Below are 112,309 nucleotides of genomic sequence, written 5' to 3'. Positions count from 1 at the left end.
CAAGCGCGTTCAGGACATGGCGCGCGTGCTGCCGGATCTCCGGCGCAAGCTGATCATCGACGGCGCCGGCCACTGGATCCAGCAGGAATGCGCCGCCGAGGTGAACGCGGCGCTGATCGCGTTCCTGCGCGAGGTGGCTCCGGCTCGTTAGCGCGCGAGCGGCAGCTCCATCATGCGATGCGACGCTGTCGCGTTGTCCGCCACGTCGCGGAAGCCCAGTCGGACGTAGAACCTTATCGCGTCGTCATTCGTGGTTGCGACCGCGAGCGAAAGCACCGCGGCGCCCTGCTCCCGTGCGGCGGTGGCGACCGCCTGCATGATCTCGCGCCCGACACCCGCGTTGCGCGCGCCAGGCAGCAGCGCGAGATCCACCACGTGCCATTGTGACGCCGCGCGGTCGAGCAGCAGCCGCCCGACCGGCGCGGCGTCGCGGAGAATGATCAGCGACTGCGCCGCCGGACACTGCGCCGCATGGCTTGCGAGCTGGGCGCGATACTGCTGCGCCAGCACGAGATCGAGCATCGCCGGCGGCAGACCGGCCGCGGCGAGCTGCGCACCTTTGACGAAACCAAAGAGGTCACGCAGGAACGGCTCGTCGGCGGTCTCGGCCGGCCGCAGCCGCAAGCGAACGTCCGGTGAGACGACGTCGATCCCGAGCGTCACTCCGAGCCTGCTCGGCTCAGGAGTTGTTGAATGACGGGAAGATGCCCGCATAGCAGATGCACCAGATCAGCGCCTGGGTCGGCTGCATGTTGTCGTGCGGAATGCTCTGCCCGTTCGATGTGACCGCATTGACCGCCAGCGTCGTATTGCCCGGCGGCGCCAGGAACCCGTTGAAGCTGGGATCGATCGCCACGATGCCCACGCCCGTCCCCGGCCCTGGCGTGGCATTCGCGGCCGCCTTGCTGCCGAGCTGCAGCGTGTGGGCATGCGCGGGCATCTCGGCCGTGGTCAGAAAGGCGGTGCTGGTCCCCATCGCCTCACCGATGACGCGCGGCTGCAGACCGGGGCCGTCGCCCTGCCCGTTGGTGATCGCGCCGCTCAGATTCGGCAGGGCGAAATTGGTGGTGCCGTTGCCGCCGTAATAGGTGCCGATCAGCGCGAACAACGGCGTATACCGCTGGATCGGAAGCAACTGGCCGAAGCACGGCAGCCACGCGCTGTTGAAGCCGTCGGCTGCAAAGGTGAACGGAAAGGCCTGGATTTCGCCGACGAAGGGGTCTGACACGACGTCTCTCCTGAGGAATGCGCAATAGAGCCGATCGAACGCGAAGGCGTCAGCCCGGCGACGGGAAGATGCCGTTGATGCAGATGCAGTAATTGCCGACGACGGTCGGCATGATGTTGTTGTGAGCGACGCCCTGCCCCGACGGCCCGACGCAGGCCGCCATCACTTCGTAGGTCCCGGCGTCAGCACTGGGCGCGTAGAGATTGCCCGCTGTCGCGGTTCCCAGGAGGGTACTGGTCCCCGGCTGTGCCGTGTCGGCGACGGTGGTCGACGCCAACAAAGCGTGGCTGTGCGTGGGCATCTCGGTCGTGATCAAGGTGTGCTCGTCCTCACCGTCCAGTTGCCCCAGCAGATAGGATGCGCCGCCGGGCGGCGTGCCCTGCCCGATCGGAACGCGGCCGCGCAGGTCCGGCAGATTGAAGGTCTGGACCCCGTCGCCACCAAACGTCGTCCCGATGACCGCATAGAGCGCATCATAGTTGGCGATGGACAATGCGCTTCCGTCGCAGGCGAGCCAGCCATCCGGTATGCGCGGAAAGCCAAACAGCCTGATCTCGCCGAGAAATGGGTCTGACATCCCGACATCCTTTCAAGTGCGGTGGGCGCCGCGAAGCGGGCGCGATGCGGCGGATTGCGACGATGGTGAGAAACGTGAGCGCCGAGCCGTCTCAGTTGCGCGAAGGGAAAACCCCATTCAGGGCGATCAGATAATTGATCACGAGGTAGGGCTGCATGTTGTTGTGGGGCTGCCCGCCGCCGATGTCGACGATGTTGGTGCTGAGCGACAGCGGCACCGCGTTCGTCCCGGCGGTGGTGAAGATCAGCTTGGGATTGTCTGGCGGGAGCTTGTTTGTCGCGAACACGTTGTTGGTCGCCGACGCTCCACGCCCAGTACCGTCGTTGCTGGACGCCTGGATCTGGTGATTATGGGTCGGCATCTGCGCCGTCGTGAGCGTCACCGTGGTCTCGCCGCTGACCGTGCCAGCGGGAAACTGGCCGCTGCCGCCGGTCGAGCCGAGGATAGCCCGTCCGCGAAGATCAGGCAGTGCGAACGTCGTGATACCATTGCCGCCGTAATAGGTGCCGAGCAGGGAGAACAATGCCTGGTTCGTCTGGATCGCCAACAGCGCGCCGTTGCAGAACGCCCACCCCCTCGGTGGCTGGCTTCCAGCAAATGGCATGATTTGCCCGAGCACAGGCGTAACCGGCATGCGTTCCTCCAAATGATTTTGTGCAATTCAACCAGACAACAAAGCGCGTCACGACGAAACGCAGACAACCGACGCGTCCCGTATTCGCCATGTGCAATTCGAAAGTGTCATGCATCCGACGGGAACAGTCAAGCATGAACCCGCAGAGGATGTGGGGGCGTTTCGCGAGACCTGCCCCGAATCAGCACGCGGAAAGGTCGCAGTGTTGCGGGCGCGCAACTAACTTCGAGAAAGGCCGCGCTAGTGCAGCGGTTCCGTGCATCACTGGCTTGCGGCACAGGGGAAACAAAGCTTAATCAACGGTAAGTTTTCGGTAATCTTTATTGCAGTCGCAGAATATTTGGGACCGCGGCCGAGGTCGACCCGCGGTCGCGGGGAAGCGCAGGGGCAAGGTGCAGCTTTTCGCGATCATCATTGGCGCGTGGAAGACGTCGTTCCAGCGGTTTCTGACTCGCTGGTCGTCGGCCGTCAGCAACGTAAGAACGTTGGCGGTGACGACCTTTGTCGTTCTCGCGGCCATGGGCGCGTCGATCTCATCGGCGCAGGCGGTCTGCGATCTGACCGTCAATTCGACCACCGGGGCCACGATCACATTCAATTCCGTGTCACAGGTCTATCACCTGTGTCTCACCGTGGTTGGCACTCCCAACACCGGAGACGATGCCGTTGTCTACGGCTTGTACTCCGTATCCGGCACGAATGCGAACACCCAGCTGCCCATCGCCGGCACGAGCTCGAGTGCTTATTCCGACTACAGCCCGACGACGAGCAAAGCCAATTACACGCTGCATCCAAGCAGTGGAAACGACAATGGGCAGAGTGCGAATACTGGTCAGGCTCAGATCAACATCACTCTGAACAGCCTGACGGGCGGCGGCCAGGATACGATCACGCTGTTTTATGCGTCAGACTGTAGCGACTTTCTCGTAACCTGCTCAGGCTCCGGAACGGCGCTCACCTCTTGGACCATCACCGTCAACCTGCCCGGCCCCACCGCGACCCAGGCCATCGCGTCGAAAGCGCTGACCGTCAACACCGCGACGACCTCGTTCACGCCGGTCACCGGATCCGGCGGCACCGCGCCGCTCGGCTATGGCATCGTGCCGTCGCTGCCGACCGGTCTTTCGTTCAACACGTCCACGGGTGCGATCACCGGCACGCCCACGATCACCAGCACCGCGACCACCTATACGGTCACCGTCACCGATGCCAACAGCGCCACCGCCAGCAACACGTTCAGCCTGACGGTCAACGGCGCGGTCACGGCGACGCAGGCGGTCGCCTCGAAGACGCTGACGCAGAACCACGCGACGACCTCGTTCACACCGGTCACCGGCGGCGGCGGCACGACGCCCTACACCTTTAGCATCTTGCCGTCGCTGCCCTCCGGTCTCTCGCTCAATACGTCGACCGGCGCGATCACGGGCACGCCGACGGCCACGAGCGGATCGACGACGTACACGGTCACCGTCACGGACGCGAACAGCGCGACGGCCTCGAACACGTTCAGTCTCGCCGTCAATGCGGCCGTGACCGCGACCCAGTCGGTCGCATCGAAGATATTGACGCAGAATGCGGCTGCGACCTCCTTCACGCCCGTGACCGGCGGCAACGGCACCCCGCCGCTCACCTACGGCGTGTCGCCGGCGCTGCCCTCGGGCCTCACGCTCGACACCAACACCGGCGCGATCACTGGCACGCCGACCGTGAGCAGCGGTGCAACCACCTATACGGTCACCGTCACCGACGCCAACAGCGCCACGGCCAGCAATACCTTCAGCCTCACGGTGAATACCGCCGTTACCGCGACGCAGTCGGTGAGCTCGGCCACCGTCACCGTGAACACGGCCATCACGACATTCACGCCGGTCACCGGCGGCGGCGGCACGACGCCGCGGACCTATGCGATCGCGCCGACCTTGCCGACCGGTCTCAGCTTCAACACCAGCACCGGCCAGGTCAGCGGCACGCCGACCGTGACCAGCAGCACGACCACCTACACGGTGACCGTGACGGATGCCAACAACGGTACCGCCAGCAACACCTTCCAATTGACCGTCAACGGTCCGGTGAGCGCGACCCAGGCCATTGCGTCCAAGGCGCTGACACAGAATACAGCAGCGACCTCGTTCACGCCGGTCACCGGATCGGGCGGCACGCCGCCGCTCTCCTACTCCGTTGCACCCGCGCTGCCGACGGGCCTGACGCTCAACACCTCCACCGGCGCGATCACGGGCACGCCGACGGCGACCAGCGGCGCCACGACCTACACGGTCACGGTGACGGATGCCAACAGTGCCACGGCCAGCAACACGTTCAGCCTGACGGTGAACAGCGCGGTGACCGCAACGCAGGCCATCGCCTCTCGGACGTTTACCGCCAACCAGGCGATCACCGCCTTCACGCCGGTCACGGGCGGCGGCGGCACGGGCGCATTGTCTTATTCAATCTCGCCGAGTCTGCCCGCCGGGCTGAGCATCAACACTTCCACCGGCGCGATCTCGGGCACGCCCTCGACCAGCGCGGCGACGGCGACCTACACCGTGACCGTCACCGACACCAACAACGGGACCGCGACGAACACCTTCAGCCTGACCGTCAACGGCGCCGTCAGCGCGACGCAGTCGATTCCGGCGAAGTCCCTGACCGTCAATGTCGCCGCGACATCCTTCACCCCGGTGACCGGGGGCGGCGGCACCTCGCCGCTCACCTATGGCATCGCACCGGCGCTGCCCGCCGGCCTCAGCTTCAACACCTCGACGGGTGCCATCACGGGCACACCGACCGCGATCAGCACCGCCGCCACCTATACGGTCACGGTGAGCGACGCCAACAGCGCCAGCGCCAGCAACACGTTCAGCCTCACGATCAATGGCGCGGTGACCGCGACGCAGGCCATCGCGTCCAAAGGCCTGACCGTGAATACACCGGTGGCGTCCTTCACGCCGGTGACCGGCGCCGGGGGCACGTCGCCGCTGAGCTATGGCATCGCGCCGGCGCTGCCCGCGGGTCTCACCTTCAATACGTCCTCGGGCGCGATCACCGGCACGCCGACCGCGACCAGCGGCGCCACCACCTATACGGTCACGGTGACCGACGCCAACAGTGCCACGGCGACCAATACGTTCAGCCTGGCGGTCAACGGCGCCGTCAGCGCGACGCAGGCGATCGCCGCGACGACGCTGACCGCGAACCACGCCGTCACGCCGTTCACGCCGGTCACGGGCGGCGGCGGCACCGCGCCGCTCGCCTATTCCGTCGCGCCGACGCTCCCGGCCGGACTGTCTCTCAATACGGCCAACGGCAGCATTTCCGGAACGCCCACGGTGACCATTGCGGCGACGACCTTCACCGTGACCGTGACCGACGCCGCCAACGCGACCGCAAGCAACACATTCAGCCTGACCATCAATGGTGCGGTGACGGCGTCGACGGCCGTGCCGTCCAGCTCGCTGCCGATCAACCAGGCTGTGACGCCATTCACGCCTGTGACGGGCTCGGGTGGTACGGGCGCGCTGGTCTTTGCCGTTTCGCCGGCCCTGCCGGCCGGCCTCAGCTTCAACACGACCAATGGCCAGATCACCGGCACGCCGACGGCGCCGGCGGCAATGACCACGTATACCGTGACCGTGACCGACACCAACAGTGCCTCGGCCAATGCCACCTTCAATCTGTCGGTAGGCCAGCTGGTCACGACGGTCGCGCTGACCTCGTCGCAGAATCCGAGCCAGTTCGGCCAGCCCGTGACGTTCACGGCCACCGTTTCAGCGTCGGGCGGCACGCCGACCGGCACGGTCACCTTCAACGACAACGGCTCGCCGATCGGCACGGTGACACTGGCTGGAGGCGTCGCGACCTTCGCCACCTCGACGCTCGCCGTCGGCAGCCACACGGTCACCGCAAGCTATGCCGGCAGCGCGCTGTTTACCGCGAGCACATCGCCTGCCCTCGCCCAGACCGTCAACGTGCCCGTCGACAGTGTGCGGCTGCGCTCGCTGCAGCAGACGGTCAGCAAGCTGGTGGCACAGAATTCCGGCCAGGCGATCTCCGGCGCGATCGATGACGCCATCGCCGACGGGTTCAATGATGGCGGTTCGTTCCTGACGCCGGGCAATGCGCGCATGCGCTTCAATTTCTCGGCCGATCCGCGCGATCAGGACGAGCCGGCGCCGACCTCGGACCGTGCTGCGGCCGGCGGCAGCGACGCCTATTCCTCCATGCTGCCCGGTGCGTCGCAGCCGCGCGGCCGCAGCCGCGGGCGAATCGATGATGCCTTCGCGGCCATCGACCGGGGCGACAAGAAGCAGGCCGCGCCAAGATGGCACGAGCAGAAGGAATGGCTGCTGTGGGCTGATGTCCGCGGCACCGGTGTCGATCGCTTCGGCACGACCAACAATGGCGGCATCACCCAGGCCAACCAGGTCTCGCTGTACGGCCAGCAGCTCAACGCGATGATGGGGCTGACCTACCGGGCGACGCCGAGCTTCCTGGTCGGCGTGCTCGGCGGCTACGAGACATTCAGCTACACCCAGCAGGAGATTAACGGAAAGCTGAAGGGCGACGGCTGGACCACCGGCGCCTATCTCGGCTGGAAGATCGTCCCCACCCTGCGCTTCGACGCCGCCGTCGCCTATTCCGGCATCGGCTATGACGGCAGCGCGGGGACGGCCCAGGGCAATTTCAGCGGTCAGCGCTGGATGCTGTCGACCGGCCTGACCGGCAGCTACAAATTGGCCGGCGTGGTGCTCGAGCCCTCGACCAAGGTCTATGCGCTGTGGGAGCATCAGAACGCCTACACCGACTCGCTGGGCACGCGGCAGGGGACGAATGATTTCGCCAGCGGCCGCGCCTCCGGCGGCCTGCGTGCCGCCTACCCTGTCGCCTGGCTCGACAGCGGCGTTCTGCTGACGCCGTTCCTCGGCATGTATGGCGACTACTACTTCAACAAGGAGGACGCCAACACGCTCGCCGCCGGCGCGCTCGCCTCGACGCCGCTGCTGCAGGGCTGGTCGGCCCGGTTCACCGGCGGGCTCGGCATCCAGACGGAGGGTGGTGCCGGCGTCGGCCTCGGTGCCGAGTATGGCGGGATCGGCGGCAACACCCGGGTCTGGACCTTCTCGGCCAGGGCGCGCGTGCCATTCACCGCCCGATAGGCCCCTCCCGGCAGGACTTTTCCCAACAGGACTTTTCCCAACAGGACTTTTCGCAACAGGTCTTTTCGCAAAAGGTCTTGGCGGCTCGGTCGAATCGAAACCGCCCCGGCGAGGGACGGCTGGTTCGACGTGCGAGATCGTATTCCGTGAGCGTATTGCGTGATCAGTACAGACCGCGGCCGCCGAGGATCTCGCGGGCCTCATCCGCGCCGTCGTATGCGCTGGTCGGCGTCACGTAACGGCCGGCCTGATCGTAGGACACGGCACGCGGATTATCGAGGCTGCGTCCGCGGCTCCGGCTGGAAGCCGACATCTCCGACGTCGCCGCGACCGACGCCAGGTCGGCGGAGGTGTTGCCGAGCGTGTAGGGACGCCCCTCGGGCAGCGGGACTTCGCCGCGAATCGGACGACCTGCGCCGATCTCGGGAACGAACGGCTTGGCGGAGGCGACACGGACCAGGGACGGCGCCGGCGCCGGGATGCCGGTGCGCAGGGTCGCCATCAGCTGGGTATCGTCGGACCCTTCGAGAGGCGCACGGCCGACATATTCGACGCGGACGCGGGCGATGCCGCTGCCCTTGAACTCGAGCAGATCGGCGGCCTTGTTGGAGACGTCGATCAGCCGGTTGCCGTGGTACGGGCCGCGATCGTTGATGCGGACGATGAGCGATTTGCCGTTGGCAAGATTGGTGACGCGGGCATAGCTCGGCAGCGGCAGGGTCGGATGGGCGGCCGTCAGCGACGTCATGTCGAAGACCTCGCCATTGGCGGTCAGCCGGCCGTGAAAATCATCGCCATACCAGGAGGCCAAGCCCTCGGCGCGGTAGTTGGTGTCCTCTTCGGGAACATAGGTCTTTCCGGCCACGGTATAGGGCTTGCCGACGCGGTAGACGCCGCCGCCCTTCGGCACCGGCTCGCCGAATCCGACGACGCGCGGGCTCGACGATACACCGTATTTCGGATCGACCTTGCTGGCGAACTTGTTGGACGAGGCGCAGTTCGCGACCATCAGGCAGGCGAGGACGGCAACGGCACTGCGCACCGCTCTCTCGACCGGATCTGTTTGACCAATCCCCATCGACCCCGATTACCAATGAGCCGGTCGCAGCCGAGCCATCCCATCAGGCCCCCGCGTCCCGGCTTGTCCCCGAGTCGCATCCCCGCAACTCAATACACAAGGATAACGCAACCAGAACACGGCGGAAATGGGGTGGGCCCCGCCGTGGTTAACCGGAGCTTTCCAGCGGTTGTGACGCGGACCATGGCCGCCCAGGCGTGCACTCCGCTGCGCCACTGTGTTGCGAGTGCACCTTTTGGGACACATATGTTGCGTGAAATCCTCACCTGGGAGTGTTCTCATTTCGCGGGACCTGAATCATTTTGACTGTGCGGGGCTGCACGTCGTTTGCTTCACGTGGGGCGCAACAGGGTGTGTTCGCTATGATCGAAGCAATGACGGCAGTGATGGGCTTGGTTGGCGCCGGGATCTTCCTTGCTCATGCGTTTGAAGGGGTCCGCTCGCGGGCCTGATTCCGGACGGATCGGACAGCCGACGCCATGGTCGGCTCTCGTCCGTTTCAATGTTTGCGTCCGCTTTAATAACGACACTTCAGGAGCATCCCTGAAGCCGGAAGTTTCGACCAGAAGATCATCCAGACCGTTCGTCGCCCGGCCCTTGGTTTTCTCCGGCCGGTGTGAGATCGGACCGGTAGCGCAGCCGCAGCAGGTGGCCCATGCGACACCAAGATCTACGACATCAAGCGTTGCGACATCAGGACTTGCTCTCGGGCAGCTTTCTCGCCCTGGCAGCGCTGAGCACCGCAGTCTTGTGCTCCGGCCTGATGGCCTTTGCGCTCAGGTGAGCGTGGGCTTTGAGCTGAGGCCGTCCTGGCAGGCGTGAATGCGCCGTTGACGAGCCGCAAGCCCGCACCCTAAACAAGGATCGCGTCGATCCCGCGCCGCCGTGGCGTGGACGTCGCCGACGTCCAGGACACGACGCCGGATGGAAGGGTGGCCGAGTGGTTTAAGGCACCGGTCTTGAAAACCGGCGTGCCCGCAAGGGTACCGTGGGTTCGAATCCCACCCCTTCCGCCATTCCCGTATTTGCTGGCAGCAAACTGCAGGCAGCAGGATTCGCCCGGCGATGCACTGTTCCATACTGGCAGACGCGAGAGGCTGAGAAATCCGGCCGCTGAGGCGTTGAGCCTGCCCGCAGGGTCGCGCGCGCCCCCCCCCCCGATCAGTGGCTGACGTGCGCGCCGTTGATCGCTCGCGGCGCACCGTGAACGTCGGCAGCTTCCGGCGGCACGCCGACCCGCTCCATCAGTTCGCGAACGTCGCGGATGCGGCTGTCGAGAAGGCCGTGCATCTCTCCAAGCGTCCAACGCAGCTCATCCACCGCGCCCGGTGCTGCGTCGGGAAAATGCGAGAGATGATAGATCATCTCGTTGAGGACCTGCCGCAGCCCGTACAGGTCGTCATGGGCGAGCTTCTGGACGTCGAGCTGGCCGAGCAGCCGCTGCACGAAGCTGCGGCGATCGGGCGGCACATGGCGCAGATCGACGAACCGGTTGACGTGGAAGGCGCGCGGCGCCTCGGGGCTGCCGGCCGCGTGGGCCAGCGCGAGGCGCACGCTGTCCGCGTTGAGGTCCTCGGTATCGACGGAGAGCGTGTTCGGGAACAGGCTCTTGTGCCGTTCGATCAAGGCGTGGGTCTTGTCGTAGTACCAGCCGAACTTGTCGGCCAGCGACAGATCCATCCATTGCTGCTTCGACATCTCTCCGAAGTGGACAGCGGTCGGACGCTTGCGCTGCGCGGCCGGCGAGTCGGCGTAGTAGAGGTGGTTCTGCGGCGACAGCGCCGCATTCTCAACCAGGCTTGCGATGCACGCCGCCCGGTCGCGCCGGCGCAGATGCACCAGCGTGACCTGGTCGCCGAGGAGCTCGGCGATGATCGGCAGCACGGCCGCATAACCGTTGCCGACGACGCAGGCATGGGGGCAATCGAGGATCGTCTGACGAATCTGATCCGCGAAGCTGGGATCGTTGGTTTCCTTGAGCTGGCAGAACAGCTCGTTGAGCTCGCTCGACGCCCATTCGTGCACAGCCCTGTCGCCGTTGCCCTGGTTGTCGAACACCTCCTGCATCATCCGCGCGAGCGACGTCGTGCCGTCCCGGCCGGTGCCGACGCACAGCACCCGCAGCGCGGAAGGCGGAGAATTCCTCAAGGCCACGTCACGGCGATTGCCGGAGGGGCGCGTCGCTCCATTGTCCGAGACCACGGCCGGACGCTGGCGCGTCAGCCGGCGAAGCTCCGCGGATGCCGCCTCCCACTCCAGCCTGTAGCCGTCGCGCTCGTCGCGCAGGCGGCCCATGATCACGCCCCTCTCTTCGGTGATGCGCCTGTACCGCTCGGACTCATCCTTCGCGGCGATCAACTCCGCTTGCAGCGCATCGACGAAGCGTTTCACATTCTCATCGAGGCGGCTTTCGGTGCTGGCGGTGCCAATCCCCAACCGGCCCTCGATCCATCGGCGCAGTCGCACTCTCGACAACAATCATCCTCCAAGATATCGAGCCGAACGGCCTGCTGATCGTCTGCCGTGCGATCGCTGCTGCGAATCAGCACGCCTGCGAAGACCGCCCTGCCGGCTCCGGCTCTCTACGTAATACAATTGCAATGTACATCAAAATGCGTCGCAGTTCGGTTGCAGAAGCAGCGCTGGTGGACCGGGACGTTGCGCGAGCACCCCGCTCGTGCTCGATAAATGTGCACGCCGCTGGAGCCTGCTTTCTCCCGGTCAGGCCGTCAACGCGACCAATCGTCATTCTTGGGGTAGTCAAATACCGTAGCGCGGTGCGGCCGCGGTGATCATGCGTCACGGCATGCCGCAGGCGCCGCTGCTGCCGCCGGACACAGACAGCCGCGGCGACGCCAACTCCGTCGAGCTAGTCCAGTCCGCGCTCGCGACTGAGCCGCACCATCTCGTCGATGAAGATCTGCTTCTGCCTGTCGTCGAGGCTGGTGAAGAGCGGCTCCGACGCGTCGGCCACGGCGCGCTGGTCGGCGGCGCGGTCGACCAGGAACTGAGCCTCGTTGCGCATCTGCTCGACGATGTCATCCGGCGGGTCGCGCTTCGACCGCGCGATGCGCAGATCGAGCCTGTCAGCGCCGTTGCGGCCGAGCGCGTGCATCGCATTGGCGAACGGACCCCAGTTCTTCGCCTGCTCTTCCGTCAGGTTCAGCCCGGTCTTCAGCCGCTCGACATTGCTGTCGCTGTTGGCGACGATCTGTTCGGCCGTGAGTTGCGGGGCGCCTGGCTGCGTCAGCATCGGCGTCGCCTTGGCGACCTTGCTCGTCTTCGCCGGCTTGGAAGGCTTCGCCTTCCTGGCCTCGGCCGGCGGTGCCGCGGGCTGCGCACTCTGCTGGTCGTTGTTGCCGGTGAACGCCCCGGTCACGCCGGTGACCACGCCGACGACACCGCCGATCGCGCCACCGAGCACACCGCCGACCGGGCCTGCCGCCTTGTTGCCTTCGCGCGCGCCCTGCTCGACGCCCTTGAACAGGCCCTGCGCGGCAGGCTGACGCGGTAGGCCCACGAGGCCGACGAGGCCCACTGACACTCCTATTGCGATGCATCCGAAAGACCGGCGCCAGATGCCGGCGGGGCTCGTCACCATCAGTTCATGCTCCGTGCAACACGTCCGACCGTCTCGCGACTTGCCGGTCGTGACGGCCATGATTCCAACGAATTCTATCGTTGCCGCACCGCGCAAGTCCATCTGTCGCACGCAGTGCGATGCATCCAACGCCTCCAGCTACATCGATTCCTGTTCTGCCGTGACGCGCTTTGCGCTGCAACGCTCATCGTTGCGATGCAATCAGTTGCGAGACCTGCGACGATTGTGCCCGCCATTAGTTCTAGGATTCGCTCCACCTGCTTTCTCGACAGCCGCTCGCAATTCTGCTCTGATTGCACCCAAGCGAAATCCATGCGTCGCATGACGCGACGCAACAACTAACAAATCGGATTCGCACCCAAACGCTTGGCTCACCAGGGAGGGAACGCCATGTCACGGAGGAAGCTGAACCGCCGACAATTCGTTGCTGCGACCGCTGCCACCTCGGCGGTCATGATTGCCGCGCCCTATGTGCGCGGCGCCTACGCCGCCGGCAAGCTCTCGATGGGATTCTGGGACCATTGGGTTCCCGGCGCCAATCAGGCTTCGACCGATCTCGTCAACGAATGGGCTGCCAAGGAGAAGGTCGAGGTCCAGATCGACTACATCACCAGCCAGGGCAAGAAGCTTGAGCTCACCATCGCTGCCGAGGCGGCGGCCGGTTCGGGCCACGACATTCTCGCCCATCCCACCTGGTGGCCGCAGGCCTATGCCAATCAGCTCGAGCCCGTCAACGACATCATGGAGCCGATCGTCAAGGAGAATGGCTCCGTCAACGGCACCGTCAAATATCTCGGCCAGGCTGGCGGCAAATGGCTCGCGGTGCCGGCCTGCGTCGGCAGCCAGATCAAGGGCCCTTGCACCCGTATCGATCTGATGAAGAAGCACGCAGGGATCGACGTGCAGGAATTGTATCCCGCCGGCAGCCCGCCGAAGGCCGACAGTTGGACCACCGAGACGTTCCTGAAGGCGGCGGAGGCATGTCACAAGGCCGGCGTGCCGTTCGGCATCGGTCTCGGCGAGACGACCGACAGCGTCGATTCCGCCGGCGCTTTCTTCCAGGCGTTCGGCGCCGATCTCGTCAACGCCAAGGGTGACGTGACGGTCAAGACCGATGAAGTCCGTCAGGCGCTGGAGTTCTACAAGCGGCTGATTGCCGTGCTGCCGCCCGACGTCGCGGCGTGGGACGACGCGTCCAACAACAAATGGCTGGTGTCCGGCAAGGGCGCGATGATCATGAATCCGCCGAGCGCCTGGGCGGTCGCCAAGCGCGATGCGCCGCAGGTCGCCGAGCAATGCTGGACGCACGGGTTCCCGGCGGGCCCGAAGGGACGCTTCGCACCCTTCCTGCCGTACTTCTGGGGCATCTGGGCGTTCTCGAAGAACAAGGAAGCGGCCAAGAGCCTGATCGTCCACCTCTCGAAACCGTCTTCGATCGAAAAGATGGTGGTGGCCAGCGGCGGCTACGACCTGCCGGCCTACGAGAAGCTGACGACGCTGAAGGTGTGGGCCGAGGCGGCGCCGCCAAAGGGGACGCTGTTTCACTATCCCAACCCCTATAATCACCAGACGCTGTCGATCGCAGCCTCCCCTGCTCCGCCCAAGATCGCACAGCAGATCTATGCACAGGCGACGATGACCAAGATGTGCCTGCGCTACGCCCAGGGCGAGAAGATGGAATCGACCCTCGCCTGGGCCGAAGGCGAGTGCGAAGGCTTCATGCGCAGCTGAGGCATGCTCGAAGCAACGCCGGCGGTCCGCCTCGGCAGGCGGGCCGCCCCCTTTCACCTCGTCAGTGTTTCCCATCCAGTGAGGACCCCGCCGTCGCAGGGGACATCACGAGGAGCCCTTTGTCATGGTTGATGCCGCCATCGGTGAAAACGCCGTCGCCCGCCCCCGTGCGGCCCGCCGCAATGGTCTGCACAGGGCGCTGAAGCGGAAATCGACCGCCGCTTTCCTGATGACGCTGCCGCTGATCCTGCTGATCGTGCTCCTGGTCGTCTATCCCGCCCTGTATTCGGTGCATCTGGCGACCCTGAACAAGTCGATGCAGCGCTTCGTCGGCTTCGGCAATTTCGAGTTCCTGTTCAAGCGCGACACGTTCTGGCTGGTCGTCAAGCAATCCTGCATCTTCGCGATCACCGCCGTCGTCTTCAAGGCGCTGATCGGCTTCATCGTCGCGCATTTCGTCCACAACATCCCGGCCAAGGGCCAACGCAAATGGCGCGGCATGCTGCTGGTGCCCTGGGTGATTCCGCCGGCGATGAGCACGCTGGCCTGGCTGTGGCTGTTCGACCCGTCCTACAGCGCCTTCAACTATACGCTGTCGTTCTTCGGCATCGGCCCGATCCCGTGGACCGGTGATGCCGCCTGGGCGCGGTTCTCGGTGATCCTGGTCAACGTCTGGTACGGCGCACCGTTCTTCATGATCATGTACCTGGCCTCGCTGAAATCCGTCCCGGACCAGCTCTATGAGGCCGCGGCGATCGACGGCGCCAATTGGTGGCAGCGGATCTGGTACGTGACCCTGCCGATGATGCGCAACATCATCGCCATCACGACGCTGTTCTCGCTGATCGTGACGTTCGCCAATTTCGATATCGTCCGCATCCTCACCGCCGGCGGCCCGCTCGACAAGACGCACATCTTCGCGACCTGGGCGTTCCGCGTCGGCATCGAGGGCAGCGACATTCCGCTCGGCGCCAGCGTCTCGCTGTTCATGGTGCCGATCCTCGCGGTCGCCGCCATCTTCATCCTGCGCGACGTCAACAAGCGGGGGAACGAGTCCTGATGAGCACCATGACCGTCGACAAGGCCGGCCCGACCCGCAATGTCAAATACGGCTCGATGAGCCGCGACCGCGCCTGGGCGCTGCGCTGGTCGTATTTCTTCCTGACGCTGTTCGCGATCTTCTCGCTGGTGCCGCCGCTCTACATGCTGATCACCTCGCTGAAGGGCAGCGCGGAGATCTCGGCGGCGACCAACCCGTGGTGGGTGTTCCACCCGACGCTGGAGAACTATGTCGGACTGCTCACCTCGAACCAGTTCCTGCGCTTCTTCTTCAACTCCGCCATGGTCTCGATCATCGTCGTGATCATCACCATGCTGATCAGCATTCCGGCCGCGTTCGCACTGTCGCGGATGAAGTTCTGGGGCTCGGCGACGCTGGCGACCGGCGTGTTCCTGACCTACCTGATCCCGGACAGCCTGCTGTTCATTCCGCTGTTCAAGATGTTCGCGCTGGTCGGCGACGTCACCGGCATCCAGTTGATCAATCGCTGGTACGTGCTGCTGTTCATCTATCCGACGCTCACCGTGCCGTTCTGCACCTGGATCATGATCGGCTATTTCGCCTCGATCCCCAAGGAGCTCGACGAGGCCGCCATCATCGACGGCGCCTCCTGGCTGCAGACCTTGACGCGGATCTTCATTCCCGTCGCCCTGCCCGGCCTGATCGCGGCGACGATTTTCGCCTTCACCGTCTCCTGGGCGCAGTTCCTGTATCCGCTGGTGTTCACGACCTCGACCGACCAGCTGGTGCTGCCGGTCGGCATCGTCACCACCCTGATCAAGGGCGACGTCTTCAACTGGGGACAGATCATGACCGGGGCGCTGCTGGGCGCGGCGCCGCCGCTGATCATCTACGCGTTCCTGATGGACTACTACATTGCCGGGCTCACGGCCGGCGCGACCAAGGGCTGAGGACGGGAGTTGATCTGACATGGCTGAAGTGAGCTTGCGCAAGGTCGTGAAACGCTACGATGACGTCGAGGCCGTCCGTGGCATCGATCTCGACATCGCCGATCACGAGTTCGTCGTGCTGGTCGGCCCGTCCGGCTGCGGCAAGTCGACGACATTGCGGATGATCGCAGGGCTCGAGGACATCTCCGACGGCGACATCACGATCGGCGGCGACGTCGTCAACGACGTGCCGCCGAAGGACCGCGACATCGCCATGGTGTTCCAGAACTACGCGCTCTATCCGCACATGACGGTGGCCGAGAACATGTCGTTCGGGCTGCGGCTGAAGCACTATCCGAAGGCCGAGATCAAGAGCCGCGTGGCGGAGGCCGCGCGCATGCTGGATATCGCCGACCTCATCGACCGCAAGCCCAAGCAGCTCTCCGGCGGCCAGCGCCAGCGCGTCGCGATGGGCCGCGCCATCGTGCGCAATCCCAAGGTGTTCCTGTTCGACGAGCCGCTGTCCAACCTCGACGCCAAGCTGCGCGTGCAGATGCGCATCGAGATCAAGAAGGTGCACCAGAAGGTCCGCACCACGACGGTCTACGTCACCCACGACCAGGTCGAGGCGATGACCCTGGCCGATCGTGTCGTGGTCATGAACAAGGGCCGCATCGAGCAGATCGGCACGCCGAACGAGCTGTACCACAATCCGGCGACATGCTTCGTCGCCGGCTTCATCGGCTCGCCCGCGATGAACTTCGTGCCGTGCCGGCTCGAGGAGGCCAATGGCCGGCTCCACATCCGCCTCACCGATCGGATCGCCTTTCCGCTGCCGCCCGCGCGCGCCGCGCGCTATCAGTCCGTGTCACGGAATGAGCCGCTGCTGCTCGGCATCCGGCCGGAGCACATCACCGAGACCAAGCCGCATGCGGAGCCTGGGATCGAGCCGTTCGAGGCGCTGCTCGACGTCACCGAGCCGATGGGCATGGAGACGCTGGTCTACTTCACCCTCAACGAGACGCCGGTCTGCGGGCGAGTCAACCCCAATGCCGGCGCGCGGGATGGCAGCCCTCTGCGCATGGCAATGGACCTCAACAACATGCACCTGCTAAACGAGGCGACCGGGCTCGTGATCTGACGAGCACCAGGACGATTCAAGGGCAGGACATGACCACCAGGACGGCAACCAACAAGAACAAGATCCTCGTCACGGAATCCTTCTCGGCCAAGGGACGCGCGCTGCTCGCAGCGCGCGACGACGTCGAGATGATCGAGTTCCCCAACATGATCTCGGCTGCGGATTTCTCCGTGCTGCTCGCCTCCCATGCCCCGGTGCATGGTGTGGCTCTCGGTGCGACGCGCTTCGGCGAGCCGGAGCTCGTCGCTGCCGGCGACATGAAGGTCGTGACCAGGATCGGCGTCGGCTTCGATGCGGTCGACGTGCCGGCGCTGAGCCGCCACAAGGTGCCCTTGATGGTCGCGGGCACCGCGAATTCGCCGTCGGTCGCCGAGCAGGCGCTGTTCATGATGCTGACCTTGGCCAAGCGCGCCAACGAGATGCATGCCATGGTCAAGGACGGCACCTGGGGCTCGCGGCTCGGCGTGCTGCCGTTCGATCTCTACGGCAAGACCGTGCTGATCATCGGCTTCGGCCGCATCGGCACCCGCACCGCCAAGCGCTGCCTGGCGATGGAGATGCAGGTCCTGGTCTACGATCCCTACAAGCCCGCCGCCGACATCACCGCCGCTGGCTGCGAGCCGGTAACCGACCTCGACGCCGCGCTGCCGCGCGCCGACTTCGTCAGCATCCATTGCCCGAAGACGCCCGAGACCATCGGCCTGTTCAATGCCGCGCGTCTGCGGCTGATGAAGCCGACCGCCTATTTGATCAACACCGCGCGCGGCGGCCTGATCGACGAGGCCGCGCTGTACGACGCGCTGGCGTCCGGCCGCCTCGCCGGCGCCGGCCTCGACGTGTTCGAGCAGGAGCCGCCGCCGGTCGGCCACGCGCTGCATATGCTGCCCAACGTGATCATGGCCCCGCACGTCGCCGGCGTCACCCGCGAGGCGGTCGACCGCATGAGCGAGCAGACCGCGCGCAACATCCTCAGTGTGCTCGACGGCGAGCCGATTCGGCAGAACGTGATCAATCAGGACGTGCTCTGAATCGCGGGCTGGCGCCGTCTCGCGCTGATACTTGTGCTCAGTGCTCGAATGATCATGGCCGGGCTCCATCCCGGCCATTCACGTTTGGAGACGAGCCGGCTGAGTCGAGCGCCGTCCTGCGGGGATCTTCATCCACCGCTTTGTCGCCCAAATTTGAACGCAATGTTGCATCTCGCCCAGACTTCGCTACAACTGCAGCTATTGGCGTCGGCGTTTGCGCGCGTCAGTAGGAACAGAGGCGATCATGAGTGTTGCGACGGAGCACGCGCTCGCAACGATAGCGAGCATCCTCGACAAGCCGGAATCTGCGAAGCGTGACGACCGGGCGAGCGCGCCTGTTCCCAACTCTCCAGCCAGAAAGGCCACGGGTACGGTGGTCTCATTCGATCAGGCCGACGGCTACACCAAGATCGGTCCCGGCCCGATCTCTGCGATCCGCTTCCGCTGGACCGCGCGGCGCGGCGAGGACGGCTACTATGTCGATGAGACCGTCGGGCCGACCTCGATCGCCGTCAGTAGCGGCCCGATGACGGCCGAAGCCGCCATCGACATGGTCGACACCCGTGCGCGCGAGGCGGCCGAGCGCTTCGAGGCACTGAAGAACGAGATGACCGGCAAGGGTGCGTTTGCTCCGGTCGAACCCGGCCGGACCTAGCGCTCGGTGGCCGCGCATCGTTGAATGATGCGCGGCATTGCCTGGTGGACCAGGAGGCTCGACCGCTGGCGGCGGCCGTAAGCCGATCCGAACGATGCGACCGCCGCCTGCCCCTCGTCCCGCGACACCGCTTCCTGTAAGAAGACCCTCGTCCCACTCAAGCCGAGGTGTCGCAATCATGGGGTTTTTCGATCGTCCGCTGTCCGTCCTGACCGGGCTCGTCCTCGTCTGCAGCCTTGCCGTGCCGGCGGCCGCGGACCAGGCCTCGCGGCTCGACGAGATCGTGCAGCGCGGTAGCTTGCGGGTCGGCATGACCGGCGACTACAAGCCCTTCACCTATCTCGACAAGGCGACCGGCAAATTCTCCGGCTTCGACGTCGACATGGCCGAGTCGCTCGGCAAGGCCCTCGGCGTCAATGTCGAGTTCGTGCCGACGAGCTGGCCGCAGCTCATGAAGGATTTCGAGGCCGACAAGTTCGACGTCGCCATGGGCGGCGTGTCGATCACGCTCGACCGTCAGAAGAAGGGCTACTTCTCGACGCCGATCATGCGCGAGGGCAAGACACCGATCGCCCGTTGCAGCGACACCTCGAAGTACCAGACGCTGTCCGACATCGACAAGCCCGGCACCCGGGTCGTCGTCAATCCGGGCGGCACCAACGAGCGCTTCGCCCGCGCCAACATCAAGGCCGCCGACATCCGCGTCCACACCGACAACGTCACCATCTTCGACGAGATCGCCAAGGGCGACGCCGACCTGATGATGACCGACGCCTCTGAGACGCGCTACCAGCAGAAACTGCATCCTGGTGTCTTGTGCGCCGTCCATCCAGAGAAGCCGTTCGACTTTTCGGAGAAGGCCTACTGGCTGCAGCGCGACGTGGCGCTGAAGGCGTTCGTCGATCAGTGGCTGCATATCTCCACCGAGAACGGCAGCTATCAGGCGATCTACAAGAATTGGTTCGAGTGAGGCTGGCGGAGGCGACTAGTGGGGATTTCCCGTCGAGATCTTGCGGATGTCACGCTGGTCGAACTGCAAGGAGCAAAACCAGATCCCTAGTGCGATCTCGTTGAATTGGCCCCGGCGTTGCGTTCTGTTCGTTTCGGTCCTTAACAGAAGCATATGGACGATCGGAACATGGTCGCGCTGTACGACGGTGGCCGAAGCTATGAACGGAAGGCTTGGAAGGGCTATGGATATGATTTTTGCAGTAGTTCCAGTTTGCATAGGCTCTTTAATATATTTGCTTTTTCGTACAAAAGATACTTGGATTATTTATGCCATAGGAGGCGCGGGTGGTGGACCTCTACTCGACTTCGCACGAACGCTGGTCCGACCTCTTAATCCTTACGTGAGCGGCTTCGCTCTCTATTCGCTCCCTTCTGCTCTTTGGGCTTTCTCGTTTATGTTCTGCATTGTGAAGATTTGGGCAGACACGCTTGTCTCGATCGCCGCGATTGCCGTCATTGCGTTAACTGCAGCGGTCGTGCTCGGATCCGAAGTGGGTCAGGCGCTTGACTTAGTTCAGGGGAGATTTGACGTCGCTGATGTTGCGGCGAATGCCGTTGGATTGTCTGCAGGGGGATTAACCGCATATGCAACACAGCGCAACAAACTTCGATCGATATGTTAGCAGCGCAATAGTATTTGCGATCTTTTGTGTTTTGGCCGGAGGGTCTGCAGAAGAAAGTAGTGAAGAGAAGAAGGCGCGCATATTGAAGTCGGAGGGAATTTCAGAAGGGACTTATGACAATCGGGTCCGCGATTTCGGAAGCTACGACGAATACAAGGCCGCCGTCGAGAAGGGAATGAACGCAGCTCAATTCGCAAAGTATAAGTCGCAGCGAGACGCCTGCAAGCGGGACTGGTCATCGTGCGCTGATAACGAGCAGCTGGTTAACAATTGGTCGGGTTGGAGCGAGGTCCAGGTGGCCTGCAAGATCGCGGCCAACGATCGAGCAAAATACGGCGACCCGGAGTGGCCTTGGCTTCCGTTCGGCACGTATCTGACAGGAAATGAATATGTCAGGACAGGCAAAGTAGTTGCCATAGAGCCCGATGCGAGGTTTAAAAATGGGTTCAATGCCGCAGTTAGGGTGCGAGTTCGCTGCTATTACGACGTAAGGAGCAAGCATGTCGACAATGTCACGCTCGACGAGCGTTAGGCGCGGTCTTGATCAGCTGCACGGTCATCGATAATCAGCGACCAGAGAGGATCTTTCTACGCCGTTTCAGCGGCATGGCGCTGTCCAGTCGCTGCGCCAGAAACAATAGGCTTGCGTTTTTCCGAAAACTATGGTTCACTGCCGCCATCCCACCTCATCGAGAGGGGCGTTGCGCGCGATCGTCACGACACGCGAGGTGGGATGCGATGGCCGCGTTGGTGCCGCAGCGTGCTTGCACGCGGACGAACGGCAGCTTGCGGACGTGAAGTCGCAGGGTCCTGATACCCCGACGCTGGTATCAAGTCGCGACGGTGCTCAAGGCGCCGCGTGGTGATGGTGGCCAACAAGCCCGGCGCACCAGGGAGACTGCGTATAAGCGTTAAGACCGTCGCGCAGGGAATGCCGGTTGATCGGCAGCACCTGTGGTACCTGCCGCCTGCATTTTTTACGCAGGCGGGCCATGGGTGAGGCCCTCACCCGGCATTCCCTGCGCCCTCTTCTATTCGAGAGGGGCACGACTGATGGAATCACTCGGACGTCATGCGTCGCGAGACAGCAAGGTCATGCTCTAGAGTGTTAGGTGCGGATCGCTCGGGCGACACAAACGGTGTCGTCCCGGCCTCGAGCCGGGACCCATACTCACAGGCCGTCGTTTGTGGCAGGTGCGAAGGTGCAGGCCTGCAGAACAGTCCCGCTGGTGGTTATGGGTCCCGGCTCGAGGCCGGGACGACAGTGGAGCGTGTTGTGAAAGCTCGGCTCATAACCGCGCAGCGAACGGAGTTCAAACAGGCCTCAGCCGTTGCGATACGTGTAGCTGTAGCCGTTGATCGCCGGCGCGCCGCCGAGATGGGCGTAGAGCACCTTCGATCCCTCAGGGAAGTAACCCTTCTTGACCAGGTCGATCATGCCCTGCATCGACTTGCCCTCGTAGACCGGATCGGTGATCATCGCCTCGGTGCGCGCGGCCAGCCGGATGGCCTCGTTGGTCTCGGCGCTCGGCACGCCATAGGCCGGATAGGCGTAGTCGTTGATGATGACGATCTCGTCGTCGCGCACCTTGCGGCCGAGCTCGACGAGTTCGGCGGTGTTGTCGACGATCTGGCGCACCTGGGCGCGGGTCTGCTCCGGCGTGCCGGAGGCGTCGATGCCGATGACGCGGTCGGCGCGGCCGTCGGCGGCGAAGCCGACGATCATGCCGGCCTGGGTCGAGCCGGTGACGACGCAGACGATGACGTAGTCGAACTTGATGCCCATCTCGGCTTCCTGCGCCCTCACCTCCTCGGCGAAGCCGACATAGCCGAGACCGCCGAACTTGTGCACGGAGGCGCCGGCCGGAATGCCGTAGGGCTTGCCGCCGGCATCCTTCACCGACTGGATCGCGTTCTCCCAGCTCTTGCGGATGCCGATGTCGAAGCCGTCCTCGACGATGCGGCTGTCGGCGCCCATCAGGCGGGTCATCAGGATGTTGCCGACGCGGTCATAGACGGCGTCCTCGTGCGGCACCCAGCTCTCCTGCACCACGACGCACTTCATGCCGATCTTGGCCGCGGTCGCCGCCACCATGCGGGTGTGGTTGGACTGCACGCCGCCGATCGAGACCAAGGTGTCGGCATTGGACTCGATCGCGTCCGGCACGATGTATTCGAGCTTGCGCAGCTTGTTGCCGCCCATCGCAAGGCCGGAGTTGCAGTCGTCGCGCTTGGCGTAGATCTGCACCTTGCCGCCGAGCGCCGCCGTCAGGCGCGGCAGATGCTCGATCGGGGTGGTGCCGAAGGTGAGCGGATATTTTTTGAATTTGTCGAGCCGAAGCACGGGGCCTCTCGTGGGTGAATGAGATCGGTCGTCCCCAACATACGAAAAAGCCTGAGAAAGGTGCTCTCTTTATTGGCGCAGAATTTCATGCTTACGTCGGCGCTTGGCTCGTTGAGCGATGGGTTTTCTCAAAAATTGTGTGTCGTATGAAAGAAACTTCCGAACCCGATCTCGACCGCGTCGACCGGCGCATCCTGCAACTGCTGCAGAAGGACGGCCGGATGAGCAATGCCGAGCTTGCCGCCACCGTTCACGTCAGTCCGGCCACCTGCCATCGCCGCACCCAGCGCCTGTTCGAGGAGGGCTACATCAGGAGCGTGCGTGCGCAGATCGCCCCCGAGAAGGTCGAGCGCAGCGCGCTGGTGCTGGTCGGCGTCGTGCTCGACCGCTCGACGCCGGAGAGCTTTCGCACTTTCGAGGCCGCGATCCGCAAGCTGAAATTCGTGCTCGATTGCCATCTCGTCGCCGGCGATTTCGACTTCTTCCTCAAGATCCGCGTTCGCGATATGCAGGATTTCAACCGCATGCATGGTGACCAGTTGATCTCGCTGCCCGGCGTGCGGCAGACCCGCACCTTCTTCGTGATGAAGGAGGTGGTCGACAATGCGCCGCTGGATTTCTGAGCAGAGGGCGCGTTGAACCAGGGCTGCCGCAGCGGCGACTTAATTGCGCGTGAGCTCGCTCACATCAGCAACCGACATCGTGGAGATCCTGATGAAGAGGCTGTTGGCCGTTGCTGCCGTGGTTCTGGCCAGCAGTGCCGCCGAGGCGCAGTACGTCATCGAGTACGGCGGCAAGACGATCCGCATCGATCCCGACCGCGGCACCGTGCAGATCCCCGGCGTCTACGACAATACCGAGCAGAAGAAGTCCAAGCGCACCAAGCGCGATCCGGATCAGGCGGCCAGGCCGCCGGCCGCGGCGGACAAGCCGGCTCCGGCGCCCACCGAGGCGGCGGTCACCCCGGCCCCGCAACCGCCTGCTCCCGCCGTCGCGGTCCCTGCTCCAGTTCCCGCCGAGCCTGCTCCGACGGCAGCCGCACCGGTGAGCCCGCCGGCCGCTCCTGCTCCCGTCCAGGCGGCCGCGCCACCGGCGCCGCTGCCGCCACCTCCGGCGGCCCCAGCCGCCAATGCCACGGCACCGGTTGCGCCGCCGGCCGCTGCGGCTCCTGCTGCTGCTCCGGCTCCCGCCGCCGCGCCGCCGCCACCGCGTCCAGCCCAGACGCCTGCCGTGACCACCGCAGCCGCTCCGCCCGCTGCGGCGCAGACCGCCGGTCGCGATCCCAACTCGCCGGTCGGCATCTGGCTGACGGAGGAGAAGGAGGGCCAGATCCGCATCGAGCCCTGCGGCGCCAATCTCTGCGGCTACGCCGTGGATGCGAAGACCAAGCAGAACGGCGAGCAGATCCTGATCAACATGCGGCCGAGCGACAAGGCCCAGGAGAAGAAGTGGACCGGCCGCATCTTCGATCCGAACAGCGGCAGCACCTACGATTCGACCATCGCGCTGAAGGGAGCGGACAATCTGCGCGTGCAGGGCTGCGCCTTCGGCGGCATGTTCTGCGGCGGCCAGACCTGGACGCGGGTGAACTGAGCCCGGCGCGCGACGCGCCTCCAAAAGCAAAGCGCGCGGCCCTGCGACCGCGCGCTCTTGGTCTTGCTAGTCCCGCATCAGCCGACCGGCGTCGCATATTCCTCGTCGGTGACGTGCTCCATCCACGTCACGTGCTCACCGTTGAGCGATTCATGCATCGCGACGTGGACCATGCCGGTGGTCGGCGCGGCGCCATGCCAGTGCTTCTCGCCCGGCGGAATCCACACGACGTCGCCGGCCTTGATCTCGCGCACCGGCCCGCCCTTGGCCTGCACCCGACCGACGCCCTGAATCACGTAGAGCGTCTGTCCGAGCGGATGGGTGTGCCAGGCGGTGCGCGCGCCGGGCTCGAACGCCACGCGCGCCGAGGCGACGCGGGCGGGCGCCTGCGGCGTGATGATCGGGTCCTGCCACACCGTACCGGTGAAACTTTCGGCCGCCGCGCGGCGCGTGGGGCGCGAGCCCGCGAGATAAACATCCACCATGGTTCTGCCTTTCCTGAGTCCTTGCAGTCGATCGATCGCTGCGTCGGCCGCGACCTACTTCTTCGACGCCGCGTAGCGCGCCTTGGTCTCGGCATTCATCGGATAGAGGCCCGGCAGCACCGCGCCCTTGTTCACCTCGTCGACGATCCAGGCTTCCATGCGCTCCTGCTCCGGGCCTTCGGCGAGCACGTGATCGAGCATCGCCTGCGGGATCAGCACCGCGCCATCTTGGTCGGCGACGATGACGTCGTTCGGAAACACCGCAACGCCGCCGCAGCCGATCGCCTCGCCCCAGCCGACGAAGGTGAGCCCCGCGACCGACGGCGGCGCGGCGTAGCCATCGCACCACACCGGCAGGCCGGTGCCCATCACGCCTTCGAGGTCGCGCACGACACCATCGGTGATCAGCGCGGTGACGCCGCGCTTGACCATGCGGGCGCACAGGATGTCGCCGAAGATGCCGGCGTCCTTGACGCCCATCGCATCGACCACGGCGATGCAGCCTTCGGGCATCGCCTCGATCGCGGTGCGGGTCGAGATCGGCGACGACCAGGATTCCGGCGTCGCCAGATCCTCGCGCGCCGGCACGAAGCGCAGCGTGAAGGCGGGACCGACCAGCCGCTTCTGTCCCGGGCGCAGCGGCTTGGCGCCGCGCAGCCAGACATTGCGCAACCCCTTCTTCAGCAGGACCGTCGTGATGGTCGCCGTAGTGACCTGGGAGAGGGTAGCGATGGCTTCGGGAGTGAGGGACATTGTGAGACTGGCGCTCCAAACAGGCTGGCGGAAAAAGCAGGCGCATCTTGCGAGCGACGAAGGCCGCGTCAAGGGCATGCTCAGTGCGCCCAGCGCATGCGGGGCCTGCAGCGGCCCGATAAGGTCTTCTTATCGCGGGGCATCCGATTAATTTATTGAATTTTCGAGACTTTTTGTCTCCAGCGCAATTCCACTGGCGATCGAAAGCGGCTAGATGAGGAACAGCAACACGGATCTTCTCGGACAGATGGCCGACTCTTTTCCACCTCCTCGCCTGCTGCCCAGCGGCGACAGCGCGGTCACCGTCGAGTTCAGCCGGACCATCGACGAGACCGCCAATCGCCGCGTGCTTGCGCTCGACCATGCGCTGACTGCCGCCGCCATCGCGGGCATCACCGAGACGGTGCCGACCTATCGCTCGCTGCTGGTGCACTATGATGCAGGTGTGATCGACCACGACACGCTTGGGGCAAAGCTGTTGGCGCTGTCGGCCGGGTCGCTTGCGCCGGACAGCGAGATCCGGCGCTGGCGGGTTCCAGTCTGCTACGGCGGCGAGAATGGCATCGACCTGGAGGACGTCGCCAAGGCGCTGAACCTGACGCCGGACGAGGTCGTCGCCCGCCATGTCGCCGGCATCTATCGCGTCGCGATGATCGGCTTCACGCCGGGCTGGTCCTATTTGTCCGGTCTCGATCCGACGCTGCAGATGTCGCGCCGGCAGAACCCGCGCTTGGCGACACCGGCAGGCATCATCGCGATCGGCGGCATCCAGACCGGCATCCAGTGCCTTGCCGGCCCCTGCGGCTGGCACCTGCTCGGGCGCACCGCGATGCGGACGTTTCAACTGCACCGCGACCCGACCTTCCTGCTCGAGCCCGGCGACGAGGTCAGCTTCTACGCCGTCGACGTGAAGACCTTCGCGGAGCAGGAGCGCGCCGCGGAGGGCGGCGAGCTCATCGCAGAGCGGATCGCCGCATGAGCACGCTCGTCGTCTCACAGATCGGTCCGGCAAGCTCGGTCCAGGATGGTGGGCGTTTCGGCGCTCAGCGCTACGGACTGACGCCATCCGGCGCGATGGACAAGCTGGCGCTGGCCGCAGCCAACAGCCTCGTCGGCAATGTGCCGATGGCGGCTGCGATCGAGATCGGCCCGTTCGGCGCGACGTTCGCGGCGAAGGGCGGCGCGGTGCGCGTGGCGCTCGCCGGCGCGCAGCGGCCGGCGGACGTCGCCAAGCGGCCGATCGAGATCAACACGTCGGTGACACTGAACGACGAAGAGCAGCTCACGCTCGGCTTTGCGCGCGGCGGCTCGTTCACTTATCTGGCCATCGAAGGCGGCATCGCCGGCGAGCCGATGTTCAACAGTCTCTCGGTGAATGCGCGCGCCGGGCTCGGCAGCCCCTACCCGCGGCCGCTCCAGGCCGGCGACAGGTTCGAGGTCACCCCCGCCAGCGACGCGCCGGAACTGCGGATTGATGTGCCGAGAATGAGCGGCGTGATCCGCGTCGTGATGGGGCCGCAGGACGATGAGTTCAGCGACGAGATGAAAGCGCTGTTCCTCGGCAGCGACTGGATGGTGTCAGCAACCAGCGACCGCATGGGCTATCGCCTCGAAGGACCGCCGATCCGCCATCTCCATGGCCACAACATCGTCTCCGACGGCACCGTCGACGGCAGCATCCAGGTGCCTGGCAACGGTTCGCCGATCGTGCTGATGTCCGATCGCGGCACCAGCGGCGGCTATCCGAAGATCGCGACCGTCATCACGGCGGATTTCGGCCGCCTGGCGCAGACGCCCGCCGGCACGCCATTCCGCTTCAAGGCCGTGAGCATCGCCGAGGCGCAGGCCGAGCTGCGCCGCTACAAGGATCTGCTGCGCAGCCTGCCCGGCCGCGTCACCGAGCTCGCCAACAGCGATTTCAATGTCGATGCGCTGTTCACGGCCAATGTCGCCGGTCATGCGGTCAGCGCAACCGACGCCACCACCTGGCCCGGAGCGACTCCCGATTGATTTGAGCACATCTCACGCTGTTTCGGACCCATCAACGAGCGGACCCTGACATGACCAGCACCGTCGACCTGAACTGCGACCTCGGAGAGAGCTTTGGCCCGTGGGAAATGGGCAACGATGCCGCCATGATCGAGCTGGCGACGTCGGTGAACGTCGCCTGCGGTTTTCATGCCGGCGATGCCGACATCATGCGCCGCACGGTCGAGATGGCGAAGGCCAAAGGCGTCAGCGTCGGTGCGCATCCCGGCTATCGCGATCTGCATGGTTTCGGCCGGCGTCCGGTACCCGGATTGAAATCATCGGAGATCGAAAACCTCGTCGCCTATCAGATCGGCGCGCTGCAGGCGATCGCCACCGCGGCCGGCCACAAGGTCACGCATGTGAAGGCCCACGGCGCGCTGTCCAACGTCGCCTGCGAGGACGACATGACGGCAAACGCGATCGCCAAGGCGATCAAGGCCGTCGATCCCAGCCTGATCTTCGTCGTGCTCGCCAACTCAAAGCTGGTGACCGCGGGCGAGAAGGCCAATCTGTCGATGGCGCACGAGGTGTTCGCCGATCGCGCCTATGGCGACGACGGACTCCTGGTGTCGCGCAGCAAGCCCGGCGCCGTGCTGCACGATCCCAAGGTCATCGCCGATCGCGTCGTGCGCATGGTTCAGGACGGCGCGGTGATCTCGGTGACGGGCAAGGTGATGAAGATGCGCACCGACACCGTCTGCATTCACGGCGATACCGCTGGCGCGGTCGAGATTGCGCGGGAGGTCCGCAAGGCGCTCGACGCGGCCGGCATCACGGTCGCGCCGTTCAAGAGGTGAGGAGGATCAGAACGGGTGCGTGAAGGATGTGCCCAGGGTGATCGCGGCAATCAGCGCCATCGCGCTGTAGAACGCAACCAACGCGACAGTTGCGCCGCGCTCGCGAATGGCGCGGGCCTGGGGCATCTGTCGCAGGGGCGTCGATATCGTCCGCATGGCCGGTCTCCTGAAGTTCCGGCCATGAGAAAAGCGTTCTCGCGGGCCGGTGCAAGGCAACCGGCGAAATAACGACAAGCCCCCTGCTTCGGGTCCCGCTGGAACCAAAAAATTCTCGGCCGGGCTCGCGGCCGAGAATATTCTCCGCAGGGTTCCCGCTCAGTAGACGTCGAGCTGGAACCGGCCCTTCTTCTTGAGGTCGGCCACGAAGCTGACGGCCTCGTCGGTCGAGCGGGCCCCGAACTGGGCGACGATGTCGACGAGGGCGCGCTCGACGTCCTTGGCCATGCGCTTGGCGTCGCCGCAGATGTAGAGATGGGCGCCGTCGGCGAGCCAGGTCCAGACCTCGCGCCCGACCTCGCGCATGCGGTCCTGGACGTAGAACTTCTTGTCGCCGTCGCGCGACCACGCCAGCGACAACCGCGTCAGGAGGCCGGCCGTCTTCATGGCGTTCAGTTCGTCGGCGTAGAAGAAGTCGCAGTCGCTGCGCTGATGTCCGAAGAACAGCCAGTTCTTGCCGGGCGCGCCGGTCGCCCTGCGGTCGTACAGGAACGCGCGGAACGGCGCGACGCCGGTGCCGGGACCGACCATGATGATCGGCGTCTTCGGATCAGCGGGCAGCGCGAATCCGTGCGCCTTCTGCACATAGACGCGCAGCTTGTCGCCGGGATTGATCCGCTCGGCCAGGAACGTCGAGGCAAGTCCCAGCCGCTTGCGCTTGCCGATGACGTAGCGGACGCAGTCGACCGTCAGCGACAACCTGCCGGGCGTGGCATTGTGCGACGACGAGATGGAGTAGAGCCGCGGCTGCAGCGGCTCCAGCGCCTCGACGAAGGCCTCCGGATGCGGCCGGACGCCGGAGAACTTCTGCAGCACCGCCATCACGTCGAGCGTCGCCGCGTCGCCATCGGGATCCTCGCCCTGCGCCAGCTGCCGCGCCTTCTCGCGGGTCGCGCCGCCGGTGATGAAGGAGATCAACTCGAACAGCGAATCCGGCGCCGGCGCCAGCGAGACGTCCTCCAACAGGCACTGCCGCAGCGGCTTGCCGTTCACCTCGGTCATGTGCGAGGCGCCGAGCAGCGCGATGATCTGATCGACGAGGCCGAGATCGTTCTTGGCGAAGATGCCGAAGGAATCGCCGACGACGTAGTCGAGCCCGCTCTCGCCGAGATCGAACTCGATGTGCCAGGTCTCCTTCTCCGAGCCCGGCTTGTTGAGCAGGCGCCGCGACAGGAACGTCGCATCGACCGGATTGTCGCGCGAGCGACCGGGCTCGCTGACGACGACGGAGACGGTGGCCGGCGCAGCCGCAGCGGGCTTGGCCGCGGCCGGAGCCCTGTCGATCTCCTCGTAGAGCGCCTTGAGCATCCGCGCGGTTTCCTTGCCGCCGGGGACGCACAGATTCAGCCGCGCCTCGCTGCGATCGGCAATCGCATCCGAATAGTCGCTGCAATTGTAACCGCATTGGCCGCAGTCCTGCTGCGCCATGGCCGCCATCATGCGCCGGCGCAGCGGACGGCCGTCGGCGAGCTTCATGCGCTCGGCGATCGGCATGGTCTGGTCGTGCCATGGCGCCTCGCCGTCGTCACCGTCGCCCGCGGGCGCAAGCACGGCGCCGTTCTGCACCGGCGACAACGCTGTCGCGCCGTCGAAGCCGAGCGCTCCGGCCAGAAAGCCGTTGAGCCATGAGCGTTGCGCCTCGGAGAATGGCGCCGTCGAAGGAATGATCTCGATCTTGGGCATGGGCGTGATCTGGTTCATGCAGACACCTCCGACGAGGTCTGGGCTTCGGCGAGATTGCGCAGCGCCTCGCCGTCGTGACGGCGTGCGAACGACAGGAAGGTCTCCTCGGGAGAGGCGCGATGGGCGAGATAGGCCTTGAGCAGCTTCTCAACGGTTACAGGCGCATCCGCCGCCTTGAGGTCGCGATAGACCTCGCGGCCGATGTCGGCCTGCGGGCCGAACCCGCCGCCGGCGAACAGGTGATAGCCCTCGACCGTGTCGTCGCCATCACCGACCGGCACCTTTGCCGCGATCATGCCGATGTCGCTGATGTAGTGCTGGGCACAGGAATGATGACAGCCGGTGAGATGGATGTTCAACGGGGTGTCGACGTCCACTCTGCTCTCGCACCAGTCGCCGATCTCGGCCGCATGCTTCTTGGTGTTGGATGCCGCGAACTTGCAGCCGGCGTTGCCGGTGCAGGCGATCAGTCCGGCGCGGATGTGCGAGGCCTTTGTCGACAGCCCGATCTGCTCGATCGCCGCACAGGCCAGCGCGACCTTGTCGTCGGGAACGCCCGAGAGCAGCAGGTTCTGCCACACCGTGAGCCGGATCTCGCCGTCGCCGAGATCGGCTGCGATCTTGGCGAGCGCGCGCATCTGGTCCGTCGTCAGCTTGCCCAACGGCAGCACCACGCCGATCCAGTTCACCCCCTGCTGCTTCTGCTGGTGGACGCCGATATGGGCCATGCGATCGGCGTCGGGCCGCGGCGCGAGCGCCTCGTCGGGGACGCGCGCCAGCTTGCGGCCGAGCCTTGTTTCAACGGCTTCCATGAACTTGTCGTGGCCCATGCTGTCGAGCACATATTTGAGCCGAGCCTTGAGGCGATTGGTGCGGTCGCCGGTCTCGATGAACAGCCGCACGATGGCGTCGGCCACCTCGGTCGCCCGCTCCGGCTCGACGATGATCCCTGTCGGCTTGGCGAAATCCTTGTGTCCGGTGATGCCGCCGAGGCCGAGCTTGAACCACACGCCCGGCGCAACGCCAAAGCCGTCCTTCACCTCGACCGCCGAGAAGGCGATGTCGTTGGTGTCCTCCAGTGCCGCGATCCGTCCGGCGCCGTCGAAGGCGACATTGAACTTGCGCGGCAGGCCGTACAGCGAGCGGTCGTTGAGGATGTGGAAATGCCATTCGCGGGCGAAAGGCCGCGTATCCAGCAATTCCTGCGGATCGATGCCGGCCGTTGGCGTCCCCGTCACATTGCGGATGTTGTCGGCGCCGGAGCCGCGCGCCGTCAGACCGAGATCCGAGAGTCCTTCCAGCAGCATGACCGCGTGCCTCGGCGGGATTTCGCGCAGTTGCAGGTTGGCCCGCGTGGTAACGTGGCTGTAGGGACCGCAAAGCTGGTCGGCGAGATCGGCAAGGCCCGTCAGTTGCCAATGCTTCAGGATGCCGTTGGGAATGCGCAGCCGGCACATATAGGAATCCTGCGCCGGCGCGACGTGAAACAGGCCGTAATAGCGCCAGCGGAAATTGTCGGCCGTGGATGGCGCAGCATCATTGCGCGCCTGCTCCTTCAGCCTCTCGTAGGCATCGAAGGGATGGAACTCGCGCTTGACCTTCTCCTGGTCGGCGAGCTTCCGTCCCGACGCAATCACCTTGTCCTGGGCCTTGATGTGGATGGCGTCCGGGCCGGTCGGCTCGCTTGCCGTCTGCGTGCCACCCTGGCCGCGCCCTGCCAGCGTGACCTTGAGGCCCGCAGCCAAGCCTTCGAGGTAGCGCTTCTGCTCGTCGTTAAAGTCGACTGACAACGATTCGATTTTCATGATGGCGGACGAAGCTCCAGCGGCCACGGCGGTTGGCGTTCGGGAATGGGATGAGGATCGCACCGTCCGACAGGCCGACATGGCCTGCTTCCGATGAAAGATCCGACCAGCTTCGTTGCTGCGGAAATCCGACACGGATTGCAGTCAGCGGCATCTGCGGCGGCTGACTGCACTGCAATATTCAAGTTGCGTGCCAGCCTGAAAAATCAGGAAAAGCGTGTAAAATCAGAATGCTGATCGAATCAATGAAGGCAAGTTAACCGACTCAAGCCTCGAAATACGGGCACGCCGCCCAAAAATTGGTCGACGGCACACGGTGCCCAGACCGTGATCGGTGCGTGAATCAGGCCGTCCAGCGGCCGATCTTGAAGGCCTCGAGATGGCCGATCACGTCGTCCGCCGCGAAAGGCGGACCGGCGAATGCGCCGATGGCGGCATCCGTGCCGACCGCGACCGTGCCCATGGCCGCGTCGTAGATGTCCGGCCGGAACACGCCCATGGCAGTGCCCAGGGCTTCAGTACTGAGGGGAGTCTGGCCCCACCGCACCATCTGGGCATAGAGCCATGCCGCCTGGATCCTCTCGGGCCGTCCCGCGTCTTCGCGGCCCACCAGCAGATAGCGCGAGCTTTCGCGGAAGGTGCCGTCCGGCGAGATCTTGAGGCGGCCGTCCAGCGTACGCTGGAGCACCTCCGCATCGACGCCGATGCGCTCCGGCTGAGCCAGGATGCGCGCGGATTCTGCGTGGTTCTGTTCGATGAAATTGGCGGCCTTGGCGCAGGCGCGAACCAGGCCGGCGAGAGCGCCGGGATTCTTGTCAGCCCAGCTCTGCCTGACCGCCAGCACCTTTTCGGCCGCGCGCACCAGCACGTCAGACACGAAGTGGAGAATATGGCCGATGCCGAGATCGACTGCGATCGAGTTCCACGGTGCTCCGACGCAGAACGCGTCGACGTGACCGTTGGCGATGCTCTCCACCATGTAGGGCGGCGGCAGCACCACGAGGCGGACGTCCTCATCGGGGTCGACGCCACCTGCGGCCATCCAGAACCGCAACTGATAGTTGTGGGTCGAGAACGGAAACGTCATGCCGAACGTCAGCGGCTCGCGCCCGGCCTTGCGCCGTTCCGCGACGACGCGCGCCAGCGCCAGCGCTGTCGCCATCGGGTCGAAACGATCCCCATCGAGATTGGCCATGATCGCCGCATGCAGCGCCGGCGTCACGGTGATCGCGTTGCCGTTCACCCCGAGATTGAAAGGAGCCACGATCGGCACCTTGACGTGACCGATGCCCAGGCTCGACGCGATGGCGACGGGAGCCAGCAGATGCGCCGCGTCGAACAGGCCGATGTTGAGCTTGTCGCGCACGTTCGACCACGACACCTCTCGGACCAGCGTGACGTCGAGACCTTCGGCCGCGGTGAAGCCGTTGTCGACGGCGACGATCAGCGCGGCGGCATCGACCAGCGGGATGAAGCCAATGCGAAGCGGGCCGGTCATTTCAACAACTCCGAGGCGGTCAGGATCGACTGCGCGATCTCGCCGATCTTCTTCTTTTCGCGCATGGCCGTGGAGCGCAACAGCACATAGGCTTCCTCTTCGGTGAAGCCCTTCATCTTCATCAGAATGCCCTTGGCGCGGTCGATCACCTTGCGGTCCTCCAGCGCGGACTTGGTGCGCTCGAGCTCGTCCTGAAGCTTGGAGAACGCATTGAAGCGCGAGATGCAGAGGTCGAGGATCGGCTTGATCCGCTCCTTCTTCAGCCCATCGACGATGTAGGCGGAGACGCCCGCCTCGACCGAGGCCTGGATCGAGGCCGCGTCGCTCTGGTCCACGAACATCGCGATCGGCCGGCGGACGGCGCGGCTGACCTGGAACATCTGCTCCAGCACATCGCGGCTCGGGTTCTCCAGGTCGATGACGATGACGTCCGGGTCCAGGGCATAGATGCGCGCCAGGAGACCCTGCATCTCGCTGACATGCACGACGCCGGTAAAACCCGCCTCCCGCAAGCCTTCCTCCAGGATGGCCGCGCGGATCGGGCTTTCGTCGACGATCACGATTTTAGGCGATTGCTCGGCGCTCATCGATCACCAGGTTGTCCGGGCCCTCACCCATAGCATGGACGTGGCCGCCTCAAAGCCTTGTCTTTCTGGACAATTCGGACTAGCTGACGCCTATCTCATCAGGCAGTTCCAAGATGCAGCAGGGTTCGGCGCCCAAGATCAGCTTTGTTTCGCTCGGTTGTCCCAAGGCCTTGGTCGATTCCGAGCGCATCATCACGCGCCTGCGCGCCGAGGGCTACGAGCTCGCCCGGAAGCATGACGGCGCCGACGTCGTCATCGTCAACACCTGCGGGTTCCTCGACAGCGCCAAGCAGGAATCGCTGTCGGCGATCGGCGCGGCCATGGCCGAGAACGGCAAGGTCATCGTCACCGGCTGCATGGGCGCCGAGCCGGAGCAGATCGAGCAGGCCTATCCCGGCGTGCTGTCGATCACCGGCCCGCAGCAGTATGAGAGCGTGCTGGACGCCGTCCATCGCGCGTCGCCGCCGGCGCACAACCCGCATCTCGACCTGGTTCCTCCGCAGGGCATCAAGCTCACGCCCCGGCACTACGCCTATCTGAAGATCTCCGAAGGCTGCAACAACCGCTGCACCTTCTGCATCATCCCGAAGCTTCGCGGCGATCTGGTGTCGCGGTCCGCGGCCGACGTGCTGCGCGAGGCCGAGCGGCTGGTCGCAGCCGGGGTCAAGGAGCTCCTGGTCATTTCTCAGGACACCTCGGCCTATGGGCTGGACCTGAAATATGCCGAAAGCGCCTGGAAGGACCGCAACGTCCGGGCTCGCTTCCTCGATCTGGCGCGCGAGCTCGGCGAGCTCGGCGCCTGGGTGCGCATGCACTACGTGTACCCCTACCCGCATGTCGACGAGGTGATCGGCCTCATGGCGGACGGTAAGATATTGCCCTATCTCGACATCCCGTTCCAGCATGCCAGCCCCAACGTCCTGAAGGCGATGCGCCGCCCGGCGGCGCAGGACAAGACGCTGGACCGGATCAAGGCCTGGCGGACGACCTGCCCGGATCTTGCGCTGCGCTCGACCTTCATCGTCGGCTTCCCCGGCGAGACGGACGCCGACTTCGCCTACCTGCTGGATTGGCTGGATGAGGCCGAGATCGATCGGCTCGGCTGCTTCAAATACGAGCCGGTGGCCGGCGCGACCTCCAACGCCCTGCCCGACCAGGTCCCGGACGAGGTCAAGCAGGAGCGCTGGGACGCGCTCATGGCCCGCCAGCAGAAGATCTCGGCGCGCAGGCTCAAGCGCAAGGTCGGAACGCGTCAGCAGGTGATCATCGACGAGGTCGGGCCGAGCGTCGCCAAGGGCCGCACCAAGGCCGATGCCCCGGACATCGATGGCGCCGTTTATCTGTCCAGCCGGCGGCCGCTGCGTGTCGGCGAGATCGTCACGGTCAAGATCGAGCGTGCCGACGAATACGACCTGCACGGCACGGTCGCTGGGTTCTAGCGCGGGTCAACGGCAACTCAGGGAAGCCGGCCGATCGCAATCGTCCGGTCGGGTCCCACGCTTTCCAATGATGCAAAGCCGGCGCGTCTGCCGAGTTCATCAAGATTGCCGTAGCGCGCGATCCAATCGGGATAGGCGTAGCAGAGGATGATGTCGGCGTGGCTGCGAAGCCACCGACACAGTGTGGCAGCCCTGTCAGCGCCCGCTTCGAGCAACCGTCCGGGCATGATCAAAACGACGCTCCGATCAGCGGCCGTCTCAAGAGGTGCGGGGCAAGCGAACATGTCGCAACTCGGCCAGTGCGAAACCGCTCGTCCGAACATCGCTCGCGCATGGACGAGCTTTCGTGAATCTCGCTCGATGCCGAGCGGCTGCAGATCAGGCGTCCCTTCGCAACTCGCGGCCAACAGCGCCCCATTGCCGCATCCGAGATCGATGATGTTGTAGCGCGCCCCGGCCGTGACCGTTCTTACGGCCGCGACGATGGGAGCGTGAGCCTCTCGCATTCCGCAGACGGACGCGAAGCCGTTGTCGGCCGCAAGCCAATCCGGCGCGGGCCGTTCGCCGGACATCAGCGCTCGCCACGTTGACAGGTCCAACGACGGCCTCCTCAGTGCACCGCCGCCGCCTCGCGGGTCTCGAGCAACTGCCGGCCTCGCGCGATCAACGCGTCGATCCAGGCATAGAGGCCGGCAACGAACGCCTCTCCGTCCCGGTCGACGCGGATGTACCGCCGGATCTCGTCGACCCCCTCCTCAATGCGGGCGAGATTGCGCCGCAGCAGGCGAAACAGCAATTGGCGCCGCTCTTCATCCGGCTCGGTCTCGATCAGCACGATGTCGAGCGCCGTGATGTAGGCAAACGAATATTCCGCGTGCAGCACCGCGGTCATCGGGCGCAAACGATCCTTGATGACGGGGCTGACATACAACTCGTCCGCCGGATTCAACACCAGCCGATCCGCGGATTCCAGATTGATGCCGAGCGCGCGAAGCTTGTTGTGTCCCATCTCGTGCACGAACGCCTGGGCCAGGCCGATCGGATCGAAGATGGTGGCGAACAGCGTGCCCAGCCGGTCGTCGGTCGAGCCGCTGTAGGATCCATAGCCCTCGCGATAGTCGCTCTCCGCAACATCGGGACGCGCCAACGGATGGAAGGAATCGATGAGCATGCGCATCTGTTCGAAGGCGACCGGCCAGCGCCGCACGTAGTCGACGGCAGCATCGATGTTGGGGTGCTCCAGCGGACCGTTGCTGAATACGGGCGCCCCCGGCGCGGTCGGCTGCACGTAGCGAACCGACACGGCGCCATCGAAGATGCGCGGCGAATGGCCGGCGACCCGGTGCACGAACGGCTCCGGCCGGTGAGCGTTCGTGGTCGTGCTGGCGAGATGACAGGCCAGCAAGGCGTCATACAGATCATCCTGTGGTGCCGCGGCCCGCGACCAGTCGATCATTGTCTCCTCCCGCGACGGTTGTTGATTCAGAATTGAAGCTGAGCGGACGACGCGCCGGAGCCGTCCCTGGCGATCGGGCGCAGCCAGCCGCCGGGGAAATCGCGCCGGCATTCGTCGTCGATGACGAGGGCTTCGGTGCTGGTGACCAGCGTCAGCGCGCAGTCCTCGTCTTCCAGGATGCACCCGCGGGCGACCAGGCCGGCGTAGCTCTGCTCCACCTCTGGCCAGGAGGTCTCCTGGTCGACCAGCCGCCCGAGGGTCGCGTCGATGCGCACCGGCTCTCGGAAGGCGTCCAGCACGGCGATCTCGATCGGATCGAGCATGCGCCATGTCTCGGTTGCGATCCGGCGCGTGTCCTTGAGGATCGACAACGGACCCAATCCGACCACCGCCAGTATCGGCATTGCGGTGCCGTCCACATGTGCAGACCGCCAAAGCTTGATCGCCGCGCCGAGCGGCGCGAGATCATCATCCGACGCGGTGTTGGCCGCCGTGCCATCGAAGAAATAAGCGAGCCGCGTCAGCACATCTTCCGGCTGGCCATAGACCGCCTGATAGGCCAGCGCGGGAGCGACATTTTCAAACCCGAACTCGGCCGCGTGGTTGAAGTACGGGCTGAAGCGGTCGAGCCTGATCCGGCAATGTCCGGTCGGCGGCTGCAGATGCTCCAGCAGCGCAAACCATCGCGCTATCTTGGCGTAGGCCGCAGGCCGCTCGCCGGGGAAGCCGCACAGCACGTTCCAGATCGGCCGGAGTCCGATCTCGGCACAGCTTCGGAGCACGCGGACGTTCTGCAGCCCGGTCACGCCCTTTTCCATCAGGCGCAGGACATCGTTGTCGAGATGCTCGATGCCCGGCTGAACCCAGGTCACCCCGCCGCGCGCGAGCGTACGCAGCTGCTCGGGGCGCATGTTCGACTTGATCTCGTAGAGGATCCGGTAAGGCGACGGCGCGGTGTTGGCGAGGTGGCCGAACACGGCGTCGACATGCTTCAAGTTCAGAATGTTGTCGGTCGCCTCGAAGCGCTTGACGCTCCAGCGCGCGGATAGTGTTGCGAGCTCGGCCAGCACGCGCTCGGCCGACTTGGTGCGAAACGCCATCGTCGCGCCGTTCAGGCCGCAGAATGTGCAGTGGTGCTTCATGCCCCACCAGCAGCCGCGCGAGCTCTCGAACGGCAGCGCGGGGAGCAGATCATCGCAGAACGACGCCTGCCTCAGCTCCGCGAAATAGTCGGTGAAGTCGGGGACGGGAAGCTCGTCAAGATTCTGCAGCGGAGTCTCCGCGATCCTTCCATTCGTGCCCACGCGGCCCAGCACGTCGGTGCTTTCACTGTAAGGCAAGGTGCCTGCAAGGAAGCGCTCGACGAAATCCGGAAAGGTCCGGTCGGACTCGCCGCGAAACACATAGTCGATTTGCGGGAAGCGTTCGAGCAGCGCCTCGCCCATCGGCCCCTCGCAGTTGGCGCCGCCGAAGCATATGATCGTGTCCGGCGCGAGCTGCCTGATGCGATGCGCGATGCCGAGAGACGCGCAATTCTGCTGGAACGTCGACGAGAAGCCGACGATGCGGGCGCCGTCTGCGATCAGCAGACGAGCCGACCGGTCGACGAACCTCTCCGCCGCATCGCGCGCCGCGACGACCGCGGGCCAATGCTTGCCGCAATAGGCTTCCATTCGCTCCCGGTGCCGGGCTTCCGCGACAGGATCAGGAGCGTTTTCGAAGGTCGCGGCGAACACCCATTCACCGATCAGCAGGCTGGTCTGAACCTGCTCCGCGATGAACTGGAAGGTGTCGGCGCCGATCAACTCGGCAAACGCAAAACCGAGATAGTACTGCCGTGCGTCGATCCCGCGGTCCTCGAGGGCCGCCTGGAGCGTGCTGATCCCCAGCGCGGGCCGCGTCAAGGCCAGGAACGGCGCTGCAACCAGCGCAACGGATATGGTCATGGCAATGGCTCTCAGAACTTGGGCTGTCAGAACTTGGCGGACAGGTCGGACGACGGCGGAGGCACCGAATGAAATACACCCACTGCCTCGAACATGTGCTCGAGCAGCGTCAACGTTGGCAGCTTCCGCGGCAAATGGCTGTCGAGCAATTGCAGCAGCTCGGGATTTGAGAACAGACGGTCGCACGCCGTGCAGATGCCGTCGAAATCGCTGGCCGCGAGCGGTCGTTCGGTCTCCGCCGTGATTTCGCAGAGCAGAGCGATCGGACCTTCGAAGGCGATCCACTTCCACACCGGGTCCATGTAGGCGCGGGACATCGCCTCGGACATCGGCGTCTCGTTCAGATCACCGACGCTCATCGCGGCATGAAACGGCAGCACGCCGCAGCAGGGCAGAACGTTCCCGCTCGGGGCCACGGAGAAATGCCTCAGCACCGAGGGACATGGTCCGCGATAGACCTGTGGCGAATGCCGCCTTGCGTCGAGGTCGGACGCGCTGACATCGTCGACGGCGCGTCCCGTGGAGTTGATCGCCGTCTCGTACACCGACAGCTGCGGATCCGAGTCAGGGTCGACACCGAGAAGATCGAAGATCCGGGACCGGTCGATCACGCTGCCCGGCGATGTCACGACGGCAATCAGCACGTCCAATCCGAGCGAACGGGCAGCCCGGTAGGCATGCGCGATATTGCGCCCGTCCAAGAATTCGGCATGCATGTCGTCGAAAGAGATGATGATCCGTTCGAGACCTGCTTCAACCAGTGGAGTCAGGATCCGCTCGGCCTTCGCTTCGGATGTCGCCCAATAGGCGCTGGTGGTCGCGGACGTGGAGAGGCCGAACGACCTGGCGCGGGATGCCGCAGCGCGCATCAATTCAGGCTGGAGGAATGGATCGCCGCCGACCAGATTGATCCGCGTCATGTCGTGAGCGACGGCTGCATCATCGATCGCTGCGATCATCAGGTCCTGCGGCAGCACGTCGAGCTGAGTCATATCCGACGAAAAGCAGCAATGGCTGCACTTCAGCGGACAGCGGTAACTGATATTGAAGACAAGCTCAGTCGGTTTCGTCACCCGGTCACGCGAATGCATGTCCAGCTGCTCCCAGGGGCAGGAACTGACTTTGACGGAGGTCGGAGCTGCAGCACGTTTCCGGCCGGGCAATGCAGACATTGTCCGGCCGGCTTGAGATCGCGGTCAGACGTCGACGTGAATGACCGAAGCAGGCGCGGCGGTCGCCTTCTGGCCCGACAGGCGATCCTTGATCAGATCGGCCGTGTTCGAATCGATCTCGATGCCGACTTGGGCGAGATATCCCTGCGGATCCTTCTGGAGCTCGTCCGCGGCATTGGCCTGGCTCTTCAGCTGGGCCGCCGCAGCCTTCACTTTCGCAAGGTCCGCAGTGATTTGAATCTTCTTGTCCATGTAAGACATCTTGGAGTCTCCCGATAATCGCTCTTGGCAATGAAGGTGGTCAATCAACGCAAAGCGGAGTATATAACACTTTTGCGGCAGTAGATACATCACAACTCGCGGAGATTGTATTTTCACTCGGGCTAGGGAAGTAGGACCGCCTACCCTGTCGTCAGCGTTCCCCCACGAAAGCTCTTCGACCCCGTCCAGCGTTCGCGCGATGGTGCCCGATACGGGAAGCGCAAGCCGCTCGCGCCTTCAACGGGCCAGGTCGCGCCATGATAGATAATTTCGCGGCGTGCGCTGCTGTAGGAGGTCGATGCCGTGATCCGGCAGACCGGCGCGTGCAGCTCGGCGATGCCGTGCATCATCGACCACTCGGCCGGCCATGTCAGGACATCGAGCAGCCACTCCGTCGTCTGCCCGCAATGCGCTCGGCCGAATGCGAGCATGTTCGCCGCGAGCGCGGCGCTTGCCGGGCAATCGAGCCGGCAAGGCCAGTGCGGGATGATGCAGAGATCAATTGACCGCCAGAGCATGTTCGTCGCCGGCCGCGACGGCAGCTCGATCCGCCGATGTCCCGACGCTTCGGTTCTCTCGAACAGCGCGCTCGCCCAGACCGGATCCAGCGGCCGGCGCTCGCGGCGGCGCAGCGCCTCGGCGCAACAATGGGGACACCCTGCCCAGTCCCGCAATGTGCGTGCCGGATCGCGCTGCCAGTCGGCTTCGAACTCATCCGTGTCGCGAGCACGGACGACAGCGATGGTGACTTCGAGCGGCAGTCTTGCCCGCGTCTGCGACGACGACAATTTCGGGACCGCCTCGACCGCCAGTCGGACTGGTATGAGCGCGAGCCCTGCGCGTTCGACCTGCAGCGCCATCTCATCGAGAGCTTCGGGGTTGACGGTGCTGATCGATGCCCGGCTCAAACCGGCCGCGACCGCCCGCCAACGCAACACTTTCCACTCCGTCCTGATCAGCTCGAAGCGCGGCTCCCACACCTTTCTCGCAGCCTCCGAGGCCCAGCCGATGCGAACGAATGGCGGGCGGATCGGAGGGAGGATCGCGGCATGCTCGGACATTTGATCGGCCAAATTCTCTTTCGCAAACGTCCTGGATCTCAAACCGCCACAGGCGGCGATCCACTCAAATCGTCCATGATCTCCGTCAGCAACGGGACCCGGCCGTCCATCATCGACTTGATGAGCCTGTGCTCGATCTCGGCGCGACGAGGATCGCAGGACAACGGCGTTTCGCCTGCAGCGAGCAGGTCTTCCTCGATCTGGACAAACAGCGCGGTCCAGAGCGCGCATTGCGCACTGCGGTTGCGCCAATCGCCGTCGATCGAGGTTCCCGGGCATTGGCCCTTGCACATCGCGAAGAAGCGGCAGTCGCGGCAGCCGCCGGCCGGCTGCGGGGTGAACCACAGGGCAATGCTGCGCTCATAGCCGGCAGCCTCGGTCTTGATGAAGTCGATCCCGCGCTTGTTGGTGCGGCCGCAATTGCTGCGCTCGCCAAATCCCTCGATGCCGTGCACCGCGCCGGTCGTATACGGATCACAGCCATGCCAGACGCAACCGGTCTGGTCGTCCAGCCCACGAAGAAGCGCGCGCATCTCGTCGAAGATATCGAAGCGCATCGAGGTGAGGTGCTCGCGCTCGAATCGGTAGAAGTGCAGAAACGCCGCGATGGTTTCGGGATCGGTCATCGCCCAATGCGCCTGCACGGCGGGCGAGTCGACCTCGAGTGCATGCAGCCTGACATTTCGCACCCCCCTCGCCTGCATCTCCAGCAGCCAGCTGTCCATCGAGGGCCAGTGCTGCGGCAGGCCATTGCCCCGATGCATCGTGATGATCAGGCTCGGATGCAGGCCCCGCTCGCACAGTCCGGCGATCGCACGATCGACGCTCTTGGTGAGGTCCCGCGTCCTGTCGAGGGACCCGGCCCAGCGGACATCATTCAAAGCGTCAGGGCCGTCGATGGAAATGCCGACATGAACCGCATAGGTCGCGAACAGCTCCATGTGGCGGTCTGTGATGAGCGTGCCATTGGTCTGGATCCGGTTGCGGCCAAAGCGCGCCAGTCCGAATGCCCACAGCCTCTCGAGATCCGGCAGGGGCAGCAGCAGCGGCTCGCCGCCGAACAACGTGAACGGCTCATCGTCCTCTGCGAGGGCGGCCAGCATCGCATCGATGTCATAGCGCGGGCGCAGGCTGCCGCTGTCCCGGAGCGGGTTCTGGTAGCAATACTGGCACATGATGTTGCAGGTCACGCCCAGCGGACGAAGCTCGACACCCATCACGATCTCCTCGACGGGAGTCATTCCTGACCGGTCTGACCGGGGCATCTCCCGCAGGCAGCGGAGAGGATACGATACAACCCCTGATTTTAAAAGATCAAAGGTGCGTGGATATGGCCGAACGCCCGTCGGTTGTCTTGCTGCACCGCAGCAGGTCGCCCAAGCGCCTTTGCGGCCCCGGGCGAGCCGTCCTCAGTGCGAGGAGCCCGTGGTACGAACCGACCAGAGCTTCAGCAGGCGAAGCGCCTCGTCCTGCTTCAGTTCGAGATATTTGTTCTTGAGCTTGGTCAGCTCGTCGGGGGGCGTTGCGCCTGAAACGAACCGGCTATCGAGGATCGCGGCAACCGTGACCCAGCTCAGTCCAGCGGCCTTGCACGGCACGAGAATGCCGTCGCTGCGCAGGCTCTGCATCAGCGGCCGCACCAGCTCGATGCTGCATTTCGCGAGCTCCGCGATGGCCGCGATCGTCTCGCCGTAACGCCGCTGGCGGGCAAATTCCAGCAGCGCGCCTTCGGTCAGTTTGCCGCCCTGCTTCAGCTGGCCGACTGCCACCTTGGAACTGCCCGCGTCGCGATTGCGCGACATTTCGCGCTCGGCGTCGAGCGTGGCCGATGAAATGGCGCTGCGAATTTCCTCGTAGAGATGCGGCGGCGCCGACGCGAGCAGGCGCACCCTCACCGCCTCCGTCGCGCGCTGCAACAGGGTCCTGCGCAAGGCTGTCGGCAGATCGGCGCGGATGCCGGCCGCGACCGTGAGCTCCGCGTCTCCCGCCGCTTGCGCCACGATGGCGGCAAATCCGGCGGGTGACACCCGCGCCCCGGGGTTCTTCATGAGTTGCCGGCTCACGCTCGGATAGCGTCGCGCGAGCAGCGCGTCGGTCACTATCTCCTGCAGCCACCAGCGCCCGGCGATCGCCATCAGGTGCTTCTCGCTGCGCGTCTGCGCGATCTCGATCAGATCCTCGCTGCTCAGCCGCGGCGATTCCGAAAGCACCGGCCCCGCGACGGCGATGTCGTCATGATGGGCCAGCCGCCGGATCACGCCGGCCGGCGCCTGCGGGATCGGGGCAAGCTGGGCGCTGAGTTCGGCGAGTGCGATCCGGGCCCCGACGTCGGCCAGCGCACGCAGCTCGATGGTATTGACGAGACGCTCGAAGACGTCGGCAAACAGCGCGTGCTGCTCGATATCCAGGCTGCCGGCAGAGGCGACGAACAGGGAGGCGACCCGCTCGGCCACGCCGGAGCAGCGGTCGGCTGAGCCGGTGGCTATGGCCGCCTGCACTTCTTCGGCGATCGTGAGATGGGGGTTCGACATCGCTCGTCCTGAGCGCTTGCATTTTCAAGCTGCCCAGGGAGGGTAAACACAGCCGCTAAATGTTTGGTAAAGTTGTCACTAAAGTGCGAGACCCGAGACCGGATCGAGCGGGCTTCGCACCGGCGGCGCTTCCCTCGCCGCTTCCTGGAGCGGCGGCCCTTGTTGCAGTCTGCAGGCCGGCATCTTGACACCGGTTGCGATTTGCCTGTATGGCCGCCGCATGATCTTCAACCGGACCAACCGCCGCGCCGCCGTTTGCCGTCGTCACCGCCGTGACGATGCCGGGGCGCGCCATGTCCGAAAACGTTGCTGATCAGCTAGCTCATCAGCTCCAGGTTTTCGAGAAGGCCGCTCCCGCAAAGGAGCGGCCTTCTCGCTTTTTGGCCCCCGCTTCCCCCTGAGCATAGGAGATTGCACATGCTGACCGCCTCCCATCCCTACGACGCTCTGATGGAGATCACGGCGCGCCCGCGCACCGTCTTCGTTCAGGGCAAGGGTTCCTGGTTATGGGACGACGGCGGCAAGCGCTACCTCGACTTCGTCCAGGGCTGGGCCGTGAACTCGCTCGGCCACGCGCCGCCGGAGCTGGCCAGCGCGCTCGCCCACCAGGCGGCACGCCTGATCACGCCGAGCCCGGCCTATTTCAACGACACCAGCCTCCAATTCGCTAAGGCGCTGGTCGACCGCTCGTGCTTCGACCAGGTGTTCTTCACCAATTCGGGCGCCGAAGCCAATGAAGGCGCCATCAAGCTCGCCCGCAAATACGGCGCTCTGCGCAAGAACGGCGCATACGAGATCATCACCTTCGAGGGCGGCTTCCACGGCCGCACGCTGGCGACGATGTCGGCTTCGGGCAAGAAGGCGTTCGAGCCGCTGTTCGAGCCCAAGGTCCCGGGCTTTCCAAAGGCACGGCTGAATGACATCGCCTCGGTCGAGGCCCTGATCTCCGACAAGACGGTGGCGATCATGCTGGAGCCGATCCAGGGCGAGGCCGGCGTGTGGCCCGCGACCGACGAGTTCCTGCAGCAGTTGCGGGCGCTGACCACCAGGCACGGGCTGCTGCTGATCGTCGACGAGATCCAGACCGGCATGGGCCGCACCGGAAAACTGTTCGGCTATGAGCATGCCGACGTCCTCCCGGACATCATGACCCTGGGCAAGGGCATCGGCGGCGGCGTTCCGCTCGCCGCCCTGCTGGCGACCGACGAGGCGTCTTGCTTCGAGCATGGCGATCAGGGCGGCACCTTCAACGGCAATCCGCTGATGTGTGCGGCGGGACTCGCCGTGCTCGATGTGATCGAGAAGCCGGAGTTTCTGAAGGCTGTCGCGGACAACGGGATCTATCTGGAGAGCGAGTTGCAGCGCATCTCGGCAAGGCACGGCCTGGGCGAAGTGCGCGGCCGTGGTCTGCTGCTTGCGCTCGACGTGATCAGGCCGATCGCGCCGGCGATCGTTGCGCACGCCTTCGAGCTCGGCCTGCTGCTGAACGCGCCGCGTCCGGATGCGCTACGCTTCATGCCGGCCCTCAATGTGACTCGCGATGAGATCGCGGCGATGATCGACACGCTGGACGGAATCCTGACCAAGGTCGGCGCCGCGCGCTGCGTCGCCTGATCGAATGCCGTTCAAGACGCAGGCTCCGTGCCACATGCGAAGCCTGCGTGCCGGCTGCCTACAGATGAGGCACAAACACCGAGGTCGGGCTCGCCGCCATTTGACTTGGATCAAGGACAGCTGTCCCCCCGAACAACGATCCTGATCGCGCCAAACACCTGCGATCCGATGACTTACGTTATATCTGTCCTGATATAGCGTTGTACGGGATGTGATCAGCTCGGAGGAGAGAGGCTTGCCGGGACCAAGCTGATGATCATCCGCCGACAACGAGGTCGGCACGATAGAAGGAGATGCAAGAATGGCGAGAGACAATCTGGCTCGGGCGTTGCCGGTCGACGACAGCGGCAGCCACATCGCCCTGGCCGCGACCGAAGAGGTGCTGATCCACGTTCGCTTCTTCCCGAACTCGGACATCAACTCGATCGGCGAGAAGCCCGCCAGCCTGACCGCCAATGAATGGTATGAGCGCCTGCTCGACATGGCGCGTCCGCATTATCAGACCTTCGCCGGCGGCCGCGGCTTCTTCCGCATCCCCCGCCCCTGTTTCGAGGCGATCCTCAAGGGCATTGCCTGACATCGGCTTTCGGGCTGGGTGTGGCAGTGAGCGTCCTCTCTGCCCTGCCCCTGTCGACCGCGGTGCGCCGGGTGCGCCGCGGTCGCTGGCGTTTTGACCGTCCGGCGTTTTGATCGTCGGGTCTTTGGAGGACAGCATTGAGCGATGCGGCTTTCACCGAACTGAAGCGGGCGTTCAGCTCGCTGCTGGCAGCGTGCAGGGCATCGCAGAACTGCGCTGAGACGCTCGCCGACCGCGCTTTCGATCTGTTCGAAGCCAATATCGATGCCCAGACGGCGCATCTGCCCGCCCTCGCCTGCGCCAAGGGCTGCCCCTCCTGTTGCGCATTGCGCGTGACCGCGACGGCACCGGAGATCTTCCTGCTCGCGCGCTATGTCCGGCAGATCGACCAGCGCATGCCGGCTAAGGCGCTCGGCTCGCTGTCGCGCCGGATCAAGCTCGCCAACCGCGCGACGCACGGATTGAGCGACACCGCGCGGATGAAGTTGCGTCAGCCCTGCCCATTCCTCGTACGCGGCGGCTGCATCATCCATCCCGCGCGTCCGCTCGCCTGCCGCGGGCATGCCTCGTTCGACCGGCGCGCCTGCGCACAGGCCATGGCCGGCCGCGAGGTCGACGTGCCGGTCTCGGCACCACACCTCGCGCTGCGCGCGCTGGTGCAGGATTCGCTCAGGGCGGCGCTCGTCGCTGCGGGGCTCGCCTCTGGCCTGTATGAGCTCAACCAGGGTCTCGTTCTGGCGCTCGACGACCCCGAGCGCGAGCGCGCCTGGCGGGACGGGCAAGACAGCCTCGCGCCGGCTCGGATCGAGGCGTCGACGGCAGCGCAGACCGATGCGGTGCTCTGGAGTCGCGCGGCAGCCGGCGACGCTTCGATCCGGGGCGAGGTGTAGCGACAGGGCTCGGTCGCGCGGCTGTTAAGGCCGGCTGTTAAGGCTTGAGGATCGAGGCCCCGGTCGTGGCGCGGCTTTCGAGGTCGGCATGCGCCCGACCCGCATCCTTCAGCGCATAGGCGTGATTGATCGGCACGTGCAGCTTGCCGCTGATCACCGCCGAGAACAGCGTATCGGCGCCCTCCAGCAGTTCGGACCGCTTGCCGATATAGTCGTTGAGCTTCGGCCGGGTCGCGAACAGAGAGCCATGACTGTTGAGTTCGGCGATCGAGAACGGCGGCACCGGACCCGAGGCGTTGCCGAAGCTGACGAACAGGCCGCGCTGCTTCAGGCAGGACAACGAGCCGGGGAAGGTCGACTTGCCGACGCCGTCATAGACCACGTCGCACAATTCGCCGCGGCTGATCTGCTTGACCCGCGCGACGAAGTCCTCCTCGTTGTAGAGGATGACGTGGTCGCAGCCATTGGCCAGCGCGAGATCCGCCTTCGCCTTGGAGCCGACGGTGCCGATGACGTGCGCGCCGAGCGCGCGCGCCCACTGGCAGGCCAGCAGGCCGATGCCGCCGGCGGCGGCGTGGATCAGCACGCGATGGTGCGGCTCGACCTTGAAGGTCTTGTGCAGCAGATACCAGACCGTCAGCCCCTTGAGCATCAGCACCGCGCCCTGCTCATAGGTGATATGGTCGGGCAGCTTGACCAGGCGCTGCCAGGCGATGTTGCGCTCGGTGGCATAGCCGCCGAGGTTCTCATAATACGCGACGCGGTCGCCGGGATGGAAATGAGTGACGCCGGGCCCCACGGCGATCACCTCGCCTGCCGCCTCGTTGCCGGCGATGAACGGCAGGCCGGGCGCCTTGTACAGTCCGGTGCGATAGTACACGTCAATGAAGTTGAGGCCGATCGCGTGCTGGCGGATGCGGACCTCGCCGGGGCCGGGCGCGGCGAGATCGACCGGCTCATAGACCAGCGCCTCGGGGCCTCCCACCTTGTGCACGCGCACCGCCTTGACCATCCCGCCATCTCCCCTTCGGACTCTCCATCGCCGCGTCCGGGAATCCGGCGAAAGAACCTTCGACACTTACCTGATTCTCATCGGACATCCGGCTCCGTTGAAGGAGCCGACCTCCGGCCGCGCACCCGGCGCTGCCGGCGGCAAAAGCGAAGGCGATCACGGCGGCCTTGTCAACTCGGCACCGGTCAGGCGTTGCGCTTCCTGCGGTTGCGCGACGCCATCACGTTGAAGGCCTCGACCGCCAGCGCAAAGACGATCGCGAAGTAGATGTAGCCGCGCGGGATGTGGAACTTGAAGCCGTCGGCGACCAGCGCGACGCCGATCAGCACCAGGAAGGCGAGCGCCAGCATCTTGGTGGTCGGATGGTTCGCCACGAAACGCGCCACCGGTCCCGAGGACACGTACATGATGACCATGGCGATGATGACGGCGGCGATCATGATCTCGAGATCCTGGGCCATGCCGATCGCGGTAATGATCGAGTCCAGCGAGAACACGAGATCGATGACGATGATCTGCAGGATCACCCAGAAGAACTTGTTGGCGCCGCCGCCCTGCGACCCCTCCTCCTCCTCGCGCGCCTCGACCTCGGCATGGATCTCGTGCGTGGCCTTGGCGATCAGGAACAGGCCGCCGGCGATCAGGATGATGTCGCGCCAGGAGAAGCCCACGCCGCCGATCGTGAACACCGGCTGCGTCAGCCCGATCAGCCAGACCAGCACGCTGAGCAGCAGGATGCGGAAGATCAGGGCCAACGCCAGCCCGATCTGGCGGGCGCGTGTCGCCTGCGGCTGCGGGATGCGCGAGGTGATCACCGACAGGAATATGACGTTGTCGATGCCGAGAACGATCTCGAGGGCGGTCAGAGTGAGCAGCGCGGCCCACGCTTCGGGACTGGTCAGAAGGTCGATCATGCTTTCAAGGATCTCAGCAGGCGGATCGCGGAGTCGCTCGCGACGATGTAGAGGGCGATCGCGCACAACAAGGTCGTCACGATCGAGCCCACGGCGAAGTTGTTTCCCAGCACGTCGATGACCAGGACGCCCCAGAGCGCGACCAGCGGCAGCGTCAGCCAGCGCAGCCGCTCGACGCGCACCGGGTGGATGACATGGAATGGGACGAAGGTCAGCGCGATCAGGACCGCGAGACCGAGGGTCGCCAACGATGGCGAGGGATGCAGCAGGAACAGATAGAATGCCGCAATGTTCCAGAGTCCCGGAAACCCGCGAAAATGATTGTCGTCGCTCTTCATGCGGCGATCGGCGAAATACAGCGCGCCGGTGACGGCGATGCCGACGCCGATGACCGGCGCGGCGAGCGGCAGCAGCATGCCGCTGGCGGTGATGGCGTAGGCCGGCACGAACACATAGGTCGTGAAATCCACCACCAGATCGAGCACGTCGCCCGACCAGTCCGGCTGCACATGGACGACGTCGAGCCGGCGCGCCAGAGGCCCGTCGATGCCGTCGATGACGAGCGCGGCGCCGAGCCACCAGAACATCGCAGTCCAATGCTCGCGCACGGCCTCGAGCATCGCCAGCAGCGCGACGCCCGCACCGAGCGCGGTGAAGACGTGCACCGAGAACGCCGCGACGCGATGCGCCGGCGTTGCGGCGACCCTGCTCTCTGGTCTCAACTGATCCATGCGGCGCCAGTGCTATCAGGAATCGGAGCCGATTGCATATCCGCCGTTGCGGCGATGCGCCGCGCAGGCTCACGCAATACCCTTGAAAAAGCCCTGCCGGAACGTCAAATGTTCCCGGATGAGCAACACAGACGCCAGCTTTGATGTCATCGTCGTCGGCGGCGGACCCGCCGGGCTCGCCGCCGCCATTGCCCTGTCGCAGACCGGGGCGCGGACGGCGCTCGTAGCCCGCCAGGCGCCGTATGCCGACAACCGCACCACCGCCCTGCTCGGCGGCTCGGTCGACTTCCTCGACGAGATTGGCGTCTGGTCGGCGTGCCGTGACCGCGCCGCCGGCCTCAAGGCGATGCGGCTTGTCGACGATACCGGCCGGCTGATCCGAGCCCCGGAGGTGCGCTTCGTCGCCGACGAGATCGGTCTCGAAATGTTCGGCTACAACATCGCCAATGCCGTCCTGGTCGACGCGCTGGAACAACGCGCCGGCGAGATCGACGGCCTGGTGCGGATCGCCGAGGATGCGGACAGCGTGCGCAGCGATGCCGATGCGGTGACCGTCACCAGCGCATCGGGCCGCGTGCTGACGGCGCGGCTCGTGGTCGGCGCCGATGGCCGGCATTCGCTGTGCCGCGAGGCCGCCGGCATCGGCGTGAGCCGGCGCACGCTGCAGCAGTCGGCGCTGACCTTCAACATCACCCATGCACGGCCGCATCACAACGTGTCGACGGAATTCCACACGCCGCAGGGACCCTGCGTGTTCGTGCCGCTGCCGGGCGACCGCTGCAGCGTTGTCTGGGTCGCGGCCCCGAAGGAGGCCGACCGGCTGTTCGCGCTCGACGACGACGCCCTGTCCGCCGCCGCCGAGCGGCAGTCGCACTCGATCTTCGGCCGGGTGCGCGTCGAGCCGGGCCGCCATGTGTTTCCGCTCGCGATCGAGCGGCCCTTGAGCTACGCGCAAAACCGGATCGCCCTGGTCGGCGAGGCCGCGCATGTGGTGCCGCCGATCGGTGCGCAGGGACTGAACCTCGGCCTGCGCGACGGCATCGACATCGCAGATGTCGTGCGCAAGGCCAATGCGGCCGGCGAGGATATCGGTGCGCCGCAGGTGCTCGCGCGCTATGGTGCGGCGCGCCGCGCCGATATCCTGAGCCGCACCTTCGCCATCGACGTCGCCAACCGCTCGCTGCTCAGCGATCTTCTGCCGATGCAGTCGCTGCGCGCCGTCGGCATGCACCTCATGAGCGGCATCGGTCCGCTGCGACGGCTCGCGATGCGCGAGGGCCTGGCGCCGTCATGGAGAGCCACGCGCAGGGCCGGTTGAGCACCGTCAGGGAAACGCCAGCCGGCCAGTCTGGATCAGCCACATCACGCTGGTCAGGGTGATCACCGAGGCGAAGGTGCCGATCAGCACCGCCGATGAGGCCGGCTCGATCCAGCTGTCGTGCTGGCGCGCGATCACGAACACATTGAGCGCCGGCGGCAGCGCCGCCATCAGCACCGCGGTCGCCGCCCAGGGCTGCGCGAACGGCCCGAACAGCAGCATCAGCCCGAACGACAGCAGCGGGTGAACGACGAGCTTCACCACGGTCAGGACCGGCACCTCCCAGGGCAGCCGCTCGAACGGGCGCAACGCCACGGTCACGCCGAGCGCGAACAGCGCCGTCGGCGCAGCGGCGTTCTGCAGGAACTGCAGGGTGCGGTCGAGAACGGTCGGCGGATGCAACTGGAACGCGGCCGCCAGGATGCCGGCGGCGGTGGCCATGATCAGCGGGTTCTGCAGGATCTGGCGCAGCACGGTGCGCATCGCGTGCACCACCGAGGCATGATCGCGCTCGGTCAGCTCGACGAGCAGCGGCACGATCGAGAACAGGAAGATGCTGTCGCAGCAGAAGATCAGCGCGGTCGGCGCCGCCGCCTTGGTCCCGAGCACGGCCAGCGCCAGCCCAGGCCCCATATAGCCGATATTGCCGTAGCCACCCGCGAGCCCGGCCATGGTCGCCTCGCGGAGCGACAGCCGCCCGATGGCCTTGCCGAGCACGAGCGCCAGGGCGAAGGTGAGCATGGTGGCGAGCGTCGTTGCAACCAGGAAGGGAGGGTTGCTCAGCTCGGTGAACGGCGTCCGCGCGATGAGGTTGAACATCAAGGCGGGCAGCGAGACGTAGAGCAGGAAGAAGTTCATCCAGGCGAGCCCGGCTTCGGGCAGCCTCCTCGACTTACCGCAGGCGAAGCCTATGAAAACGACGCCGAAATAAGGCAGGGCCAGATTGAGAATGTCGAACATGGGCTCGGAAGATGGCCCCCTGAGGGAGCCTGGGAAGGGCCTGGAATGCGGGGGCGTCGCGGCTTGACGCGACTCGGATTGGTCTAGATTAAATCCGCCCGCGGGGCACTAGCATCGCTCCCCGTCCTGGTCTATTCGACTGGGATGATCAAAGCACGAACTGCCAAGTTTCAGATCGGCCAGATCGTCCGGCATCGGGTGTTCTCGTTCCGGGGCGTGATTTTCGACATCGATCCGGAGTTCAACAACACCGAGGAATGGTGGCTGTCGATTCCCGAGGAGGTCCGTCCGCATAAGGACCAGCCATTCTATCACCTGCTGGCCGAGAACGCGGAATCCGAATACGTCGCCTATGTTTCCGAGCAGAACCTGGTTCCCGACGAGTCCGGCGAGCCGATCCGCCATTCCCAGGTTGCGGAGATCTTCATCAAGGACAAATCGGGCGGCTATCGTCCGCGCAATCCGCTGATGAACTGACCTGCTCGACCAGAGAGCTTCGCCTGAGCGCCGTCGGCGCAAGCCCCTCATCGTTCGGTCCCGGCTCGCAAGTTCCCCCTCGCATCAGCTCGCAGAATGAAAAAGGCGCCCCGAATGGAGCGCCTTTTGATGATGCGGGACGGGCCCGGCCAGCGTTACTGCTTCGCCTGCGGCTGGCCTGGCTGGGTCTGCTCGAGCTTCTTGCGCTGCTCCTCGGCGCGCTTCTGCAGCTCTTCCTGCAGCTTCTTCTGGGTCTCTTCGAACTGCTTCGGGTCGGTCGGCGGACCATCATAGGCCTTGGCGAAGCTGCTGTTGCCTTCCTGCAGCGGCAGCGGCAGCGTCAGCGCGGTGCCGTTCGAGTTGATCGCCTGGACGTAGAGGGTCTGGCCCTTCTTGAGGCTGTTCACGAATTCGGGCGTCGCTTCGTAGTCCGACATGCAGCCGTTCTGGAAGCAGATGACGTACTTTCCTTCCATGAACTGGTTGTTGTCGATGACGATGCGGGTTCCGGGCTGGAGCTGCATGCCGAGCGGCAAGGTCACACGCAGGATCTTCTTCGGCTCGCCTTCGGGTTCGATGATGACGGCTGCAACCACAGGCTGACCGGATTCGATGCGGCCGTCCTTGCCGATGAAGCAGACCTGCTTGGCGTTGGCATCCTGCCCCTTCAGGCAGAACTTGGTCCACGGCGCGTAGATCAGCTGCGGCATCTCCTGCTGAGCCTGAGCCTGAGGCTGGCCGCCGGCGGGAGGAATGGCAGGGGCCTGGGCGGCCGGCGCGGGAGCCTTGGGAGCGGCAGCCGGAGCCTTCGCCTTCGGCGCTTGAGCCTGCGCAACCGAAGGAGCGAAGGAAACGGCCAGCGCGGTGACCGCGAGCAGCGCGACAAGCCGCCCACGCGGCCCAACCGACGAGGCCAAGTCACGGAAATTCATTGCGGAAAACCCTTTCTGAACGGCAGCGCCCGAGACCGCCAAAGGCGCCACACCAAGCCGTTGAAGCGGCTGTCTCCTCAGGAAATGAGGCGGTTAAGTGACAGGCGTTGCCGCCCTAACTCAATCGCCCGCCTTCTTAACGCGGTGCGCGGAAGAATCAATGCCGCGAGACCATGTCGAAGCCGCGGTCTAGCGCTGGCGAGCCTGTGGTAAAAGCCCCTTGTGACCTGTTCCGAATCAAATGCTTGCGCCCCGATCCTGATGCTGCAGCGCATGTTCAGCGCGGCCGCGGGATGGGTCGCCGTGGTCCTGGCATTGTTGCCCGCGGTCTACACCCCCACGGCGAACGCGGCAGAGACTGCGGCGATCGCCATGCACGGTCTCCCGGCCTTGCCGGCCGACTTCGACCACATGCCCTATGCGAATCCCGACGCGCCCAAGGGCGGCCGTCTGGTCTGGGGACTGCTCGGCACCTTCGATAGCCTGAATCCGTTCATCGTCCGCGGTCTCGCGGTGCAGCAAATCCGCAGCTATGTGGTCGAGAGCCTGCTCACCCGCGGCAACGACGAGCCGTTCACGCTGTATGGCCTGCTCGCGAAATCCGTCGAGACCGACGAGAACAGGACCTATGTCACCTTCCGGCTCGACCCGCGTGCCCGCTTCTCCGACGGCAGCCCCGTGCTCGCCGAGGACGTGGCGTTCTCCTTTGCGCTGCTGCGCGATCACGGCCGCCCCAACCACCGGCAGTTCTACGGCAAGGTGGCCAGGGCCGACGTGCTCGACCCGCTGACCATCCGGTTCGATTTCGGTGGAACGGAAGACCGCGAGCTGCCGCTGATCCTCGGCCTGATGCCGATTCTGGCGAAGCACGCGACGGACGTGCCGAGCTTCGAGGACACGACGATAACCGCGCCGCTCGGGTCAGGCCCATATCGGGTCACCGCGGTGCAGCCGGGATCCAGTGTCACCCTCACCCGCAATCCGGACTATTGGGGACGCGACCTGCCGGTCAACCGCGGATTGTGGAACTTCGACGAGGTCAGGCTCGACTACTACCGCGAGTCCAACGGACAGTTCGAAGCCTTCAAGCGCGGGCTGTACGACTTCCGCGTCGAGACCGAGCCGCTGCGCTGGCACGACGGCTATGACTTCCCGGCCGCACGCAATGGCGAGGTCATCCGCGACAGCTTCACCTCGGGGATGCCGCAGCCCTCGCAGTTCCTGGTGTTCAACACGCGGCGGCCGGTGTTCGCCGACGTGAAGGTGCGCCGTGCGCTGACGTTGCTGTTCGATTTCGAATGGATCAACCGCAACTACTTCTTCGGGCTGTACCGCCGCAGCGGCGGCTATTTCGCCGGCTCGGAGCTGTCCGCCTATGGACGTCCGGCCGACGCGACCGAGCTTGAGCTGTTGAAGCCCTACGCCACGCAGATCCCCGCCGACATCATGGACGGCAGCTACCGGTTGCCGATCACCGACGGATCCGGCCGCGACCGCGCAACGCTGAAGGCGGCGCTCGATCTGCTTAACGAGGCCGGATATGGCCTCGACGGGACGGTATTGCGGCATCGGACCACGCGGGCCCCCCTCGCCTTCGAGATCCTGGTCACGACGCGCGATCAGGAGCGCATCGCACTGGCTTACGCCGGCAGTCTCAAGCGGGCCGGTATCAATGCCTCGATCAGGGTGGTCGATCCCGTGCAGTTCGACCAGCGCCGCCTGAGCTTCGAGTTCGACATGATCCAGAACCGCTGGGACCAGTCGCTATCCCCCGGCAACGAGCAGGCGTTCTACTGGGGCAGCGAGGCCGCCGACCGCACCGGAACCCGCAACTACATGGGGGCCAGAGACCCGGCGATCGACGCCATGATCGCGGCGCTGTTGCGCGCCCGCGACAGGCCGGAATTTATCTCGACGGTTCGCGCATTGGACCGTACTCTTATGGCGGGGTTCTACGCTATTCCAGTGCTCAATGCCGCCGAGGAATGGATCGCGCGGTGGAATCGTATAGAACGGCCAAAGAGGACGGCTTTGACGGGAGCGCTCCCGGAGAGCTGGTGGCAGCGGCCGGAGCCGGCACGGAAGTGACCAATCGGGGCAATTGGTCGTGGCCGGGTCCGTGAAAGTACGGGGCAACAGGTGAATCAGGCCAATACGTCGCCGACGCTCGACGCGTTGTTTCAACGCATCCTGGCGCGCAAGCCGGATGCGGTCGCGCTGGTCGATCCCATCAACAAGCAGCGCGTCACCGGGCGGCCGCCGATGCGCCTGACCTATGCCGAAGCCGATCGCGTGATCTCGGCGCTGGCGGCGCACTTCATCGACGCCGGCCTGCCCGCCCATTCGGTGATCGCGGTCCAGCTGCCCAACACGATCGAGTTCGTGCTGACGGTGTTGGCCGCGCATCGCGCCGGCCTCGTCGTCGCCGTGTTCCCACTGCTGTGGCGTCAGTCGGAGCTCGTGGCGGCGCTGAACCGCACCAGCGCGCGCGCCATCGTCACGATGTCGAAGATCGACGGCGTGATCCATTCCGATCTCGCGATGAATGCGGCGGCGGAGGCGTTCTCGATCCGCCACGTCTGCGGCTTCGGCTCCGACCTGCCCGAGGGGATGTATTCGCTCGACCAGTCGATCGCGAAGCCTTCGCGCTCGACGCGTGGGCTGATGCCGGACGGCCGCAAGGCCGCGATCGTCTCGTTCGACGTGACCGCCGACGGCTTCCGCGCCGTCCCGCGCACCCATTTGAGCCTGATCGCCGGGGGGCTCGCCGTCTCGCTCGAGAGCGATCTGCCGCAGGGCGTGAACATGATGTCGGCCTTCCTGCCGTCGTCATTCGCCGGCCTTGCCGCTTCGGTCGTGACCTGGCTGTTGTCCGGCGGCACCCTTGCGCTGCACCACCCGTTCGACGCCGACGCGCTGGAACAGCAGCTCGCGGAGCTGGCCTGCGATACGCTGATCGCGCCGGCCCAACTCGCCTTGCGTCTCGACGAGGGCGACCTCGCCTCGCGGCTGCCGAACCTGCGTTACGTGCTCGGCATGTGGCGCGCGCCCGAGCAGGTGGCGTCGAGCGCATCGTGGAAGACGCGCGACATCGAGATGACCGACGTCTATCTGTTCGGCGAAGCCGGATTGTTCGCCGTGCGCCGCACCGCGGCCGATGGCAGTCCCGGCCCGGTCAAACCGGGCCGCCAGGGCGCGCCGCGCGAACAGCCGGGCTCGTCGATCGCCGGCGAGATCCTGGTGACGCCGAAGGGCACGCTCGGGCTGCGGGGGCCGATGGTCGTGCTCGCCGCCTACGCCCCTCCGCCGCCGCCGAGCGACTCGCTGATGCCGGCAGCGCCGCGCGACTACGTCGACACCGAGTATGCGGTGCGCCTCGACCGTGCCCAGGACACGATCTCGATCACGGCGCCGCCGGCCGGCGTGATGGCCGTTGGCGGCTACCGCTTCCTTGCGCAGGACCTGCACGAATGGTCGCGGCGGCTCGGCCAGGGCGCGCTGCTGACCGCTCTGCCCGACCGTCTCAGCGGTCACCGCCTCGCGGGCCGCGCGATGGACAATGCGCGCGCGCGGGAAGCGCTCGCCGAGCTCGGACTCAATCCGCTGATGGTCGAGGCCTTCCGCGACCGCGCCGGCCCGGGCGGCTGATCCTGCTGTCCGGACCACTACGGAACCGTCATGTTTGGAACAGTGTTGACGCTGCGTTAACGGGAGGGACCTAGGATCGCGACGTATCGCCCAGCGTATCCTGAGTTTCCTGGATGTCCCCACAAGGCCCGCTTCTCATCGTCTCCTCGTCCACGCGGCCTTCGCTGAGTGCGGCCCTCGCGGTGGCGCAAATTCTCCCCTCCGTCGAGACGCGCTGGGCTGATGCGATCAGCACGATGTCCCGGGTTCAGCCGGCCGCGGTCGTCGCCGTCGTCGAGGATGCTGATGCAACCGAGCTGGCGGCGGTCTCGCGTCATGTCGGTGCGCGCAAGCCCTACGTGCCGCTGATCGCCATCGCGCCCGGTGGCGCTGTCCTGCCCGACCACGCCATTCCCTTGCATGGCAGCGACAATCACGAGCGGCTGCTGGCGCGGCTGCGCGCGGCGCTGCGTGTCCGCACGCTGCACACCACCGTGCTGCGCCGTCTCGATGAGAAGAAGGCACCCGGCGCCACCCTGCCGGAAACAGATCCCCTGGATGACGCGACCGTGCTGCTGCTCGGCCGCGGCAGCTCCCTGCCCGGCCTGTCGGTCGCGCTCGGCGAACGCATGGCGGTCGTCGGCGCGCTGAGCATCGAAGCCGCCGCCAAGCATCTGTCGAGCCGCGACATCGACGGCATCGTGCTCGGCGAAGGGTTTTCGCCGCGCGTGGTCGACGCGTTCCTCGCGGTGCTCGCCGAGGACACCCGCTTCCGCAACCTTGCCGTTGTCGTCACTGCCAACCAGCCGGCGCCGCTGCAGGAACTCGCCAATCTCGAGATCATCGCCGGCGCTCCCGCGCACATCGCGGCCAGCGCGCTGCCGTTGATCCGCCTGCACGCCTTCGAAGCCCGCCTCAACCGCACGCTGCGCGCCATCGAAGCCGGCGGCATGCTCGACCCGCAGACCGGCCTGCTCACCCGCAACGCCTTCGCGCGCGACTTCGCCACCGCGGTCAGCCAGACGCAGAAGAGCGGCGGCAGCCTCGCGGTAGCTCGGTTCGCCTTCGACCCTGTCAACCCGCGCGCGCAATATGACGGCGCCCGCATCATCAGCCGCCTGATGCGGCGGATGGATTTCGGCACCCACGAGGACAACGGCTCCGTCGTGGTCGTCTTCGCCGAGACCGACCTCCGCTCCGCCCATGCCATCGCCCGCCGCCTCTCCAGCGTGATGCGCCACACCTCGCACGGCAAGCGCGACACCCGCACCGAGCCGTCGATCACCGTCGCCGCGCTGCAGCCGACTGACACCGCGCGCACCCTGCTGGCCCGGGTCTATGGCGAGGCGCAGCGCGCGGCGTCGTAATAAACTACATGTTTTGCGTCATCACTGCGCTGGTTCGAACCAAGAGTCGTGCTGCGTAGGGTGGGCAAAGGCGCATGCACGGTCTCGCTACATGCGATCTATTAGATGGCGCCGTGCCCACCGTCTCACCGCTTAGTATGCCGGCCGACGGTGGGCACGCTGCCGCCTGACGGCGGCCGCTTTGCCCACCCTACGAGATCTCGTGTTCCACGCCGGACGTTCGTTCCTTCGGCCACGATCTCATCCAAACACGTGCATGTTGAGATCGCGTATTTGCCCCACTCGTGTGGTGCGATCCAAGCTCGACTCGGGGGCATCTCAGCAAGCGGAGCATGCGTCATGCACAACCGGCAATCACGCGACGAGACTGACTGGGTCAGCGTCGTCGCGATCGTCTCGGTCTTCCTGATCGCCAGCCTTGCCCTGCATTTCGGCTGGCAACTTCGCTGATGCACAGCCGGCCGCGATTCACGCCGCCTTCTTCTTCTCCGCGAGCTCGGCCAGCTCCTTGAGGATATCCGTGGTGCCGGCCAGCCGCTCCTCCGGCGTCTCCCAGACCTGCAGGAACACGACCTTCATGTCGGGACGTACCTTGGCGGCCTGGCCGTGGCGCTTGATGAAGGCCACCAGGCGCTCGGGATAGGCAAAGCTGTTGTCGCGGAAGGCGATCACCGCACCCTTCGGGCCGGCGTCGACTTTCTCGACATTGGCCCGGCGGCAGTAGTTCTTGATCGCGGCGACCTTGAACAGATAGCGCGTCTCGTCCGGCAGCTTGCCGAAGCGGTCGCGCAGCTCGGCGGCAAAGTTCTCGATCTCGTCGTCGGTCTCGAGATCGGCGAGCCGGCGATACAGCGACAGCCGCACCGAGAGGTCGGAGACGTAGTCCTCCGGGATCAGCACGGGCATGCCGATGGTGATCTGCGGCGACCAGCGGTCGACGGTCGGCTCGGTGATCCCCGCCTTGAGGTTCTCGATCGCCTCCTCCAGCATCGACTGATAGAGCTCGAAGCCGACCTCCCTGATGTGGCCGGACTGCTCGTCGCCCAGCAGATTGCCGGCGCCGCGAATGTCGAGGTCGTGGCTGGCGAGCTGGAAGCCGGCGCCGAGCGTCTCCAGCGACTGCAGCACACCCAGGCGCTTCTCGGCCTGCGGGCTGATCTTGTGGGTCGACGGCAGCGTGAACAGCGCATAGGCGCGCAGCTTGGAGCGGCCGACGCGGCCGCGCAGCTGATAGAGCTGGGCAAGGCCGAACATGTCGGCGCGATGCACGATCAGCGTATTGGCGCGGGGAATGTCGAGGCCGGACTCGACGATGGTGGTCGACAGCAGGACGTCGAACTTGCCATCGTAGAACGCCGACATGATGTCCTCGATCACGGTCGGCGCCATCTGGCCGTGGGCGACCGCGACCTTCATCTCCGGCACGGTCTTGTCGAGGAACTCCTTGACCTCGGCCAGATCGTCGATGCGCGGTACGACGTAGAACGCCTGGCCGCCGCGATAGCGCTCGCGTAAGAGCGCCTCGCGGATCATCACGGGGTCATGCGGCGCGACGAAGGTGCGAACCGCGAGACGATCGACTGGCGGCGAGGCGATGATCGACAGCTCGCGCACGCCGGTGAGTGCGAGCTGCAGGGTGCGCGGGATCGGGGTTGCCGACAGCGTCAGCACATGCACCTCGGCGCGCAGCTGCTTCAACCGCTCCTTGTGGCCGACGCCGAAATGCTGCTCCTCGTCGACGATGACGAGGCCGAGGTCGCGGAACTTGATCGACTTGCCGAGCAGCGCATGGGTGCCGACGACGATGTCGACCGAGCCGTCGGCGAGCCCCTTCTTGACCTGGTTGAGCTCCTTGGTCGAGACGAGCCGCGACGCCTGCGCGACATTGACCGGAAAGCCCTTGAAGCGCTCGGTGAAGGTTTTCGCGTGCTGGCGCGCCAGCAGCGTGGTTGGCACCACCACGGCGACCTGCTTGCCGTCGAGCGCGACCGCGAACGCCGCGCGCAACGCCACCTCGGTCTTGCCGAAGCCGACGTCGCCGCAGACCAAGCGGTCCATCGGACGTCCTGCTTCGAGATCGGCGAGCGTCGCCTGGATCGCGGCGAGCTGGTCCTCGGTTTCGTCATAGGGGAAGCGCGCGCAGAACTCGTCGTAGAGGCCGGCCTGCACCGGCAGCTTCGGCGCCTCGTGCAGCATACGCTCGGCGGCGATCTTGATCAGCTCGCCGGCCATCTCGCGGATTCGGTTCTTGAGCTTGGCCTTGCGGGTCTGCCAGCCGGAGCCGCCGAGCTTGTCGAGCTCGACGCTGGTCTGGTCGGAGCCGTAGCGCGACAACAGCTCGATGTTCTCGACCGGCAGGTACAGCTTGGTCTCGCCGGCGTAGCGCAGCTCGAGACAGTCATGCGGCGCGCCGGCGACTTCGAGCGTCTGCAGACCGACGAAGCGGCCGATGCCGTGATCGACATGGACGACGATGTCGCCGACGCCGAGGCTCGTGACCTCGGAGATGAAATTGTCGAGCTTGCGGCTCGCCCGGCGCGGCCGCACCAGGCGGTCGCCGAGAATGTCCTGCTCGGAGATGACCGCGATCTGATCGGTCTCGAAGCCGGTCTCGAGGCCGAGCACCGCGAGCATGGTCTCGTTGCGCGGCGTCGCCTGCACCATGCGCCAGGTGTTGACGCTGGTGACGTGGATCAGCTTGTGATCCTTCAACATGCTGGCCATGCGGTCGCGCGAGCCTTCGCTCCACAGCGCGATGACGACCTTCTTGCGCATAGACTGCAACGCCTGGACATGGGCGACGACGGCCTCGAACACGTTGACCGCGGCGTCGTTGCGCTCGGGTGCGAAGCTGCGGCCCTGCCGCGCGCCGATATCGACGACTCCGGTGCCTTCCGGCACGGCGAAGGGCGTCACCCGCGCCAGCGGAACGGCTGCGAGCCGCTCAGCCCATTCGGACGACGTCAGATACAGGCGGTCGACCGTCAGCGGCTTGTAGATCGCGCCGCCGCCGGGATGCTCCATGGCCTCGCGACGCGCGTCGTAATAATCGATGATCTGCTTGAAGCGCTCGCGCGCGGCGTCCTCGCCCTGCGGCTCGATCACGACCGGCGTGTTCGGCAGGTAGTCGAACAGCGTCTCCATCTTGTCGTGGAACAGCGGCAGCCAGTGCTCCATGCCGGGATAGCGCCGGCCCTCGCTGACGGCCTCGTACAGCGCATCGTCGCGCTCGGGCGCGCCGAACTCGGCGACATAGCCCATGCGGAAGCGGCGGATGGTGTCGGTGACCAGTTGGAATTCGGAGACGGGCACCAGATCGAGCGAGCGCATGTCGAGCAGGGTTCGCTGCGTCTCGGCGTCGAAGGTGCGGATCGATTCCAGGCTGTCGCCGAAGAAGTCGAAGCGCACCGGCTGGTCGAGGCCCGCCGGGAACAGGTCGAGGATGCCGCCGCGCACGGCATATTCGCCGCTCTCGCGCACGGTCGACGAGCGGTGGTAGCCGTTGTGCTCCAACCAGGCGACGACAGAGTCCATCGGCACGACATGGCCGGGCGCGACCGACAGTGCCTGCCCGGCCATGGTGTCGCGCGACGGCACGCGCTGGACGATGGCATTCACGGTGGTCAGCACGATCAGCGGCTTGTCGCTGCCGGCGAGGCGCGACAGCCGCGCCAATGTCGTGACGCGCTGGGCCAGGATGCCGCCATGCGGCGAGACGCGGTCATAGGGCTGGCAGTCCCAGGCGGGGAACTGCATGACAGGAAGATCGGGCGCGAAGAAGTCGAGCGCCCGCGCCAGCTGCTGCATGCGTGCGCCGTCGCGGCAGACCACGGCGAGGCTCACCGCCGGCGGCTTCGGCTTGGCGGCAATGGCACGCGCGAGGTCGGAGACGACGAGGCCTTCGGCGCCCTCGGCGACGTTGGCGAGCGTCAGCGCGCGCCCCGGCGCGAGATGCTCGGCAGGCGACTTGACCGGGCTCTTCATCAGTCGGCGTCCACCGCGCGGAACGCCTTGATGCGAGCGAACAGCGCCGGGGTCTGCTCCGGCGGCAGCGGCCGGGCGCCGGTGACCGCGGCATAAAAGTCCGGGTCGGGGACTTCGAGCAGTTGCTCGAGCTCGGCCAGCTCGCTCTCGCTGAGGCTGCCGATCTCGGCGTCGGCAAAGCGGCCGAGGATCAGATCCATCTCGCGGGTGCCGCGATGCCAGCAGCGGAACAGGAGCCGCTTGCGGCGGTCGTCAAGGCCTTGGCTCGATCGGGTCGTTCCAGTCATCGCGACATCCTGCAGTACAACGCCAAAAGCCCGGACGGTGCCGGGCGCGGTTGATATAGCGGTGCGCGGCGCCCCTGTCAGCCCTCGGGACTGCAGAACCGGCATGCCCGGCACCTGAAAACTGAGAAAAAGACGTGGATGTCTCGGCATTCGCGGCTATCCCGGCTCCCAAACCGCTTTAAGTGTTCGCTCCATGCGCCCCAGCATCCTCAATCCCCTGTTTGCGCCGGTCACCGCCCTCTCAGGGGTCGGGCCGAAGCAGGACAAGCTGCTGCGCTACCTGCTCGGCTGCAGCGAGACGCCGCGGCTGGTCGACCTGCTGCTGCATCTGCCGGCCAGCGTGATCGACCGCCGTAACCGGCCGAAGGTCCGCGACGTCGAGGTCGGCACGGTCGTGACGCTGGAGGTCACGGTCGACCGCCACCGTCCCTCGCGCAATGCGCGCGCGCCATACCTCGTTTACGCCAGCGACGAGACCGGCGACGTCGTGCTGACGTTCTTCCGCCCCAAGGGCGACTACATCGAAAAGATCCTGCCGGTCGGCGCCAAGCGCTACGTCTCCGGCACGGTGCAGATGTACGACGGCGTGCCGCAGATCGTGCATCCCGACCGCATTCTCGATGAGGCGGGGTTTGCAAAACTGTCAGGAATCGACCCGGTCTATCCGCTGACCGAAGGCCTCGCGCTCGGCTCGCTGCGGCGGGCGATCGCCGCCGCGCTGACCAAGCTGCCGGACCTGCCGGAATGGATCAGCCCGGAGGTGCTCCGCCGCTGCAACTTCCCGTCCTTGAGGGAGGCGCTGACGCGGGTGCACGTCCCGCAGGAATTGACCGACATCCTGCCGGAGAACCCGTTCTGGTCGCGCCTCGCCTTCGACGAGCTGCTCGCAGGCCAATTGGCGCTGGCGCTGGTGCGGGCGCAGTTGCGCCGGCCCGCCGGCAACCGTCATGCCGGCGATGGCCGTCTGCGCCGCAGGATCATCGACGCCCTTCCTTACGCGCTGACGAATTCGCAAGCCGAGGCGCTGGACGCCATCGCCGCCGATCTCGAAAAACCGGTCCGCATGCTGCGGCTGCTGCAGGGCGACGTCGGCTCCGGCAAGACGGTGGTGGCGCTGCTGGCGGCGGCCGCCGTCGCCGAGGCCGGCAAGCAGGCTGCGCTGATGGCGCCGACCGAGATCCTGGCGCGGCAGCATGCCAAGACCATCGCCCCGCTTGCCGCGCGCGCCGGCATGAACGTGGTCATCCTGACCGGACGCGAGAAGGGCAAGGAACGCCGTGACATCCTTGCCCGGCTCGAAGCCGGCGAGATCGACATCCTGATCGGCACCCACGCGCTGATCCAGGACGACGTGGTCTTCAAGTCGCTGGCGCTCGCCATCGTCGACGAGCAGCATCGCTTCGGCGTACGCGAGCGGCTGGCGCTGACCTCGAAGGGCGAGGCCGTCGACGTGCTCGTGCTGTCGGCGACGCCGATCCCGCGCACCCTGGTGCTGACCTATTTCGGCGACATGGACATTTCCGAGCTGCGCGAGAAGCCGGCCGGCCGCCAGCCGATCGACACCCGCGCGGTGGCCGATACCAGGCTCGGCGAGGTCATCGACGCCGTCGGCCGCGCGCTCGATGCCGGCAAGCTGGTGTACTGGATCTGCCCGCTGGTCGAGGAATCCGAGGCCGAGGGCATCGATCATCTCACCAACGCGACGGATCGCTTCGAGAGCCTGCGCGAACGCTTCGGCGACAAGGTCGGCCTCGTCCACGGCAAGATGAAGGGCAGCGAGAAGGACGAGGTCATGGGCCGCTTCGCGGCGCATGAGCTGCGCCTGCTGGTCGCCACCACGGTGGTCGAGGTCGGCGTCGACGTGCCGGCCGCCAGCATCATGGTGATCGAGAATGCCGAGCGCTTCGGCCTCGCACAATTGCACCAGCTGCGCGGCCGCATCGGCCGCGGCTCCGAGGCCTCGACCTGCATCCTGCTCTATCACGAGCCGCTCGGGCCGATGTCGAAGGCGCGGCTCGCGGTGATCCGCGAGACCACCGACGGCTTCCGCATCGCCGAGGAGGATCTCAAGCTGCGCGGCGAAGGCGACGTGCTCGGCATCCGCCAGAGCGGCCTGCCCGGCTATCGCATCGCGCGGCCCGAGGTGCATGCGCAACTGATCACCCAGGCCCGCGACGAGGCGCTGCGCATCCTGAAGGACGATCCCAGGCTGAAGGGCCCGCGCAGCGAAGCGCTGCGCTGCCTGCTGTATTTGTACGAACGCGACGAGGCGATCCCGCTGTTGACGGCGGGATAGGTTCAACCGCCGTCATTGCGAGTGAGGACGATGCCTACGTCCTCGCCTTGCAGTTTTCCGCGAACGCCACCAGTTGCGCGGCTTCGATGCCCTGCCCCTGCACGTCCGCTGCAACATGCTCGAACAGCCGGGCCAACCCTTCGTAGATCAGCGCCGCCGGATGATCCTCTCCCAGGAAGCCCGCGATCTCGCGCATTTCGGCGACCCAGCGATAGGCCTTCGGCAACATGTCCGGCAGCGCCGTGGCGAGTCGCGCCTTCACGTGCGGCTGGCTCAGCGCCAGCTCGTCGCGCAGCGCATCGGCTGCCCCCGCGCGCGTTGCCGCCAGCACCATCGCGGCGCCGAGCCCGGTCAGCCCCTTGTTGATGCCGGCATAGGACATCTTCAGCGCCGAAGCCGCGCCGATGGGTCCTTCGATCCGTCGCAGATCGAGCCCGAGTTGGCCCAGCACGGAGACATCGGCGGACGCCTCGCCGCTCACATAGAAGGCCGGTCCCTTCGTGCCGGGCTTCGGCGGCAGGCCGATGATGGCGGCATCCACCAGGCGCGCGCCCGACGACAGCACGATGTCCTCGATCGTCCGGATGGTCTCGACGTTGACGGCATTGCAGTCGACGATGATGGGCTTCCTCGAATTCCGGTTGATGACCGTCGCGAGCTGCTCCGCCAGCGCCACGGCCTCGCCCGGCGGCACGATCGACAGGATGATGTCCGCACTGGCGATCTCGGCATCGCTGGCGCCGATCATGCCGGATGCGGCCGCTCTCGCCCGCGTCGCCGCGCTGCGCCCCTCGAGCGACGTCAGGACGTTGCAGCCGTGCTCCACGAGACGGGCAGCGATCGCGCCGCCCATTGCGCCCGGTGCGATGACGGCAATGCTGGGGGGCATGAGGACGGCTCCGGTTCCAACGATGGTCTCGAAGACTATGCGCACCCCGTGACAAAATTGAAGGCACGAAAACGAAGGGCAGCCCTTCCGGGCTGCCCTCGCCTTGGCCGCAACTTCAGCGCTCCCCTCAGAGCCCCCGAGAACGCTGGCCGCCGCGGCAGACCTCAGAACGCGATCTTCAATCCTCCGCTGCCGAAGAAATCGTCGCCACCCGTGCGTCCGATGGTGCGCGACACGGTCGCCGTCAGCGCCACATTGCTCCAGAACGGCGCCACGACGCCGGCGCTCACCCGGCCGTAGACGTCGTGCGAGGTGCCGTTCGGAACGGTCCAGTTGTTGACGATGACGGGCGCCGACGTCGCGCTGTACTGAATCAGGCGGCCGTTGCCGATGATGTCGTCATCGAGCGTCAGGTTCAGGTACGGATTGATGACGTTGCCCTGCACCTGGAACGGGGTGCGCAGCTGCACGCCGACGCTGCCGATCAGGGTCTCGGCGGTCTGCGAGCCGACCGCGAGCGTGAGCGCAGGATCGCCGGTCTCGGTGAAGCCGTCGACACGGGCGCGGGCATAGGTCAGCCCGCCGATCGGGCCGAGCTTTGCCGTGCCGGCATCGAACAGGTAACCGGCCTTGCCGGCCGCGACGAAGGTCGTGCCGCCGGGATTGGAGGTGATGGTGTCGACGACGCCCGGCCGCGTGTTGCGATAGTCCTGATGGCCGATCGTCGCGAGCGCTTCCGCAAACAGGTTGCTGCTGGCCCAGGCGCCGTAGAGGCCGAACTGATAGGAGTTGGCATCCGTGGTGCCGGCGCTGTTGAACAGCCTCGCCTTCGGGTTGGAGTAGTCGAAGGCGGTGCCGATCATGGCGTTCGCCGACAGCCGGTACTCGACGCCAATCGTGCCGCCGATGCTGTCGAGATTGAAGCCGTTCGAGGCGGCGCTGCCCTGGCGGTCGCTGACGCCGCCATTGCCCTGCATGTAGAACGACCATGGACTGACCGGCGCAAGCGGCGGCGCCTTGGCGTAGGACGGGCGGCCCATTGCCCCATAGGCGTTCATCGTCGATGGAGCAAAGCCCGCGGTCTCGCGGAACATGTCGAGCTTGCCGAACAGGGTCGAGGCGAAGCCCATCGCCGTGATCGACCCCACCTCGCCTTGCGGCGCGAAGGTCAGCGGCGCGTTGAGGCGGTTGACGATGTATTGGCCCAGCACCTCGAAGCCGTGTGACGTCAGGTGCACGCCATCGACATAGAACAGGTATTGGTTCTGCAGCGCAGGATTGCCGATGCAGGCGATCGGACAGGCGCCGACATTGGTGAAGCCATAGCGCGACGGATTGGCCTGGATCAGCGTCCCCACCAGTCCGGTGTCGACATACTCGACACGTACGCCCGAACGCGCGACGCCGGCGAGCGACTGCTGCATCAGGCTGTTGTAGGTCGTGCTGTAGGCCTTGCCGGCTGAAGCATTGGCGTTGCCGACGGCCTCCGGCAAGGTGCTGACATCGCCGGCCGTGAACACGATGCTGCGCGCGCCGTCCCCGACCAGCGCGTTGATGCCGGCCATGGCCTGCTGAGCCGTGACGGCCGCGGCCGTCGGCGCTCCAGCGAGCGAGCCGCCGGCGCGGTAGTAGGCTCGTGCGTCATTGCCGCCGACGGAAATTTCGACGAGGTCGGTCGATGAGACCCTGCCGGAGAAGCCGGTCAGTCCGCTCCACTCCTGGAAGAAGCCGGGAATGCCGGGCGCCACTACGTTGGTGTTGCCGGCCATGGCGCCGCCGATCGCGTAGTTGAGCTGGGGAATGCCGAGCAGCGCCGAGGTCGTGTCGACGAAATTGGTGCCGCCGCTGAAGCGGCCGGTGGGATAGAGCGGCAGCTTGCCGGCCCCGCCGGTGAAGGTCCAGAGATTGCCCGTATCGGCGTAGCTGTCGCCAAAGGCCTGAATGCGCGTATAGGTGGTCTGGGCTGCCGCCGGCCCGGTCAGTTGCAGCGACGCTACGGACAGCGCGACCGCGCACAACAACGTCGTTCTACTCACAGGCCTCATACGCGCTTCCCCAACGCCATACTTTTGTTTGCCCGATGTTTCCATGGTGACCATTCGAAACACCACCGCCCGCTGGTTGTAGGAACGACGACATCCGTGGCTGTGCCTTCCTCGCATCATCATGCAGTGCAAAGTGCCGCGATGCGCACGTTTGCCCGCTGGGCGGACCGGACCGCCGCCGAACGTGCTCGCGAAGGCTGCTGACAGAATCTGGCAGGGAGCTCGGCTAGTCGTGTGGCTGACGCGCCGCAGCCGGCGCCGCCACCGGAGAAAAGACGATGCCCGAGTTCAATTTCCTGATCCTCTACGTCGACAACCCGCCGAGCAGCGCGGCCTTCTATGCGGATCTGCTTGGCCGGCCCGTGATCGAACAATCGCCGACGTTCGCCATGCTGCCGCTGCGCGAGGGCGTCATGCTGGGCCTGTGGTCGCGGCACACGGTCGAGCCGCCAGCGGCCGGCGCAGCAGGCTTCGGCGAGGTCGCGTTCGCGGTCGGCGATGCCGGCGAGGTCCAAAGGCTGCACGACGACTGGAAGGCGCGCGGACTTTCGATCGCGCAGGCGCCGACGCGGATGGATTTCGGAACGACGTTCGTCGCGCTCGATCCCTATGGACATCGCCTGCGCGTGTTCGTTCCGCAGGATGCGGCCTAGCTCTTCCGCAGTGGCTGGCCTTTCGCGCCAGTCGGCCCTTCAGCCTAGTCCGCCTTGGCCGGCTCGGGCTCGCGGTGCGGCGATGGCTGCGCGGGTGCGTTGGCGAGGCGCGCGGCGTTGGCCATGTTGGCCAGCGCCGCGACTTTTTTCTGCTGGTCCGATCCCGGCTGCACCACGCCGCAGGACATGATCAGCGTCGCCGCGTCCTCGGCGCTCATGTCCACCTCGATGATCTTGCTCCGCGGCAGATAGAAGAAAAAGCCGGTGGTGGGGTTCGGCGCGCACGGCAAGAACACCGAGATCTGCTCGTCGTCACCGGGCAGCCGGCTCGAAATCTCCGCACTCGGCGGCTGCGAGATCAGCACGATCGACCACATGCCGGGCGAGGGAAACTCGACCAGGCCGACACGGCGCAGGCTCGAACCCTTGCCCGAGAACAGCGTCTCGAACACCTGCTTGAGGCCGCGATAGATCGCCCGCACCGCCGGGATGCGGCCGAGCAGCCGCTCGCCGAGGTCGACCAGGGTGCGGCCGATCAGGTTGGCCGTCAGGAAGCCGAGCAGCGTCAGTCCGATCACGGCCACGATCAGGCCGGAGCCGGGCACGCCGAACGGCAGATAGGTTTCCGGACGATAGACCAGCGGCACGAACGGCCGAACCAGCCCGTCCACCCAGGTCACGAACCACCAGGTGATGTAGAGCGTGATGGCAACGGGTCCGGCGACGACGAGGCCGGTCAGGAAATAATTGCGAAACCGGAACATCAGCCCATGGTGGGGCGTCTCGGCCGGAACATCGGCCAAGGGATCGGTCTCAGGCGGCAGGTCGTCGCGGGAACTCATGCGAACTTCCGGGTCGGATCAAATCTCAGCTAAGGGTCTTAGCAGATTTTTGAAGGGCAAAGGCCCTCTTTCCGACACAGGCGCGCTTTGCCGCTGACCTGTGGCCCGGCAGTCGGGCCCCAAGTCAGCGCGCAAGCCGTCGATTTCGATCCCTGCGGCGGCGAGGAGCCACTCAAAAGGGCAAACCCGCCGCCCCTAGGCGCTACGCAGCGGCAGGGCCAGGCCGACCGCCACGAAGATGCCGCCACAGACCTGGTTGAAGCGCCGCCCGACCCGGGCGAGCCACGGACGAACCTGGGCTGCCGCGCTGGCAATGGCGTATTCGGTGACGAACTCCGTCACCGTATAGGTGACGGCCACGACGGCGAACTGCACCGCCAGGCTGCGATCGGGATCGATGAATTGTGGCAGCAGGGCGCTGAAGAACAGCAGGCATTTCGGGTTGGTGGCCGCGGTCAGGAAGCCCTGGCGGAACAGCGCGTGCGGGCGCGCCGCCACGGTCTGGCCGGCCAGATCGACGTCCACCGGCGGCGCGAACCAGAGCTTGATCCCGAGCCAGGCAAGATAGAGTCCGCCGACCCACTTCAGGACCACGAGCCAGGTGATCGACGCTTGCACCAGCGCGCCGATGCCGAACATGCACAGCGCGATGACGAGGATGAAGCCGATTAGGCCGCCCGCGATCGTGAACAGCGTCCTCCGACCGCCATGCAGCGCGCCATGCGTCAGGGCAAGCAGGCCGTTGGGCCCGGGCGTCAGCGAGATGCCGATGCTCGTGAGCAGGAACAGCAGCCAAGTGTCGAGTGCCATCGGAATCCCTGTCAATCAGTTGCGCCACAGCACAGGCAAACTCGGCCGTCGTCCCGGCAGGTGGTTTGGGCCTCGCTGGAGCTGCCAGCCACGAAGTGAGGTGGTTATGGATCCCGGCGTTCGCCTGGATGACAGCGAATGTGCAGAGGCCGCGTCGCAACTCACGCCCAACTGGTTCTCAAGGCGACGCGAGAGCATCGCTTGGACGCGGCAAGCGGCGGCGTATCTACTCCACCGTGACCGACTTCGCCAAGTTGCGCGGCTGGTCGACGTCGGTGCCCATCACCACGGCGGTGTGATAGGCCAGCAGCTGCACCGGGATGGCGTAGACGATCGGCGTGAAGGTCGCGGCCATGTCCGGCATGGTGATCGTGACCAGCGAGTCCACCGTCGCCTCCTCGGCGCCCTTGGCATCGGTCATCAGGATGATGTTGCCACCGCGCGCGGCGACCTCCTGCATGTTCGACACGGTCTTTTCGAACACGCGGTCATACGGCGCGATGACGACGACCGGCATGGTCTCGTCGATCAGCGCGATCGGCCCATGCTTGAGCTCGCCGGCGGCGTAGCCCTCGGCATGGATGTAGGAGATCTCCTTCAGCTTCAGCGCGCCTTCCAGCGCCAGCGGATAGGAGGTGCCGCGGCCGAGATAGAGCACGTCCTTTGACTTGGCGATCTCGCGGGCGAGCTTCTCGATCTGCGGCTCGGTGGTCAGCGCCGCCGCGATCAGACGCGGCACCTCGACCAGGCCGTGGACCAGCTTGGTCTCGTCGGCCTCGGACAGCTCGCCGCGGCCGCGGCCGGCGGCGATGGCGAGCGCCGCCAGCACCATCAACTGGCAGGTGAAGGCCTTGGTCGAGGCGACGCCGATCTCGGGACCGGCCAGCGTCGGCATCACGATCTCGCTCTCGCGCGCGATCGTCGAGGTCGGCACGTTGACGACGGAGAGCGTATGCACGCCCTGCGATTTGGCGTAGCGCAGCGCGGCCAGGGTGTCGGCGGTCTCGCCGGACTGCGAGATGAAGATGGCGAGATCGCCCTCGCGAAGCGGCGCCTCGCGGTAGCGGAACTCGGAGGCGACGTCGAGCTCGACCGGCACCCGCGCGAAGCGCTCGAACCAGTATTTGGCGACGAATCCGGCGTAGCTCGCGGTGCCGCAGGCGGTGATCGAGATGCGCTGGATGTCCTTGAAGTCGAACGGCAGCCGCGCCGGCAGCATCACGCGCTCGGTGCCCATGTCGACGTAGCGCGCCAGGGTGTGGCCGACGACCTCCGGCTGCTCGTGGATCTCCTTGGCCATGAAGTGGCGATAATTGGCCTTGTCGACCAGGAACGACGACGCGCCGGATTTCAGCACCTCGCGCTTCACCACCGCGCCCGAGGCGTCGTGAATGATGCCGGAATCGCGGGTGATCTCGACCCAGTCGCCGTCGTCGAGATAGCTGATCGTGTCGGTGAACGGCGCCAGCGCGATCGCGTCCGAGCCCAGGAACATCTCGCCGTCGCCATAGCCGAGCGCCAGCGGCGAGCCCTTGCGGGCGCCGATCAGGAGATTGCCGTGGCCCTTGAACAGGAAGGCCAGCGCGAAGGCGCCCTTCAACTGCGGCAGCGACGCAGCGACCGCCTGCTGCGGCGTGTGGCCCTTCAGCAGATAGGAATTGACGAGATGGACGACGGTCTCGGTGTCGGTCTCGGATGCGAACCTGGCGCCCTGCTTTTCGAGCTCGGCGCGTAGTTCGCGAAAATTCTCGATGATGCCGTTATGCACCACGGCAACATTGTCAGTTGCGTGCGGATGCGCGTTGCTCTCGGTCGGCTTGCCGTGGGTGGCCCAGCGGGTATGACCGATGCCGGCGTGCCCCTTCAGCGGCTGCTGCTCGAGCCGCTTCTCGAGGTTCTTCAGCTTGCCCTCGGCGCGCCGCCGGTCCAGATGATCGCCCTCGAGCGTGGCGACACCCGCGGAATCGTAGCCGCGATATTCGAGACGTTTCAGGGAATCGACGAGATGCTCGGCAACCGGCCCGCGTCCCAGGATCCCGATGATTCCGCACATCAGCGCTAGTCCCCAAATCGTCGAGAGAGATTCAAAAGCGTGGCATTGTCTTAACGAAAACCGCGCGCTTTCAGGATTCAATAATTATTGCGGATTGCGACAGGGTTAAGTGCAAGACTTCACGCAAGGCTTAACCACGCGGCAGGCCGGCAGCTCCGGTTCGACACGGAGGTCGGTTCGGAGCGGGCTTAACGTGCGGTCAACGCTTTCGCACAAGACTATCGCGTCGGAGATGACCCATGGCCTTTTACCGCCGCCCAACTGATCCAAAGGGAACCAGCTCGCTCAGCCTGTCACATCCGGCGTCCGGGAGCCATCTGGCGCACTGGCCGCCGCCGACGCTGAGTCACGAGCTGAAGCCGATGCCGATCAAGCATCAGAGCAAGAACGAGCCGGTCAAGCACGCCACCCGCCGCGGCTGGCGCCTGACGCGCGCGATGTTCGCCGAGTTCCAGGACGACGAAGAGTGAACAAGCGCGTGGCGCCTATAGAAAGACCCAAGCGGCGATCGCACCGATCAGGGCCCATATGCCGAGCCCGGTCAGCAACATGATCTCCAAAGGGGGAGTTGTACCAAGCGTGGCGTAAACGACGCGGCCAGAAAACATGGCTAGCCGTACGATCGCAGTCAGAATCGCACCGACGAGATCGAACAGCAGTTGACCGAAATCCAAGCTGCCCTGCCCCGGCTCGCGCCTATTTTTTGTGGCGTTGCTTGGCATTCCGGAATCGCGCCGCGGCGCCTTCGCGCGTCGTCTGCGGACTGCGCTCCAGCGCCAGCGCATCGTCGGGCACGTCGCGCGTGATCACCGAGCCCGAGCCGATATAGGCGCGCGCGCCGATGTTGATCGGCGCCACCAGCGAGGTGTTGGTGCCGATGAAGGCGCCCTCGCCGATGTTCGTCTTGTGCTTGTTGAAGCCGTCATAATTGCAGGTGATGGTGCCGGCGCCGATGTTGGTATTGGCGCCGACATGGGCGTCGCCAATATAGGACAGGTGATTGACCTTCACGCCCGGCTCCAGCACCGCAGCCTTGGCCTCGACGAAATTGCCGATCTTGGCGCCGTCGCCGAGCGACGTTCCGGGCCGCAGCCGCGCGAACGGCCCGAGCAGGCTGTTGCGGCCGAGCTTGGACTGCACGATGTGCGAAAATGAATGCACCACCGCGCCGTCGCCGATCGACACGCCGGGGCCGATCACGACGAACGGCTCGATGGTCACGTCCTTGCCGAACGTCGTATCCGCGGCGAGATAGACGGTCTCCGGCGCGATCAGCGTCACGCCCGCATCCATCGCCGCGCGGCGCAGCCGGGTCTGCATCACCGCCTCGGCCTCGGCGAGTTGCGCCTTGGTGTTGATGCCGCGCACCTCGTCCTCGGAGGTTTCGATCACGACCGCATCGAGCCCCTGCTCGCGCGCGATCGCCACCGCATCGACCAGATAGTACTCGCCCTTGCTGTTGGCATTGCCGATCCTGTCGAGGATCCCCAGCGCGCGACGGCCGTCCATCGCCATCACCCCGGCATTGCACAGCGTGATCGCCCGCTCCGCTTCGCTCGCATCGGCCTGCTCGCGGATCGCGACCAGCTTCGATCCGTCGAGCAGCAGGCGTCCATAGCCGGTCGGATCGGCGGCGCGGAAGCCGAGCACGGCGAGTGCCGCGCCTTCGGCGAGCGCCGCCCGCAGCCGCGCGAACGTCTCGGCCGTGATCAGCGGCGTGTCGCCGAACGCGACCAGCAGATCGTCGGCGCCGCGCGCGATCGCCTGCCGCGCCGCCAGCACCGCATGCGCCGTCCCCAGCCGGTCGCGCTGGACGAAGATATCCGCATCCGGGCGCAGGCGCCGGGCTTCCTTCTCGACCGCCTCGTGCCCCGGCCCCACCACCACCGCGACGCGGGCGCCATCCCCATGCGGCGCCGCCGCCAGGACGTGCGCCAGCAGTGATTCGCCGGCGACGGGATGCAACACCTTGGGCACGCTCGTGCGCATCCGGGTGCCCTCGCCTGCCGCAAGCACGATGGTCAGACTGGATCGAGCGGTCATGAAACACCTGGGATGAAGGGAGCGCATAGGTCGCGCTGTCATAATGCGTTTTCTGCGCGGGGCAAACCGCACCGGCTGAAGCCCCTGGTGGTTTTCCTGTTAATGTTCGCTTCGTGATTCGATTAAGGCAGGTTCATGGCTAAGGACTCCCGCAAATCCGCCGGCGCAAATGCAGCTGAGAAGACGGGCACGACTCTGTCTGGACTGTTTGCCGACGAGAACGAGTTCGATCGCCGCGCGCTGTGGCGGCTCGGCTGGTGGGGGGCTGGCGCCGTCGGCGCCGTCGGCCTGGCCGTTTTCACCAATCAGGCCGCACAGGGATGGCGGCAGGACCGTGTTTCTGCGGCCGACCTGTCGCGCCAGGCGCAACTGCTGCAGTCGCTGGCCCGTGAGACCCAGGGCGAGGCGCGCCAGCTCGGCGCGGCCATCGAGACGCTCAACACCGACCGGGACCGGCTGTACGCGCGCGTGACCGTGCTCGAGCAGGGATTGGACTCGGTGACCGGCGCGCTGGCCAAGCAGAGCGCCCAGGCGTCCCCGAATCCCGCCAGCAGGGCCGGGCCCGCGCCGCAGATCGCAGCCGTGGAATCCCTCGCCCCGGCTGCGGTTCCGTCGAGTTCCGTGGCGCCCAGCCCCCTGCCGGCATTCGCGAACGCGTCCCCGTTCATGCCGATTCCCAGCGGAGCGGCCGGACCCAATCCGGCTCAGCCGGTGGCTCCGTCGGCTGCCGCGAGCGCCGACAAGACGAAGCAGGAGCCGGCCTCGGGAGCTTCGTCATCGCCTGTGTCTGCGGCCCCGTCCCCGACACCATCTGCCTCGCCCGCCCCTGCGGTCGCAGCAGCTGGTTCCAAGCCGCTGCCCGCTGGCGCACCGGACCCGGCCGGCAAGCCGGCCGAGACCGACAAGCTCGCAAGAGCTGAACCCGCCGAGGCCGCCGGCGCCAAGGGCAGTGACAGCACCGACGCCGCGGTCACTGCGGTCCAGAAGACCGAATTTGCCGTCGATCTCGGCGCGGCCAACTCGCTCGGCGGCCTGCGGGCGCTGTGGCGGGACCTCGTAAGAACCCATGCCGACCTCGCCTCGCTCAGGCCGATCGTCATTCTCAAGGAAGGCCGAGGCGGTCCGGGCATGCAGCTGCGGCTCGGCGCCGGTCCGTTGAGTGACGCGGCGACGGCGGCGAAGATCTGCGCGGTGCTCGCCGAGAGCCAGCGCGCCTGCGAAACCACCGTCTACGACGGCCAGCGCCTGGCGGTCCGCGAGGAGCCGGAGGCGGCCAAGCCGGGCGCTCCCGCGGCGGCCGCCCCGAAGCCGGTGCAGCGCCGGCGCACCTATCAGCCGCAGGCCCAGCAGCAGCGCCACGGCAAGCGCGAGGAGCCGCCGCCCACGGCAGCCGCGCCGGCGCCGCCGCCGGCCGAGGCGCCCAAGCCCGAGCAGCCGTCGGCGCTGTCGTCATTCTTCCGCCGCTCCTGAGTCTCAAATCAGCGAGCGGTCAAAGCCGGTTGGGACGGATTGTGAAAGCAGTCCGCGAACCGGCTTTGCGGCTTGTCCGCACGTCCTTTCCGCAGCATAGTCCGGCGCATGAAAAAGACCCCGTTCCGCCTCTCGCCCTATCAGGTGCAATGGCTCCTGATCGTCGGCTTCGTCACCGTCGGCTATGCCCTCTATCTGCGCTATCTGGCGATCGAGCTGTCGAGCGTCGCGCTCGCCTGCGACGCCGGCCTGCAGACGCTGGCCTGCAAGAGCCGGGCGGTTGCGACCCCGCTGTTCAAGAATTCGGTGTTCGGCGCCACCGCGCTGGTGATCGCGGTGCTGCACGTGATGCGGCCATCGATCGTGCTCTTGACCGGCGGGCTGATCGCCGCCGGGGTCGGCATCGTGCTCTACAACGTCGTGCTGTCGGGGCTGGCGATCGGCCTGCTCATCCTCGGCTTTGCGCGGCCCGCGCCCGCCACAGCGTGAACGCCAGCAGCAGATACATCGCGCAGGTCCACATCGCCTGCCAGTTGTCGCGGCCCTCGTTGTAGATCACGTAGACCGAGGAGATCGCCAGCAGTCCGGCGAAGCATGCCTCGGCGATCGGCCGCGGGCCCTGCGTCGGACGGTTGCCGAGCAGCATCGCGAATGGCACCACCGCCATGGTCAGGCTGGCGAACGGAAAATCGCGGTAGCGCGGGTCGAACACGAAGCCGAGCGCCGTCTCGGCCGCGATCAGCACGGTCACGACCAGCACGAGACCCAGCAGGTAGGTGATCTTCAGCTGCTTGCGGCCGTCATTCGGTCCGAGCAGGTCGAGGAAGGTCGGCAGCGGCCGCCCGGCCATCACCGCATTGGCGGCCAGGATCGGCGCCAGCACGCCGGCGGCGAGCAGCGCGCCCCATTGCAGCCAACCGCCGATGCCGAGGCTCTCGTAGAACATCTTGTCGGCGGCCATGCCGAACAGCACGCCGGCCGCGGTCGCGGAGATGCCGACGCCGATCCAGGCCGAGATGTGCGGCGGCCAGGGCCGGCGCCGTACCGTCAGCCAGCCGGCGAGGAACACCGCGAAGGACAGGATCATGCCGCCGCCCATCTGCAGCTTCCACAGCGGATAGTTGCTGACGGGCTGGCCCGGCGGATATTTCAGCGCGCGGGTGTCGTCGCTGATCAGGCCCCAATAGCCGCCGACGGTGCCTTCGAGCTTGCGCTTCCAGGGCTGGTCATAGGCCTCGATCAGGTTGACGCGGAAGTTCTCGCGCTTGGCGAGCGAGAGGATCTCCGAGACCACGCGGGCCTGGTTGGCGCGCGACGGCAGCGCGCCCTCGCGCATGCGCCCCTCGCTCGGCCAGCCGGTCTCGCCGATCAGGATCTCCTTGCCCGGAAAGGCGACGCCGACCTGCTGGCGGATGGCGTCGACATGGGAGGCGGCGAATTTCGCGCGCACCGGGATGTCCTCCCAATACGGCAGGATATGAACCGTGACGAAGTCGACGATGTCGTAGAGCTCGCGGTTGCGCAGCCAGAACTCCCAGACGTCGGCATAGGTCACGGGAACCGTGACCTGCGCCTTGACGCTGCGGATGGTGGCGGCGAGGTCGGCGGTCGTCATCTCGCCGCGCAGCAGCACCTCGTTGCCGACCACGACCGCCGTGATGACGCCGGGATAGCGCTTGATCAGGTCGACCGCGATGCCGATCTGCTGCTGGTTCTTCAGCTTGTTTGAGCCGAGCCAGATGCCCTGGATCACCTTGATGCCGACCCGGGCGGCGATTCCCGGCACCTGGTCGAGGCCGTTCTCGATCGAATAGGTGCGCACGCATTCGGAGATCTTGGCGAGCTGCACCAGGTCCTGCTCGATCTGGTCGGCGTCGATATGGGTGGTCGGATCGAGCGGGCTCTGCTGGCCGCGGAACGGCGCATAGGATACGCACTGCAGCTTCGAGGCCGGCTCGATCGGCGCGCGCGCGAGCGTGATCGGCTTGGCCAGCCACCACCACGCGGCGGCGATGACACCCAAGGATATGAGCAGAAGCGCCAGCGGCGTAGGGAGGGATTTCAGTTCCGTTCTCCAGGCAGGGTGGTGTCGATTACCCGGTCGGCGGCGATCTGCCAAGTAGGCGATCGGGCCCGACGGCGCACCGGGCGTACCCGCTCCAAATCACCCTTTTACGATGACGCGAGAAAGTTGGTACGTTGCTGGACAAAATCCGAGATTCCGGTCATTGGGAATCCCGGTTGACCCCGGCCGTCGCAACCCAGGTTCTGGACCCCTGCGCAAGCGCCCGTTAGGAACGCTCTGCGACAGTCGGAATCAATCTCCCGCCGCAATCGGGGCTGATTTGATCGGCATCAACACTGCGTCCGTCAGGGGACGGCACGAAGGCAACAATCGGGGAATTTATGGGTCGACGCGTGCTCCACTCCAAGTTTTCGGTTTCGCGCCTGTCGGCGGCTCTGGGCCTCGTGCTGCTCATCGGCGCCCCCGGCGCGCTCGCCCAGAGCGGCAGCGACCATCCCCAGGACCAAAAGCCGCAGGCGGCCAATCCGGCCGACGTGTCGAAGGAGAACCAGCGCAAGGCCGACGAATTCACCGAAGCGTCCCAGGCGCTCTCTGGCGGGCCGGCCGGCAATCCCGAATGCGTCTGGCTCGGCCGCCGCGTCGTCCAGCTGATGTACAATGACGACCTCGATACCGCCTTCCGCCACCTCGATCTCTATGACCGCTTCGGCTGCCCCGGTGGCCACGTCCAGGCCGCCTTCCGCTGCCTGACGCGTTTCATCCCGCAGATCGATCCGAAGGTGCCGAACTCGCTGAACAACCACGTCCATGGCTGCTGGATCAATCCGGATGCCAAGCCGCAGGTGGCTGCGGCGCCTGCGCCGGGCCCGGCCTCGACCCCGGCCGCGCAGGCTTCGCCGGCGCCGGCGCAGCAGCCCGCCCCCCCGGCCTCGCCGGCGCCCGCGCAGCCTCCGGCGAAGTGACCGGCGCCTGACGGCAGGCAGGACGCACGATCCCGCCGACCGGGCGCCATGCGCGGCGTGCGGCATGACAGCGCTCCGATCACGTGGCAGGATACGGCCGTGATACGATCGAGGCCGTCGACGCGCGCCTGAGCCTCGCCCCGGTTCAGGCAGCGTTCAGCAGGATTGGGCTCTGTTGGGATGACGTATGACGTCGCGGCCTTCGGCTGTGACGGCGTGAGACTGATCGCCTTCGCCGTTCGCCGTCGAACGCACGCGTGAACACGATCCCGGTAGCATCGCATACCCGAGATGGAACGGCGATCGACCGCTCCGCTTCACCGCTGACTTGATCCTAGGAATGGTTGCCCCTCCCATGCGTGCCGTCGTCGCCGTCCTGCTCCTCGTCACCGCCGTGCACGCCGCCCTCTGGGGACTGCTGCAGGACAAGCAGGAGGCCCCCAACTTCACCGGCCTGCTGCAGAGCGTCTCCTACGATCCGCATGAAGGAACCGGGGCCCCCGGCGCCAACACCGTGGCTTCGCCGGACCGCATCCGCGCCGACATGAAGAAGCTCGCCACGATCACGCGGGCGATCCGGCTCTACTCGTCGACCGGCGGCCTCGAGATCGTGCCGCCGCTGGCCGCGGAGGCGGGGCTGAAAGTGATGCTCGGCGCCTGGATCGACAAGGATCCGGACCGCAACGAGCGCGAGATCCAGTCGGCCATCACCCTCGCCCGCCGCAACAGCAACGTCATCGGCATCGTGGTCGGCAACGAGACCATCCTCACGGCGACGCAGAAGGTCGACGAGCTGATCGAGAAGATCAAGCGCGTGAAGAAGTCGGTCAACGTCCCCGTCACCACCGGCGACGTCTGGAACACCTGGCGCGACAACCCGGAGCTCGCCGCCAATGTCGACTTCGTCGCCGCGCACGTCCTGCCCTATTGGGAGTTCTTCACCGACGACCAGGCGGTCGACCAGGCGGTGGATCGCTATCAGCTCCTGAAGAAGCAGTTCACCGGCAAGCGCATCATGATCGCCGAGTTCGGCTGGCCGAGCCAGGGCTACAGCCGCAGCGGCGACGGCCGCGGCCCCGCGGTGCCGGGCCCGCTCCGGCAGGCCAAGGTGTTGCGCAATTTCCTCGCCCAGGCCGCCTCGATCGGCATGGAATACAACATCGTCGAGGCGATCGATCAGCCCTGGAAATATTTCGAAGGCGGCGTCGGCCCGTATTGGGGCGTGCTCAACGCCGCGCGCGAGGCGAAATTCGCCTGGACCGGCCCGATCGTGAATCCCGACTATTGGAAGCTCGCGGCCATCGCGCTCCTGGTCGGCGTGCTCCTGTCCTTGCCGATCGTGCGGCTGCGCCAGCCGACGGTGCTGCAGGCGTTGATGCTCGCCATCACGGCGCACGGTGTCGGCGCCTGGGTCTCCACCGTCTTCGCCTATTGGAACGTGCACTATTTCGTCTGGGGCTCGACCTTCGCGCTGACGCTCGGCCTGATCCTCCTGGTTCCCTTGATCCTCATCGCGATGGCCCGCATCGAGGAGATCGCCGCGATCGCCTTCGGCCGCGAGCCGCGCCGTCTCCTGACCCGCGACAAGGTCGCGCGCGACCGCGCCGCCATGCCCCAAGGCTATTGCCCGAAGGTGTCGATCCACGTGCCGGCCTATTTCGAGCCGGTCGAGATGATGAAGCAGACCTTGGATGCGCTGGCGCGGCTCGACTACCCGAACTACGAGGTCGTCTGCATCATCAACAACACGCCCGATCCGGCGTTCTGGCAGCCGATCCAGGATCACTGCCGCATGCTCGGCGAGCGTTTCAAGTTCATCAATGCCGAGAAGGTCAAGGGCTTCAAGGCCGGCGCCTTGCGCATCGCGATGGAGCGCACCGCCGTCGATGCCGAGATCATCGGCATCATCGACGCCGACTACGTCGTGACGCCGGACTGGCTCTCCGACCTCGTGCCGGCCTTCGCCGACCCCACCGTCGGCCTGGTGCAGGCGCCGCAGGAGCATCGCGACGAGGACCTGTCGCTGATGCACTACATCATGAACGGCGAGTATGCCGGCTTCTTCGACATCGGCATGGTCCAGCGCAACGAGGAGAACGCGATCATCGTGCACGGCACGATGTGCCTGATCCGCCGCGCCGCCATGGACATGGCCGGGGGGTGGTCGAGCGACACGATCTGCGAGGACACCGATCTCGGCCTCGCCATCCAGGAGCTCGGCTGGCAGACCCACTACACCGCCACCCGCTACGGCTCGGGCCTGCTGCCCGACACCTACGAGGCGTTCAAGAAGCAGCGCCATCGCTGGGCCTATGGCGGCTTCCAGATCGTCAAGAAGCACTGGCAGCGCTTCCTGCCCGGCAGGAGCCGGCTGACGGCGGACCAGAAGCGCGAGTTCTCGCTCGGCTGGCTCAACTGGCTGGGCGCCGAGAGCCTCGGCGTCGTGGTCGCGATCCTCAACCTGATCTGGACGCCGATCGTCGCCTTCGCCGGCATCGCCATCCCCGACAAGATCCTGACCATCCCGATCCTCGCCGCCTTCGTGGTCTCGCTCGCCCACTTCCTGATCCTCTACCGGCTGCGGGTGGCGGTGAAGCCGTGGCAGATGCTGGGCGCGATGGTCGCGGCGATGTCAGTGCAATGGACCGTCAGCCGCGCCGTGGCGCAGGGCCTGATCACCGAGCACCTGGCATTCGCCCGCACCTCCAAGGGCGGCCTGTCGCGGATGTCGATCGAGTTCCAGGCGTTCTGGGAGGCCGTGATCGGCGCCCTGCTCCTGATCGGCGCCACCATCCTGATCGTGACCAACACGTTGCAGATCACCGAGCTCTACATCTTCGCCGCCGTCCTGATCCTGGAGAGCCTGCCGTTCCTGTCCGCGGTCGCGATCGCGCTGCTGGAGATGTCCCGCATCAACTCCTTCGAGTTCTGGCGCCACGCCACCGTCCGCACCGCCGAGCTGATCGGCCTGCGCCCGGTCTGGGTGCCGGAGCTGGCCGGCCCCGGCATGCAGCCGGCCCCGCTGAGCGCGGCGGCAACGAAGGTGGCGGAGAAGGTGTAACGCCGAGCGAAGCGCGCGCCGCGTAGCCAGGATGAGCGGACGCATGGGCCCGAAGGGCGCAGGCGGCCGCGACATCCGGGGTCATCGCGACGGCCCGTGAGCCCCCGCAGGTCGCCTCCGCGGTCGCTCTCTCGAGCGCCGACGGCGGCCCATGACGGCGGCCCATGACGGCGGCTCATGGCGGGCTACGGCACCGTCATCGCCGCACCCGAAACGATCGTCGATCTCCCGTGGTTTCCCCCGGCCGCCCTATTGACCGGAACGGACCCACCCCCTACACAGCGCCCACGACAGGATGCGGCCCAAGGCCGGGGTTTTGCCGCCCCGATCTCATGCCGCAGTGAACCACGGCCACGCTACACGCGTTCCGATGGGGACCTGCCGACGATCCGGACAGTGACGGCCCTGCCGTCGCACCGCTTCTTGGAAGCGAGCGCGTAGCTCAGCCGGTAGAGCACGTGACTTTTAATCATGGGGTCCCGGGTTCGAGTCCCGGCGCGCTCACCAAGATCCCGAACGATCGAATGGTCAGCCTGGCAGACGCCTCGCCTGGCCACGTCGGAACATCGGTAGACGATGCGTGGCCTCGATCGCCCATAAGCGGCAGCCTGGATGCGTCTCGATCGGAACTCGATTTCATACTCAATGAGTCAAACGCCCTCGATCCTCACGCGGCTTTGAATCCTCAGTCATTTCCTTGGCTACGATGCTCGCGCGAAGCTGGCGAGACGTCTCCATGATCTCTTCCACCCAGGCGATGTCACGAGGAAGCTGCACGATCACCGCGCGTCAGCTCGATCATGTCGCCGGAATTGCAGTCTGCGCAAGCAGGGTGCTAAGGTCGACAACCAAAGGTATCGCAAGTCATTTTTATCGAATTCCGGTAAGGCCTTTTTCGCAAGGCGTTCACGCCAGTGGAGCCAGCATGTCTGCAAGCTATGGCGCCGTGATCAACCGGCTGCTCAACGGCGTCGGCTTCCAACTCATTCGCCAATCGACGCTCCATCAGCTGGTCTCGTCGGCCCGCAATGGACATGCAAGCGAGCAGCGCAACGAAGGTGAGGATCAAGTCCGAACGGATTCGCAAGCCAGCGAACCGACGGAGACGGTATCGGCCAGCTATCTCCAGAACCTGCAGCGCGAGAGTTTGGCGCTTCGTGAGATGTCGACCGAGCTCATCAAGCTCAAGCTACAACTGGCCGGAGCGAACGACGGCACCAACTCGAGCGAGCCCTCCACGCCGGACGTTGCCGGCCCCCGGCTCTACACGCCCGTATACGACTACGCGGGATTGCGAACCGATCCCGCGATCGTGCACAACCATGACTTCATGCGGGATCCCCGCTTCGTCGCCGCCTACGAACGTGGCGCCGCCGCCGAGGGCTATGAGCCTCGCTATTTCTGGCGGACGCACGTTGCGCTCTGGTGCGCCAGCATCGGCGTCAGCCTTGGCGGCGATTTCGTCGAATGCGGCGTATGTCGCGGCATGCTCAGCTCTTCAATCATGCACTATCTCGACTGGAACAACCTCCAACGTCGATTTTTTCTGTTTGATACGTTTACCGGTGTCGACGAGCGCCTCGTCACTGATGAGGAGGTCGCAAGCGGCAACCTCGGCTACTTCAGACAGATGTACAAGACCGACATCTATGAGGATGCCGTTCGCAACTTCGCCGAATACAACAACGTCGAAATCATTCGTGGCAGTGTCCCATCTAGCCTGTCGACCGTCGACATCAATGCCGTCGCTTATCTGTCGATCGACATGAACAATGTCACGCCCGAGATCGCGGCCATCGACCACTTCTGGAGCAAGCTCCAGCCAGGCGCCCCGGTTCTGCTCGACGATTATGGTTTCGTCCGCTACGAGGCCCAGAAGCGTGCATTCGACGCTTGGGCCTCTCAGCATGGCGTCGCTATTCTCGCGCTTCCCACAGGGCAAGGCCTGATCATCAAGCCACCATCGGCGCCAGGGGCCGTGCGCCGGAAGCGGCGCCGCATAGCTCCATCTTTGTGCCGCGCCACCGTGAAGCGGTTTTTGGGGATGACGACGGCGTAAAGTTGTCCACATGCCGACTGGCTTGTTCGGCCAATCCAAGGCACAATCGAGCGTTGCAGTCTTTGATTTATTGCCGGGGCGTTTCGATGAATTGGGCAAGAACAGTCGTCGCGATTCCATTGGCTGCAATTGCCTTGTCGGGCTGCATCACGACATCGATGCAGGGATATGCCGACCGACAATTGCCGGCGAAGCCGATCGGCCGCATGGTCGCTTACGTCTCCGGACCCGGCCCTCTCGTATCAAGCATTCAGACCAACATCGCTGAGGAGGCCCGGAAACGCGGCGTCGTCGCTGACGACGCGCTGATGCTGTTTCCGCCGACACGGACCTACACCAATGCCGAGGTTCAACAGGGACTCGCGCGTGACGCGATTGAAGGCGTCCTCGTCATCAGCGTGGGCGATAGCGGTGTGCAGCAACAATACGCCGGGACGATCTTGTCGGGCCAATACACCGGAACATCGAGCTCGATCGGTACCGTCAACACCTTCGGCAACACGTCGACCATATCCATGAATGGGACGTCATCAGGCATGGTGGTTGCCACCGCGACGCCGACCTACCGCTACAAGCGTCAGACCACGTTCACGGCGCGGCTTCTTGAGGCAAGCACCGGACGAAACCTCTGGGTTGGAAATGGTCAGGTCAACGCCGGCGGCCTTCTGTTCGTCGGCGATGGCGCAAATGCGTCGAGCTCCGTCGCAGCGATCTTTGACGACTTGCAGCGCAAGGGCATCATCGGGTCATCAAGTTGATCAGAAGGGGCTTCATGAGTCTCCCCCTAACCCACCCCATCAGAAATATTAAGTGCACTGGACTGCACCCCTCAAGTGAGACACGATAATCTCAGTGACAATGGGTAAAGTCATCGCATCGTGTTTTGCTTGAACGCGGCTTCGAACTCAAGAGGAGATCGATAGCCGAGGGCCGAATGCAAGCGCTCCTTATTGTAGATCTCGGCGATGAAGCTGTTGATCCGGCGCCGGGCGTCGTTGACGTCGGCAAAGCTCTTGCCGTTGATCTCCTCGGCCTTGAGCGTCTTCATGAAGCTTTCGGCCTTGGCGTTGTCGAACGGGTTGCCGGGACTGCTCATGCTGATCTTGATGTCGCGCTTGGCCAGCCGCTCCCGATAGGCGATCGAGGAGTATTGCACGCCGCGGTCTGAGTGGTGGATCAGGCTGCCGGGCTTGGGGTTCCGAGATTGAAGCGCTTTGTCGAGAGCCGCGATCGCGAGGGAGGCGTCGAGGGTGTTGTCGAATGCCCAGCCGACCGCCTTGCGGGAGAAGCCGTCGAGAATGACGGCGAGATAGGCGAACGTCTTGGCGAGATGGACGTAGGTGATGTCAGCGACCCAGATCTGATCCGGAGCCGATGGCGCTAGGCCACGGATCAGGTTGGGGACGACGATCACGTCAGTCGGCCTTGCAGTCGGCGGCTTCAGGAAGGGCGTCTTGCGCTGCGCGAGAAGATTATCCTGACGCATGAGGCGCAGGACTTTCTTGCCATTGACGACCATTCCCAGACGCCGAAGAGCGGCGGTCACCCGTCGATAGCCGTAGAACGGATGCTTCAGGCAGATGCGCTGGAGCTGGTCGCGCAACTCGCACTCGGCTTCGGCGCGGCTACGTCGATTGAGATGCCGGTAATAAGTCGCTCGAGGCAGCCTTGCCAAAGCGCAGAGGCGCTGCACATGAGCGCTGGAGTCGGCTGTCTCCGCGGTCATGCTTTTGATGACTTCGATGATGCGGATACGGGTTTGCCTTGCGCTGCCGGCCGCTCCAGTGCGCGCAAGGCTTGCCGAAAAAAATCGAGGTCCATCTGCTGACGGCCGACCAGCCCTTCGAGCTCGGCAATGCGAGCATTGGCCCGTGCCAGTGCGGACCGCTTATCGTCATAGGTCGCCACAGATTTGAGCTTCCGGGGACCAGGCTTCGGTCCCGGCTTGCGGTTCAACCCGTCCGGCCCTTGCGCCCTCCAGGCCTTGATCCAGTCATGAAGGATCTTGCGCGATATCCCAAGGTCCCGAGCCACAGGCAGAACGCCTTCGCCTCGTTCGACACGCTTGATCGCCTTCAGTTTATAAGCCGTCGGAAACCGACGGGTCTTCCCTCTTGCTGCCACAGGTCATCCTCGGAATGCCTGTCACTGAGATTATCGTGTCTCACTTGAGGGGTGCAGTCCAGTACTGTCACCCAAATTCCGTCACCCAAATTCCTGTCACCCAAATTCAGAAATTACGTGCTTGCGGTGCTTGCGAGCCAGATCGAGCCAGATCGGCCGTCTTCGCACCGGCCTCGTGCTCTTTCAAAACCGCGATGATCTGCTCTTCCGTGAACCGCTTCCACTTCATCTGTCCGTCCTTCGTCAGGGCGGACCCTTAATCCCTCTGGAGGAAATTCTTAGGGGCAGGTCATCTGCGACATCTTAGCTGGGATCAGACATCGTGATATCATCGACGTCTGAAGGTAACTTGACGACGAACTCTATCCACTTCTGCACTGAAGCCCAGGGTCGTCCATGCCTTGCTTTGCACATGCCTTGTGCGGTCCGGGCCCTCGTTGCTCCACCACGCATCGTAATTCCGGGCTGAACTCGGAAGGGCTTGGCCGATCATCTGTTCCATTTCGTCGAAGGATAGAATGAGCTGACTTTCAGTAACCGACTGCAATCGTCGTTTAATAGGATCATAGAGGGACATCTATCGTACTCCTCATCACCCGCATTCCAGTGAAACATATCCTTCCGCGCGTGATCTAATCAATTGAATGCGTTGTCACGTAACTCAGAAAGCCCCCCAACCACCCAATGGCCAGGCCTCGGTCCCGCGCTCTCCGAACAGAGATGGACTCATACAGGCACCTGCCTTTGGGCTATGGCCCAGCGGTCCTAATCATCCAAGCCGAATGGCTCACCTATCGAGAAAATGCCACAGCGACTGCCGCAACAAGCAAGGTCATGGCGGCGCAACACCGAAAGCTCTGTCCATCACCTCCCGGCGGCATCGGCCTCCAGCACGACCTTCGCCACGGGATAGCGCCAGTCGTTCTTCGTGTTGTCGGCGGCGGCGTCGATGCCGGCCACGATGACCGCGCCGAGGATTCCGCCGTTGATGCCGCTGGCGAGACGCGCCTGGCGCGTCGAATCAAAGGGCGCGACCGTGATCATCCGCTTCTGATAGCCGGGCTTCTGGCAGGTCACGGCAAGCGTGCTCGACTGTCCGCGATAGAGCGGCACGCGCACCTTCGCGGGGCTCGTCATGGTTGCGCTGAAGCCGGAGGCTTCCAGTGAGCAGGACGCTCCGGCCATCTCGACCTCGCCTCCCCCGCCGGGATTGTGAAACGTTCGCACTTCCACGAGTTGGTCACCCGCGAACTCGGGCACGCTTGCGTCGGTGCGGCGCTTCGGCTCGTAGACGTCGATCCCTCGGCTGCCCGTCGTCGACCTGACGTCGGTCACACTGTTGACCGCAAGCGGCGCAGCACACCCGCCAAGACACGCCCCTCCAACGATGGCCAGCCAGCCGGCCATCCGACGCAAACCGTTCATTTGAGCCCCCACAGCACCCCTACTGTCGTTAATCCCAGGGGTAGCAGGGGCCGATCTGGGGAACAATAGCCGCAACCTCAGGGGGAATAGAAACAACTAACAAAAAGCCGACTTCGTTGCGTGCCGGCCACATTCGCTGTCGTCCCGTCACGCAATGCTCGCATGAGTTGCAGTGGTCGTTGAGCCTTCTTGGGACCGGATCATGGCGCGACGGCGCTGCGCTTTCCAGCAGAGTTGCCGTGAGGATGCGCGGAAAAACTTATTTCATCAGGTCCCTCAAGGCGATCACCCCTGTCCAGTCCCCTCGCCAAAAATATTCTACTTCACTTTTTCCGAATTCCATGGCTGACTGCGTCCATCCCGTGCTCCTCGAGAGGGGCGCTTCGCGATCGTCACGGACGTTGGGCGCGGGATGCGGTGGCCGCAGGTGGGTCGCAGCGTGCTTGGATAGTGCGCGGACGAACGGCTCCTTGCGGACGTGAAATCGCGTGGTCCTGGCGCCCCGACGCTGGCGCCAAGTCCTGGGGGATGATGACCCCCACGGGCGACGGTGGCTATCAAGCCGGACACCGGGGAGATCGCGTATAAGCGTGAAGACCATCGCGCGGGGAATGCCGGGTTGATCCGGCTGAACCTGTGGTGACTGCCGCCTGCTTTTTCTTCTGCAGGCGGGCCATGGGTTGCGGCCTGCAGCCCGGCATTCCCCGCGCCCTCTGTTTGCTGGGGGGGCGAAACGACCGCAACAGTTCGGGCGCGACAGGCGTCGCGATGACGAATGAACGCGCCCCCTGCCCGCATCACCCGCTGCGCGCCCTCGACGACGACGCACACGATGGCTCGCCCGGTCGTCACCGACCCGTGTCCGGCCTCCTTCTATCGTCCGCCGCTGCGCCGTGGAATGATGGAGGCCGATTTGAGATGCGCCGACTGCCCTTTGCCTGAACAACCGCGACCCTGGGAGCCCGCCGATGTCCACTGCCTTCCTGCTGACCTCGCTGATCGTGGTCGCCTCGCCTGGCACCGGCGTGCTCTACACGCTCGCAGTGGCGCTGACGAAGGGCTCGCGGATGAGCATCGCCGCCGCGTTCGGCTGCACGCTCGGCATCCTTCCGGCGATGCTGGCCGCGATCGTCGGGCTTGCCGCCGTGCTGCACACCAGCGCGCTGGCGTTTGCGGCGCTGAAATATTGCGGCGTCGCCTACCTGCTGTACATGGCCTGGGAGACGCTGGGCGAGCGCGGTGCGCTGTCGGTCGAGACGAAGGACGATGCGAAGCCGGACGCCCGCTCGGCCGGGCGGGTGGTGCTGACCGGCTTCCTGATCAACATCCTCAATCCAAAACTGTCGATCTTCTTCCTCGCCTTCCTGCCGCAGTTCATCGCGGCCGATGTGCCGCATCCGCTGGCGCTGATGCTGGAGCTGTCGGCGACATTCATGGCGATGACGTTCGCGGTGTTCGTGGTCTACGGACTGTTCGCGGCTGCCGTGCGCGATCGCGTCGTCAGCCGGCCCCGCGTGATGGCCTGGCTGCGCCGCGCCTTTGCCGGCGGCTTTGCGTTGCTTGGTGCGAGGCTGGCGCTGGCGGAGCGCTGAGGGCACCGCGCGACGGGGCGAGAGGGTCGCGTAGGAGAATGACGTCCTCAGCCACACGGTCCGGCACCAATTTGTTGCTCGTCATGCCCGGGCTTGTCCCGGCCATCCACGTCGATCCACGTCCGCCGAACGACGTGGATGGCCGGGACAAGCCCACGGCTGTCCGGTTCAGCTTCCGCATATTGCGAGGCTCAACTGTTGTGGGTTTTTGGCAAGTTGGGGTGGCCCCGTGAGCAATTGATCGATGGGGCGGCGATGCATGAGGTTGGTGCGGACCAATCTGGCAAAGACCAAGGGGCTTTGGATTGCCTTCTGAAGGTCTTGCGCGAGGCGAAGCAAGAGGAAGGCGATCAGGGCAACGGCGATCTGGATACGAACGGCGTTCTCAGAAGTCCCGAGGAACCTGGTGATCTTGAGGGTCTGCTTGACCCAACGAAAGAACAACTCGATGGCCCAGCGGCGACGATAGAGGTCGGCGATCTCTTGAGCGCTGGCATCGAGGTCGTTCGACAGGATGCGCAGGATCTTTCCCGTTTCCAAGGTGACGCGCACTTCGCGCACCGCAGTCTGCATTGGATTGCGGCGGCTGTAGGCTTGGCGTTGTGGAAGGAAGCCGATGCGGTCGGAGAGGATGTTGCCATCCGCGATGACAGGCAACTCCTCCACGACCCGCAGCGGCGTATTGGATTTGAACCGGGTCACGATTCGACAACCGGCGGCGTCCAGTTGAGCCCACCAAGCATATTCATAATAGCCGAGATCGAAGACGTAGGTTGCTCCCGGCTCGATGGGCATCTGATGCGCTGCAGTATTGTCGTTGACGTTGGCTCCGCTGATTGCCGCATAAATCGGCCGGTCGGCGTCGGCATCATAGATCACATGCACCTTGGCACCGCAGACACCGGTAGAGAACCGTGCCCAGCCAGCGCTGGCTTCTGTCAGCCGTACGCTGGTCGAATCAATCAAATACGTCGTCTCGGCAAGCTTGCGGCGTAACCGGCGATGGGCCTGCTTCATCATGATGGCCAACAGGGCGGCAAACATCTCCGCAGGCCGATTCATATTGGCGTCCGCGAAAGTCGAGCGGCGGACAGGGCCCCCACCCAGGTGATAAAGCCGCGCGGTGTGGCTCGACAGCCCGGTGACAATCTCACGCAGACTGGAAGCCCCCGAAAGCTGACCGTACAGCAGCGCCACAAATTGGTCTTTGGTGGAAAGCCGTCGAATCCGCGCGTCCGTGCCATGCTCGTCCACAAGCGCCTCGAAGCGATGCCAGGGGACCAACTTCAGAATGTCTCGGAATACTGTATTCTGATGCGGCATGGCGGGACCTTCCTGGTGTGTCTCGAACATTTGGCGATGCTCAAGACCGCAGAAGAATCCACGCCATGCACCATGTCCAGTCTGTCTGAACCGGACAGCCGTGGGACAAGCCCGGCCATGACGGCGTGGAGAGAGGCGACCTCAAGCTTCCAGGCTCACGATCGGCGACAGCTACAAGGCGCGTCCCCAAAAAGCGAGACCCGCCTGAAGCTGTCAGCTCCAGACGGGTCCTGTCAGTCCTCAGTCGGCCAAGCTCAGCCGAACTGGTTCATCGTGTTGTGCGCGCCGCCGGCCTTCAGGGCCTTCTCGCCGGCGAAGTACTCCTTGTGGTCGTCGCCGATGTCGGAGCCGGCCATGTTCTGGTGCTTGACGCAGGCGATGCCCTGGCGGATCTCGGCGCGCTGGACGTTCTTGACGTAGCCCAGCATGCCCTGCTCGCCGAAATACTCGCGGGCGAGGTTGTCGGTCGACAGCGCAGCGGTGTGGTAGGTCGGCAAGGTGATCAGGTGGTGGAAGATGCCGGCGCGCTTGGCCGAGTCCGCCTGGAAGGTGCGGATGCGCTCGTCGGCTTCCTTCGCCAGCGGGGTGTCGTCGTACTCCGCCTTCATCAGCTCGGCGCGGTTGTACTTGCTGACGTCCTGGCCCGCCTCCTTCATCGCGTCATAGACCTGCCAACGGAAGTTGAGGGTCCAGTTGAACGACGGCGAGTTGTTGTAGGCGAGCTTGGCGTTCGGGATCACCTTGCGGATGCGGTCGACCATCTTGGCGATCTGCTCGATATGCGGCTTCTCGGTCTCGATCCACAACAGGTCCGCGCCGTTCTGCAGCGAGGTGATGCAGTCAAGCACGCAGCGGTCCTCGCCGGTGCCGGGACGGAACTGGTAGAGGTTGGAGGGCAGCCGCTTCGGGCGCATCATCTTGCCGTCGCGGTTGATGATGACGTCGCCGCTGCGCGCGGTCGCCGGCGTCACCTCCTCGCAGTCGAGGAAGCTGTTGTACTGGTCGCCGAGATCGCCCGGCTGGCTGGAGAAGGCGATCTGCTGCGTCAGGCCGGCGCCGAGCGAGTCGGTGCGGGTGACGATGATGCCGTCCTCGACGCCGAGCTCCAGGAAAGCGTGGCGGCAGGCGCGGATCTTGGCCAGGAAGACGTCATGCGGCACCGTGACCTTGCCGTCCTGATGGCCGCACTGCTTCTCGTCGGAGACCTGGTTCTCGATCTGCAGCGCGCAGGCGCCCGCCTCGATCATCTTCTTGGCGAGCAGATAGGTCGCTTCCGCATTGCCGAAGCCGGCGTCGATGTCGGCGATAACAGGGACGACGTGGGTCTGGAAGCCGTCGATCTTGGCGATGATCTCGCTCTCCTTCGCCTTGTCGCCGGCCTTGCGGGCCGCGTCCAGCGTGCGGAAGAGATCGTTGAGCTCGCGCGAGTCGGCCTGGCGCAGGAAGGTGTAGAGCTCCTCGATCAGCGCGGGCACCGAGGTCTTCTCGTGCATCGACTGGTCCGGCAGCGGGCCGAACTCCGAGCGCAGCGCCGCGATCATCCAGCCGGAGAGATAGAGGTAGCGGCGGTCGGTCTTGCCGAAGTGCTTCTTGATCGAGATCAGCTTCTGCTGCGCGATGAAGCCGTGCCAGCAGCCCAGCGACTGGGTGTACTTGGTGCTGTCCTCGTCATAGGCGGCCATGTCCGCGCGCATCACGGCCGCGGTGTAGCGGGCAACGTCGAGACCGGTCTTGAAGCGGTTCTGCAGGCGCATGCGCGCCACGGCCTCGGCGGTGACGCCGTTCCAGGTCGGCTGGGTCTCGAGCAGCGCGCGCGCCGCCTCGACCTCGGCCTGGTAGGACGCGGGGCCCTGGAGGGCTTGGTCGTTCAGTCCACGCGGTTGGAAGTTCATGTCCGTGATCCCTTGGTTAAGGACAACCTGGGACCTGTTGTAAGCAGCCCGGGACGGCGGACCAGACATTGCGCGGAAAACTTGTCACACTTTACAAACTTCTCGTGTATAGCTGTAAGGAGATTACAAGACCGGGATATGGCCATGACCACCGCCACGGCACGATCGATCTTCATGGGCCCGCGCTTGCGCCGCCTGCGGCGCGAGCTCGGCCTGACCCAGGCCGACATGGCCGCGGACCTCGAAATCTCAGCGCCTTACGTCGCGCTCCTGGAGCGCAACCAGAGGCCGGTCACCGCCGACATGCTGCTGCGGCTGGCGCGGACCTACAAGATCGACCTGGCCGATCTCGCCGGCGACGGCGGCGCCGACCATACCGCGCGGATGCAGTCGGTGCTCAAGGACCCGATGTTCTCAGACATCGACATCCCCGCGCTGGAGATCTCCGACCTCGCCGTCAGCTATCCCGGCATGGCCGAGGCGTTCCTGCGCCTCTACACGGCGTATCGCGAGGAGCAGCTCGCGCTGGCCGAGCAGCGCGCCCCGGCGCCGGCAGGCAGCGCGCCGCGCGTCGGCAATGACGGCTTCGACGCCAACGATCCCGTCGCCGACGTCCGCCGCTTCCTCGCCGCCCGCCGCAACAACTTTGCCCAGCTCGACGATGCCGCCGAGCGGCTGGCGCAGGCGATCTTCCAGGGGGCGCCGACGGGGGCTCCGCAGGTCTCCGCCGGACCGGCCGGCTTCATCGAGCGGTTTCGCGCGCGGCACAATCTGCAGGTCCGCTACATGCCACCGAACGTGATGCTCGGCTCGCTCAGGCGGCTCGACCTGCACCGCCGGCAGCTACTGATCGAGGATTCACTGGACAGCGCGAGCCTGAAATTCGAGCTCGCCCGGCAGCTCGCCTATCTCGAGCTCGACACCGAGATCGGCGCGGCCTTGGAGGACGGCAAGTTCGCCAGCAAGACCGCCGAGCTGCTGGCGCGCCGCGCGCTCGCGGCCTACGCGGCGGCGGCGATCATCATGCCCTATTCGATCTTTGCGAAAGCGGTCGATGCGCGGGCGTATGATCTGGAGGCACTGGCGCGCCAGTTCGGCACCAGCTTCGAGCAGACCGCGCATCGCGTCACCACCCTGCAGAAGCCGGGCGCGGAGCGGATCCCGTTCTTCCTGATCCGGGTCGATCCCGCCGGCAACGTGTCAAAGCTGCTCGACGGCGCCGGCTTCCCATTCGCGCGCCATGGCGGCGCCTGCCCGCTGTGGTCGGTGCACGGCATCTTCAAGACGCCGCGCCAGATCGTGACGCAATGGCTGGAGCTGCCCGACGGCCGCCGGTTCTTCTCGATCGCCCGCACGGTGACCGCCGGTGGCGGCTCCTATGGCGCGGTGCGCGTCGAGCGGGCGATCGCGGTCGGCTGCGCTGCCGAGCATGCGGGGCAGCTGATCTACACCCGCGACGGCCACGGGCCTGATGCCGACGATCCGGCCCCGATCGGGGTCGCCTGCCGGGTCTGCCACCGCCCGAAATGCGCGGCACGCTCGGCGCCGCCGATCGGGCGCGAGATCCTGCCGGACGATTTCAGGACGTCGTCGGTTCCGTTCGGGTTTTCGGCGGATTGAGCAGCGGATGGCCGTGGAACCAGGAACTCGCCGGGACCCGGGCCACAGGCGAAAATCCGCCGGATCGGGCTGCAAATCGGCCCTGGACACCATGGCCCTTGACGGAACAGCCATAAACCGGACAAAGATTGCGCCAAAATGTCGCGGCGGAGGTTGGCCATGAGATACGTCGACGGCGTAGTGATGTTCCTCAGCCTGTGGCTGCTGGCATCGATGGTCCTCGACGCCGTGACGCCGCCCGAGCTGAACTTCTACATGATCGGCCCGATCATTGCGCCGGCCGCGATCATCGCCGGCTTCCTGTACTGGCTCCGCATCCCCTCCCGCGACTTCGTGCTGGCGTCCGCAGCTATCTGGATGGTCTGCGAGATGACGATGGAGATGATCACGCCCAAGCCGCTGTCGCCGCTGCTGGCGGTGGCCGCCGTCGCGCCGCTGCTGGTGGCCGGCATCCTTCTGCACGTCGAGCACTGGCGCCGGCCGGGCGGGCGCCTGCCTCCGGCCGATTCGGCAGGGATGACCGATCTGCCGGGCTCCTCCAAAGCCATGCCGAGCCGTCGGCCGTTCTGAGCCGTTCCGCGCGGGCGCCGGCAATGGCGGATAGCGTGCAGATTTTCCGTTGTTCTACGGGACCCGATGTTTACGAGGAAATCAGAAACCCCCTCTTAAGTTCCGCAGGTCCATCTGTAGCCGACACACCAGCCGCGCGGGGACCATGCTGAACGAACTTCTCGTGATCGAAGATGCCGACGTTCATCTGTCGATCCTGCGCAAGATCGCCGTGCAGGCGGGCTTTGCGACGACCGGCGTGAACTCGGTCGACGGCGCGATGAACGTGCTGCGCCGGCGCAACTTCGAATGCATCACGCTCGACCTCAATCTCGGTGAGCGCTCCGGCACCGAGGTGTTGCAGCTGTTGGCGGACATCAAGTCCCGCACGCCGGTGCTGATCATCAGCGGCTCCGACGATCAGACCCGCGACGTCACGGTCCGCGCCGGCAAGATCCTCGGCCTGAACGTCTATCCGCCGTTCTCCAAGCCGGTCGATCTCGCTCTGCTCCGACAGACGCTGCGCCAGATCGCCGCCGACACCGACCGGCAGCGCCTCGTCAAAGCCAGCATCCGCTAGCCCGAACGCACGCGCGTTTTCCCGCTTGATCCAGATCAAGGCGCCATACCTCTGCCGCTTGTTGGCTGCAGAGGGGCGAGCGGAAACGAGATGCGATGACGGCAGCGAATTCGGCTAACGAAGCAGAAGCAGTTGTGAACGAGGCGACGCCCTATGAGCTCGTAGGCGGCGAGGCCGGCGTGCGCCGTCTGGCGGAGCGCTTTTACACCATCATGGACCAGGAGCCCGGCGCCAGCCGCATCCGCGCGATGCACGACGCCGATCTTGGTCCGATCAAGCAGTTGCTGTTCGAATTTCTCAGTGGCTGGTTGGGCGGGCCGGCGCTTTATTTCGAGCGGGCCGAACATCGCTGCATCATGTCCGCGCACCGTCCGTATCCGATCGGCGACGCCGAGCGCGACGAATGGATGACGTGCATGCGCCGCGCGATGTTCGATTGCGACATCACGGGCGACATGTATGCGTTGCTGGATCAAGCGTTTCTGCGGATGGCGAACGCATTCCGGAGCCGCAAGGCGAGCTGACAGGAACTCCCGTCAGCCCGACTTGGCGGCGGCCTCCCGGGCCAGACGCTCGGCCCGGAGCCGCTCGCGGTTGGCGTAAAAGGCGCGCTGGGCCGCCTCATGCTCGCGCATGGCTTGTTCGGCATCAGCCCTGCGGCTGGCGTCACGCGCTCGACGCTCTTCCGGCGTGAGGACGCGAGGCTGTCTGTCTGTGTTATCGTAAGGCATGGGCAGATAACGCCCAGGCGGCCGGGATGTTCCCAGCCCGCGACGGTTCAGTCCGGCTTTCGTGGAAACAGCTGGTCGCGGATGTAGCGCGACGTCGGCGTCAGGCTGAGTCCGTAGGGCTTTTGCCACACCGCGCGGTCGATCTCCTTCTTGTCTCCGATCTCCAGGCGCCCTTTGGCATGCTTGGCGATGAAGATGGCATCGCTCATCTTGCGACCCGAGCGCTTGTTCTTGGCGGTGACTTCCTTCCATAGCCGCAGCCGGCCGAGCTTGAGCTTGGGAAGCTCCTCCTTGATCTCGCGCTTCAGGCAGTCCTTCGCCGTCTCCTGCGCGCGTTTGCGGCCACCCGGAAACATCCAGCGCCCGTCGGCCCGGCGCCGGACCAGGAGAACCCTTCCGCCCTTGGCGGCAACCAGCTTGGACGCCTTGGTCATGGCCCAGGAGCTCTCACCTCTCGAACAATGAAGCGGAGTCTATCAAGATTCGCTCCCACTCCTGCTCCGGAGCTTTGCGGAGATTCGGCCACAACTCCGCAGCGGCCAACCAAGCTCAGCGCAGCGCTCCGACCGCCGGCGGCGGCTCAGTAGCAGGAGCGCGGATCGACCGCGACATACTCTCCCGACGGATATCGATAGTAGCAATTGCCCTGCGACAGATAATAGCCCGGTCGCGCCGCAGCCGTAGCGCCGGCGATCGCCCCGGTGGCACCACCAAGCACGGCGCCCGCCGCGGCACCGCCCGCCTTGCCGGTGAGGATACCGCCGAGCACCCCGCCGATGATCGCGCCCCCGAGCGCGCTGGCACCCGGATCGACTTCGGCCGGAGGCGGCGCCGGCTCGTAGGCGACCGGCGGGGGCGCCTCGTAGGCCGCCGACGGCGCATAGACCACATCGTCAGCATAGTCCTCCGACACGTAGGTCGGCGGTCCTTCCATGGGCTCGGGATAATAGTACCAGACGCCACCGACGTCCCACCACCAGCCCGGACGGCCATTGTGAACCTCGTGCCGCCATCGGCCACCCTCCCAGCCGACCCGGCCGCGATAAGACTGCCCACCATAGTCGCGCACCGCGACCCGGCCGTGCGCATAACGCGCATCCGGTCCCCGCCCGGCCATCGCCGGACCAGGGCCCGGCCCGTGGCCCGCTGCGTAGCCCTGACCGGCTCCCGGCGGACGTCCCTGCTGCGCCACCGGCGCAGGCTGACGTCCCTGAGGGGCAACGGCAGCCCGCGGCGGTGCGCCCGGCTGTGCTCCCTGCGGCTGGCCGGCCATGGGACCGGCTTGCCGCGGAATCTGGACATGGGGTTGGCCGCCCGGCTGCCCACCCTGGGCCGGCGCTTGGCGAATGACACCCGGCGGGCGGGCCTGGGGCGAATGCCCGGCACCAGGACCAGCCTGGTCCTGGGTTTGCGCCCAGGCTTGGGCGGGGATCCCGACCGCGGTCAGGATTGCGATCGCAGGCAGCCACCGTGTGCTCTGGTTGGACAACATCATTCTCCCCTACCCTTGATCACCCGCCGTCCGCGCTGATTGCCACGGACGCCAAGTGTAATGCGGATTGATCATCCCGGATCGCCGGCTTCGGCGCGCATGATCCGGACACATCATAGTTTCCGCGACAAACGGGTAAAATCCGGACTATTTTGCGGCTAGGTCAACCTGCTGCCGTCAGGTTAACCGAGATGCCGGCTGATTCGCCGCTTCGATCATGCAACCTTGCTGGCGCGGCCCTGCTGATCCGGTACGAGCTGATCGGCGGTCACCGGTCGGGCACGATCACATTGCAGTTGGTTCGTCCCGACATCAGGCAATCCTGCATCTGGCTTGCCGAGGTCAGGCTGCGGGCCAGCCACACGCCGAAGGCCACGACGAGCGCCGCGAACACCAGTGCCGCCATGGCACCGCGTCTATCCGGCCCCTGCGTACTCATCGCCGGTGCGCCTAGGCGGCACGCAGGCCAGCGGCCTCACCGTGCGGTTGCTGCTGCTGGCGAGATGCCGGCGAGATCGATTCGATACGGGTGCAGCTCGTCACCCAGAACAGCTGCCCGCATTCCCATTCGGAACCCAGCACACCGGCCGAAACGGGCCGCGGGCGGGCGAGGACCGCGGTCATCACGCATGCGCTGACCACGAGAGCGACGAGCGCGAGGCCGAGCGCCATGCGCCCGCGGCGAACAGAGATCATGCCGGTCAACTCCGTTGGACGTCGCACCCGGGCGGTGCGCTGGTGCCCGCGAGGCGTGAAGCGACTCACAGCCGGCCGACCTGCGTCAGCGACGGGGGTGCTTACATAGCCTCCGGCGAGCGCCATGCAAGCGCTAGGCAGGTCGGATGTGGAGGAGCGGCGATAAAGCATTTGTCATCGACGCATGCGATCCTATACACACGGGCTCGCGTCGGCCTCCGCTCGTGTTCACGATCTCGTGGAAGAATTGCCTGGCGGCGCGTGCAGCCCCTGACCGACCACACCCTGATCGAACACCCAAATAGCGAAGTGACGACGTCTCCATGAGAGGATTCAAGGAACCTGGATTTGCCGATCGGCAGAAGGCCGCGCAGCAGGCCCGCCAGAGCATCGTGCAGAAGTTCAAATCGCAGCCGGGACCGGACGATCCCGAAGTCGTGAAGCGACGGCAGGAGCGCGAAGCTGCCGCCGCCCGCCGCGAGCAGCAGCGATTGGAGCGCGAGGCCGCCAAGGCGGAGCAGAAGCGCCTCGAGGAAGAGGCCAAAGCTGCCGAGATTGCCCGGCTCGCGCGCGAGGCGGAAGACGAAGCCGCTCGCCTGGCCGAGATGGAGGCCGAGCAGAAGGCGAAGCGCGATGCGCGCTACGCCGCGCGCAAGGCCCGCGGAAAGAAGAAGTAAGCAGCAACGCCGCCGCCACGAGACCTGCGTGCCGTCGCGTCCGGCATCGCGCGGCTCCTCACTTCATCGGCGATGGGACTGATACGGTCGTCCCATCGCACGATGCCGGGCGAGACGACTTAGTTCTTCTTCATCATGCCGTCGTCCTTCTTCATCCCGTCCTTGGACATGGCATCGTCCTTCTTCATGCCGTCCTTGGCCATCGAATCCTTCTTCATGCCGTCGTGGGACATCGCGCCCTTTTTCATCCCATCGTCCTTGCTCATCTTGTCCTCCGCGAAGGCCACCGGCGCGACGGCCACGTTGAACGCGAGGGCGGCGGCGGAGATTCCGAGGATGAGGCGGCTACGATTGGTCATGATGATCGCTCCTTCGTATGACGGGGTTCGACGGCGACGGACGCGCCGTTCCTGGATATCGACGTTCCGATGAAGGCGATTGTTACGAACGCGGGCGAGAATTTTTGTTCGATCAAATTTGACTCGAATGCGTCCCGTTCCGGAATCAAGGACACAATTTTGCCCGGCAAGATCATGTTAGTACAACCCGCGCAAGGGATTCACAGGCCGGTACGTGCGCCGCAGCAATATGTCGCTTCCCATGCATTTGGCCTCGAACGAACTGCCTAGTTCGGCTAGAGGTAAGTCCGGTAGATTGGTTGGTATAACTCACGCCAACGAACCCGGGTCGGGAACCCAACCAGAAGTTGTCCAGGGGAAATCTCATGCTCACACGCCGTCATGTCATCGCATCCGCGCTCGCTGCGCCGGCCATTCTGCGTTTTGGAACCGGCACGGCCCATGCAGCAACGACGCTGAAGATCTCTCACCAGTTTCCCGGCGGCACCATCGACAAGGGCGATTTCCGCGACCGGCTCTGCCGGGTGTTCTCCGAGGAGGTTGCGAAGCGCTCCGGCGGCGAGATCGCGACCGAGATCTATCCGAATTCCTCGCTCATCAAGACCGTCGCGCAATTCTCGGCCATGCGGAAGGGCGCGCTCGACATCAGCCTTTATCCGATGCCTTACGCCGGCGGCGAGGTGCCCGAGACCAACATCGGGCTGATGCCGGGTCTGGTCACGACCTACGACCAGGGGATGCGCTGGAAGAACGAGCCGGTCGGCAAGACGCTGAGCGATTTTCTGGCCGACAAGGGCATCATCCTGCTCACCTGGGTCTGGCAGGCGGGCGGGGTCGCCAGCCGATCACGGCCGCTGGTGGCGCCCGAGGATGCCAAGGGCATGAAGGTGCGCGGCGGCTCGCGCGAGATGGACATGGTGCTGCAGACCGCCGGCGCCTCGGTGCTGTCGGTTCCGTCGAATGAAATCTATACCGCGATGCAGACCGGTGCCTGCGATGCCGGCATTACCTCGTCGACCAGCCTGATCTCGTTCCGGCTGGAAGAGGTGTCGAAGGCCCTCACCTCCGGAGCCAAGGCGTCGTACTGGTTCATGCTCGAGCCGCTGATGATGTCCAAGGCCTCGTTCGACAAGCTGCCGAAGAACCAACAGGACATCATCCTCGCGGTCGGCGCGGAGATGGAGGCGTTCGGGCGCAAGGGCGCGCAGGACGACGACATCGAAGTTGCCAAGGTCTACGAAAAGGCCGGCGCCAAGGTTACGGAGCTCGATGTCGAGACCGTCAACAAATGGCGCGACATTGCCCGTGACACGGCCTGGAAGGACTATGGCGGCAGGTCCGCGAACTGCGCCAAGCTCCTCAAACTCGCCTCCGACGTCGCGGCCTGATTGATGCACGCGCCCGTTCTCGATACCGAGGCCACGACGGCCATCGGCGCCAGCGGTCCGCTGGCGCCGCTCCAGCGTGTTGTCTCGCTGCTCAATCGCATCATCGTCGTTCTGGCCGCGTTCGCACTGGTCGCGGCCTGCCTCATCCTGAGCTACAGCGTGGCGGGCCGTGCACTGTTCAAGGCCGCCAACTACTGGCAGGACGAAGCCGCCGTGTTCTTGCTCGTCGGCGCAACCTTCATGACTGCAGCCTATGTGCAGGAGCATCGCGGCCACGTCAGCATCGAAGCCTTCGTTGGGCTGATGTCGCCGCTCGCCAACAAGATCAGGCTCTGGCTGGTCGACGTCGCGAGCTTTTTGTTTTGTGCCTTCTTCACCTGGAAATCCTGGACCCTGACACATGAGGCCTGGGTCGATGGTCAGGTCTCGAATTCGATGTGGTCGCCGCCGCTGGCGATTCCCTACGGCCTGATGGCCGCGGGAATGACCCTGCTGTGCCTGCAGATGCTGCTGCAGATCGTGGCTCCGCTGACCGGAGCGCGTCGATGAGCGTGTTCGGAATTGGGGTTGCCTACGGACTCTCGACCCTGTTTGCGATGTTCGCGGGCATGCCGATCGCGTTCGCGCTCGGCGCCGTCGCCGTCGTGTTCATGGCCATCTACATGCCGACCGCGTCGCTCGATACGGTGACGCAGAACGTCTACGAGGAAATGGCGTCGATCACGCTGCTGTCGATCCCGCTGTTCATCCTCAAGGGCGCGGCGATCGGCCGCTCCCGCGCAGGCCAGGACCTCTACTCGGCGCTGCATGCGTGGCTGCATCGCGTGCCCGGCGGATTGGGCGTCGCCAACGTGTTCGCCTGCGCGCTGTTCGCGGCGATGGCGGGATCGTCCCCCGCGACCTGCTCGGCGATCGGCTCGGCCGGAATTCCCGAGATGCGCAAGCGCGGCTATTCCGGCGGCTTCGCCGCAGGCATCATCGCCGCCGGCGGCACGCTCGGCATTCTGCTTCCGCCCTCGATTACGATGATCCTGTTCGCGATCGCGGCGGAGAAATCGCTGGGACGGCTGTTCCTGGCCGGTATCGGCCCCGGGCTGCTGCTGGTGACCCTGTTCGGCGTCTATTCGGTGGTGCGCTTCCGGCAGGAATATGCGCGCGCGAAAGCCGTCTATGAGAAGTCGGGCGCGTGGTCGGACATCCTGACCAAGGACGATTTTACGATGGCGCAGCGCTTCTCCGTGCTGCCACGCGTGATTCCGTTCGTGCTGCTCCTGACCGGCGTCATGGTCGCGCTCTATGGCGGCCTCGCCACGCCATCGGAAACAGCCGGTCTCGGCGGCATCCTCGCGCTCGTGCTGATCGCGATCATCTACCGCGTCTGGAGCCCGGCCGATCTCGCGCCCATCATGAAGGCGACGCTGCGCGAATCGACCATGCTGATGCTGATCATCGGCATGTCGCTGCTGTACTCCTACGTGATGAGCTACCTGCACATCTCGCAGTCGGTGGCGGAGTCCATCGTGGCGATGCACCTGCCGCGCTGGGAACTGTTGTTCGCGATCCTGCTGATGGTGGTCGTGCTCGGCTTCTTCCTGCCGCCGGTATCGATCATCCTGATGACGGCGCCGATCATCCTGCCGCCGTTGCGGGCAGCAAACTTCGACATCATCTGGTTCGGCGTGGTGATGACGATCGTGATGGAGATGGGCCTGATTCACCCGCCGGTGGGTCTCAACATCTTCGTCATCAGGAACGTCGCGCCGGACATCCCGCTGCGCGAGGTGATCTGGGGCACGCTGCCGTTCGTCCTGCTGATGATGGCCGCCGTGCTGCTGCTCTGCTTCGTGCCGCAGATCTCGACGGCGCTGCCGGATCTCGTGATGGGGCCGGATCTCAGCCGCTGACGCAGCGACGAATGGCGACTAGGACGTAGCGAATAGGGATTGGCGATAGGTTCAGCCCCCGTTCGCTATTCGCCATTCGCTGCTCGCCTGTTCTTCGCATTCAGCGCGCCGGCAACGCGGCTGACCGGGGGCCGGCCGAGCAGCCGGCTGATTTCGTTGGTGGCGGCCAGCAGTTTCGTCATGTCGACGCCGGTGCGGATGCCCATGCCTTCGAGCATGTAGACGACGTCCTCGGTCGCGACATTTCCCGTCGCGCCCGGAGCGAACGGGCAGCCGCCGAGGCCGCCGGCGGCGGCATCGATGACGCGGACGCCCTCCTCCATGCCCACATAGAGATTGGCCAGCGCCTGGCCGTAGGTGTCGTGGAAATGCATCGCAAGATGCATCACGGGCACATCGTCGCAGACGGCGCGCAGCATCTGCTTGGCCTTGAGCGGCGTGCCGACGCCGATCGTGTCGCCCAGCGAGACCTCGTAGCAGCCCAGGTCCCACAGCGCCTTCGCCACGCCGGCTACCGCCTGCGGCTTGATCTCGCCTTCATAGGGACAGCCGAGCGCGCAGGAGACGTAGCCGCGCACCTTGACGCCGTCGGTCCTGGCGTGGGCGATCACCGGCTTGAAGCGCTCCAGCGACTCCGCGATCGAACAGTTGATGTTGGCGCGGGAGAAGCTCTCAGAGGCCGCCGTGAACACGGAAATCACCCTGGCGCCCGCAGCGCGCGCGGCCTCATAGCCCTTCACATTGGGCACCAGCACATGGAATTCGCCGGGCAGCGCAGACACGCTGCGCATCACCTCATCCGATCCCACCATCTGCGGGATCGCCTTAGGCGAGACGAAGGCGCCGACCTCGACGGTCGCCAGGCCGGCGTTCACCAGCGCGCGGACAAAGGCGATGCGATCGGCCACGCCGACCAACGTCTTCTCGTTCTGCAGGCCGTCGCGCGGGCCCATTTCGATGATGCGCACGCTCTCGCTCATGCCGACCTCTCTGGTTCGAGGATCAGGCGGACGGTTCGAGGTCCGCCAGTTCGACGCCTTCCTGCACGATGTCGCCGACCTTGCACTTGATCGCCGTGAGCCGGCCTGCGAACGGCGCCCGCAGGGTCTGCTCCATCTTCATGACTTCGAGCGTCAGGATCGCCGCACCCTTCTCCAGGACGGCGCCTTCCTGCGCAAGCAGCGCCACGACGGTCCCCGGCAACGGCGCCACGATCTTGTCCTCGCCGGCCTGCTCCTCGTCGTCTCCGCCGAACGGATCGATCCAATGCAGGTCGAAACGACCGTTGCGGGTCCGCAGGTACAGCTCATGGCCCTCGATGACGGCCACCACATGGGATTTGACGCCGTCGCACACAAGGTCGAAGCCGCCGTCATCAGTCGGAATAGCCGAGAACGAGGTCTCACGCCCCTCGATCGACAGGCGCTGTACGCCGGAACCATAGGCCAGCGTGGCGGTCCGCGGTTCATTACCCGCGCCTTGGCGGAACGAGAACACGCGCTGTCGCAGTCCCACCGGCATCCAGCCGGATGCGCGCCACGGCGAGCCTTGCTCCTTCGCGGCCGCGATCTGCTCGCCGATGAGAATGGCCCCAACCGCGGCACAGACCTCGAGGTCGCCGGCCACCGCTCCTGACTGGGTCAGATGCGTCAGATGGCGCTCGATGAAACCGGTGTCGATCGCGTTCGCCACGACGTCGGGATGCGTCAGCAGCGACGACAGGAACGGGATGTTGCTGACGATGCCTCGGACGTCGGTGTCGTCAAGGCCGCGGTTGAGCCGCTCGATCGCGACCTCGCGGGTCGGCGCCCAGGCGATCATCTTGGCGAGCATCGCGTCGTAATAGGGCGAGACCGCATCGCCCTCGCGATAGCCGGCATCGATGCGCAGGCCGCCGGTTTCAGCGGGAAGCCGCCAGGTCTTGATCGTGCCGACTGAGGGCATGAAGTTCTTGGCGGGATTCTCCGCGTAGACGCGCGCCTCGATGGCATGGCCATGCAACCGGATCTGGTCCTGCGTCAGCGGCAGCTCTTCGCCGAAGGCGACGCGCAACTGCCATTCGACGAGATCGACCCCGGTGATCAACTCGGTGACGGGATGCTCGACCTGCAGACGCGTGTTCATCTCGATGAAGAACACGTCGCGGCCGTCGGAGACGAACTCGATGGTGCCGGCGCCGACATAGTTCACTGCGCCTGCCGCGCGACGCGCCGCAGCGCACACCGTGTCCCGCTGCGCCGGCGTCAACGTCGGCGACGGCGCCTCCTCGACCACCTTCTGGTGCCGGCGCTGCAGGGTGCATTCGCGCTCGAACAGCGAGACCAGATTGCCGTGGCTGTCGCCGACGATCTGCACCTCGATGTGACGCGGGCTCTCGACGAACTTCTCGATCAGCACGCGGTCGTCGCCGAACGCCGCCTTGGCCTCGCGCTTGGCGCTGGTGACGGCCTCGCTCAGATCGCCGGCCGCGTGGACCACGCGCATGCCGCGGCCGCCGCCGCCGGCGGACGCCTTGATCAGCACGGGAAAGCCGATCCGCGCGGCTTCATTGGCGAGCGTGGCGTCATCCTGCGCCTCGCCGTGATAGCCGGGCACCAGCGGCACGCCGGCCTGCTCCATCAGAAACTTCGAGCCGGACTTCGACCCCATCGCCGTGATCATCGCCGCGGTCGGCCCGACGAACACCAGCCCCGCATCGAGACAGGCCTGTGCGAACTCGGCGCTCTCGGACAGGAAGCCATAGCCAGGATGAACGGCCTCGGCACCGGTCTGCCTGGCGGCCTCGATCAGCCGCTCGACGTTGAGATAGGAGTCGCGGGCGCGCGCAGGGCCGAGCAGCACCGCTTCGTCGGCCAGCGCGACGTGCAACGCGTTGCGGTCGGCCTCGGAGTAGACCGCGACGGTCTTCAATCCCATCGCGCGCGCCGTGCGGATGACGCGCACGGCGATCTCGCCGCGGTTGGCAATCAGGAGCTTGCGAAAACGACGATACAATCCGGGACGAGCCATGATCACATCCTGAACAGGCCGAACCTGGTCGGCTCGACCGGGGCATTGGCGGCGGCGGACAATCCGAGGCCGAGCACGAGGCGGGTATCGGCGGGATCGATCACGCCATCGTCCCACAGCCGCGCCGTCGCGTAGTAGGGATTGCCCTGCGCCTCGTATTGCGCACGGATGGGCGCGCGGAATTTCTCTTCCTCGTCCGCCGGCCAGCTCTCACCCTTGGCCTCGATGCCGTCGCGGCGGACCTGGCTCAGCACCATCGCGGCCTGCTCGCCGCCCATCACCGAGATGCGCGCGTTCGGCCACATCCAGAGGAAACGCGGCGAATAGGCGCGCCCGCACATGCCGTAATTGCCGGCGCCGTAGGAGCCGCCGATCACGACCGTGAACTTCGGCACCGAGGCGGTCGCGACGGCCGTCACCAGCTTGGCGCCGTCACGGGCGATGCCGCCGGCCTCGTATTTCTTGCCGACCATGAAGCCGGTGATGTTCTGCAGGAACACCAGGGGAATGTTGCGCTGGCAGCACAGCTCGATGAAGTGCGCGCCCTTCAGCGAGCTCTCGCTGAACAGGATGCCGTTGTTGGCGATGATGCCGACCGGATGGCCCCAGATGTGGGCGAAGCCGCACACCAGCGTCTGGCCGTAGAGCTTCTTGAACTCGTCGAACTCCGAGCCGTCGACAACGCGGGCGATGATGTCGCGGACGTCGAACGGCTTGCGGCCGTCGGCGGGCACGACGCCGTAGATCTCTTCCGCCGCATAGCGCGGCTCGCGCACCTCGCGCATGTTCAGCACGGTGCGCGCGCCCGGCGGCTTCAGGGTGCCGACGATGCGGCGGGCGATGCCGATCGCATGGGCGTCGTTCTGCGCGTAGTGATCGGTCACGCCCGACTGTCGCGAATGCACGTCGGCGCCGCCGAGCTCCTCGGCGCTGACGACCTCGCCGGTCGCCGCCTTCACCAGCGGCGGACCGCCGAGAAAGATCGTGCCCTGGTTGCGCACGATGATGCTCTCGTCCGACATCGCCGGCACATAGGCGCCGCCGGCGGTGCACGAGCCCATCACGATCGCGATCTGCGGAATGCCCTGCGCCGACATCTGCGCCTGGTTGTAGAAGATCCGGCCGAAATGCCGCTCGTCCGGGAAGATCTCGTCCTGCAGCGGCAGGAACGCGCCGCCGGAGTCGACCATGTAGACGCAAGGCAGATTGTTCTGCCGCGCGATGTCCTGGGCGCGCAGATGCTTCTTCACCGTCATCGGGTAGTAGGTGCCGCCCTTGATGGTGGCGTCGTTGGCGACGACGACGCATTCGCGGCCGGCAATGCGGCCGATGCCGGTGACGATGCTCGCCGAATGGACGTCGCCGCCATAGAGCCCGTGCGCGGCCAATGGCGACAGCTCCAGGAACGCCGTTCCGGGGTCGAGCAGCAGGTCGACGCGCTGACGCGCCAGCATCTTGCCGCGCGACAAATGCCGCTTGCGCGAGGCCTCGCCGCCGCCCTCGGCGACCTGCCCCAGCTTCGTCCTGAGGTCGGCGACCAGCGCGCGCATGGCGTCGGCATTGCGGGCGAAATCGAAGGACGATGGATCGATCGTGGAGTGAAGCGTCATGACCGGCGTCTTCGTTGCGGGGCTGGAGGGGGAAGCCGTGGGAGCACGCGTCAGAGCGGTCGCGGCCGTTCAGGCCGCTGCGAGCCCGGGTGTACCATCTTTGCCCGCATGCTGTCCTCCCTGCCCGCCGGCCGCCCGGTTTGCGACCGTCCGTCCTTCTCGAATTAAACGATCATACGTTTTTAAATTCTATTCTCAAGCGGATTGTTGTAGGGTCCGGGGCGAGCAGCATTTGCTTGAGACCAAGGGCTTTTCAGACTTCACTACGGGATCCGCCGTGCCCGATCTGCCGCGATCGGTGCCGGACGGTGCAGCGAGGACGAGATGGCGCGCACGATCGGGTCACATGGTCCGACGACGATGGAGGCGATCCGCAAGGCCGGCCTGCGGCTGATCTTCCAGCACGGCTACGAGGCCATGAGCCTGCGCCAGCTCGCCGCCGAGGTCGGCATCCAGCCCGGCTCGCTCTACAATCACATCAGCACCAAGCAGGAGCTGCTGGCGGAGCTGATCCAGGACCACATCAACGACCTGCTGCGCGAGCTCGAGCAGGCGCTGCGCGACACCCGGGGTCCGGTCGAACGTCTCAGGGCATTCGTCGCCTTCCACGTCAGCTATCACATGACCCGGAAGCGCGAGGTCTTCATCGCCAATTCGGAGCTGCGCAGCCTCGATCCCCGCAACTATGAGGCGGTGGTGGCGCTGCGCGGCGCCTATGAGCGCCGGCTGGCCGACATCCTCAGCGACGGTGTGGCGCAAGGCGTGTTCGACGTCGACGACATCCAGGTCGCGACCTTTGCCATCATCGCGCTCCTGACCGGGCTGTGCAGCTGGTACCGTCCTGGCGGCCGGCTCACCAGGGAGGCGATCATCGCGGCCCACGAGAAGCTCGTGCTCTCGGGCGTCATGCCGCGCACCGCCGGGCCTGATCCGGCCGGCGGTGGCCGGCCTGATCACCCGACCGGCTGAACGGGCGGCGCCGATGGCTGGCAGCCCGGAGCTCGACGCGATCGATCGCAGGATCCTGGCGGAGCTCCAGGCCGATGGCCGGATCCGCATCAACGAGCTCGCCGACCGGGTGGGGATCTCGCATCCGAACTGCCTGCGCCGGGTGCGGACGCTGCGCAGCAGCGGCGTGATCAAATCCATCCGCGCCAGCATCGATGAACGGTCGCTGGGCTATGAGGTGGTCGCGTTCGTGTCGATTCAGCTCGACAGCCAGCACCAGACGGCACTGGAGTCGTTCGAGGCCGCGATCGTGACGTTGCCCTGGGTCCAGCAATGCTGGCGGCTATCGGGAGATGCGGATTTTCTGCTGAAATGCGTGTCGACGGGCGTCGAAGGCATGAGCCGCCAGCTCCGCCAGTTCGCCGCCCTGCCCGGCGTCCGGGCCATCAGGAGCTTCCCGGTGCTCGGCCTGTCCAAGGACGCGCCGCTGCCCATCCCCGGCGGGCCGCCTCAAACAGGTTGAACGGATGACGGCCGGGCCGGCCCCTCAATGCGTCCAAATCAGTGTGTCCAGGGCTCACCGCGGCGGAACGAGAAATTGTCGGCATAGGCGATCTGCCGCTTCACCGGCTCCTTCGGCTCGATCACCTGGTAGGGAATGCCCTTGCGCTCGCAATAGGCGATCGCCTCGTCCCTGGTATCGAAGCGCAAGGTGACCTGCTGCTTCATGTCCGAGGAGGACGTCCAGCCCATCAGCGGCTCGACCGACCGCGGCTGCTCCGGCTCATAATCCAACTGCCAGTCCCTGGTCTTGGCCTTGCCCGATTGCATCGCGTTCTTGGCGGGCTTGAAAATGCGTGCGGTCATGGCTGGAAGAGCCCCTGGAAGCTGAGGTCGTCATGCGTTTGGCGGAAACGGCCGGGATGGGGTACAGGCAAGCTCCAGCACGGAACGGTGATTCCCATCCAGGACGTGACCGTCTATCGTGCTCCGTATAGTCATTCTGCCGTCCCGTGACAATCTCGGTCGACTGCCACGGCGCCTCTGCTCCCCGAACGTTTTCCATTCAAAACAGTGCGTTGAAGCGGCCATGAAAATCAATGCCACGCTGCCCGAGCGCGGGCGCGACCTGCGGCTCGACCTGTTTCGCGGAATCGCCAACTGGGCGATCTTTCTCGATCACATCCCGGACAATGTGGTGAACTGGATCACCACGCGGAATTACGGCTTCAGCGACGCCGCCGACCTGTTCGTCTTCATCTCCGGCTATACTGCCTCGTTCGTCTATGCGCGCATGATGATCGACCGCGGCTTCATCGTCGGCGCCACCCGGCTGTTCAAGCGGGTGTGGCAGCTCTACGTCGCCCACATCGTGCTGTTCGTGATCTATATCGTGGCCATCAGCTATCTGGCGACGCGGTTCGGCGTCTCCGAGATCATCGACGAGTTCAACGTCGCAGGCCTCGTCGACCACGCCAGCGATACGCTGGCCCAGGGACTGATCCTGAAGTTCAAGCCGGTCAATCTCGACGTGCTGCCGCTCTACATCGTGCTGATGGGCTTCTTCCCGCCGGTGCTGTGGATGATGCTGCGCCAGCCCGACCTGACCATGATCGCCTCGATCGTGCTCTGGCTCCTGGCGCGACAGATGGGCTGGAATTTCGCGGCCTATCCGGCGGGCACCTGGTACTTCAATCCGTATTGCTGGCAGGTGCTGTTCGTGTTCGGCTCCTGGTGCGCGCTCGGCGGCGCCCGCCGCTCGATGGGCATCATCATGGCGCCGGCCACGCTCTATTTCTGCATCGCCTACATGGTGCTCGCACTGGTCATGACGATGGCCGGCCGCTTCCCTGAGCTCGGATCGATGTTTCCGAACTGGCTCTATGCGGCCTTCAACCCGAACGACAAGACCAATCTCGCGCCGTACCGCTTCCTGCACTTCGTGGTGATCGTCATTTTGGTCATCCGGTTCGTGCCGAAGGAATGGCCGGGCCTGGAGTGGAAGGCGTTCGATCCCCTCATCGTCTGCGGCCAACAGTCGCTGGCGGTGTTCTGCGTCGGCGTGTTCCTGTCCTTCATCGGCCACTTCACCCTGATGCTGAGCTCGGGCTCGCTGCTGGCGCAGATCCTGGTCAGCGCGGCGGGCATCGCGATCATGACAACCGTCGCCTACTACATCTCCTGGTCGAAGCGGCAGGACAAGCCGCTGCCGAAGCCGCCCGCGCCGAAGTAAACTTCGCGCCATTGGGGGCGCGTGGTCGCGCCCCGCCTCCGTTGACCTGCATCAAGCCGGGCCCGATCGGGCTCGCTAAGGTTTGCATCACCAACGGAGCCGCTTCCCGCGGCGCGCGTTCCCTTGCGAACGCGCGCCGCTGCGCATGCGGTGATTTGCTGACAAGGACCAGATCATGCCGACCCATTTCCATGCCGTCGTGTGGCTCGATCACAGCGAGGCCAAGGTGTTCCACATCGGACTGACCGGTGCCGACGAGCTGACGCTGCATCCGCACCTGCAGACCAAGCATCTGCATCACAAGGCCAACGAGATCGGCAGCGGCCACGCGGCGCCCGACAAGAATTTCCTCGAAGAGGTCGCGCACGCGCTCGATGACGCCGGCGAGATCCTGATCATCGGCCCGGCCGGCGCCAAGACCGAGCTTGCCAAGTACCTGCACGAGAAGCATCCTGCGGTCGGAAAGCGCATCGTCGGCGTCGAAGCTGCCGATCACCCGACCGATCGCCAGATCGTCGCCTATGCCAAGCAGCACTTCAAGATGGCTCCGCCCCGCGTGGCGACGGGCACTGCGGGCTAAGTATAGCCTTTCTCCCGTCGCAGGGTCCGTTCGATCATGGACATGCTGACGCCGGACCAATCCAACGCCATTGCTGCCACGCCGGCCGTCGATCGCGGCCGGCGTCGTTTTCCGTGGCGCGGCCTGCTCTCGATCATCCTGCTGTCCGGCGCACTGGCTGGGCTTGCCGCATGGTGGGGGCGTGGACCGCTGATTGCGACCGCCCGCATCACCCGCGGCACGGCGGCCGAGATCGTGTATGCGACCGGCGCCGTGGAGCCGGAGACGTGGTCGCGGAGCACGCCGCTGGTCCGCGGCCGCATCATCGAGCGCTGCCGCTGCGAGGGCAAGTCGGTCAAGGCCGGCGACGTGCTGGCGCGGCTCGACGACAAGGAGGCGCTGGCCACCTTGAACGATCTGCGTGCACAGGAGGAATTCCAGCGCCACGAGTTCGAGCGACAGTCGCAGTTGCTGGCCCGCGGGGCGGCCACCTCGCAAGCCTACCAGCGCTCCGAAAGCGATCTCGCCCGCATCCGTGCCCAGATCGCGGCCCAGACCCAGCGCCTCGACTACTTCAAGCTGGTGGCGCCGATGGACGGCGTCGTCCTCAAGGAGGACGGCGAGGTCGGCGACATGGTCGATCCCGGCACCATCCTCTACCGCGTCGGCCTGGAGAAGCCGCTCTGGGTCGTCGCCGACGTCAACGAGGAGGACATCCCCCGTGTCCAGGTCGGGCAGAAGGCGCTGCTGCGCGCCGATGCGTTCGGCAACCAGGCCCTGCCCGGGACGGTGAAGCAGATCACGCCGGCGGGCGATCCCGTGGCCAAGACGTTCCGCGTGCGGATCGGCTTGCCGGACGACACGCCGCTGCGCGTCGGCATGAGCGTCGAGGCCAACATCGTCAGCCGGGAGACGGCCGACACCCTGCTCGCGCCGGCCAATGCCGTCGTCAACGGCAGCCTCATGGTGATCGAAGGCGGCCGTGTGCAGCGGCGCGCGGTGCGGATCGGCATCCGCGGCTCCGCGGCGGTCGAGATCCTCGACGGCGCCCGCGAGGGCGAGCTGGTCGCAGCGCCCGCGACCGCCGACATCAAGGACGGCGAGCGGATCCGCGTGATCGGGCCCGAGACGTCGTCGCCATGAGCCTCGTCCTGACCATCGCCTGGACCCATGTGCGCCATCGCGCCCGCCAGACGCTGGTCGCGATCGCGGGCGTGATGACCGGCGTGGCGTTTTCGGTGATGATGGCGGCGATGATGGAGGGATCCCAGGACGACTTCATCCGCACGCTGGTCGATGCGCTGCCGCACATTTCGATCACCGACGAGCTGCGCCAGCCGACCCGTCAGCCGGCCGATCAGATCTATGCGGCAGCCGAATTCCACCGATTGACCCCGAACGTCCGCCGCCCCGGCATCAAGAACCCGATGGCCACCATCGCCTCGCTGCAGGGCTGGGTGCCGGGCGCGCTGACGGCGTCGGTGCAGTCCAAGGCCGTGCTGCGCTTCGCCGGCCGCAACCTCACGGTCGCGATCATCGGCATCGATCCGCGCACGGAGGGCCAGGTCTCGACGCTGGCGAGCCACATGCGGCAGGGCAACCTCAATTCGCTGTACCGGTCCTCGCACGCG

Annotated in this window: 103 protein-coding genes, 2 tRNA genes and 2 pseudogenes (2 of these 107 cut by a window edge); 51 read left to right on the top strand and 56 right to left on the bottom strand. The window is 65.5% G+C overall.

Features of this window, described 5'->3' with window-relative positions:
- Positions 1-151, top strand: partial view of an alpha/beta fold hydrolase gene (locus ACQR1H_RS12715; RefSeq protein WP_434907616.1) — the 3' portion only. The gene continues 803 nt to the left of window position 1, outside the view; only the last 151 of its 954 coding nucleotides appear in the window; its start codon lies beyond the left edge, outside the window; the stop codon is at positions 149-151.
- On the opposite strand, the gene ACQR1H_RS12710 is transcribed toward ACQR1H_RS12715, so the two are convergent.
- The 4 genes from ACQR1H_RS12710 to ACQR1H_RS12695 form a co-directional block, all read right to left on the bottom strand.
- Complete coding sequence (locus tag ACQR1H_RS12710; protein ID WP_316215807.1) at positions 148-663, bottom strand: GNAT family N-acetyltransferase; 516 nt, start codon at positions 661-663, stop codon at positions 148-150. The genes ACQR1H_RS12715 and ACQR1H_RS12710 overlap by 4 nt on opposite strands.
- Positions 664-679: 16 nt before the next feature.
- Positions 680-1,228: a phage tail protein gene (locus ACQR1H_RS12705; RefSeq protein ID WP_434872793.1), complete on the bottom strand. Its 549-nt coding sequence runs from the start codon at positions 1,226-1,228 to the stop codon at positions 680-682.
- A gap of 49 nt (positions 1,229-1,277) precedes the next feature.
- Positions 1,278-1,805 carry a phage tail protein gene (locus ACQR1H_RS12700; protein WP_316178755.1) on the bottom strand — a complete coding sequence of 176 codons (528 nt, stop codon included), beginning with the start codon at positions 1,803-1,805 and terminating at the stop codon, positions 1,278-1,280.
- A gap of 91 nt (positions 1,806-1,896) precedes the next feature.
- Positions 1,897-2,439 carry a phage tail protein gene (locus ACQR1H_RS12695; RefSeq protein ID WP_434907615.1) on the bottom strand — a complete coding sequence of 181 codons (543 nt, stop codon included), beginning with the start codon at positions 2,437-2,439 and terminating at the stop codon, positions 1,897-1,899.
- Positions 2,440-2,930: 491 nt separating this feature from the next.
- Between ACQR1H_RS12695 and ACQR1H_RS12690 the strand changes: the two genes are divergently transcribed.
- Positions 2,931-7,592, top strand: a complete 4,662-nt coding sequence (locus tag ACQR1H_RS12690) for a beta strand repeat-containing protein (RefSeq protein WP_434907614.1) — start codon at positions 2,931-2,933, stop codon at positions 7,590-7,592.
- A gap of 163 nt (positions 7,593-7,755) precedes the next feature.
- Here the strand turns inward: ACQR1H_RS12690 and ACQR1H_RS12685 are convergent, their stop codons facing one another.
- Complete coding sequence (locus tag ACQR1H_RS12685) at positions 7,756-8,670, bottom strand: septal ring lytic transglycosylase RlpA family protein (RefSeq protein WP_315799985.1); 915 nt, start codon at positions 8,668-8,670, stop codon at positions 7,756-7,758.
- Between the two features lie 926 nt (positions 8,671-9,596).
- Here ACQR1H_RS12685 and ACQR1H_RS12680 point away from each other — a divergent pair.
- A tRNA-Ser gene (locus tag ACQR1H_RS12680) sits at positions 9,597-9,686 on the top strand.
- A 145-nt stretch (positions 9,687-9,831) separates the two neighbouring features.
- On the opposite strand, the gene ACQR1H_RS12675 is transcribed toward ACQR1H_RS12680, so the two are convergent.
- Both ACQR1H_RS12675 and ACQR1H_RS12670 read right to left on the bottom strand, forming a co-directional pair.
- Positions 9,832-11,061: a hypothetical protein gene (locus tag ACQR1H_RS12675; protein ID WP_434907613.1), complete on the bottom strand. Its 1,230-nt coding sequence runs from the start codon at positions 11,059-11,061 to the stop codon at positions 9,832-9,834.
- A gap of 478 nt (positions 11,062-11,539) precedes the next feature.
- Complete coding sequence (locus tag ACQR1H_RS12670; protein WP_434839553.1) at positions 11,540-12,271, bottom strand: Spy/CpxP family protein refolding chaperone; 732 nt, start codon at positions 12,269-12,271, stop codon at positions 11,540-11,542.
- 390 nt (positions 12,272-12,661) lie between these two features.
- On the opposite strand from ACQR1H_RS12670, the gene ACQR1H_RS12665 reads away from it, so the two are divergent.
- The 9 genes from ACQR1H_RS12665 to ACQR1H_RS12625 all read left to right on the top strand — a co-directional run bounded on the left by ACQR1H_RS12665 (position 12,662) and on the right by ACQR1H_RS12625 (position 20,942).
- A complete protein-coding gene (locus tag ACQR1H_RS12665) occupies positions 12,662-14,002 on the top strand; it encodes an ABC transporter substrate-binding protein (RefSeq protein ID WP_315799987.1) in 1,341 nt (446 codons plus the stop codon).
- Positions 14,003-14,126: 124 nt separating this feature from the next.
- Positions 14,127-15,062 carry a carbohydrate ABC transporter permease gene (locus tag ACQR1H_RS12660; RefSeq protein WP_315799988.1) on the top strand — a complete coding sequence of 312 codons (936 nt, stop codon included), beginning with the start codon at positions 14,127-14,129 and terminating at the stop codon, positions 15,060-15,062.
- On the top strand, positions 15,062-15,973 hold the full coding sequence (locus ACQR1H_RS12655; protein ID WP_315799989.1) for a carbohydrate ABC transporter permease: 912 nt from the start codon (positions 15,062-15,064) through the stop codon (positions 15,971-15,973). Before ACQR1H_RS12660 ends, ACQR1H_RS12655 begins: the two co-directional genes overlap by 1 nt.
- Positions 15,974-15,992: 19 nt before the next feature.
- Positions 15,993-17,093, top strand: coding sequence for an ABC transporter ATP-binding protein (locus ACQR1H_RS12650; RefSeq protein WP_434907612.1), 1,101 nt, complete (start codon positions 15,993-15,995; stop codon positions 17,091-17,093).
- Positions 17,094-17,122: 29 nt separating this feature from the next.
- Positions 17,123-18,121, top strand: a complete 999-nt coding sequence (locus tag ACQR1H_RS12645; protein ID WP_316236493.1) for a hydroxyacid dehydrogenase — start codon at positions 17,123-17,125, stop codon at positions 18,119-18,121.
- Between the two features lie 244 nt (positions 18,122-18,365).
- Positions 18,366-18,776, top strand: a complete 411-nt coding sequence (locus tag ACQR1H_RS12640) for a hypothetical protein (RefSeq protein WP_316178771.1) — start codon at positions 18,366-18,368, stop codon at positions 18,774-18,776.
- A 178-nt stretch (positions 18,777-18,954) separates the two neighbouring features.
- A complete protein-coding gene (locus ACQR1H_RS12635) occupies positions 18,955-19,746 on the top strand; it encodes a transporter substrate-binding domain-containing protein (protein WP_434872789.1) in 792 nt (263 codons plus the stop codon).
- Between the two features lie 223 nt (positions 19,747-19,969).
- A complete protein-coding gene (locus ACQR1H_RS12630; protein ID WP_434881518.1) occupies positions 19,970-20,410 on the top strand; it encodes a hypothetical protein in 441 nt (146 codons plus the stop codon).
- Positions 20,373-20,942 (top strand): hypothetical protein, encoded by a 570-nt coding sequence (locus ACQR1H_RS12625; RefSeq protein ID WP_434907611.1) that lies wholly within the window; start codon positions 20,373-20,375, stop codon positions 20,940-20,942. Before ACQR1H_RS12630 ends, ACQR1H_RS12625 begins: the two co-directional genes overlap by 38 nt.
- 792 nt (positions 20,943-21,734) lie before the next feature.
- Here ACQR1H_RS12625 and ACQR1H_RS12620 read toward each other — a convergent pair.
- Positions 21,735-22,754, bottom strand: coding sequence for a 1-aminocyclopropane-1-carboxylate deaminase (locus ACQR1H_RS12620; RefSeq protein ID WP_434907610.1), 1,020 nt, complete (start codon positions 22,752-22,754; stop codon positions 21,735-21,737).
- 146 nt (positions 22,755-22,900) lie between these two features.
- Between ACQR1H_RS12620 and ACQR1H_RS12615 the strand changes: the two genes are divergently transcribed.
- Together ACQR1H_RS12615 and ACQR1H_RS12610 are read left to right on the top strand one after the other, a co-directional pair.
- On the top strand, positions 22,901-23,377 hold the full coding sequence (locus ACQR1H_RS12615) for an Lrp/AsnC family transcriptional regulator (RefSeq protein ID WP_434886112.1): 477 nt from the start codon (positions 22,901-22,903) through the stop codon (positions 23,375-23,377).
- 91 nt (positions 23,378-23,468) lie between these two features.
- Positions 23,469-24,347 (top strand): DUF2147 domain-containing protein, encoded by an 879-nt coding sequence (locus tag ACQR1H_RS12610; RefSeq protein WP_315799996.1) that lies wholly within the window; start codon positions 23,469-23,471, stop codon positions 24,345-24,347.
- A 77-nt stretch (positions 24,348-24,424) separates the two neighbouring features.
- On the opposite strand, the gene ACQR1H_RS12605 is transcribed toward ACQR1H_RS12610, so the two are convergent.
- Together ACQR1H_RS12605 and ACQR1H_RS12600 are read right to left on the bottom strand one after the other, a co-directional pair.
- On the bottom strand, positions 24,425-24,832 hold the full coding sequence (locus tag ACQR1H_RS12605; protein ID WP_008965351.1) for a (R)-mandelonitrile lyase: 408 nt from the start codon (positions 24,830-24,832) through the stop codon (positions 24,425-24,427).
- Positions 24,833-24,886: 54 nt separating this feature from the next.
- A complete protein-coding gene (locus ACQR1H_RS12600; protein WP_006613956.1) occupies positions 24,887-25,585 on the bottom strand; it encodes a ribonuclease activity regulator RraA in 699 nt (232 codons plus the stop codon).
- 247 nt (positions 25,586-25,832) lie between these two features.
- Between ACQR1H_RS12600 and pxpB the strand changes: the two genes are divergently transcribed.
- From pxpB to ACQR1H_RS12585, 3 genes are read left to right on the top strand one after another with little or no spacing between them, the layout of a single operon-like run.
- Positions 25,833-26,564, top strand: coding sequence for a 5-oxoprolinase subunit PxpB (gene pxpB, locus ACQR1H_RS12595; protein ID WP_316178775.1), 732 nt, complete (start codon positions 25,833-25,835; stop codon positions 26,562-26,564).
- Entirely contained in the window at positions 26,561-27,595 is a 1,035-nt protein-coding gene (locus ACQR1H_RS12590) for a biotin-dependent carboxyltransferase family protein (RefSeq protein ID WP_315799999.1), read from the top strand. Before pxpB ends, ACQR1H_RS12590 begins: the two co-directional genes overlap by 4 nt.
- 50 nt (positions 27,596-27,645) lie before the next feature.
- Positions 27,646-28,413, top strand: coding sequence for a LamB/YcsF family protein (locus tag ACQR1H_RS12585; RefSeq protein ID WP_315800000.1), 768 nt, complete (start codon positions 27,646-27,648; stop codon positions 28,411-28,413).
- Between the two features lie 6 nt (positions 28,414-28,419).
- Here the strand turns inward: ACQR1H_RS12585 and ACQR1H_RS12580 are convergent, their stop codons facing one another.
- The 5 genes from ACQR1H_RS12580 to ACQR1H_RS12560 form a co-directional block, all read right to left on the bottom strand.
- Positions 28,420-28,569, bottom strand: a complete 150-nt coding sequence (locus tag ACQR1H_RS12580) for a hypothetical protein (protein WP_315711980.1) — start codon at positions 28,567-28,569, stop codon at positions 28,420-28,422.
- A gap of 159 nt (positions 28,570-28,728) precedes the next feature.
- Positions 28,729-30,330: a sulfite reductase subunit alpha gene (locus ACQR1H_RS12575; RefSeq protein ID WP_434907609.1), complete on the bottom strand. Its 1,602-nt coding sequence runs from the start codon at positions 30,328-30,330 to the stop codon at positions 28,729-28,731.
- On the bottom strand, positions 30,327-32,117 hold the full coding sequence (locus ACQR1H_RS12570; protein WP_434907608.1) for a NirA family protein: 1,791 nt from the start codon (positions 32,115-32,117) through the stop codon (positions 30,327-30,329). The genes ACQR1H_RS12575 and ACQR1H_RS12570 overlap by 4 nt, the downstream gene beginning before the upstream one ends.
- A 343-nt stretch (positions 32,118-32,460) precedes the next feature.
- Positions 32,461-33,615 (bottom strand): CmpA/NrtA family ABC transporter substrate-binding protein, encoded by a 1,155-nt coding sequence (locus ACQR1H_RS12565; RefSeq protein ID WP_434907607.1) that lies wholly within the window; start codon positions 33,613-33,615, stop codon positions 32,461-32,463.
- Positions 33,612-34,202, bottom strand: coding sequence for an ANTAR domain-containing response regulator (locus tag ACQR1H_RS12560; protein WP_315800004.1), 591 nt, complete (start codon positions 34,200-34,202; stop codon positions 33,612-33,614). The genes ACQR1H_RS12565 and ACQR1H_RS12560 overlap by 4 nt, the downstream gene beginning before the upstream one ends.
- A 113-nt stretch (positions 34,203-34,315) precedes the next feature.
- Between ACQR1H_RS12560 and rimO the strand changes: the two genes are divergently transcribed.
- Complete coding sequence (rimO, locus tag ACQR1H_RS12555) at positions 34,316-35,641, top strand: 30S ribosomal protein S12 methylthiotransferase RimO (protein WP_315800005.1); 1,326 nt, start codon at positions 34,316-34,318, stop codon at positions 35,639-35,641.
- Between the two features lie 17 nt (positions 35,642-35,658).
- On the opposite strand, the gene ACQR1H_RS12550 is transcribed toward rimO, so the two are convergent.
- From ACQR1H_RS12550 to ACQR1H_RS12515, 8 genes are all read right to left on the bottom strand, one after another.
- Positions 35,659-36,240, bottom strand: a complete 582-nt coding sequence (locus ACQR1H_RS12550) for a hypothetical protein (RefSeq protein WP_434907606.1) — start codon at positions 36,238-36,240, stop codon at positions 35,659-35,661.
- Positions 36,241-36,251: 11 nt separating this feature from the next.
- Positions 36,252-37,097, bottom strand: coding sequence for an aKG-HExxH-type peptide beta-hydroxylase (locus tag ACQR1H_RS12545; RefSeq protein ID WP_316178789.1), 846 nt, complete (start codon positions 37,095-37,097; stop codon positions 36,252-36,254).
- 26 nt (positions 37,098-37,123) lie between these two features.
- Positions 37,124-39,043, bottom strand: a complete 1,920-nt coding sequence (locus ACQR1H_RS12540) for a RiPP maturation radical SAM C-methyltransferase (RefSeq protein ID WP_434907605.1) — start codon at positions 39,041-39,043, stop codon at positions 37,124-37,126.
- A gap of 26 nt (positions 39,044-39,069) precedes the next feature.
- On the bottom strand, positions 39,070-40,134 hold the full coding sequence (locus ACQR1H_RS12535; protein ID WP_316215789.1) for a radical SAM/SPASM domain-containing protein: 1,065 nt from the start codon (positions 40,132-40,134) through the stop codon (positions 39,070-39,072).
- A 105-nt stretch (positions 40,135-40,239) separates the two neighbouring features.
- The gene (locus ACQR1H_RS12530; protein ID WP_315800010.1) at positions 40,240-40,476 is read right to left on the bottom strand and encodes a hypothetical protein; all 237 of its coding nucleotides are present in this window, start codon (positions 40,474-40,476) and stop codon (positions 40,240-40,242) included.
- 140 nt (positions 40,477-40,616) lie between these two features.
- Positions 40,617-41,537 (bottom strand): hypothetical protein, encoded by a 921-nt coding sequence (locus ACQR1H_RS12525; protein ID WP_434892117.1) that lies wholly within the window; start codon positions 41,535-41,537, stop codon positions 40,617-40,619.
- Between the two features lie 38 nt (positions 41,538-41,575).
- Positions 41,576-42,778, bottom strand: a complete 1,203-nt coding sequence (locus ACQR1H_RS12520) for a radical SAM protein (protein WP_316215787.1) — start codon at positions 42,776-42,778, stop codon at positions 41,576-41,578.
- A gap of 168 nt (positions 42,779-42,946) precedes the next feature.
- Positions 42,947-44,068, bottom strand: a complete 1,122-nt coding sequence (locus tag ACQR1H_RS12515; RefSeq protein ID WP_434907604.1) for a DUF2336 domain-containing protein — start codon at positions 44,066-44,068, stop codon at positions 42,947-42,949.
- A 417-nt stretch (positions 44,069-44,485) separates the two neighbouring features.
- Between ACQR1H_RS12515 and ACQR1H_RS12510 the strand changes: the two genes are divergently transcribed.
- The 3 genes from ACQR1H_RS12510 to ACQR1H_RS12500 all read left to right on the top strand — a co-directional run bounded on the left by ACQR1H_RS12510 (position 44,486) and on the right by ACQR1H_RS12500 (position 47,149).
- Entirely contained in the window at positions 44,486-45,682 is a 1,197-nt protein-coding gene (locus ACQR1H_RS12510; protein WP_315800014.1) for an acetylornithine transaminase, read from the top strand.
- A 301-nt stretch (positions 45,683-45,983) separates the two neighbouring features.
- On the top strand, positions 45,984-46,259 hold the full coding sequence (locus ACQR1H_RS12505) for a hypothetical protein (protein ID WP_315800015.1): 276 nt from the start codon (positions 45,984-45,986) through the stop codon (positions 46,257-46,259).
- 137 nt (positions 46,260-46,396) lie between these two features.
- Positions 46,397-47,149 carry a YkgJ family cysteine cluster protein gene (locus ACQR1H_RS12500; RefSeq protein WP_434839538.1) on the top strand — a complete coding sequence of 251 codons (753 nt, stop codon included), beginning with the start codon at positions 46,397-46,399 and terminating at the stop codon, positions 47,147-47,149.
- 37 nt (positions 47,150-47,186) lie between these two features.
- On the opposite strand, the gene ACQR1H_RS12495 is transcribed toward ACQR1H_RS12500, so the two are convergent.
- The 3 genes from ACQR1H_RS12495 to pcsA all read right to left on the bottom strand — a co-directional run bounded on the left by ACQR1H_RS12495 (position 47,187) and on the right by pcsA (position 49,806).
- Entirely contained in the window at positions 47,187-48,161 is a 975-nt protein-coding gene (locus tag ACQR1H_RS12495; RefSeq protein WP_315800017.1) for a quinone oxidoreductase family protein, read from the bottom strand.
- A gap of 185 nt (positions 48,162-48,346) precedes the next feature.
- Complete coding sequence (locus ACQR1H_RS12490; protein WP_315800018.1) at positions 48,347-49,075, bottom strand: TerC family protein; 729 nt, start codon at positions 49,073-49,075, stop codon at positions 48,347-48,349.
- Complete coding sequence (pcsA, locus tag ACQR1H_RS12485; RefSeq protein WP_434839537.1) at positions 49,072-49,806, bottom strand: phosphatidylcholine synthase; 735 nt, start codon at positions 49,804-49,806, stop codon at positions 49,072-49,074. Before pcsA ends, ACQR1H_RS12490 begins: the two co-directional genes overlap by 4 nt.
- A 118-nt stretch (positions 49,807-49,924) precedes the next feature.
- Here pcsA and ACQR1H_RS12480 point away from each other — a divergent pair, with 118 nt between their 5' ends.
- The gene (locus tag ACQR1H_RS12480; protein WP_315800020.1) at positions 49,925-51,124 is read left to right on the top strand and encodes a UbiH/UbiF family hydroxylase; all 1,200 of its coding nucleotides are present in this window, start codon (positions 49,925-49,927) and stop codon (positions 51,122-51,124) included.
- A gap of 6 nt (positions 51,125-51,130) precedes the next feature.
- On the opposite strand, the gene ACQR1H_RS12475 is transcribed toward ACQR1H_RS12480, so the two are convergent.
- The gene (locus ACQR1H_RS12475) at positions 51,131-52,084 is read right to left on the bottom strand and encodes an AEC family transporter (protein ID WP_434907603.1); all 954 of its coding nucleotides are present in this window, start codon (positions 52,082-52,084) and stop codon (positions 51,131-51,133) included.
- A 144-nt stretch (positions 52,085-52,228) separates the two neighbouring features.
- On the opposite strand from ACQR1H_RS12475, the gene hspQ reads away from it, so the two are divergent.
- A complete protein-coding gene (gene hspQ, locus ACQR1H_RS12470; RefSeq protein ID WP_315711998.1) occupies positions 52,229-52,561 on the top strand; it encodes a heat shock protein HspQ in 333 nt (110 codons plus the stop codon).
- 155 nt (positions 52,562-52,716) lie between these two features.
- On the opposite strand, the gene ACQR1H_RS12465 is transcribed toward hspQ, so the two are convergent.
- Positions 52,717-53,493 (bottom strand): invasion associated locus B family protein, encoded by a 777-nt coding sequence (locus ACQR1H_RS12465; RefSeq protein ID WP_315800022.1) that lies wholly within the window; start codon positions 53,491-53,493, stop codon positions 52,717-52,719.
- Between the two features lie 261 nt (positions 53,494-53,754).
- Here ACQR1H_RS12465 and ACQR1H_RS12460 point away from each other — a divergent pair, with 261 nt between their 5' ends.
- From ACQR1H_RS12460 to ACQR1H_RS12450, 3 genes are all read left to right on the top strand, one after another.
- Complete coding sequence (locus ACQR1H_RS12460; protein ID WP_434907602.1) at positions 53,755-55,581, top strand: extracellular solute-binding protein; 1,827 nt, start codon at positions 53,755-53,757, stop codon at positions 55,579-55,581.
- 51 nt (positions 55,582-55,632) lie between these two features.
- Positions 55,633-57,141 carry a class I adenylate-forming enzyme family protein gene (locus ACQR1H_RS12455; protein WP_316236509.1) on the top strand — a complete coding sequence of 503 codons (1,509 nt, stop codon included), beginning with the start codon at positions 55,633-55,635 and terminating at the stop codon, positions 57,139-57,141.
- Between the two features lie 113 nt (positions 57,142-57,254).
- The gene (locus ACQR1H_RS12450; RefSeq protein ID WP_434895140.1) at positions 57,255-58,487 is read left to right on the top strand and encodes a GGDEF domain-containing protein; all 1,233 of its coding nucleotides are present in this window, start codon (positions 57,255-57,257) and stop codon (positions 58,485-58,487) included.
- A 468-nt stretch (positions 58,488-58,955) separates the two neighbouring features.
- Here ACQR1H_RS12450 and mfd read toward each other — a convergent pair whose 3' ends face one another.
- Together mfd and ACQR1H_RS12440 are read right to left on the bottom strand one after the other, a co-directional pair.
- Entirely contained in the window at positions 58,956-62,471 is a 3,516-nt protein-coding gene (gene mfd / locus ACQR1H_RS12445) for a transcription-repair coupling factor (RefSeq protein WP_434907601.1), read from the bottom strand.
- Positions 62,471-62,758 carry a succinate dehydrogenase assembly factor 2 gene (locus ACQR1H_RS12440; protein WP_315800027.1) on the bottom strand — a complete coding sequence of 96 codons (288 nt, stop codon included), beginning with the start codon at positions 62,756-62,758 and terminating at the stop codon, positions 62,471-62,473. Before ACQR1H_RS12440 ends, mfd begins: the two co-directional genes overlap by 1 nt.
- Positions 62,759-62,951: 193 nt before the next feature.
- On the opposite strand from ACQR1H_RS12440, the gene recG reads away from it, so the two are divergent.
- Positions 62,952-65,054: an ATP-dependent DNA helicase RecG gene (gene recG / locus ACQR1H_RS12435; protein ID WP_434907600.1), complete on the top strand. Its 2,103-nt coding sequence runs from the start codon at positions 62,952-62,954 to the stop codon at positions 65,052-65,054.
- Positions 65,055-65,088: 34 nt separating this feature from the next.
- On the opposite strand, the gene ACQR1H_RS12430 is transcribed toward recG, so the two are convergent.
- Together ACQR1H_RS12430 and ACQR1H_RS12425 are read right to left on the bottom strand one after the other, a co-directional pair.
- On the bottom strand, positions 65,089-65,943 hold the full coding sequence (locus tag ACQR1H_RS12430) for a DUF1932 domain-containing protein (protein ID WP_434907599.1): 855 nt from the start codon (positions 65,941-65,943) through the stop codon (positions 65,089-65,091).
- Positions 65,944-66,107: 164 nt separating this feature from the next.
- Entirely contained in the window at positions 66,108-67,988 is a 1,881-nt protein-coding gene (locus ACQR1H_RS12425) for an autotransporter domain-containing protein (RefSeq protein ID WP_434907598.1), read from the bottom strand.
- Positions 67,989-68,266: 278 nt separating this feature from the next.
- Here ACQR1H_RS12425 and ACQR1H_RS12420 point away from each other — a divergent pair, with 278 nt between their 5' ends.
- The gene (locus ACQR1H_RS12420) at positions 68,267-68,641 is read left to right on the top strand and encodes a VOC family protein (protein ID WP_434907597.1); all 375 of its coding nucleotides are present in this window, start codon (positions 68,267-68,269) and stop codon (positions 68,639-68,641) included.
- A gap of 44 nt (positions 68,642-68,685) precedes the next feature.
- Here the strand turns inward: ACQR1H_RS12420 and ACQR1H_RS12415 are convergent, their stop codons facing one another.
- The 3 genes from ACQR1H_RS12415 to glmS form a co-directional block, all read right to left on the bottom strand.
- Positions 68,686-69,483: a DUF502 domain-containing protein gene (locus ACQR1H_RS12415; protein WP_316178817.1), complete on the bottom strand. Its 798-nt coding sequence runs from the start codon at positions 69,481-69,483 to the stop codon at positions 68,686-68,688.
- Between the two features lie 195 nt (positions 69,484-69,678).
- The gene (locus ACQR1H_RS12410) at positions 69,679-70,293 is read right to left on the bottom strand and encodes a LysE family translocator (protein ID WP_434907596.1); all 615 of its coding nucleotides are present in this window, start codon (positions 70,291-70,293) and stop codon (positions 69,679-69,681) included.
- Between the two features lie 226 nt (positions 70,294-70,519).
- Positions 70,520-72,346: a glutamine--fructose-6-phosphate transaminase (isomerizing) gene (glmS, locus tag ACQR1H_RS12405; RefSeq protein WP_316236517.1), complete on the bottom strand. Its 1,827-nt coding sequence runs from the start codon at positions 72,344-72,346 to the stop codon at positions 70,520-70,522.
- 239 nt (positions 72,347-72,585) lie between these two features.
- On the opposite strand from glmS, the gene ACQR1H_RS12400 reads away from it, so the two are divergent.
- A complete protein-coding gene (locus ACQR1H_RS12400; protein ID WP_315800034.1) occupies positions 72,586-72,816 on the top strand; it encodes a hypothetical protein in 231 nt (76 codons plus the stop codon).
- A gap of 15 nt (positions 72,817-72,831) precedes the next feature.
- On the opposite strand, the gene ACQR1H_RS12395 is transcribed toward ACQR1H_RS12400, so the two are convergent.
- Positions 72,832-73,068 (bottom strand): hypothetical protein, encoded by a 237-nt coding sequence (locus ACQR1H_RS12395; RefSeq protein WP_434848625.1) that lies wholly within the window; start codon positions 73,066-73,068, stop codon positions 72,832-72,834.
- Positions 73,043-74,389, bottom strand: a complete 1,347-nt coding sequence (gene glmU / locus ACQR1H_RS12390; protein ID WP_315800036.1) for a bifunctional UDP-N-acetylglucosamine diphosphorylase/glucosamine-1-phosphate N-acetyltransferase GlmU — start codon at positions 74,387-74,389, stop codon at positions 73,043-73,045. The genes ACQR1H_RS12395 and glmU overlap by 26 nt, the downstream gene beginning before the upstream one ends.
- A gap of 135 nt (positions 74,390-74,524) precedes the next feature.
- Between glmU and ACQR1H_RS12385 the strand changes: the two genes are divergently transcribed.
- Positions 74,525-75,859: a hypothetical protein gene (locus ACQR1H_RS12385; protein ID WP_434839529.1), complete on the top strand. Its 1,335-nt coding sequence runs from the start codon at positions 74,525-74,527 to the stop codon at positions 75,857-75,859.
- A 108-nt stretch (positions 75,860-75,967) separates the two neighbouring features.
- Positions 75,968-76,348 (top strand): hypothetical protein, encoded by a 381-nt coding sequence (locus ACQR1H_RS12380; protein WP_434907595.1) that lies wholly within the window; start codon positions 75,968-75,970, stop codon positions 76,346-76,348.
- On the opposite strand, the gene ACQR1H_RS12375 is transcribed toward ACQR1H_RS12380, so the two are convergent.
- A complete protein-coding gene (locus ACQR1H_RS12375) occupies positions 76,308-77,888 on the bottom strand; it encodes a beta-(1-6) glucans synthase (protein WP_434907697.1) in 1,581 nt (526 codons plus the stop codon). The genes ACQR1H_RS12380 and ACQR1H_RS12375 overlap by 41 nt on opposite strands.
- A 377-nt stretch (positions 77,889-78,265) precedes the next feature.
- Between ACQR1H_RS12375 and ACQR1H_RS12370 the strand changes: the two genes are divergently transcribed.
- The 5 genes from ACQR1H_RS12370 to ACQR1H_RS12350 all read left to right on the top strand — a co-directional run bounded on the left by ACQR1H_RS12370 (position 78,266) and on the right by ACQR1H_RS12350 (position 84,725).
- Positions 78,266-78,847, top strand: a complete 582-nt coding sequence (locus tag ACQR1H_RS12370; protein ID WP_315800039.1) for a beta-1-3, beta-1-6-glucan biosynthesis protein — start codon at positions 78,266-78,268, stop codon at positions 78,845-78,847.
- Between the two features lie 355 nt (positions 78,848-79,202).
- Complete coding sequence (locus tag ACQR1H_RS12365; RefSeq protein WP_315800040.1) at positions 79,203-81,908, top strand: glycosyltransferase; 2,706 nt, start codon at positions 79,203-79,205, stop codon at positions 81,906-81,908.
- A gap of 431 nt (positions 81,909-82,339) precedes the next feature.
- A tRNA-Lys gene (locus tag ACQR1H_RS12360) sits at positions 82,340-82,415 on the top strand.
- 229 nt (positions 82,416-82,644) lie between these two features.
- Positions 82,645-83,967 (top strand): TylF/MycF/NovP-related O-methyltransferase, encoded by a 1,323-nt coding sequence (locus ACQR1H_RS12355; protein ID WP_316236522.1) that lies wholly within the window; start codon positions 82,645-82,647, stop codon positions 83,965-83,967.
- A 53-nt stretch (positions 83,968-84,020) separates the two neighbouring features.
- Positions 84,021-84,725, top strand: coding sequence for a hypothetical protein (locus ACQR1H_RS12350; protein ID WP_316236523.1), 705 nt, complete (start codon positions 84,021-84,023; stop codon positions 84,723-84,725).
- A gap of 110 nt (positions 84,726-84,835) precedes the next feature.
- Here the strand turns inward: ACQR1H_RS12350 and ACQR1H_RS12345 are convergent, their stop codons facing one another.
- The 6 genes and pseudogenes from ACQR1H_RS12345 to ACQR1H_RS12320 form a co-directional block, all read right to left on the bottom strand.
- A complete protein-coding gene (locus tag ACQR1H_RS12345) occupies positions 84,836-85,693 on the bottom strand; it encodes an IS3 family transposase (RefSeq protein ID WP_315800043.1) in 858 nt (285 codons plus the stop codon).
- Positions 85,690-85,875: a hypothetical protein gene (locus ACQR1H_RS12340; protein WP_409997868.1), complete on the bottom strand. Its 186-nt coding sequence runs from the start codon at positions 85,873-85,875 to the stop codon at positions 85,690-85,692. The genes ACQR1H_RS12345 and ACQR1H_RS12340 overlap by 4 nt, the downstream gene beginning before the upstream one ends.
- A gap of 15 nt (positions 85,876-85,890) precedes the next feature.
- A pseudogene (locus ACQR1H_RS12335) lies at positions 85,891-86,091 on the bottom strand (transposase); the annotation flags it as partial.
- 142 nt (positions 86,092-86,233) lie between these two features.
- Positions 86,234-86,320, bottom strand: a pseudogene (locus ACQR1H_RS12330) (transposase); the annotation flags it as partial.
- Between the two features lie 99 nt (positions 86,321-86,419).
- A complete protein-coding gene (locus ACQR1H_RS12325) occupies positions 86,420-86,668 on the bottom strand; it encodes a DUF7662 domain-containing protein (RefSeq protein ID WP_316236528.1) in 249 nt (82 codons plus the stop codon).
- A 287-nt stretch (positions 86,669-86,955) separates the two neighbouring features.
- Positions 86,956-87,498 carry a hypothetical protein gene (locus ACQR1H_RS12320; RefSeq protein ID WP_316236529.1) on the bottom strand — a complete coding sequence of 181 codons (543 nt, stop codon included), beginning with the start codon at positions 87,496-87,498 and terminating at the stop codon, positions 86,956-86,958.
- A gap of 986 nt (positions 87,499-88,484) precedes the next feature.
- Here ACQR1H_RS12320 and ACQR1H_RS12315 point away from each other — a divergent pair.
- Entirely contained in the window at positions 88,485-89,108 is a 624-nt protein-coding gene (locus ACQR1H_RS12315) for a LysE family translocator (RefSeq protein WP_316236705.1), read from the top strand.
- Between the two features lie 168 nt (positions 89,109-89,276).
- Here the strand turns inward: ACQR1H_RS12315 and ACQR1H_RS12310 are convergent, their stop codons facing one another.
- Both ACQR1H_RS12310 and ACQR1H_RS12305 read right to left on the bottom strand, forming a co-directional pair.
- A complete protein-coding gene (locus ACQR1H_RS12310; RefSeq protein WP_315800429.1) occupies positions 89,277-90,431 on the bottom strand; it encodes an IS4 family transposase in 1,155 nt (384 codons plus the stop codon).
- A 254-nt stretch (positions 90,432-90,685) separates the two neighbouring features.
- Complete coding sequence (locus tag ACQR1H_RS12305) at positions 90,686-92,323, bottom strand: isocitrate lyase (RefSeq protein WP_434898693.1); 1,638 nt, start codon at positions 92,321-92,323, stop codon at positions 90,686-90,688.
- A gap of 144 nt (positions 92,324-92,467) precedes the next feature.
- Between ACQR1H_RS12305 and ACQR1H_RS12300 the strand changes: the two genes are divergently transcribed.
- The 4 genes from ACQR1H_RS12300 to ACQR1H_RS12285 all read left to right on the top strand — a co-directional run bounded on the left by ACQR1H_RS12300 (position 92,468) and on the right by ACQR1H_RS12285 (position 95,596).
- Entirely contained in the window at positions 92,468-93,943 is a 1,476-nt protein-coding gene (locus ACQR1H_RS12300; RefSeq protein WP_434907594.1) for a helix-turn-helix domain-containing protein, read from the top strand.
- A gap of 159 nt (positions 93,944-94,102) precedes the next feature.
- A complete protein-coding gene (locus ACQR1H_RS12295) occupies positions 94,103-94,513 on the top strand; it encodes a hypothetical protein (RefSeq protein WP_434907593.1) in 411 nt (136 codons plus the stop codon).
- Between the two features lie 145 nt (positions 94,514-94,658).
- Positions 94,659-95,072 carry a response regulator gene (locus ACQR1H_RS12290; protein WP_315800050.1) on the top strand — a complete coding sequence of 138 codons (414 nt, stop codon included), beginning with the start codon at positions 94,659-94,661 and terminating at the stop codon, positions 95,070-95,072.
- A 95-nt stretch (positions 95,073-95,167) separates the two neighbouring features.
- Positions 95,168-95,596 carry a group II truncated hemoglobin gene (locus ACQR1H_RS12285; RefSeq protein ID WP_316164804.1) on the top strand — a complete coding sequence of 143 codons (429 nt, stop codon included), beginning with the start codon at positions 95,168-95,170 and terminating at the stop codon, positions 95,594-95,596.
- A 12-nt stretch (positions 95,597-95,608) separates the two neighbouring features.
- Here the strand turns inward: ACQR1H_RS12285 and ACQR1H_RS12280 are convergent, their stop codons facing one another.
- The 5 genes from ACQR1H_RS12280 to ACQR1H_RS12260 form a co-directional block, all read right to left on the bottom strand.
- A complete protein-coding gene (locus ACQR1H_RS12280; protein WP_315800052.1) occupies positions 95,609-95,803 on the bottom strand; it encodes a hypothetical protein in 195 nt (64 codons plus the stop codon).
- Positions 95,804-95,850: 47 nt separating this feature from the next.
- The gene (locus ACQR1H_RS12275; RefSeq protein ID WP_315800053.1) at positions 95,851-96,237 is read right to left on the bottom strand and encodes an NUDIX hydrolase; all 387 of its coding nucleotides are present in this window, start codon (positions 96,235-96,237) and stop codon (positions 95,851-95,853) included.
- Positions 96,238-96,383: 146 nt separating this feature from the next.
- Positions 96,384-97,298, bottom strand: a complete 915-nt coding sequence (locus tag ACQR1H_RS12270; protein ID WP_410051931.1) for a hypothetical protein — start codon at positions 97,296-97,298, stop codon at positions 96,384-96,386.
- A gap of 265 nt (positions 97,299-97,563) precedes the next feature.
- Positions 97,564-97,701, bottom strand: a complete 138-nt coding sequence (locus ACQR1H_RS12265) for a hypothetical protein (protein WP_315800055.1) — start codon at positions 97,699-97,701, stop codon at positions 97,564-97,566.
- 44 nt (positions 97,702-97,745) lie between these two features.
- Positions 97,746-97,991, bottom strand: coding sequence for a hypothetical protein (locus ACQR1H_RS12260; protein WP_315800056.1), 246 nt, complete (start codon positions 97,989-97,991; stop codon positions 97,746-97,748).
- Between the two features lie 323 nt (positions 97,992-98,314).
- On the opposite strand from ACQR1H_RS12260, the gene ACQR1H_RS12255 reads away from it, so the two are divergent.
- Positions 98,315-98,668 (top strand): DUF6481 family protein, encoded by a 354-nt coding sequence (locus ACQR1H_RS12255; RefSeq protein WP_315800057.1) that lies wholly within the window; start codon positions 98,315-98,317, stop codon positions 98,666-98,668.
- Between the two features lie 119 nt (positions 98,669-98,787).
- Here the strand turns inward: ACQR1H_RS12255 and ACQR1H_RS12250 are convergent, their stop codons facing one another.
- Positions 98,788-99,027 carry a pentapeptide MXKDX repeat protein gene (locus ACQR1H_RS12250; RefSeq protein ID WP_316178846.1) on the bottom strand — a complete coding sequence of 80 codons (240 nt, stop codon included), beginning with the start codon at positions 99,025-99,027 and terminating at the stop codon, positions 98,788-98,790.
- Positions 99,028-99,392: 365 nt separating this feature from the next.
- On the opposite strand from ACQR1H_RS12250, the gene ACQR1H_RS12245 reads away from it, so the two are divergent.
- From ACQR1H_RS12245 to ACQR1H_RS12235, 3 genes are read left to right on the top strand one after another with little or no spacing between them, the layout of a single operon-like run.
- Entirely contained in the window at positions 99,393-100,415 is a 1,023-nt protein-coding gene (locus ACQR1H_RS12245) for a TRAP transporter substrate-binding protein (RefSeq protein ID WP_316178848.1), read from the top strand.
- A gap of 3 nt (positions 100,416-100,418) precedes the next feature.
- Entirely contained in the window at positions 100,419-100,964 is a 546-nt protein-coding gene (locus ACQR1H_RS12240) for a TRAP transporter small permease (protein WP_315800060.1), read from the top strand.
- On the top strand, positions 100,961-102,319 hold the full coding sequence (locus ACQR1H_RS12235) for a TRAP transporter large permease (protein WP_315800061.1): 1,359 nt from the start codon (positions 100,961-100,963) through the stop codon (positions 102,317-102,319). Before ACQR1H_RS12240 ends, ACQR1H_RS12235 begins: the two co-directional genes overlap by 4 nt.
- Positions 102,320-102,384: 65 nt before the next feature.
- Here the strand turns inward: ACQR1H_RS12235 and ACQR1H_RS12230 are convergent, their stop codons facing one another.
- The 3 genes from ACQR1H_RS12230 to ACQR1H_RS12220 are packed head-to-tail and all read right to left on the bottom strand — an operon-like array spanning position 102,385 to position 106,938.
- Positions 102,385-103,299: a hydroxymethylglutaryl-CoA lyase gene (locus tag ACQR1H_RS12230; RefSeq protein ID WP_316215765.1), complete on the bottom strand. Its 915-nt coding sequence runs from the start codon at positions 103,297-103,299 to the stop codon at positions 102,385-102,387.
- A gap of 22 nt (positions 103,300-103,321) precedes the next feature.
- Positions 103,322-105,328: an acetyl/propionyl/methylcrotonyl-CoA carboxylase subunit alpha gene (locus ACQR1H_RS12225; RefSeq protein WP_316215764.1), complete on the bottom strand. Its 2,007-nt coding sequence runs from the start codon at positions 105,326-105,328 to the stop codon at positions 103,322-103,324.
- A gap of 2 nt (positions 105,329-105,330) precedes the next feature.
- Entirely contained in the window at positions 105,331-106,938 is a 1,608-nt protein-coding gene (locus ACQR1H_RS12220) for a carboxyl transferase domain-containing protein (RefSeq protein ID WP_434907592.1), read from the bottom strand.
- Positions 106,939-107,262: 324 nt separating this feature from the next.
- Between ACQR1H_RS12220 and ACQR1H_RS12215 the strand changes: the two genes are divergently transcribed.
- Together ACQR1H_RS12215 and ACQR1H_RS12210 are read left to right on the top strand one after the other, a co-directional pair.
- Positions 107,263-107,907 carry a TetR/AcrR family transcriptional regulator gene (locus ACQR1H_RS12215; protein ID WP_316215762.1) on the top strand — a complete coding sequence of 215 codons (645 nt, stop codon included), beginning with the start codon at positions 107,263-107,265 and terminating at the stop codon, positions 107,905-107,907.
- Positions 107,908-107,920: 13 nt separating this feature from the next.
- Positions 107,921-108,409 carry an Lrp/AsnC family transcriptional regulator gene (locus ACQR1H_RS12210; protein WP_315712629.1) on the top strand — a complete coding sequence of 163 codons (489 nt, stop codon included), beginning with the start codon at positions 107,921-107,923 and terminating at the stop codon, positions 108,407-108,409.
- A 38-nt stretch (positions 108,410-108,447) separates the two neighbouring features.
- On the opposite strand, the gene ACQR1H_RS12205 is transcribed toward ACQR1H_RS12210, so the two are convergent.
- On the bottom strand, positions 108,448-108,753 hold the full coding sequence (locus ACQR1H_RS12205; protein WP_315800066.1) for an ETC complex I subunit: 306 nt from the start codon (positions 108,751-108,753) through the stop codon (positions 108,448-108,450).
- Between the two features lie 223 nt (positions 108,754-108,976).
- Here ACQR1H_RS12205 and ACQR1H_RS12200 point away from each other — a divergent pair, with 223 nt between their 5' ends.
- The 4 genes from ACQR1H_RS12200 to ACQR1H_RS12185 all read left to right on the top strand — a co-directional run.
- Positions 108,977-110,119 carry an OpgC domain-containing protein gene (locus tag ACQR1H_RS12200; RefSeq protein WP_316215761.1) on the top strand — a complete coding sequence of 381 codons (1,143 nt, stop codon included), beginning with the start codon at positions 108,977-108,979 and terminating at the stop codon, positions 110,117-110,119.
- 175 nt (positions 110,120-110,294) lie between these two features.
- Positions 110,295-110,699 (top strand): translational machinery protein, encoded by a 405-nt coding sequence (locus tag ACQR1H_RS12195; RefSeq protein WP_315712066.1) that lies wholly within the window; start codon positions 110,295-110,297, stop codon positions 110,697-110,699.
- A 42-nt stretch (positions 110,700-110,741) separates the two neighbouring features.
- A complete protein-coding gene (locus tag ACQR1H_RS12190; RefSeq protein ID WP_316215760.1) occupies positions 110,742-111,821 on the top strand; it encodes an efflux RND transporter periplasmic adaptor subunit in 1,080 nt (359 codons plus the stop codon).
- On the top strand, positions 111,818-112,309 hold the 5' portion of the coding sequence (locus ACQR1H_RS12185) for an ABC transporter permease (protein WP_316215759.1). 744 nt of this gene lie beyond the right edge of the window; only the first 492 of its 1,236 coding nucleotides appear in the window; the start codon lies at positions 111,818-111,820; its stop codon lies beyond the right edge, outside the window. The genes ACQR1H_RS12190 and ACQR1H_RS12185 overlap by 4 nt, the downstream gene beginning before the upstream one ends.

The organism is Bradyrhizobium sp. HKCCYLRH2015, assembly GCF_051168215.1.
Lineage (GTDB): Bacteria > Pseudomonadota > Alphaproteobacteria > Rhizobiales > Xanthobacteraceae > Bradyrhizobium.
This window is presented reverse-complemented; position numbering and strand designations above follow the sequence as displayed.

Bases quoted from the DNA above. Each gene is read 5' to 3' on its own strand.
- ACQR1H_RS12480 (WP_315800020.1), top strand. From the start codon at position 49,925: ATGAGCAACACAGACGCCAGCTTTGATGTCATCGTCGTCGGCGGCGGA.
- ACQR1H_RS12580 (WP_315711980.1), bottom strand. From the start codon at position 28,569: ATGCGGACGATATCGACGCCCCTGCGACAGATGCCCCAGGCCCGCGCC.
- ACQR1H_RS12685 (WP_315799985.1), bottom strand. From the start codon at position 8,670: ATGGGGATTGGTCAAACAGATCCGGTCGAGAGAGCGGTGCGCAGTGCC.
- ACQR1H_RS12260 (WP_315800056.1), bottom strand. From the start codon at position 97,991: ATGATCTCTGTTCGCCGCGGGCGCATGGCGCTCGGCCTCGCGCTCGTC.
- ACQR1H_RS12495 (WP_315800017.1), bottom strand. From the start codon at position 48,161: ATGGTCAAGGCGGTGCGCGTGCACAAGGTGGGAGGCCCCGAGGCGCTG.
- ACQR1H_RS12490 (WP_315800018.1), bottom strand. From the start codon at position 49,075: ATGATCGACCTTCTGACCAGTCCCGAAGCGTGGGCCGCGCTGCTCACT.
- ACQR1H_RS12420 (WP_434907597.1), top strand. From the start codon at position 68,267: ATGCCCGAGTTCAATTTCCTGATCCTCTACGTCGACAACCCGCCGAGC.
- ACQR1H_RS12460 (WP_434907602.1), top strand. From the start codon at position 53,755: ATGCTGCAGCGCATGTTCAGCGCGGCCGCGGGATGGGTCGCCGTGGTC.
- ACQR1H_RS12695 (WP_434907615.1), bottom strand. From the start codon at position 2,439: ATGCCGGTTACGCCTGTGCTCGGGCAAATCATGCCATTTGCTGGAAGC.
- ACQR1H_RS12670 (WP_434839553.1), bottom strand. From the start codon at position 12,271: ATGGTGACGAGCCCCGCCGGCATCTGGCGCCGGTCTTTCGGATGCATC.
- pxpB (WP_316178775.1), top strand. From the start codon at position 25,833: ATGGCCGACTCTTTTCCACCTCCTCGCCTGCTGCCCAGCGGCGACAGC.
- ACQR1H_RS12640 (WP_316178771.1), top strand. From the start codon at position 18,366: ATGAGTGTTGCGACGGAGCACGCGCTCGCAACGATAGCGAGCATCCTC.
- ACQR1H_RS12605 (WP_008965351.1), bottom strand. From the start codon at position 24,832: ATGGTGGATGTTTATCTCGCGGGCTCGCGCCCCACGCGCCGCGCGGCG.
- ACQR1H_RS12570 (WP_434907608.1), bottom strand. From the start codon at position 32,117: ATGAAAATCGAATCGTTGTCAGTCGACTTTAACGACGAGCAGAAGCGC.
- ACQR1H_RS12400 (WP_315800034.1), top strand. From the start codon at position 72,586: ATGGCCTTTTACCGCCGCCCAACTGATCCAAAGGGAACCAGCTCGCTC.
- rimO (WP_315800005.1), top strand. From the start codon at position 34,316: ATGCAGCAGGGTTCGGCGCCCAAGATCAGCTTTGTTTCGCTCGGTTGT.
- ACQR1H_RS12540 (WP_434907605.1), bottom strand. From the start codon at position 39,043: ATGACCATATCCGTTGCGCTGGTTGCAGCGCCGTTCCTGGCCTTGACG.
- ACQR1H_RS12525 (WP_434892117.1), bottom strand. From the start codon at position 41,537: ATGTCCGAGCATGCCGCGATCCTCCCTCCGATCCGCCCGCCATTCGTT.
- ACQR1H_RS12295 (WP_434907593.1), top strand. From the start codon at position 94,103: ATGAGATACGTCGACGGCGTAGTGATGTTCCTCAGCCTGTGGCTGCTG.
- ACQR1H_RS12635 (WP_434872789.1), top strand. From the start codon at position 18,955: ATGGGGTTTTTCGATCGTCCGCTGTCCGTCCTGACCGGGCTCGTCCTC.
- ACQR1H_RS12535 (WP_316215789.1), bottom strand. From the start codon at position 40,134: ATGCATTCGCGTGACCGGGTGACGAAACCGACTGAGCTTGTCTTCAAT.
- ACQR1H_RS12310 (WP_315800429.1), bottom strand. From the start codon at position 90,431: ATGCCGCATCAGAATACAGTATTCCGAGACATTCTGAAGTTGGTCCCC.
- glmU (WP_315800036.1), bottom strand. From the start codon at position 74,389: ATGACCGCTCGATCCAGTCTGACCATCGTGCTTGCGGCAGGCGAGGGC.
- ACQR1H_RS12585 (WP_315800000.1), top strand. From the start codon at position 27,646: ATGACCAGCACCGTCGACCTGAACTGCGACCTCGGAGAGAGCTTTGGC.
- recG (WP_434907600.1), top strand. From the start codon at position 62,952: ATGCGCCCCAGCATCCTCAATCCCCTGTTTGCGCCGGTCACCGCCCTC.
- ACQR1H_RS12565 (WP_434907607.1), bottom strand. From the start codon at position 33,615: ATGACCGGCCCGCTTCGCATTGGCTTCATCCCGCTGGTCGATGCCGCC.
- ACQR1H_RS12305 (WP_434898693.1), bottom strand. From the start codon at position 92,323: ATGAACTTCCAACCGCGTGGACTGAACGACCAAGCCCTCCAGGGCCCC.
- ACQR1H_RS12450 (WP_434895140.1), top strand. From the start codon at position 57,255: ATGTCCCCACAAGGCCCGCTTCTCATCGTCTCCTCGTCCACGCGGCCT.
- ACQR1H_RS12225 (WP_316215764.1), bottom strand. From the start codon at position 105,328: ATGGCTCGTCCCGGATTGTATCGTCGTTTTCGCAAGCTCCTGATTGCC.
- ACQR1H_RS12270 (WP_410051931.1), bottom strand. From the start codon at position 97,298: ATGATGTTGTCCAACCAGAGCACACGGTGGCTGCCTGCGATCGCAATC.
- ACQR1H_RS12215 (WP_316215762.1), top strand. From the start codon at position 107,263: ATGGCGCGCACGATCGGGTCACATGGTCCGACGACGATGGAGGCGATC.
- ACQR1H_RS12610 (WP_315799996.1), top strand. From the start codon at position 23,469: ATGAAGAGGCTGTTGGCCGTTGCTGCCGTGGTTCTGGCCAGCAGTGCC.
- ACQR1H_RS12315 (WP_316236705.1), top strand. From the start codon at position 88,485: ATGTCCACTGCCTTCCTGCTGACCTCGCTGATCGTGGTCGCCTCGCCT.
- ACQR1H_RS12275 (WP_315800053.1), bottom strand. From the start codon at position 96,237: ATGACCAAGGCGTCCAAGCTGGTTGCCGCCAAGGGCGGAAGGGTTCTC.
- ACQR1H_RS12320 (WP_316236529.1), bottom strand. From the start codon at position 87,498: ATGGCCGGCTGGCTGGCCATCGTTGGAGGGGCGTGTCTTGGCGGGTGT.
- ACQR1H_RS12255 (WP_315800057.1), top strand. From the start codon at position 98,315: ATGAGAGGATTCAAGGAACCTGGATTTGCCGATCGGCAGAAGGCCGCG.
- ACQR1H_RS12665 (WP_315799987.1), top strand. From the start codon at position 12,662: ATGTCACGGAGGAAGCTGAACCGCCGACAATTCGTTGCTGCGACCGCT.
- ACQR1H_RS12645 (WP_316236493.1), top strand. From the start codon at position 17,123: ATGACCACCAGGACGGCAACCAACAAGAACAAGATCCTCGTCACGGAA.
- ACQR1H_RS12425 (WP_434907598.1), bottom strand. From the start codon at position 67,988: ATGAGGCCTGTGAGTAGAACGACGTTGTTGTGCGCGGTCGCGCTGTCC.
- ACQR1H_RS12370 (WP_315800039.1), top strand. From the start codon at position 78,266: ATGGGTCGACGCGTGCTCCACTCCAAGTTTTCGGTTTCGCGCCTGTCG.
- ACQR1H_RS12530 (WP_315800010.1), bottom strand. From the start codon at position 40,476: ATGTCTTACATGGACAAGAAGATTCAAATCACTGCGGACCTTGCGAAA.
- ACQR1H_RS12415 (WP_316178817.1), bottom strand. From the start codon at position 69,483: ATGAGTTCCCGCGACGACCTGCCGCCTGAGACCGATCCCTTGGCCGAT.
- ACQR1H_RS12285 (WP_316164804.1), top strand. From the start codon at position 95,168: ATGACGGCAGCGAATTCGGCTAACGAAGCAGAAGCAGTTGTGAACGAG.
- ACQR1H_RS12660 (WP_315799988.1), top strand. From the start codon at position 14,127: ATGGTTGATGCCGCCATCGGTGAAAACGCCGTCGCCCGCCCCCGTGCG.
- ACQR1H_RS12395 (WP_434848625.1), bottom strand. From the start codon at position 73,068: ATGCCAAGCAACGCCACAAAAAATAGGCGCGAGCCGGGGCAGGGCAGC.
- ACQR1H_RS12475 (WP_434907603.1), bottom strand. From the start codon at position 52,084: ATGTTCGACATTCTCAATCTGGCCCTGCCTTATTTCGGCGTCGTTTTC.
- ACQR1H_RS12220 (WP_434907592.1), bottom strand. From the start codon at position 106,938: ATGACGCTTCACTCCACGATCGATCCATCGTCCTTCGATTTCGCCCGC.
- ACQR1H_RS12510 (WP_315800014.1), top strand. From the start codon at position 44,486: ATGCTGACCGCCTCCCATCCCTACGACGCTCTGATGGAGATCACGGCG.
- ACQR1H_RS12195 (WP_315712066.1), top strand. From the start codon at position 110,295: ATGCCGACCCATTTCCATGCCGTCGTGTGGCTCGATCACAGCGAGGCC.
- ACQR1H_RS12545 (WP_316178789.1), bottom strand. From the start codon at position 37,097: ATGATCGACTGGTCGCGGGCCGCGGCACCACAGGATGATCTGTATGAC.
- glmS (WP_316236517.1), bottom strand. From the start codon at position 72,346: ATGTGCGGAATCATCGGGATCCTGGGACGCGGGCCGGTTGCCGAGCAT.
- ACQR1H_RS12410 (WP_434907596.1), bottom strand. From the start codon at position 70,293: ATGGCACTCGACACTTGGCTGCTGTTCCTGCTCACGAGCATCGGCATC.
- ACQR1H_RS12505 (WP_315800015.1), top strand. From the start codon at position 45,984: ATGGCGAGAGACAATCTGGCTCGGGCGTTGCCGGTCGACGACAGCGGC.
- ACQR1H_RS12290 (WP_315800050.1), top strand. From the start codon at position 94,659: ATGCTGAACGAACTTCTCGTGATCGAAGATGCCGACGTTCATCTGTCG.
- ACQR1H_RS12385 (WP_434839529.1), top strand. From the start codon at position 74,525: ATGGCTAAGGACTCCCGCAAATCCGCCGGCGCAAATGCAGCTGAGAAG.
- ACQR1H_RS12265 (WP_315800055.1), bottom strand. From the start codon at position 97,701: ATGGCGGCACTGGTGTTCGCGGCGCTCGTCGTGGCCTTCGGCGTGTGG.
- ACQR1H_RS12245 (WP_316178848.1), top strand. From the start codon at position 99,393: ATGCTCACACGCCGTCATGTCATCGCATCCGCGCTCGCTGCGCCGGCC.
- ACQR1H_RS12325 (WP_316236528.1), bottom strand. From the start codon at position 86,668: ATGTCCCTCTATGATCCTATTAAACGACGATTGCAGTCGGTTACTGAA.
- ACQR1H_RS12210 (WP_315712629.1), top strand. From the start codon at position 107,921: ATGGCTGGCAGCCCGGAGCTCGACGCGATCGATCGCAGGATCCTGGCG.
- ACQR1H_RS12430 (WP_434907599.1), bottom strand. From the start codon at position 65,943: ATGCCCCCCAGCATTGCCGTCATCGCACCGGGCGCAATGGGCGGCGCG.
- ACQR1H_RS12560 (WP_315800004.1), bottom strand. From the start codon at position 34,202: ATGAGCGCCGAGCAATCGCCTAAAATCGTGATCGTCGACGAAAGCCCG.
- pcsA (WP_434839537.1), bottom strand. From the start codon at position 49,806: ATGGATCAGTTGAGACCAGAGAGCAGGGTCGCCGCAACGCCGGCGCAT.
- ACQR1H_RS12280 (WP_315800052.1), bottom strand. From the start codon at position 95,803: ATGCCTTACGATAACACAGACAGACAGCCTCGCGTCCTCACGCCGGAA.
- ACQR1H_RS12190 (WP_316215760.1), top strand. From the start codon at position 110,742: ATGCTGACGCCGGACCAATCCAACGCCATTGCTGCCACGCCGGCCGTC.
- ACQR1H_RS12590 (WP_315799999.1), top strand. From the start codon at position 26,561: ATGAGCACGCTCGTCGTCTCACAGATCGGTCCGGCAAGCTCGGTCCAG.
- ACQR1H_RS12250 (WP_316178846.1), bottom strand. From the start codon at position 99,027: ATGACCAATCGTAGCCGCCTCATCCTCGGAATCTCCGCCGCCGCCCTC.
- ACQR1H_RS12235 (WP_315800061.1), top strand. From the start codon at position 100,961: ATGAGCGTGTTCGGAATTGGGGTTGCCTACGGACTCTCGACCCTGTTT.
- mfd (WP_434907601.1), bottom strand. From the start codon at position 62,471: ATGAAGAGCCCGGTCAAGTCGCCTGCCGAGCATCTCGCGCCGGGGCGC.
- ACQR1H_RS12355 (WP_316236522.1), top strand. From the start codon at position 82,645: ATGATCTCTTCCACCCAGGCGATGTCACGAGGAAGCTGCACGATCACC.
- ACQR1H_RS12465 (WP_315800022.1), bottom strand. From the start codon at position 53,493: ATGAATTTCCGTGACTTGGCCTCGTCGGTTGGGCCGCGTGGGCGGCTT.
- ACQR1H_RS12345 (WP_315800043.1), bottom strand. From the start codon at position 85,693: ATGACCGCGGAGACAGCCGACTCCAGCGCTCATGTGCAGCGCCTCTGC.
- ACQR1H_RS12205 (WP_315800066.1), bottom strand. From the start codon at position 108,753: ATGACCGCACGCATTTTCAAGCCCGCCAAGAACGCGATGCAATCGGGC.
- ACQR1H_RS12575 (WP_434907609.1), bottom strand. From the start codon at position 30,330: ATGAACCAGATCACGCCCATGCCCAAGATCGAGATCATTCCTTCGACG.
- ACQR1H_RS12615 (WP_434886112.1), top strand. From the start codon at position 22,901: ATGAAAGAAACTTCCGAACCCGATCTCGACCGCGTCGACCGGCGCATC.
- ACQR1H_RS12300 (WP_434907594.1), top strand. From the start codon at position 92,468: ATGACCACCGCCACGGCACGATCGATCTTCATGGGCCCGCGCTTGCGC.
- ACQR1H_RS12625 (WP_434907611.1), top strand. From the start codon at position 20,373: ATGCAACACAGCGCAACAAACTTCGATCGATATGTTAGCAGCGCAATA.
- ACQR1H_RS12650 (WP_434907612.1), top strand. From the start codon at position 15,993: ATGGCTGAAGTGAGCTTGCGCAAGGTCGTGAAACGCTACGATGACGTC.
- hspQ (WP_315711998.1), top strand. From the start codon at position 52,229: ATGATCAAAGCACGAACTGCCAAGTTTCAGATCGGCCAGATCGTCCGG.
- ACQR1H_RS12365 (WP_315800040.1), top strand. From the start codon at position 79,203: ATGCGTGCCGTCGTCGCCGTCCTGCTCCTCGTCACCGCCGTGCACGCC.
- ACQR1H_RS12440 (WP_315800027.1), bottom strand. From the start codon at position 62,758: ATGACTGGAACGACCCGATCGAGCCAAGGCCTTGACGACCGCCGCAAG.
- ACQR1H_RS12380 (WP_434907595.1), top strand. From the start codon at position 75,968: ATGAAAAAGACCCCGTTCCGCCTCTCGCCCTATCAGGTGCAATGGCTC.
- ACQR1H_RS12520 (WP_316215787.1), bottom strand. From the start codon at position 42,778: ATGACTCCCGTCGAGGAGATCGTGATGGGTGTCGAGCTTCGTCCGCTG.
- ACQR1H_RS12240 (WP_315800060.1), top strand. From the start codon at position 100,419: ATGCACGCGCCCGTTCTCGATACCGAGGCCACGACGGCCATCGGCGCC.
- ACQR1H_RS12200 (WP_316215761.1), top strand. From the start codon at position 108,977: ATGAAAATCAATGCCACGCTGCCCGAGCGCGGGCGCGACCTGCGGCTC.
- ACQR1H_RS12655 (WP_315799989.1), top strand. From the start codon at position 15,062: ATGAGCACCATGACCGTCGACAAGGCCGGCCCGACCCGCAATGTCAAA.
- ACQR1H_RS12700 (WP_316178755.1), bottom strand. From the start codon at position 1,805: ATGTCAGACCCATTTCTCGGCGAGATCAGGCTGTTTGGCTTTCCGCGC.
- ACQR1H_RS12600 (WP_006613956.1), bottom strand. From the start codon at position 25,585: ATGTCCCTCACTCCCGAAGCCATCGCTACCCTCTCCCAGGTCACTACG.
- ACQR1H_RS12515 (WP_434907604.1), bottom strand. From the start codon at position 44,068: ATGTCGAACCCCCATCTCACGATCGCCGAAGAAGTGCAGGCGGCCATA.
- ACQR1H_RS12230 (WP_316215765.1), bottom strand. From the start codon at position 103,299: ATGAGCGAGAGCGTGCGCATCATCGAAATGGGCCCGCGCGACGGCCTG.
- ACQR1H_RS12630 (WP_434881518.1), top strand. From the start codon at position 19,970: ATGGATATGATTTTTGCAGTAGTTCCAGTTTGCATAGGCTCTTTAATA.